Raw genomic sequence first — 112,423 nt, 5'->3', positions numbered from 1 at the left:
TGTTATATCCGACAGTGAAGGTTTCAACGTTAACGGATTCCACATCGTCTGGGCCTATAGAGCCTGCCTCCTGCCTTATCTTAAGAGCAGCTTCAACAGCGCTCATGGCGTGGTACTCTACAGGCCAGTACTTTATGCTCGTTTGAAGGAGCTTGTAGCTCTCGTTGCCCTCTCCCCCCATCTTTGGTATGTCGAAGGTGTCGCCACCCAGGGCCACCTTGAAGAGGCCAAACTCACCGCTGAATATTGGCGAGGGACCTGTCATGCCGCGCCAGGCCAGGAGAGCCGCAAAGAGGCCGTTACGCGCCGCGTTAGCAGCAGCGCACCCCTTCCACATGCTCAGCTCCCCAGCCCTCGTCTGCCTAAGGGCGGCGGCGTTAACCGTGGCCAAGTTTATTGCTTGGGTCATCTTGTCCTCGTCAAGGTCAAGCACCTTGCCCGCGCCTACGGCTGAGGCTATCGCTATGTAGAGCACGTGGTCCCAGCCCCTGTTCCTGACGCTATATGCATCCGCCAGCCTGGCCGTGACCTCATATGCTGCTACTATTCCCTCTATAACCTTACGTCCGTCAGCCTCCGCAATTTCGGCGGCTGCCATAACTGGGGCTATGTTGTCGCTCGGGTGAAGGGCCTCGCGAGAGAGGTAGGTGTCGTTGAAATCGAAGTATCTGGCAGCGCAGCCGTTGGCAAAGGTAACATGGTCCGCGGGCCCCATGAACTTTGTTCCCCATATTGTGGCAGGCAGCCTAGAGCTAGCTGATGACTGCGCGATCCACCTAGCTATGCTGGGCGGGGTCTCATTGAAGGCACCAAGGGCGACGCCTAAGGTATCCGCTATTCTCTTCTTAGCCTCCTCTATAACCTCAGTTGGAAGCCTGTTAAAGTTAAGGTCAACGGCCCACTTCGCTATGCGAGAGGCTAAGTCCTTCACGTTACCACCACAGGTGAGGGCTCTTTACCCTTATTAATGTCTGACGAAGACACCTGTTACGAAGAGCCGCCTTGCTCACGTACTCAAAGTACCCCTTCATAGTGGATGCCAAAAGGTACCTGTCAGAGGCCTACGGCTACCAGGTCTCACTCAAGGACCTGGCTGAGGATCAAAAGGTCTTTGAGCTAGCCAAGACAAGGCTCCTTGATGCAGTAAGGGAGGGCAAGGTAAGGGTTTTCCGTGGGGTCAATACTGAGGAAGAGGTGGCGTCCTTTTATCTAGCGGCCGCGGCGGCCGCAGCGGCCAACTCAAAGAGGCTTGAGGAGATGTTCTCAAGGTCCGAGGCTAGGAGGGCCATGGAGTTCCTCAAAGGGGAGGATGAGGAAACGCTTCTCATGCTAGCAAAAAGGCTTGGAGTCAACGTGACCCTTGCCCACGTAAAGATACCGTGGTCACAGCTAAGGAATGGCAAGATAAACTATAAACTTCTAAGATACGCAGTCCCTATATCAGATTACCTTAAGATTGTAGTCCCTGTACCCCACGAAAGGTGGTCCCTGGTAAACTCAATGGTGAAGGGCGGCCTCGTCTTTATAGATGAGGAGACCCTGAGGGAATTCTTATCGCTTGCATCTGAGAAGGCCATCTATAAAGTAATAGATGCCGTGCGCTCTGAGGACTACAAGCCGCTGCTGCTGACCCAGGAGGCGCTCATCGCATTAAATGCAAAGGACTCTAAGGTGTCTGTTAGCCAGGAGGGGCCTAACGTTGAGGCCTTTCCGCCGTGTATGTTAAAGCTTAAGGAGAAAGCAGAGACTGACGAGGAAATATACGCCTATATCTCATTCTTAGCGTCCCTTGGGGTTGATTATAAGACGATAGGGGATGAGCTGGCCAGGTTACTTAAGCTGAGCCCTGGAGCTGGAGAAGCTTTGGCCAGGAGCTTAATAGAGGCGGGCCTCGGGTCCACGTACAAGACCTACAGCTGTAAGTTTATGAAGAGCAAGGGCCTTTGTCCGACGGATTGCGGCGCTTCTCATCCTCTCCTTGCATATAGGAGGAACCTTGCGAAACTAAAGAAGCCTGTACCTTCATAGCCAGCTCAGATAGCCTGGCAAGCCTCCTCCAGCCCTCCTCCAGCGCGCTGTTGGCCATGTCAACTATAGAGCTCAGCGAGTCAGGCCTAACTATCCAGAGGCCCTGAGACCTAAGCGGCATGGAGAGCTGCACGGCGCTGAGCATCTCTACAACGAACTCCTTTCCATCAGCATCTATGTACATTATGCCGCTGTGCTTGAAGCCGGCCTCTCTGGCCGCCAGCATAAGCTGTCTCACGGTCTCAACGCCATAAACTCTGGCGTGTATTATGGGACCCGTTACCTTAAGCCAAAGGTTGTCAAAGGGCTTAGCAAGCGCGGAGGCCAACTGATACACGCTTATCTTTGAGTGAGTCTTAAACACGATCCTGGCTGAGTCCCTGAGCCAGTGCCACTCGCCCTCAACAATGGTTATCCGGCCTGTGCAACTACTGGTAGTCCTGATAAAAGGACCGTTTAACTTCATCAGATAGCTCTCAGCGCAGGGGTCTAGGTATCCTATCAGCCTCTCCTCAAGGAGCGTCCTACGAAGCTCATAGTTTTTTGACATAGACATCCAGCACCACCTGATAAAAGCGGGGTCCTACCATCCTTACTATGCGTGAGGCCTCAAAGCTCCAGCTGATTTTTTCGGCGTTTCTTATATGCTCAGCAAAGAGCTTCCTTGCGTTTTCTTCCGGGTCTTCACCTTTACTTGCATGCACATGAAGGTAAACGTGGACGTAGCCTTCATGATCTATAGCATCTACGGCATACTTGAAGTAAGGTATGGCCAGATCGGGCAGTGGCATAAGAACTCTGTTGGCGACGCCTCTGAGCCTCTCCTCTACAACATTTGCAGCGTCCCCAAGGTAGGGTAAAACTCTCCCCTCAACCTTGTTGAGCCTGACGTTCTCTACCATTTTTTCAAAGGCGTCTGGATTAATATCTATGCTGTGAACAAGCTTTGCGTCAGAGTGCCTGGCTATTATTATCGAAAATATCCCGACGCCAGCGAACATGTTCACTATGATCTCTCCGCTCCTTACAAGTTTGGCGACCCTCAGGTGTTCGTAGCTTAGCCTAGGAGTTATGAAGTCCTTAGCTATGTCTACCTTGAAGCTGCATCCATGCTCTCTGTAAATGGTCTCCGTCCTCCTCTCCCCAGCCAGATACACGAGGTTGCTCCTCACCTTGTAGGGCCCTTCGACCGGCCCTTCAGCAAGCCACGCAGACTTAATGCTTGGGCTCTTTAAGAGCTCCTCACCATATCTTCTGGCTAGCTCTAGGTCAGGCTTCGCTCCGTGAGGTGGCTTGATAATAGCTATGTCACCGATCACCTCGACTTTAAACCTGACGTTTTCATCAGGCATAGGGTTTCACCATCAGCGAAATGAAGAAGCCTGGATGGCCGTCCTCAGGCGAAAACCTCAGGCCTAACCCGTTGTAGCTAGCTTCTCTCGGCATTGGATAAGGCTTGGTTACCTCAAAGCCCAGCTCCATAGCAAAGAGGACATTGGCCTCGTTTTCAACGTCCGTGAGGGTGCAAGTTGAATATACAAGCCTCCCCCCAGGTTTGAGCGCCTTCCAAGCCTCGCTTATGAACTGCCTTTGATACCTCGAAAGGACTACCGCATCGGCGAGCCTCTTGGTATCATATAGCTTAGGGATTACGCCCAGGTTTGTACATGGAGGGTCTATGAGCACTAAGTCGGCCTTGCCTTCAATATTAAGCAGCGACGAGGCCCTCCTGGAGTCACCACCTACTACATTGACCCAGTCAGCGCCAAGCCTGATGAGGTTATCCCTGAGCTTCTCTGCCTTGCTTGCGCGATCTATTGCTATAATTCTTGACTTTCTGCCGGCAAGTTGTGCTGCCAGGCTAGTTTTGCCCCCAGGAGCGGCGTTAAAGTCAATAATCGTCTCCCCCGGCGATGGCGATGCTATGGCAACGGCCCACATGCTTGGCAGGCTCTGGCTGTAGATGAGGCCTTCGTTGAAGCCCGGGAGCTCCCTGACCTTAGGGGTGGCGTAGACGGACTTTGTAACTTTAACTGCGACGCCTTTCTTGTGCTCGGCCATTTCTTTGCCGTCCATTATGGCTACGCCCTCCGCCACAGGCCTGCCGTCGACAGTGACTATAGTGACCTCATCACCTGCCTTGACCCTCTCAGCCCTAAGTACGCCAGGTCCATATAGGTCGCTGCCTACGTAGACCGACTCGGCGGACTTCTTATCAGCGACCACTACCTTATCGTGAAGGTCCACCTTAAACGGACCCTTCACGTCTATCCAGATGGCGTAAGGGAGCTGCTCATCAACGTAGAACCTAGTGCCGCTGGCGGAAAGCAGATCTAACATCGTCGTGGTGTCAGCTTTGAGCGTGTTGACCCTCAGGTAAAACCTCCTGGGAGGTCTTAGAAGAGACTCGAGGAGACTTCTTACGCCTCTCCTTGAGATGGCACCTAACGATTCAAGTAAACCTTGATCATAGATTAAACTCTCAATGCTCATGGCCGCTCACTAGGATCACGATGACGTTATTAAGGTTAGACCCAGTGGGCCCTGTCTTTATAAGCGCGTCCACACTGGCCAGGGCGTGGTAACTGTCGTTCTCAATCAGCGCCTTTACAGGGTTTACGCCAGACCTATACATTAGGTCTATAGAGCCAGGAGTTATGGCTGCGCCAGCGGCGTCCGTAGGACCATCTATTCCGTCTGTTGCCAGCGCTATCATTAAGGCATCATCCCCGCGTATGCCAAGCCTCCTCAGCTCAAGAGCCCAAGAGAGCGCAAGCTCCTGGTTCCTTCCTCCAAGGCCGTGACCTTTAACGCTGACGCTCGTTTCGCCGCCGACTACTATGGCTGCCGGCGGCCTCAACGGCACACCTTTCCTAATGATATCAAATGTTATTGATGCCAGGAACTTACCTACTTCCCTTGACTCTCCCTGGGCCGTCGTCGTCAATATAATGGTATTGTAGCCCTCCTCAGAGAGAGCTTTAGCCACGCCATTTACTACATCAAAGGCGCTGGCAACTATTACGTTAGTTACCCTTCTAAGTCGCGGATCTCCAGGCTTTAAGGTCTCCTCAAGGGCTCCCTCCTCGCCTTTTCGAAGAACTTTGACAACGCCCTCTGGGGCCCGATCTAATAGCTCATATCTTTTCAGGACTTCTAGTGCGTCGTGAAACGTCGTAGGGTCAGGCGCCGTAGGCCCCGAGGCTATGTCCTCTAGGAAATCCCCTGGAACATCGCTGGCGTAGAGGCCATAGACTTCAACGTTGCCAGATGCCTTGACCAGGCCTCCCCCCTTGACCCTTGAGAGGTGCCTTCTTACTACATTTATCTCCGATATAGAGGCCCCAGAGTTTAGGAGGAGCCTGTTAATAGTTACCAAGTCTCCGAGGCTAACGCCTTCAATGGGGCTTTCGACCATTGCTGAGCCTCCGCCTGACACTAGGACCACTAAAGGCCTCCCGAGCTCCCCGGCCCTCCTGGCTATCGTTAGGGCCTTCTCCCCGGCCCTCAGGCTACCCTCATCAGGCAACGGGTGGCCCGCCTCAATGACATCTATTTTATCGAGGGCGACGTCATAGCCAAGGCCCCTAGGCTTTACTATAAGGCCTTCAATAGGCTCTAGGCCGCTGCCGTCAATGAAGCCCTTGAACATGGTCATGGACGCTTTGCCCATGGATATGACTAAGTAGCCTTCTTTTAGGAACTCTGCAAGTTCACGGGCCTTAGACTTGACCTTGCTGTAAAGTGAAGAGGAATTTAATGAAACGTTTATAATTTTCTCCTTGAGCTGCGCAGGCCTCATAGTATATCATCCAGGGAATAGATAGCCAAGCACCCTTGAGCGCTTTTGTTTTGCATTCACGTTGACCAACAGGTACTTGTCAAGTAATGGAAGGGGTTTGGATAGAGAGAGCTCTATAGAACCATTATCGTACCTATCTATGTTTGCCATCACGGCCGTCCCTCCGCCCACTACATGTAATGTCCCGGAACTCGGCACCTCAGTCCAAGGATACGCCTTTACTCTTAGGGTTAGTTTATTGACAGTTTTAGACAGGTCGGGCACCAGAGCATAGACTTCCTTAAGTTCGTCAACTTCGGCTCCTTTGACGGCAAAACCTATTCTGACGCCAGGCCCCACAGAGTCCATTTCCTCATCAAGCACCTCTATGCTTTTTATTTCAATCTGTTTGTTTATGGGCACTGCATAAAGCTTATCATGTACATAGACGTTCATTTTAGTGTAGCCAAGGATGACAGGCCCGACACCCTTGACTAGGAACGCCCGGTCTATGAATACATAGCCTTCATCATGAGACGACAGTTTCTCTCCATGTGTTAATAGGGATACAGCAAAGTCTGATGTGCTCAGCGTGCTAAGCCTCAGGCCGCTGCTATTTACCAACTTCTCTATACTCTCTTTAGAGTCAGCCGCCGCCAATCCAAGCTGCGAAGATGAGGCATCAACAAGCGTTAGAAGCTCTCCATCCCTCCAATCCATTTCATACCCTGTAACCACAACGCCTATATCGGCTAGGGACATGGATATAGCCGCATTGATGATCGTGGCTGGGTATTCTGTGGGCACTATTATGGATAAGAGTTTTTCCTCAGAGAGCCTCTTGTAGTACATGAGAAGATGCCCCTTATCATTAAGTTTTGCTATGGAACCGGCTAACTCTTGCGCCCTGTTCATGTCAGCTGACACAAGGGAGGCTATCACTCCGGTTAACAAGGCCCTAGCCCTAAGAGTGCTCACAGCGCCGGGACTTTAATACACTGTAACAGTTTTGGTGCCCTGATGGAGCTCGCTCGTGTTCCTGAATTTAACCTCCAATGATTTAAGATTAATGGGACTAGCCTTGGGTGCGCATGTCAGCGATGCCTATGGCAGGCCGCTTGACAACCTTAGAATAGCCGTGACGAGGGAGTGCAACTACAGGTGCTTCTTCTGCCACATAGAGGGTGACCCCTCTGGTGGTCCCGCCAGAATAGGAACCAGCCCGCCTCAGCTCAAGTCAGATGATTACTATGTAGTGGCCGCTGCGGCCGGCAGACTCGGTATAAGGGCATTCAAAATAACTGGCGGGGAACCGCTGGTGAGGAGCGACATAGCTTCCATAATATCTAACATAAGGGATGCGTCAGGTCCTGATGCGGACATATCGATGACGACTAACGGTTACCTCCTCTCCGCCTACGCTAAGGCCCTCTACGATTCAGGTCTGAGAAGGGTTAACGTATCTCTTCACTCGCTTGACAGGGAACATTATAAGATAATAACTGGGGTTGACGGCCTTGATCGCGTAATTGATGGCATAGAGAGAGCCTTGGATGTAGGACTTAAGGTAAAAGTGAACGTCACGGTAACCAAAGTTAACGTTAACGACGTGTGGGACATTATAGATTTCGCCTCTAGCAGGGGAGTAGCAGTTCAGCTGATAGAGCTTCAGCCTGTAAACGAAGGCCTTAGAGTCTTCAAAGATATGCACGTTGACTTATCCTATCTGGAGTCCAAGCTTAAGGAGTACAGCAGCAAGGTGGTGCTGAGGCCCCTTCATAATAGACCCATCTATATTCTTAAGAACGGCGTCACGGTGGAGGTTGTAAAGCCGTTCAATAATCCACTCTTCTGCGCCGGTTGCCGGAGAGTTAGGCTGCTCTCGGACGGCCGTCTGACTCCCTGCATAAATTACATGGGCCCAGGCGTCAACATACTTAGAGTGCTCAGGGAGGCGAGGACTAAAGAGGAGGCCATAGATGGCGTGGTAAAGGCCCTAATTAAGGTCAATCAGTTAAGGAAGCCCTTCTACATGTGGCCTCTTGGCGGCGATGGCCACACCCTAACTTCCTATAATGTCGCCGGTAGGCTTGCATTGCCTAAGAAGGTTATGTCAATGGCAACGACCCCAGCTGGGCCAACGGCGCTGCCGCGTGAGGTACCGCTAGGGGAGCAAACAGGAAAGCAACTATGAGAGTTGGATTGGCAAGTATGAATATAGATTTAGCGGCCTCTTTACTAGGCGAGCTGGAAAACCTGTAGATCTTGTAGGCGGCCATGCCAGTTAACGGCGTGAGCAGAATGTCGCCCAGCAGCCCCTTGGAGGTTACAGCCCAGTAGAGCCACATGCTGGCTAACATCACGGCTAAGAACCCTATTACAACTGCTGAAACCTTCCTGGGCGACGCGACGACAGGGTACATGGGTATCCTTGCCCTTCTGTAGTCGTCATAATAATAGTACACTATGAACCATATGTGCATTGGTATCCATGCTAAGACTGCCAGGGCAAGGAAAAGGGCGGCTAAGCTATAGCTGCCGGCGGCGGCGGCCCACCCCCCTAATACTTGCATGACGCCAGCGATGCCACCAAAGATTATGTTCAGGGGGCTCCTTCTCTTCAGTAGTATAGTGTAAACTGGTATATCGAAGAGGAACGCCAGCAGAACTGCTAGTAGCACGTAGAAGTTAAGGGCCAGGGCGGCGGCCGCCCCTATCGCTATCATGGCCAGTGACGCCGCAAGACCTTCGCGGTGGCTGAGCTTACCAGACGGTATGGGCCTCTTTCTGGTTCTATCCATTACAGAGTCTATATCAGCTTCCAGGACCATGTTAAGGGCTGTTATGCCGCCTATGGAGCCAAGTGATGTTATGGCAAGTAATAGCAGCTTGATGGCATCGAGGGAGCCCCCAGCCGCAAAGTAAGCGCTGTAGGCTGTAAATGTCAGTAGCCCTAGCTGAGGAGGCTTCATCATCTCAATTACATACCTTGTTTTTGATAAGATGCTCATGCTTGGCCCTTGAGAACTGATGTTACGGTACATATTAAATAATGTCTGTCAATACCTGTATTTGCGCCTAAGAGTTGCAGTAGGAGCTGGGGGTGCGTTAACACTAAAGACGTGGATCGTTAGCTTAAGTTTTAGTGACCTCCTAGGGCTATGTCTCTTAAAACGTTATGAAGTCCTTTAGCTTCACGTCAGCGGCCTTGCAGATAAATAAACCTTTTTAAATAATGCTAACAAAGCTACTCGGGGAATTTAAATGGGATCATCAACTGAAGGCAGTCAAAATAAAGGACTAGGCCTGGGTCTTGTAGGCGTGGGTCTGGCCTTGATGCTCACAGTGTTTTACTTCGCAGTGGCGGCCTACCTTTCTGTGCAAAACGTAGAAAAGTTCAAGTCTACATTTGGTGGCGCTTTGAGCTATCTTCAGACCAGCGCCTCGGCTAACTCTACCCTTGGGGCTCTGGGCGCATATGCAGACTTGATAATAGTCATTCTAATAATGGTCGTCTTCCTTAGCATAGCATTAGCTGCAGGCTCAATAATACTTGGTAAGGGCGTCGAACTCCTGAGGGGAAGCAAGTAAATGGTTAGCCTTAGGGCTATGTTTATAATAACAGGTCTTGTAATAGTCTTTGTGATGGCCTATCCCTTAGTAGATTTCGTATACTCTGCCACGTCACAAAAAGGCCTGTTGAACATAACGGCATCGCCTATGACAGGGGCGCCTCCCTGCAATAAGAGCTCAGAGAAGCTTACGGTTACATATAATGGAGCCGCGCCTCTTTATCCGGCATACTTTAGACTATCTCTTGCCCTGGCCAACGGCGACGAGATTAACATAACTGTGGCCAAGGCCGCTTTATCACAAGGAGAAAGCTTCTACGCGTGCATACCTTTGGGTTACCTGGAGAACGCCTCCTCCGTAACGTTTGTACTTAGCGGAAATATTTATGGTATATATCCCATCACTCTAAGCCTCAAGGCAAAGCTCAACGGAGGGTGACGTCAATGAACTTAAGGGAGGCGACGATAGAGGCGCTTAAAGGCGTCATTGATGGACTCCTTTACGTGATACTTTATATGTTCTTGGTTCCCTTTATCTTGGGTTTTATAATTCATCAAGCCGGCGTGGAAGGCTACCTAAGCTACCTAACTAGTGCGTATCCGGAGGGCATAGTAATAACATACGTAGCCATCTTTGAAGCCCTGGCGGTGGCCAGCAGAATATTTAAAGATGAAGTAATAAGTCCCTTCCTAAAGTCCTTGGACTCCCTCTTGGGGGTATTAGTAATAGTGTATCTTGTTAACTACATTATGCCTGGAGGCTACATAAGGATATCCCTTGAGCTAACCGCCTATGAAACGGTGTACGTATCTATAGGCATTTACCCCCTGATACTTGCGTTTCTCCTGGCTATTTCGCTTCCCCTTGCAATATTGCCGTTTGCGGAATACTTCCTTTACCACAGCAGTTAGGCCTACGCAACCTAATGCAATGCCGGTAAATGGACACAACTGACGAAAGAGCTCGAGGTCGAGCGTAGTAAGTTGAGACCTTCGAGAGCGCAGGGCTTCATCACGATATAGTTTGATTTTGGTGCGCTAACGTTTATAAGATGTCCTAATCAAGAGTAGCTGGGTGGACCGGCAAGTGGGCCGGTAGCTCAGCTGGAAGAGCGCCGCCCTCGCACGGCGGAGGTCCCGGGTTCAAATCCCGGCCGGTCCACCTACTCTTGCCGTTTAAACCTGTCGGTCTCGTTAATACTTTCATAGTTTAAGTCAAGAAGGTGCGACTTCCAATAGGAGAGCACCTCCTCAACTGCGCTCTTATCCAGAGGCGGCTTTTCCACGGCGTTTACAAACCTTTGAAGGTCATGCCTTGAAGTTATGTTAGGCAGAACAGAGCTCACGTTTTCATATGCAAGGACATACTTTAGGGCTAGCTCATAAAGCTTAAGCCCCGCTCTGTTAGCAATATCTTCTAGACCCTTCGATTCAGCCAAAGCGCGCTGAATCCATGAGTAGCTCTTAAGGCTTCTGTGAAGGCTTGGACTTTGCTTCAGGGGCCACCTCTCCTCGTCGAGCACGTCTGAGGCGTGTGGCACCCTGATGAACTGAGCAACGCCGTCAAATTTGAGCAGCTCAAGCCCTGGAAGCTGCTCAATTGCGTTGAATATGTGCTCAAGCGCCTCGTAACCCATGTAAACGGCGGCCTTGCCCTCCTCGCCCCAGCCTAGCGTGGGCCCCAGCGCGACACCTACCATCTTTGCCTCACCGCTCCTCTTGACTTCCCTCAAAAACTCGAAGACATCACGGCTCTTAATTACATTCATGACAGGGTTATGTAGCATAAGTATGTCAACGTATCCAACTCCGAGCCTTTCGAGGGACCTGGATAGCGCCACTCTAAGGTAATCTACGTTGAAGTTGGGTTTTACGCCGCCACATCCGTAAAAGTCAAGGCCTATCTTTGTTAAAATAACGACGTTACTTATCTTTGGACCTAGAGATCTGTGAAGGATCTCCTCCCCTCTGCCTCTGCCATAAACATCCGCCGTGTCAAAAAAGTTTATGCCTAGGTTTAGGGCCTCCTTAATGATATCCTCTGCTATGCTGGTATCGGCGCCCCACTCGTCAGTGACAAGTGACCAAACGCCGACGCCCAGCTCGGAAACCTCTAGGCCGTTCGGGAGCCTCCTATAGTTCATGGATCGTCATTAAGGGCCGTCTCAGGGCGCGGCATTAATTTCTTGTACTTACGCGACGGTGAGCTCTTAGATTGCTAACCCTTTGGTAGTGCCATAGATATATGAAGTAAGGAACACGCCGCCAAGAACTCTATTAAGCGTAGCCCTGTCTTGGACTAGGGCTTTATCAAGTTTAAGAAGGAGGCCAGGGTCCAGGGACCTGGAGGTTAAAGCAATGCCCGAGCCTTTGACGACTTCACTGGCGAGCTGCATATAAACCTTAACAATACCGGCTATGACGCCTTTTACTTCGTCAAAGAGCTTAACTAGTCCTATAAGCTGTTCAACGCCTTTAGCGTTTATCATAAATCCCCTGTCGAGCCCCTGAGCTATTTCGAAGAGATCGCCAAGGGTAGGGGCCCTAAGCTGCACGTTGCTCGGGGATATTCCATTATTCTCAAGGAACTGAAGCAGGTCAGAGTCGCCTACATCGCTCAGAGATTCTATGAACGCTTCAACGTCATACAGAGAGCTGCCATAGAGCAGCCTGGTGGTTACAACTTTAAGGTTATCAGGCATTTTCAGGTTGGCGGACTCCGAGTAGCCTTCCACGGCCCCAGCTACCACGGCGGCGCTCCAAAGGCCCACAAGGGGAAGCTCGCCGCTTGCGTCAAAGGCCGATCTTAGCGCTTTGCCAATTATTGCGCCTAGCCCTAGGTCCTTTGAGGAGAGCCTCCCTTCGGCAACAAGCTGGGACCTTTTGTAGGCCTCATCTATGTATGGAACCACCTCCACGACCTCGTATAGCCTCCTCTCAAAGTCGCTATCAGGCATAAGCCTGTGGACGGCCCCAGGCTTAATGGGAGCTGATAGCGTAAGCATTAAAGACCTTTTGACCGTGGAGAGCAGCCCTCTCACCCTTATGCTGTAGGCCCCAGGAAAATATTACATTCTGCCCTCTGACAGTGGCTCTGAGGCTGCAGGCCTTACCTGATGCCGCCTCGTAGTTACAGCTTGCCGAGAAAAAGATAAAGGCGAGCAAGCAACTGGAGACGCGAATCCTAGAAACTGTATAAGAGAATGTGTGTATTAATGGTGAGTTAAGAAAGTTTTTAACCCCCTACTTTCATTTTCTTAATATGCATGGTGTCGTCATGCATGAAAATAGACTTATTGATAGCCTCTGTTAGCGCAGTGGTGGGCTTCGTAAGCATAGTTATAGCTATTTGGCTTGCCAGGTGGGTGCTCTCCCAAGACCCAGGGCCTGAGAACATCAAGTTCATATCTGATGCTATTGCGAGCGGCGCCAAGGCCTACTTGTTCCGACAGTATAGGACTCTCTCCATAGTGCTGGTGGCGCTGGCAATAATAATAGGTATAGGCATCTCGGCAGTTAATCACAGCTACACGTTAGGAGGGTCGTCCGCTGCAGCGTTCATAGTTGGCGCTTTAGGCTCTATGGCCGCAGGCTACATAGGCATGTACGTGACTACTAGGTCTGCCTCAAGGGCCGCAATGGCCGCCAGGAACAGCGCCTTCGCCTCGCTCAGGGTGGCCTGGCGTGCCGGCGCTGTAATGGGGCTTTCACTTGCAGGTATTGCGCTGTTCCTTATAAGCGCCCTCTACATGGGCTTCACTTCAATAATACCAAGCTCATGGGCTCTGGCCCTAGTATCTATGGCCTTCGGCGCCAGCCTCGTCACCCTCTTCATGAGGGTAGGTGGGGGCATTTACACCAAGGCTGCGGACCTCGGCGCTGACCTTGTAGGCAAGGTGGAGAAGGGCATACCTGAGGACGACCCAAGGAACCCCGGAGTTATAGCCGACAACGTGGGCGATAACGTAGGCGATGTGGCTGGCATGGCCGCCGACGTCTTCGAGTCATACATAGTCATAGTGACAGGTGCCATATTCCTTTCATGGATAATGGGTTGGTCAGCCACATACCCACAGCTCGTCGTGCTGCCATTGCTTTACGGCGCCCTGGCCCTGATAGCGACCTTCGTCGGGATCTCGATACTGAGGCTGAAGGGATCCCAGCACCCCCTCACTGCGATATCGATCGACATATATGAGACCATAGCGATATCCATAGCGCTCTTCTTCATAGTCAGTGTGGCGCTGCTCGGTAACCTAGGCCTTAAGGTGGCCCTGGTAGCCCCGCTGGCGGCCTCCCTGGGGGCGGTGGTGGCCCCCCTGGTGCTTGCGCTTACCGGCTACTACACGCACTACACATACAAACCAGTCAAGGATATAGCCAATCAGGCCCTAATAAGCCCCGCTACCGTAATAGTTACAGGCTACGCTTATGGCCTAATAAGCGCCATACCTGTAATTCTACTAATAGCGTTCGTGCTGGGCCTGACCTACGCCCTCGGGTACTTCGCCTTCAGCTCGCTGGTGTCTAGCAGCGTCCTCAGCGGATACTCAGGCTTCCTCGCCGGCATATATGGGACGGCCCTTGCCTCCGTAGGCCTGCTGTCGGTGGCCGGCATAATAATAACTGCTGACTCCTTCGGACCGGTCAGCGACAACGCTGCTGGCGTGGCCGAGATGGCGAGCCTGCCGGAGGAGGTGAGGGACAGGCTTGACGTTCTTGATGCCGTGGGAAACACCACTAAGGCGACAACCAAGGGATACGCCATAAGCAGCGCCGCTATGGCAGCGCTGGTCCTGTTCATAGGCTTCATATTTGAAGTTATAAGCGTTGCAGGGAAGTATGTAGCGGACCCCGTTGACCTGTTAAATGGCATAAGCGTGATTAATCCTAACGTGCTCATCGGCGCACTGATAGGTGCCGTAGTAGTTTATGTGCTTGCCAGCAGAACCCTTGGAGCTGTAGGAAAGACCGCGATGGAGATAGTCGAGGAGATAAGGAGGCAGTTCAGAGAGAGGCCAGGCATAATGGAGTGGAAGGAGAAGCCCGACTACGCCAGGGTTGTAGACATAGCTACAAGAAGGGCCTTACAGGAGTTCATGATGCCAGTGCTGGTGGCCATAATAGCGCCTGTTGCCGCCGGCCTCCTGCTTGGATGGCAGGCCATAGCAGGGCTTATCATGGGCGCTATATTGGTTGGCGTTCCAAGGGCTTTGCTAATGGCTAACGCTGGGGGCGCCTGGGACAATGCTAAGAAATACATAGAGGCCGGGCTTGATCCAAAGCTTGGAGGCAAGGGCAGCGATGCGCATAAAGCCGCAGTGGTTGGTGACACCGTGGGAGATCCCTTCAAGGACACCACAGGTCCATCGATGAACCCATTAATAAAGGTTCTTAACACTCTCTCGGTGGTCTTCGCGCCCATGATAGTTGCCGCCAACGCAAGCCTAGGTGTATGGATGTTAGTGCATGGACTCCTTGCGTTGTAATAGATCTAAGCTATCTTGAAGTTAATTAATATAATCAAAACGAACATGTTCTCCTTCCTTTTAATGACTAGAGGCCTTCCTTTGAAGACCTCCCGCAAGTTAAGGGCCATGGGTTACTTTCGACTTATTAAAGGCTAGTTATTCTTTTAAACCCGTCTCAGCGGTGAATTCGTAGCGACGCTAGGAGGAGGATGAGGGTCTATGTCTAAGCCCAGCTACGTGCTGTTTGAGGTGCCGGACGATCTAGCGGAGGACGTGTATAAGCTTGTAACTAAGGCAAGGGAAACTGGCAAGGTAAAGAAGGGCACTAACGAGACCACCAAGGCGGTAGAGCGTGGTACGGCAAAGCTAGTGGTGATAGCTACTGATGTTGATCCACCTGAGATAGTCGAGCACCTGCCGCTTCTATGTGACAGCAAGAAGATACCCTTCGTCTACGTCCCCAGCAAGAAGAGGCTTGGTGAGGCAGTCAAGATAGACGTGGCGGCCGCCAGCGTGGCGATAGTAGATCCCGGTGAAGCGGGCGAGGATCTAAAGAAAGTAATAGACAGGGTAAAGGAGCTCAGGTCTAAGTCAGGTAAGTGAGGTAACTAGGGCATGTCCAAGAGGGAGTCAACGTCCTTTACACAGGTTGTAAGGATTGCAAACACGGACATACCAGGGGAAGACACTGTAATCTACGGACTCTCTAGAATAAAGGGCATAGGCTACGCTACCGCCCTTGCCATAGCTAGAAAGCTCGGAATAGACCCCACGGCCCGCATAGGCTACCTTCAGCCTGACGTCATAAAGAGGCTGGAGGACGCGGTTAACGACCTAACGCGCCTCAGCCTGCCTTCCTGGCTTTATAACAGAAGGAAGGATTATGAGAGCGGCCAGGACAAACACTTAGTAGGCGCTGAACTGATATTCGTTGCAAGGCGTGACATAGACAGGGAGATAAAGATAGGATCCTGGCGCGGGGTTAGGCACAAGTTAGGATATAAAGTCAGGGGCCAGAAGACCCACACCACTGGAAGGACCGGAATGACTGTAGGCGTTAAGAGGGCCGCGGCCGTCCCAGGAGCTGGTGGTGAAGGGGGTAAGGTGAGCAGCAGTGGGGGATCCCAAGAAAAGTAGACATAAGTGGTTGACCCCAGGTCACCCCTGGATAAAGGACAGGCTTCAGCACGAGCTAGAGCTGATAGGTAAGTATGGGCTTAGGAACAAGAGGGAGGTCTGGATAGCTGAGTCTATAGTGAGGAACTTCAGGCTGAGGGCAAGGTCCCTCCTGGCCCTGCCAGAGCAGGAGAGGTCTATAGCAGCTAAGAACTTACTGGACACGCTGTACAGGATGGGACTCGTGGGCAAGGACGCGGTGCTGGACGACGTGCTTGGGCTTACAGCGGAGAACGTGCTTGAGAGGAGGCTTCAGACGCTGGTTTACAGGAAGGGGCTAGCAAAGACTATTTATCAGGCAAGGCAGCTGGTAACTCATGGGCATATAGCTATCAACGGCAGGAGAGTCACGAGCCCAGGCTACATCGTCCCACGTGATGAGGAGGATAGAATAGAAATAGCCCCAGGAAGCCCGCTAAGGGCGAGCGCGCAGCAGTCCGGTGGTGAGCAGGATGTCGCTCAGGGAGCTTAAGTGGGGAGTAGCTCACATATACAGTAGCTTTAACAACACAATTATTCACATAACTGACATGAGCGGCGCTGAGACGGCAGCAAGGATATCGGGCGGTATGGTAGTTAAAGCTGACCGCGAGAAGCCATCCCCGTATGCAGCCATGCTTGGAGCCGCCAGGGCCGCGCAGACGGCCATGGACAGAGGAATAACAGCCATACACATCAAGGTCAGAGCCCCAGGGGGCCACGGTCCCAAGACCCCAGGACCTGGAGCCCAGGCCGCCATAAGGGCGCTCGCTAGGGCGGGCTTTGTTGTAGGAAGGATAGAGGACGTGACCCCTATACCTCACGACACCACAAGGAGGCCTGGAGGAAGAAGGGGAAGGAGGGTCTGAACCAATTACTCGCATTTTTACATGGCCTTACACCTTTGCACTTTTGCCTCTTTTATCAGGGCTGCGTTAGCCCCTCTGTCACGAGAGGCCGCACTAAAAGCCCAGGGAGTTTAGCCCTCGGGCTGCGCTACGGCGGTTTGGTCTCAATTGCATCGGAACTACCTACAACTTATAACTGAAACCTATCCTAGCCGTTGTGGGAACAGCTGATGCAGGACCAGAAGGTTAGCATAGTGGAGCTCGGCAACAGCAGGATAACCGTGTCTATGGAGGGCTTCCCTGTGGCCTATGGCAACGCTCTCAGGAGGCTTGCGCTCTCAGAAGTCCCTACCATGGCGGTCGATTTCGTGTACTTTTATGACAATGAGAGTAGCGTCTACGACGAAATAATAGCTCACAGGCTTGGACTCTTGGTCCTTAGGTCTGACGAAGCCCTCAGGAAGTATGGCTCACCTGAGGAGTGCTCTAACGCTAGCGAGAACGACTCTCACTGTTTTGCCCAGGTGTACCTGGAGTATGAGGTCCCTCAGGACGCCGCCAGCGGCGTCTATGTAAAGGCATCAGACCTAAAGTTCTCAGACCCTGACATAAGGCCTATCTATCCTGAGACGCCCATAGTGTACCTGGCGCCCGGGCAAAGAATTCATTTAGTCGGATACGCAAGGCTAGGCAGGGGCTACGAACACGGCAAGTGGAGCCCGGCCTCAGTAGCGGTCCTCAGGTACTCAGTGCACGTCGAGTATGACCCATCAAAAGTAACATCTGAATGCCTGGAGTGCATCTCGGCCTACCAGGACCTTGTTGGAGCCATTAAGGGCGGTAGCGCTGGCCGGCTGGAGCTGAACTATAAAGTCAACACCAGCGCCTTAAGGTACTGTGAGGAGGAGAGCTGTAAGGGCGCCATAAAGGTCGTCTACGATCCCTCAAAGCTTTACTTAACGGTGGAGTCCACTGGAGCCCTTGAACCCGCAAGGATTATATGGGAGGCCACAAACTGTCTCGCAAGGAAGGCAGATAAGCTGTTAAAGGAGCTTGAGGAGGCGCAGGTTGTGGAGGAGGTAGGACCCAAATGAGGAGGGTAGTGACTACAAATGAGACTATGATTGAAACTCTCAGGCTGCTTAGGTCCAAGGCTAGGGAGAAGCCCGTCTGGGGAAGAGTTGCCGAGCTCCTGAGCAGACCAGCCAGGAGGCGCCCTCAGGTAAACCTAAGCAAGATAAACAGGTACGCGTCAGATGGGGACTTTATAATAGTGCCCGGCAAGGTGTTAGGCACGGGGAAGTTAAATAAAAAGGTCACGGTCGCAGCTTTCACGTTCTCGGCTAAGGCCGCGCAGCAAATAACATCTGCGGGAGGAAGAATTTTAACCCTCAGGGACGCCGTGAATGAGGTGCAGGACTACACCAAGGTTAAGGTACTGGTGTGAGGTGTTCATGGTTGAGCCAGCAGGCGGCTCGGGAGGAGCTAATAATTGACGGAAGCGGCGCCATACTAGGCAGGCTTGCCACCTATGTGGCCAAGCAGCTCCTCAGCGGCAAAAGGGTAACTATAGTAAATGCAGACAAGGTCGCTGTGAGCGGTGACCCCGTCAGGCTCGTCTACTTCTATAGAAGGACAATACTTGGGGTCAAGGTGCACCTCTCCGAGAAGTGGAGGCCCAAGAGGGCCAGGAGCCCTCAGATGCTAGTTAGGAAGGCGGTAAGGGGCATGCTGCCGAAGAACGACAAAGGCAAGGAGGCGTACTCTAGGCTGAGGGTCTATGTGGGAGTGCCTAAGGAGCTTGCCGGTAAGAATACAACAAAGCTCCCAAGCAATATGACTGTGGAGAAGCTCACAAAGTCAAAGTATGCCACACTAGCAGATATAGCCAGGCAACTCGGCTGGAGCAGGTGAGTGAGCCCATGTCTGAGCAGGGTACCGCGCAGCCCAAGCAGGCTCAGGCCGAGAACAACGTTATAATATCCGTGGGCAAGAGAAAGACCGCCATAGCCAGGGCCTACATAAGGCCCGGCCAGGGACGCGTGAAGGTCAATGGAGTCCCTGTAGAGACGTGGCCTGTTGAGGTGGCAAGACTTAAGATGATGGAGCCCCTCATCATAGCCGGTGATGCAGTAGTTAGGCTAGTAGATATAGATGTCAGCGTACGCGGAGGAGGCTTTATGGGCCAGGCAGACGCCGTAAGGATGGCAATAGCTAGGGGGCTCGTTGACTTCTTCGACAAGTGCGTTGTCAGTAAGGACAACTGCGAGCAGAGCAAGGCGATAGCGCAGAAGCTCAGGAACCTCTTCACGGAGTACGACAGGACTATGCTGGCCGGCGACCAGAGGAGGACGGAGCCCGAGAAGTACATGAGGTACAGCGCGAGGAGGGGATGGCAGACATCGTACAGGTGACCCGAGCTTGCTTCCCCCTGTCAGGTGCATGACCTGCGGTGCGCCCTTAGGTCACCTTTGGGAGGAGTTCCGTAGGAGGGTTGAGGCTGGAGAGGACCCAAGCAAGGTGCTTGACGACCTGGGAGTCTATAGGTATTGCTGCAGAAGGACCCTCTACACCAGCGTTGTTTATATAGAGCAGGTGGCCAGCTACAGCGCTGTGAGGGTGAATAGACTAAGGGTTGAGGGAAGGGGTGACCTCCAGTGAGTGATGAACAGAAGCAGGAAGAGCCTAACCCTGAGGCTGAGAGGGAGGAGGCCGAGGAGAGGTCAGTTGAGGGGCAACAGATAAGTGAGGCTGAGGAGCAGGGCCTGCTGGTCTCCTCCGACCTCTACAAGAAGGCTGGCGTCGTTTATGGGACCCAAATATGCACAAAGTACATGAGGCAGTTCGTTTATAAGGTGCTGCCTGATGGCTTCTACCTGCTTGACGTGAAGAAGATAGATGAGAGGATAAGGATAGCGGGCCGCTTCCTGGCAAGCTTTGACCCGTCAAAGATAGCCGTGGTGGCCACTAGAATCTATGGCCAGAGGCCCGTCACTGCCATGTGTGAAAAGATAGGCTGCAAGCCTGTGGTTGGCAGGATAGTGCCAGGCATATTCACTAACCCGAAGCTGGACATATACGTGGAGCCTGAGGTCGTTGTAGTTACCGACACCAGGACTGACAGGCAGGCAGTGGTGGAGGCCTCGAAGATAGGAGTACCCGTGGTGGCGCTTGCAGACACGGACAGCAGGGTAGAAGATGTAGACTTAATCATACCTGCCAATAACAAGGGCAGGAGGAGCTTGGCCCTTGTCTATTGGCTCCTCACGAGGGAAATAATGAGGAACAGGGGCCTACTCCAGCCAGGCCAGGAGCCCTCCTTCACTTATGAAGACTTCATGGCAGGTAAAGTGGCTGAGGGCTCTGGCACGGCTTAGTCCCTGCGCATCTGCGCGTTTTTCTTATCGGCACTTATCCCTTAACACCGCCAGGAGTTCCCTTATACTCTCTGTCTCCTGAACTATAGCCAGGAGCTTGCCTGCGCTTTTCTCGTCCTTGGCCATTTCACTGGCGGTCTTCTCTATGAGTTCAAGCCTTATTAGCACAAGGTCTATGAGCTCATGAGGGGTCCTTGAATGTAGATCCTCCAAAGTGGGCACCTTTTGAACCAGTGAGAGGGGTGGGGGTAACGCTTAAAAGGATAGGGGGGTTAATATAGCGTATGGACCCTTAAATAGGGGGTGGGGGGTGTGCAGAACATAGAAGAGGAGCTGCTTGAGAATACGCCTAAGGTCATCGGCCGCCACGTTTATGGGAACCTAAAGGGATGCCGCAACGATGAAATTCTAAGGGATCCTCAGGCTATTGAGGAGCTGTTGCGCGAGGCAGGCAGGGTCGGCAGGATGACAATATTGGACGTTAAGTCGTGGAAGATAGGCGAGGGCGTGAGCGCTGTTGCAATAGTGCTCGAGAGCCATATAACCATACATACTTGGCCTGAATACAGGTTCGCCACAGTTGACGTCTACAGCTGTGGGCCTCACAGCGATCCTCTCAAGGCATTCAATTATATAGTTAAAGCGCTGGAGCCCGAGGATATAATTATGGGCTCCGCGGACAGAAGTCTGGAATAGGGGCTCTGGATTCGCAAGAGACCTTTTATTTGATCTCTGATTACGATAATAGTCCCTTGTCTCGTAAAATGGTGCCTAGGTCGTCAATATTATTAATCCTGACCCCGAGCACCACGGTCTTGCCTAGGGACCTCAGCGCCTGAACTAATGTGGGGCCCATATGCATCGCTATTACAACGTCAACATCCTTTAAGGTCTCCAAAACGGCCAGGTGCCACCTGGCATGCTCGGGGCCTGTCTCGTGCTCTTCATGGTGATTATCGCTCTCGTTATGAGGGTGCTCTGCATTAACCTTGCGGCATTCGACATCCTCTGTCTTACCATCCTTATTAATATAAACAACTAGGAAGAGGCCTGACCTGGGCCCATGGAACGACATGCTCTTGCAGTCGTCCGTCGGTACAGCTACCTTCAAGGGACTTCACCTATTTCGGATAAGCGATATGGGTTTAAAAGCGTTGTACTTAATATAAGGTCCTGCGAGTGCAGCAGCCCGTGTCTGTTCTGCGGAAAAATTCAGAGATCCTTGATAGACGCCTAGGCCTGTATTATTTCCTTAATCTTATTGAGACTTTCCTTAAGCTTGTTATTCTCTTCGGACAACTCTTGGACCTGTCTTCTGAGGTCCTCGAGCTCCTTTTCATAGGCTTGCTTGCACTCGTCCTCATTGACGAAGGCCGATATCTTTATGTCGTCAAATACCAGCCTCTTCTCATTCTCGTCATAATGAAGCGTTACGGTTATTCTTACTAGGTCGAGCTTCCCGAGCTTCCTCTTCTCTACGATCTCGTGGTAAAGGTCCTTGTTAAGCTGGGCTATGTCCCTTATGATGACGTCCTTTGGTATATATTTTCCGAGGGCCACAAGCGCTACCCTTCTAAGCTTGTCAGCATACCTAGCGGCTATTATGACGCCAGTGCTTATTTGATACCTGTTGGCGCCTAGCACAGAGCCCCCGGCCACGGTCACCTCATACTCTTCAGCTCTCTCGAGATCTCTGGAGACGCTCTCGTCCGAGGAAGGGTTCTGGGCGCTCACGGGGCTCACCACTATTTTATTAATACGCTAAGAACTCTTAAATTTTAGCAGAGTTTCTTGATAAAGCTGCACCAGGTTAGTCTGGCCCGCAAAGCTCATAGATCCTTATCTTTCTTCTTCCTCTCATCTTATAACGTGCGCATATACTTCCCTCAGCCTCAAGTGACTTGAGAGCTGAGTACACGCCCCTCAATGTGAACTGTGGCATCTCTTTCCATATTTCGTAGGCGCTTAAGTCCCCGCCGCGCGATAGCACGTCAAGTATTCTTCTCTTGAGCGAGGCCCCCTCGAGGGACTTCGGTCTCTTTAGCTGAGGTTTTCTAATCCCTCCACTTATCAGCGCCACGCCCCTTTCCTCGGTAGACGCGTAGGCATAAGCAGAGGCTGCCAGGAACTTGATGTAAAAACCTCTTCTAGCTAACCTTACCAGGCCATTTATAACCTCTTCAGGCTCTATCTCAACGATCTTAATGGTCCTCGAGAATCCCAGAAATGACGGCAGGGGGCTACCCTTCACCACAACAGCTGTAACCTCCATAGGCGGGGCCCCTTCGAGCTCATTTAAGCCCTCAGCTATGGAGAACGCTAAGAGGCCAGACGATGATGGCACATAAACTCTCTCAGCATTTGGCGAGCTCTCGACGAGCTCAAAAGCTATAGTCTTCAGACCTTCAACGCTTAGAGGGTTCTCGTACTGTAGCTCTGGCTTTCCCCTGAACTCCAGGGAGCCTCCAAGGGACGCTATTCCGATGATATCCTGTGGATCGAGCTCCTTGGGCTCAGCTATGACTGATACCTCGGAGCCCGCAAGTTTTGCATAAAACGCAAGCGAGTAGGCAAAGTCGCTTTCGTACTTCACTCTGTAGGTTTTGCGGCGCATACCACTTACTATAACGGACGAAGCTCTATCTGCATAGGTCCCAGTGGGGTTTCTGTTCTCCAGCTTGCACAGGACACCGTTAACTTTAACTATGGGGGTGAGGCCCTCGCCATAGCTTACTACCTGAGGAGGCCTTGTCGCCAGCATTTCTGAGTACCTCCACATGTTTGCATAGTTAGGCCTTATCTTGAACTTCACGTCGTGGCACCTATAAACCATGGCGAACCCACAGCGTGGGCAGGTCATCAGTGACATGTCATCACTGGCGAACCCACAGCGTGGGCAATAAGACTCGCATTTCAAGGCAGACCCCTATAGCTACTTCTGGCGAAATAAAAAGAGAGTTCTGATAGAGGTTAATGTAGTCTCAAATTATATACAGTGATGTGTGCTTATTTTTAAGCTAATCCCACAATTAAGGGAATAGGTAAGAACATGTCTGCGGAAGGCTTTGGAGGCAAGCCTATACTCATACCTCCCCAAGTCTCTTACCTTAAATCGCTCGCGGAGAAGGACCCGGTTAGCTTCTGGGACTCTGTTGCGAGGGAGGAGACAAACCTAATTTATTGGAAGAGGCTGTGGGACAAGACGTTTGAGTGGGAGCCGGGAAGGCCCTACAGGTGGTTCGTGGGCGGTGTGACTAATGCAGAGTACAGTCACATAGATTTTCCTGTGGAGAAGGGCTTTGGCAACAAAGCCATATACATATACGAAAACGCAGAACTAGGCATAACGAAGGCCTACACGTTTGCTCAGTACAGGTCTATGGTGCTAAAGTATGCCGCTGCCATGAGGGCCCTTGGCATTAGAAAAGGCGACAGGGTGCTCCTCTACATGCCTACAAGGGTTGAAGCCATAGCCGTGTTGCACGCTGCGGCTAGGATAGGCGCTATAGCGTCTTCAGTATATGCAGGCTTCTCTGCAGGCAGCCTGAGGGATCGTATAATGCTGACCGGCGCAAAGGTGGTCTTTACCCAGGACTTCAACATGAGGAGGGGTAAGCTGATAGAATTAAAGAGCGTTGTAGACGACGCCATAAAGTCTGTTGAAAAGTCGCCCGTGGAGAAGGTCGTAGTTTTCAGGTCAGAGTACACGGAGAAGGAGGCGCCTATGGCTAAGGGCCGCGACCTTTACTTTGACGAGTTCCTTGAGATGAGCAAGCAAGGCTCCTCTGACGTCGAGTGGCTTGAGTCCAACGAACCACTGCTAATAACCCCTACGTCGGGCACCACAGCTAAGCCCAAGCCAGTGGTCCACAAGCATGGGCCGTTCCAGGTGCATGTGGTTACCATGGGCAGGTGGATTTATGACCTCAGGTCCGAGGACACGTGGTTCATAACAAGTGACGTGGGTTGGCAGGCAGGGGTTAGCTACATGGTTTGGGGCGTGCCCATATTCGGCGCAACCAGCATAGTATATGATGGTACGCCCGATTATCCGAGGCCGGACATGTGGTGGGACGTCATAGAGCGCAATGGTGTCACCAAGCTCTGGATATCACCGACTGGAATTAGGCTGCTCAGCAAGTATGGTGCCGAGTACGCAAAGAAGCACGACCTGTCAAGCTTAAAGGTGGTCTTCAGCGCGGGCGAGCCGCTGAACCCCGAGCCGCTTCGCTGGCTCATGTATGACGTGCTTGAGGGCAGGGTCCCAGTTATAGACCATTACTGGCAGACCGAGACTGGAGGCCCAGTGGTTGGCAACCCATATGGGATCCAAATGATACCTATAAAGCCTGGCAGCGCTGGCATACCGCTGCCTGGAATTGTAGGATATGTGGCTAACGAGGAGACGGGGCAGCCTGCCAAGCCTGGCGAGAAGGGAGTCTTTGTAATGAAGTACCCATTCCCCGGTTACACGTCTGAGCTGTGGCAGGACTACCAGTGGTACCTTAAGTCCTACTGGGAGGCAAGACCCCAGCTTAAGGGCCTCATCTACTCAGGCGACGCTGCCATGGTCGATGAGGACGGCTACATATGGTTCCTCGGGAGAGCCGATGACGTGATCAAGATATCCGCGCACCGCATAGGGACCTTTGAGCTTGAGAGCGCGCTGGTCTCTCACCCGGCCGTGGCAGAGGCTGCCGTGATAGGGGTACCTGATCCCACTAGGGGCCAGGTGGCCGTGGGCTTCGTGGTGCTTAAGGAGGGCTACAAGCCAAGCGAGGAGCTGAAGAAGGAGCTAATGGATCACGTGAAGAAGGTTTATGGTCCTATAGCTGTCTTCAAGACCATAGAGATAGTGAAGGCTCTTCCTAAGACTAGGAGCGGAAAGATAATGAGGAGGGTTATAAGGGCCGTTTACCTTAATGAGCCCCTTGGAGACCTTTCAACCCTTGAGGACGAGAGCGAGGTTGAAGAGATAAGAAGGGCCATAGAGCAGTTCAGGGCGGCTATGAAGGAGAGCAGCTAACGACCTTTTAGCGCTTAGCCCTCATTTTATAAGGCTCAGCGGCAGGGGCTCCTTTGTCGGTTTAACTATTAACACTAGGAACACTATGGAAAGCCCAAGGAAGAAGAACGCCACGTGAGGGTTAACAGGCCATACGACAGCGGCCACTGACTCAAGAACATATGGTGTTAAGTTATATCTCCTTGCCGAGGGCCACCTCAATATAACTGGCAACATGAGAGGCGCGTGTATAAGGACGAACATAACCAGTACACCGAGTGCTAACAGGTGTATGAGTACGAGCGTGGGCACGTCGAGGCCTAGACCTCCCAGGAGAGTTACTAAGCCTGTGATGATCAGAAACACAGCAGAGAAAATATGACCGTCGACGAAGTACAGCTCTCCAGCCCGGGCCATAGGGTTCTTGGATGCCTTGGCAACAGCTACGAACTTTCGCAGCTTAGTTAGCCCCAACGCGGGCAGCGAGATGACATCCGTCGCACCTGATATTAAGAGGAAGGGCTTATAACCTACCGCGAGGAGGCTCAACGCCTCTGCTATTAACAGCAGCTCCAGCAGCAGTCCCCACGCGAGGCCCTGTCTCTCTTCAAAGGTAGCAGGCAGCGAGTGGTATGTTACGGCATAAATAGCGCCAAGGCCTAGGAGAGTGAGCAATGCGAGCGCCGCATGGAAAACTGACGACTTTAGCAGCATAAGCGTAAGCCCACTGATAAGAAACGCGGTTCCCAAAATAAGGTATGAGAGCTTCACGTCACTTTTTAGGCCTGTTAATGCCGCGCCCCAGATGGGAGATATGGAGAAGATTACCAGAGAGAGCCCAAGGTAAAGGTAAGACTTAAGCTGTAGGGTCATGATAGATGCAACCAAAATTAGCCACTCCGCTGCTATAGAGAATAACAGCCAGGCCTCTGCTTTGGCCGACGCTCTTAGGCCTGAGACTACATACGGACCGGCGACGGCCGTTATGAGAAGCGGCACGACTAAGCTAAACATTATAACTCCGTGCAATATCTTCAAACCCACCGTGACTATGTATAGCGACACCAAGAGGCCGGCTATCATAATATATATCAACGCCCTTGAACTAGCCTGTAGGGCCCTTACGAGCTTCTGATACTGCATCTCCGAGCCTTCCCAGATCTTTACTCTCATCTAATGCCTTAAAGGCTATTGCTAAACCTTTAGGCAAAAACCTTCGGGAAGTCTGGCCAACTTATAAGTGAACATCTAATGGTGAGGCTCCCCATGTATCTGCTCCACTGCGTGATTGACTATTGGCATAAGTATCTCAAGGGCTATGCCCATAGCCGAGGGGCTTCCAGGCACGACCACCACAAGGGAGCGCCCTAAAACGAAGGCGGACGCCCTGGTAAGTATGACTCCAGAGCCCACGCTCTCGAGGCTCTTGAACCTGAACAGCTCGCCAAAGCCTGGGAGCTCCTTGGACGCTAGTTCCTTAACCACGTCATAGGATATATCCCTGGGCGAGGGCCCTGTGCCGCCGCTAACTAGAACAACGTCCGCTCGCGATGCCGCGTCAAGGACTGCAGATTTGATGATGTCAGGGTTATTTGGCACCACTACGCTATAGATTAGCTGATGTCCCTCTTTCGCAAGCCTCTCCTTAACTAGCGGCGTCACCTCGTCAGCCTTCTCGCCCCTATATACATGATCGCTTGTTACCACAAGGCTAAAGTTCACCATGACGGCCTCCCAGCCTAGGGGTCCTTTGTTAAACTTAAAATGTTAATCCATGCACTTACAAGGGGGCTTTGAAATGATGGAAATAATCTCGCCTCCAGGGATAAGGGCGCAGGTCGGCGTCATAGGCGGCTCGGGCCTCTACGAGGCTGGGATACTAAGCAACCCTGTTGAGGTCAAGGTTAACACGCCATACGGCGAGCCAAGCGATTATATAACTGTAGGAGAGGTGGCCGGCGTCAAGGTGGCCTTCCTGCCGAGGCACGGAAAGGGACACAGGTATCCGCCTCACATGGTTAACTACAGGGCAAACATATGGGCCCTGAAGGCCCTTGGGGTCAAGTGGGTCATAAGCGTCTCGGCAGTGGGCAGCCTAAGGGAGGAGATGAAGCCTGGAGACATAGTGCTGCCAGAACAGTTCATAGATATGACCAAGGGCAGGAAATATACCTTCTTCGATGGGCCCGTGACGGTTCACGTCAGCATGGCAGACCCCTTCTGCAAGCACCTGGTTGATGAGCTTTACAACAGCGCGGTCAAGCTGGGCTACAGGGTGCACAGGGGGGCCACCTATGTGTGCATAGAGGGCCCGCGCTTCTCGACTAGGGCGGAGAGCAGGGTCTGGAGGGACGTGTTCAAGGCGGACATCATAGGCATGACCCTGGTGCCTGAGGTTAACTTGGCCTGCGAGGCGGAGCTATGCTACGCTACCCTTGCCACCGTAACAGATTATGATGTTTGGGCGGAGCACCCTGTGACGGCCGCGGAGGTGGCGAGGGTCATGGAGGAGAACACGGAGAAGGCCAGAAAGGTCCTGTATGACGTAATACCCCGCCTCGCGGGCTCACCTGACGAGTCGCGCTGCAGCTGCTGCAGGGCGCTTCAAAATGCGATACAGTGAACTTGAGCCCCAGGTGAGGAGCTCTATAGAGGCCGCTAAGAGGCTTTTGAAGCCCAAGATTGTAGATGGGACTCTTCTGATATCCTCACATAGTGCGATCTCTGCAGCAAAGTCCCTATATATTTCCATGCTATCATCAGGCTTTGACGTAACTTTAGCGGGCCCAACAGAGGCCTCGACGCTCATAATGCCGTACAGGGACGTAAACGAGGTCTTAGTGTTTTCCTTGGGGCCTAAGGACAGCAGGGCCGTGAGGGCCGCCGAGGAAGCAGCCCTCATGGGCATAACTACCTACTTTATAGCCCCTCAGTTAGATGACGTGTTGGAGGCCATGTTGTCTAGGCATGAGGAGATCAGCAGGATACTGCTGCCCTCTCAGGCGCCGTTGTTGACTATGATAGTCGCCTCAGCTCTCTGGTCCTCAGAGATGAAGGGACCAAGGGGTGACAGGTTAAAGGCCGAGGTTGCTGATGTTGACTCCTCCTTCTCATGGATAAGTGAAAAATACGGGCAGCAGGCTGAGGAGGCCTCGAAGTTCCAGAAGTTCGCGACTGTTTATGGACCCATCATGGAGCCTAGCGCCAGGTACCTCTGTAGTGTAGCGGCTGAAAGATGCGAGGCAATGCTGCTGTTAGACGAGGCTACCTCGTTTAGCAGAATTACCGGCCCTGTAGTTGAGATTGTAAGCAGCGTGGAAGAGCATGATTATAAGGATGTGGAGCTTTCCATGAAGCTAGCTAACCTAAAGATAGTCAAGCTCTTATTTAATGTGGACCCGGTCACGGCCAACCTTTACGCCTCAATTGCGGCGGCACTGATAGGAGGTAAGGTCATTTGACTCAGGACATGAAACAGGCCATAGTGCTTAGAAGAGACCTCCAGATGGGAAAGGGCAAGGCGGCGGCCCAGGCGGCTCACGCCGCCTGCGAGGCGGTGCTCTCAATAATAAGGAGCAACAATTCTGAGTGGTCGCGTTGGCTAGACTCCTGGCTGTCGCAGGGGCAGAAGAAGGTGGTGCTTAGGGTTGAAAGTGAAGGCGAGCTGAACAGAGTCTATGAGGAGGCTAGGGCGGCCGGCCTACCGGCGTCCATGATAGAGGACGCTGGCCTTACTCAACTGCCCCCTGGAACTAAAACCGCCGTGGCCGTAGGTCCCGCGCCGGCTGAGCTGGTTGACAAAATAACGGGGAAGCTTAAGCTGTACTGACGCTAATGCCACATAGGCATAAACGGCTTGAAGGCTTTCGTAAAAATACGGGGGTAAAGTGGAATCTGTCCCCTGGCTTAGGATAACTTTGCTTGTAGACCAACAGGCAAGGCCGCCCTTTGTCGCCGAGTATGGGCTCTCCCTGCTTCTTGAGACTGAGGAGTGGAGAGGGGTCTTCGACGCCGGGCAGAGCCCTCAGACGCTTCGCAGGAACTCCGAGCTCGTAGGCATAGGGAATAAGTCTTTAGACTTCGCGGTCATATCTCATGAACACATGGATCATGTGGGAGGGCTTTCGGCACTTAAACAGCTGCTTAAAGACGACGCCCCAGTATACATGCCGGCCGGCGTCAACTGGAGACTACTTAAGAGCGCTGAGGACCTAGGACTCAATGTAAAGAGGCTGATGACTGGAACCCGAGCGGCCAAGGCTGCCTTTATAACGTCGCAGCAATATGGTCCTCCTTATGAGCAGTCCCTCATAATAAATCTTGACGGTAACAGGGCAGTGAGCCTCTTGGGGTGCTCTCATCCTGGGCCATCACGTATGGTAAGCAAGGTCCTGTACGACCTCTCTTTGACCCCCTACGCCGTGGTAGGGGGCCTTCACCTGGCCTGGGCAACTCCAGATAAGGTAAGGCTGGAGGCCGAGGCATTGAAGATGCTGGGGGTTAAAGTTATCGTCCCACTTCATTGCAGCGGCGATCCAGTGAAGTTGGAATCCTCAAGGCTGGGCATGAAGGTGCTACAGGCATCTGTTGGCGACAAGGTAGTCTTGCCTCTAGACCTATAACTTGTGAGCAGCTAAGGCTGACCGTATAGACAAAAATTCCTTCAGCCTTTGACTTCAAATCTACCGCAGAATCGATTAGGGCGTGATAGCGATGCTCTTGCTCTCCCTTTTACGTACGATGGTCACGGGACTCGAGGCTGGGAACTGAGTCCTGTCAGCATAGTTATAGGTATAGTACTCAGGCTTTAGCCTTTCAACTATAACTTCAAATGCCTTCTCAGGCTTTGTGTGCTCGCCGCATGTGTAGGCATCAACAGTTGCATAACGGTACTCTGTCCAGGTGTGCACCACAATGTGGCTTTCGTTCACCAGCGCTATTACAGAGACTCCTCCCTTGTGGCCGCCTATCTTCCAGCTCATTATCTCTATTAGGGTGGCGTTGGCGGCCTTGACTGCGTCAAGCACTGCCTGACGTACTAGATTTTCGTCCTCTGCTATCTCTGGTGGTATACCGTATAGGCTTCCAAAAACATGTTTACCTACTATATAATCCCTTGAGACCTCCGTACTGGGACTACTTGACACTTTTCAGTTCATGCCCTCCTTAGGGCCTGGTACTTTTAATCAAGTGTGCTTAATAAGCTATTCTGCGGGAGGAGAAGGATAACAAACGTGGATTTAGGCTATTAAAAATACCATTCTTGTTTTTACATATAATTTTTTGTCATTTTAGAAATTAAAAAACCTTTCATATAATATATTAAGTAACCCTTTTTAATTCCAGCTTAACCTTATAAGCTTTTTGGGCTTGAAGCATGTCAGCAGAAAATGATGATGAGGAGCTCAGGAGAATTCTCCAGAAAAAGAAAGAGGAGCTCCTCGCTAAGCTTTCCTCTCAGAGCACCGAGGGAGATTCTAGCAGCGGCAACGGCAGCCAGGAACCCCCTGTAGCGGAACTTAATGACTCATCATTTGACGAGTTCATAGCTTCCCACAGGGCAGTGGTGGTTGACTTCTGGGCTCCGTGGTGTGCGCCATGCTTTCTCGTGGCGCCTATAATAGATGACCTAGCTCTTCAGCATAAGAGGATAGCTTTTGCCAGGGTTAACGCCGATGCAAGCCCTGAGACTGCCTCTAAGTACTACGTGATGAGTCTGCCAACAATAATGTTCTTCCTAGATGGCCAGGAGGTTGATAGAGTTGTTGGCGCAGTCCCAGAGGAGGTGTTGGAGGAGAGGGTACAATGGCTAGAGTCAAAGCTCTGATGCTAGGGATTGACTCGCTCACATATAAGTACTTCATGAAGTGCAACGCCAGGAACCTCCTGACGCTGCTGGACACGACCTTTAGGGGCGTCACGGAGAACACTACCGTTCAGAACCCTCCATCAGCGTGGCTGACGGTCCTCACTGGTAAAGAGACTCGCGTGCAGGGCTTCCTTACCTCTGTGCCAGAGGTGCCCCTGCTTACCGAGACCAGCGCGACGGTAATCAACATACCTTTAACAAACCCTACCTACGGTAAGCCTAGCTTTCCAATGGACGTTACAGTGAGCGCTGAGGAGGAGATAAATGCCGTGCGCGACGCAATACTGGAGGCCTTGGAGTCAGGCCCAGTAATAGCTGCTGTAACAGCCTTGGAGAGGATCTCCGAGTCAGACGTGTGCTCACTATATGCCGCCATAGACGCGGCAGTAAGGAAGGTCGTGCTTGAGGCTGACGAGTTCATACTGTTCTCTCCCTATGGCCCTAAGTCCCAGGAGGGGTATGATCCATACGGCGTTTACCTTGCCAGCAGGCCAAGGCCTAACGAGCATGAGACGGTAAAGCTGTGGGAAATAGGTCAGGTATTCAGGTCTATGGTTAAGGGCTCGGCCTCGTATTTTTAGCAGCCAATAAAAAGAAAAGATAAAAAAGATAAAGGGACTTTTAGTCAAAAGTCCTAGTTCATACTGACTTCCTTCCTATCAATATACCTGCCAGCAGCGCTGCCACAACAACGCTTGCTATTACATAGTATTCTGCCGGCGCAGAGGAGGCTGTAGCCTTTGTTGTGGTTGTCTGGGCCACCTTGAGTGCATTGATGAGGTTAAGCATGTTGATCTCAGCGGCCTCCTGCACGTTTGCCGAGCCAGATAGTAGAGCAGTTGTCGAGGACTTCGCCCCTTTGACGCTCTCCGTATTACTCGCCATTGTTGACAGTGCCGAGATTTCTTCAGTCGAGTGCGACTCCACGTAGGCTAACAGGCCTTCACCGTCTATAGGTGCGGCAAACGGCGCAACAGTTATGTTATAGCTGATGGGATACAGGTTCACCGCATTGGCGTCCTCGCCGCTGATCACCAGGGTCCATGGACCTGCCAGGCTGTAAAGTCCTTCGCCTACGTAGGGTGACAAGAGGTATGAGGTGTAGACCGACGGAACATACACCTTCCCGACCCACATTCCCAAGGAGCTGTTGTACTGCAGCGGTATGCCGACTTCAAACCCTAGTAGCATTACGTTATAGAGGTCCTGGGTGGGCACAAGGGTGGCAAGGAAGGTCCCCTGGGTCACTGGTGTTCCGTTGGGGTAGTCTATGGAGGCGTAGATGTTCAGCCACACGCCCTCTATAGAATATGCCGCCGTAATTATATCTCCGCTAAGCTGCGTGGGGGCCACGTAGAAGGACTGGTTGAAGTAGCCAAAGAGCGGCCCGGTGCTCGTGTTCTCCTCGCTGACAAAGACGGCGTTATACCATCCTGGGGGCATGTTGCTCGGTACAACGAAGTACCCTATCTGGTAGTAGAGCAGTGGCGAAGGCGCCGGCTGCAGGGGTACCTGGGCGACGAGGGTTCCATTGAGGTTATAGATGTCTACAAACACACTGCTGGTGAAGTAACCAAACCCGAACGGGTCAGAGACCATGGCTAGGAATAATAGTGTCTGGCCCGGCGAGACGCTTGGGGTGCCGTCGTTGAGAGGAGTAATGACATACGCATTTATGATCTGCTCTCCGAAGTAAACATACTCATATGCGTCGCCGTCCACGGCTCCATTAGCGGCCGTGGTGTAAATATACATTATGTAAGCGCCCTGCGGCTCCGGGTAGGGCAGTAAGGCCGTGCCCTCATAGAGTCCTGGGTACTCAGTCACATTAACCGGCAGCAGGGTAGCGTTGAAGTAATTGATACCGTTGTGGTAGAAGACAGCTGTAATTGAGGGTGAAGTGACTGGAGTCCCGTTGGGATAAGTTGCGTAGACCTCAACCTGGAACGGCTCATTAACCGGTATAGCAGGCGCGTATGGGTAGGGGACGGGCTCTATGATTGTTATGCCGGTGCCTACGTAGACGTCGGTGGCGCCACTGCCGCTAATGCCCGCAGAGGTGCCATTAACGAGCACAGTCCACACGTTGGGCGGCAGCCCGGGCTTGACATAAACTTCCCCTACCCAGTAGGTGCCGTTAAACTGAAGCGGAACCTCCTCACCAAGTCCCTCAGTAGTGAAGACATACACGTTGAACTTGCCGCTTGTCGCAGGCGTCCCGTTAGGGTAGTATATTGCTGCCACCACCTCGAACGTGGAGTTATAGAAGTACCATGAGTACTCAGCCCCAGGCTCGTAGGTTGTCACTGCCACCTTGAGCGACGGGAAGTGCGTCAGCTCATATTTAATGGCGTAAGCCAGGAGGCCAGCGTTTGGAGAGCCAAGCCCTGTGACCAGGTTGTAGCCGGCGTGCGCCAGGTATTTGCCGTTGTAGCCGAAGGTTATCTGGTGGAAAGCCATATTATACAGCGTCTTATTCTTGTAAATGGTGTAAAGCAGCGGGTTAATGAGGCCCAGCTTCATTCCTAGGTAGCCGTCTATATCAGCAGTTATGCCGGCCCAGAGGGGTGAGGCAAGGCTAGTGCCTCCGATAACTATCATCTGTCCAGTTGCTATCTCCACGAAGCCCGTGTATGGGTTAGCGTCAGTGGCCACGTCAGGCGTCGTCCTGAACGTGCCGTTAACGACGCCGTACTGATACCAGGGCTTGGGGAACAGGCTTGAGAACCCTCCGGTTGAGGCCACCTCGCTGGAGCCGTAGAGCGGGCTCACAGACCATGCTGTCTCGTAGCCGTAGGTGCCAGTAGAGTTAAGGAACTCTATGGAGCCCGATGTGACGTTAACGTAGAGTGTGGTGCCCCCCACCGCAGTTACAAACGGTGATGAGGATGGGAACAGCACGGCCCCATAGGTTGTCGGGGTGGTGTCGAAGGCGCCCTCGTCGCCTGAGGAGGCGAAGAAGCTTATGCCCTCGGCAGCGCCAAGGGCGAAGTAGTAGTCGGCGAACGGGTAGTTCAATATGAAGGCTGGGTAGGTGGTATAAACTCCTGACTCTGCGAAGAGGCTCTCAGGCGCCCCCCAGCTCATGGAGACCGCGTCAGCTAGGTCGGTGCTTACGACATAATCTATGGCCTCAAAGAGCGCGTTTCCATTGTTAGATGCGATGACCAGATATATGTGGGCGAAGGGAGCCATGCTCTGCGCTGCCTCAACATCTAAAGCGGTCTCTATGTACCAGCCTGTTGACAGGCCAAGCGACGGGTGGTAGGGGCCTATGGGTATAACCGTCAGGTTGGCCGGTGGCAGGTTAAACTTTTGGTCGAACTCTGCCACGTCCTGGTAAATCAGGGGGTCGCCGTAGGCGTCTATTATGGCGATTGACGCGTTCTGGCTATAGGGGATTAAATTCGTCACGTTGTACGCGCCCTCGAAGTCGGCTGGCGTATAGTAGGTGTGTGACGACGCTACCTGCAGAGGCGCTGGCAGGCTTGAGTTGGCAGGTATAAATGTGTAGTGACTTATCCTGCCGGCGACAACGTATTGCGGCTTGAAGGCGGTCCTGTTAGTGAGGCCCAGTATCAGGGTTCCCTGAAGTGCCTCTGGTATCCTGGGCATGCCCGCAGGCGCATAGTAAACCTCCCCGTTAGGCCCCTGGTAAAGGTCAAGTTGAACTCCGAACACCTTTTCAACTACGGAGGCAGGCGCCTGGACCATCAGAGAGAGCCTGTCAGGACTTACGTAGGTCACTACGAAACCGCTCTCTTCAAGGAAGTTTTCGATGCTGTTAAACTCCTGCTGCGAGGGCGCAAAGAGCTGGAGCACCTCGCTCCTCGACAGCGGCTTGGCCTGATGCTCAGCAACCTCCTGGGCTATTAACATCAGCTCGTTGAGGTTTCTCGGCGGTATGAGCACTGATAGGCTCACTAAATAATTGGGGCTGAGCGGCCCTATCACGCTGCCGTTAAGCTGGGGTCCATAGTAGTTTGCGCTAGGCTCTAGGGCCCTAGCTGGAGGGGTCCAGGACAATGCTGATGTAAACGAGATTAGCATTAGTAGGAGTATAGTTAAGCCAACTAGCTTCCCTCCTTTCATAAGGCCACACCCTTTACGTGTCTGGTATCAGAGATGCATACCGTAGTATTTAAGATTATGTTAAAATAGTGTTTCTTGGAAATAAATAGACTGCTGTAGCTCATTGTTAACGCGCTGAAAGCTCTGTCGGAGGCGCCTAGGGAGCTGTCAAGGCATCATGCAGGGCCACCTTTTACGTTTCCGCAGTTAGAATTTATTGGCAGGGGCTGGGCACGCTACAGCGGCGGGAGAGAGTATAAGTTGGCCAGGAGCTTAAGCATGCTTACTGTAAAAAAGAAGTACTTAAAGCTCATACTTAGTGGAAGGAAGACCAGTACCATAAGGCTTGGTAACCTTCAGGTGAGGGGCAGGTACCTTAAGGTCGTCAGCTCGGGCAGGCCTGTTGCAGTGGTCCGAGTGGAGGAGGTCATACATAAGAAGGTAAAGGACCTGACCGATGAAGACGCAGAGCTCGACGGGTTTAGTGGTCTGGCGGAGCTCTTTAGGGAGCTTAGGTCGATATATGGAGACTTCATGCTAGAGGATGACATAACTATCATAAGGTTCTCCCTTGTAAGGGCCATCGAGGGGTCTGAAGCTGGTGGGAACCACGGAGCTCCCAGGGGCAGGATATCTACACGTGGCGTTGATGTAAACAGGACGAGCTTGCAAAGTCAGATTAAAAGGGCCGAAAGGCGATAAAGATGTAATAGGTGGTGTTGGATGGTAACGCCAAGGGTCAGGACGTACATACCAGGCCTTGATGAGATACTTTATGGGGGCATACCCGAGAGGAACGTCGTCATGGTGTCTGGAGGTCCCGGCACTGGCAAGTCCATAATGGCCCAGCAGTTCATATACAACGGCCTTATCAGGGGGGAGCCTGGAGTTTATGTGGCCCTTGAGGAGCACCCGAGCTCTGTCAGGAGGAGCTTCAGGCACTTCAACTGGAACATCGATGAATATGAGAGGAAGGGGACCTTTGCCATAGTAGATGCCTTCACCACGGGCATAGGGTCGGCCGCCCAGAGGGAGAAGTACATAGTAAAGGACCTTGACAACGTCTCAGAGCTTGTGGACGTTGTCAGACAGGCCATTAAGGACATCAAGGCCAAGAGGGTCGTGATAGACTCTGTAAGCACCCTGTACCTCTCTAAGCCCGCAGTTGCCAGGAACATAGTAATGATACTGAAGAGGGTCGTCTCCGGCCTAGGCTGCACGGCATTCTTCGTGAGCCAGGTCTCTGTAGGTGAGAGGGGCTTCGGAGGCCCTGGCGTTGAACACGCGGTTGACGGTATAATAAGGCTGGACTTGGATGAGATAGAGGGCAAGCTTTACCGTTCAATAATAGTTTGGAAGATGAGGGACTCTAAGATATCCATGGTGAGGCACCCTATGGAGATAACGGATGAGGGCATAGTAGTCGTGTGGGACAAGTACCTCAAGGTCGCGCCTAACTCAATATCTATAGTCGAGCTCCCAAAGGAGGAGGTCGAGGAGATGAGGAGGTCCCTCTCCGAGAGCTCTGAGAGCGCAAGCAATAAGGAAGAGTATGAGGAGTAAACAAAAGCGGTTCTCAGCAAGGGTGAACGGTCTTCACAGCCCGAGGCTCAGCTTACCGTCGTGTCATCACGGTTTCCGCGTTCTACCTTAATGGAAGCGTTTAATAAGCTTAAAACTTAGCTATTGGTCTTTAAGGCGCTTAAGGTCACGTTCTCGCCGTTTTCGTCAAAGAGCTTTATCTTCTGAGTCCTTATGAGCAGGTTCTTCTCGGATCCAGGTTCTACGTAGCCGCCCATATTGACCATGAGTTCTACGGAATCGTCGTCTATAGGCGAGACCACGGTCCTGAAGACGCCGGCCACGTAACTTGACACTTTGACCTTAACCTTCCCAGCAAACGTCATCCCAGGCGCGTCAGTGCTGTCGCTAAGCATCACATCCTCAGGCCTTACGCCGAGCCTATACTTACCTTCAAGCTTGGGGTTGGGCGAGGGTACCTTGACCGAGCTGGATAAGTAGATGAAGCCGCCGGAGACCGTGACGTTCACTATGTTTATGTCGCCTCCAAGCTTAGCAACCACTTCGTTGGCAGGGTTGTCATAGATGTCAGTAGGGGACGAGACCTGCGCGAACTTGCCGTTAATTATGACGCCAGCGACCTCGGCTATAGAGAAAATGTCTGCCGGGTCGTGAGATACTATTATAGTGGTCAACTTCCTCTCCCTCTGTATCTTCCTGACAAGGGCCCTGGCGCTGTCCCTCACTGCCGCGTCCAGGTTGCTGAAGGGCTCATCCATTAGGAGCAGCCTAGGGTTCTTCACCAGCGCCCTGGCTATGGCTGTCCTCTGCATCTGCCCTCCCGAGAGCTCCCTTGGATAATGGTTAAGGACCTTGGTGAGGCCCAGCTCCTCTGCTATTTCCTTGACCTTCTTATCTATCTCGCTCTTTGGCACCTTGGCGTTACGGAGCGGAAACGCTATGTTATCGTAGACCGTCATGTTGGGGTAGAGCGCCCAGAGCTGGAATACCATTGCTATGCCCCTGTGCTCCGGCTCCACTACAATTCTTCCAGGGGCCGAGACCAGCTCGTCATCAAAGTAAATGGTGCCGTCAGTGGGCACCTCGAGCCCGGCTATTAGCCTTAGGAACGTGGTCTTGCCATGGCCGCTGGGCCCCAGAACGCCAAAGGCCTGGCCGTCAGGTATTGTTATGGTTATTCCGTCAACGGCACGAACCTCTATTTTGCCTCTCCTGAAGATCTTCTTTAAGTTTTCGACCCTGACCGAGGCCATGGCTCAGACCCCCTTTGCTCCCCCTCCCAGCGCTGCTAGGCCGCGTATGAAATACCTTCCTAGAGCTATGAACACGGCCAGCGGAACTATTGAAGCAAGCACCGCGGCGGCGTAGGTCTCATTGTAGATAGTTCCATAGCCTCCAGTGAAGAACCTCTCCTCCACAGGAACCATCCTCATAGATGGCGTAGTAGTAAGCACCAGCGGCAGGAAGAAGTTATTCCACGACATTATGAACACGAATATCACGGTTGAGAGGAAGCCTGGCAGCGCCAGCGGGAACACGACCTTCCAGAATATGGTCCACTGGCTGGCGTCGTCGATTCTTGCAGCCTCTATTAGGTACCTGGGCACGGAGGGCAGGAATATCGACATGAGCAGCGCGGCGGTCGGTATGTAGAACAGCAGGTTCGCAAATATTACTCCCCAATAGGTGTTCAGCATGCCGCTGTGGGCCTCGAGCAGGAGGAGTGGAAGCAGCGTCGACTCCACTGGTATAAACGTGGCAAGCGAAATTATTGAGAACCCCGTGTTGCTAACTATTGGATGCCTTTCACCAAGTGAATAGAAGAAGTATGCCCCCATCTCACCAAGTATGCCCGAGAGCACAGTAACAGGGATAACAACTATGACGCTATTGATGAGGGGTTTCTTCATGCTGTCCCAGACAGTCATGTAGGCTGAAAGCGTGAAGTGCGTTGGCGGCTGGAACACTGAGGTAACCGTAGCTTCGAAGTTCGTCTTAAAGCCGTCTATAAGCATTGCGTAGAGGGGCATGAGCCAAAATATTACTACAAGGCCTCCCGCCAGCTGAAGCAGGGCATACTTGAGCAGCCTAGTCCTATAGGATGCCATGTTTTCACCCCCTCATAATCCACTTCTTTATACCAAAAAGTGCATACGGTATTACCACCGCAGCGGCTATCAGCGTTATAAGCGTTGAGGCCGCAGCTGACTGGCTGAAGAATTCAGTGTAGAACTCGTAGTAGACGTATTCTACAAGAGTCATGAGGTCCAGGTTAGTTGGGCCACCCCCTATCACGAAGGGCAGGCTAAACATCCTGAAGGAGAACAGGAACAGCAGCGCAGTGGCGACTATAAAGCCATTCATTGAGTTTGGAAGAAGGACCCTGAAGAGTATCTTAAAGCCTCCCGCGCCGTCTATCTTTGCAGCCTCCACTATAGACTTATCTATGCTCATAAATGACGCTAAATAGAATAGCACCGCGAGCCCCGTGTAGGCCCAGAACTCTACCAGAAACATAGATAGGGTTGTCGAGGTGGCTGTTGCTAGCGGGTTAACCGGCGGTAAACCCAGGTGGGAGGTTATCCACCCAAAACCAAGCTCAGGGTTGAAAAGCCAGTCCCATATAAGGCCATTGGTGGCCATCGATATGGCCAGTGGGTACAGGAATATGGAGAGGTATAGGCTGCGCTGCGTGTTGGGCAAGAAGTAGAGGAGGCCAGCGAGGAGCAGGCCGGCTAGGTCACCTATAGCTACAAGTCCAAGGGAGAATATAGTTGAATGATAAATGGCTATCCTGAAGAAAAGGCTCTTGAATATGGCTTCATAGGTGGCGAAGCCAACGAAGGTGTGTCTGCTGTTTAGCAGTGACCAGTTTTGCAGGGATAGAACAACGTTCCAGACTACTATATATATGAGCAGGGCGCCGAAGAACAGCGTAGGAAGCGCCATCAAGGCTAACTGTACGGAACTGGATCTCAGCCTTAGTCGCCTGGCCCTCTTAATAGTGTTCACGTTAGTTTCCTTGTTGCCCATATATTCATTCACCTCTTTTCGTATACAGTTCTAACTACAGCGACTTAAATACGTTAAAAGAAAAGGTGTGGAATCAAAAACCAAAACTAGTTCGTTACCAGTGGGTTATGGCAGGGTATATGTTGGACACGCGTAGCTGGAGTTGAAGTAGTACCCTGGCACTATTACCCACGGCGGCACGTAGCCGGCGAACGGCTGGCCAGCTATGCCAAGGTATCCAAGGCCTATCTTAGCAGCGGCCAGCCAGTCCTCGCACTCGCTGTGAACAAGCGACGCCAGCTGCGCGTTGTATGCCGGTATGTATGCCGAGCCGCTCTCCTGGAGCGCTAGCACCTGCGAGATCCAGCTCCCGAAGACATCGTCGAAGAGCCCGCCGTCAGACAGCTGGTAGACGAACTGGTCCGCTGGGGTGCTGACCAGCTGTTCGTGGCTCCACCACTGCTCCGGCGTGTTGAAGTAGTCAGTGGCGTTCTTCCAGTAGGTGGTGGCCTTCCACTTCGTCCAGGCCTCCTGGCCCACATATGAGGCCCAGAAGGTTGCTAGCTTCACTCCTGCAGAGGTGGTCGGATATGGCTTAGGCACGCCCACGGAGTCTATGACCAACGCGTAGGTGCCGTTCGTGCCTGGGAACGGCTCAACCACGACAGTCACGTTAGGCCAGCTTATGTATGGCTCGATAGCAGGGTAGGTGGTAACGTTGTAGTAGTCATAGGCGTAGTTGGTTAGCCAGTCTCCGTTAGCCTGGAACACGGCCTTGCCCTCTATCAGGTCGCTGAGGCCCTCGGTCCACGTCAGGCTCTGCCAGCCGGGGTAGTCGTAGGAGGTGAAGTTCACGAAGAGCGAGTCCGTCTCGTTAACGAGCTGCTGCACTGAGGCGTTGGAGAGGTCTATGGTTCCGTAGACGAACTCGTTGTAGAGCCTGGCGCCGCCAGCAAGGCCATACTTCTGTATGGCGAGTGACAGGAATATGTCCTCCCAGAGGTTGAGCTGGTCCCAGCCGCCGTCCGCGCCTGGCACCATCCACGGGGTGACGCCGTGCTCGGCCAGCTGAACGGTGTCGTAGATCAGGGTGCTCATGTTTGTTGGCAGCGGCAGGTTGTACTGCCTGAGCACCTTCATGTTGATGTAGAGCAGCGCTCCCCTGTGCACGTTGACCGGCATTGAGAGCATGCTTCCGTTAAAAGTTCCTGAGAGCAGGGCCTCAGTTACGGCGCCTGTCCACAGGCCCATCTTCTGGGCTATTGAAGTGAAGTTAACGAAGTCATTGGGAGACGTTATGAGCGCATAGGAGGCCATCTCAGGCCCGAAGTGCACCTGGAAGGCTGCAGGAGGCTTGCCAGCCTCCATCATGCCAGCTATCGTGAACTTAGCGTTGGTGCCTCCAGCTCCAGGTATCACTTCAAGCGAGACCGTGTAGGGCGGGTTGTCGCTCTGGAACACCGGTATGAAGTGCTTTAGCGCTATGTAGCCCTCAGTTGCCCACCAGGTGTAGAAGGTTATCGATGTGACAGAAGTTGTCGTCGTAGTAATAGGTGTCGTCGTAGTAGTTGTAGTGGTCGTTGTCGTCGTAGGTGTAGTTGTAGTGGTCACATGATGTTTCGTGGCAAGATATGCAGCGTATCCACCTACTGCAGCGATTATTACAATCACTATGACTATTATCGCAATAGTTGTACCACTTATAGAACGCCTGTTGGTGTGCAATATGCTACACCTCAGCTGAGACCTGGAGAATTGGGCAGTTTTTATCCTATGATGAAGAGTCTACATGGATTTCAACAGGTTATTTTTAGCATAAATATTAAGGAGAATAATAGAATAGCAATAGTTAAACCGAACAGCTCAAAAGTGTTTATGTAATACAGCTTTTTAATAACAGTCATTTTAATTATAATAAAGCTAAGCTAGTTTTCTGTTAACCTTCAGGCGTTGAGGAGCAAGGGCCTCACGCGTTAACGGGCTGAAGGCTCATATCATCTTCGTAGCTTATAGCGCAGATAAACACCGACTCCTCATCTGATGGATTTTCTATGCTGTGAGGCTCGTAGGGGCCCGTGTAGAAGAAGTCGCCAGCCTTCAACACCTTAGTGACGCCATTTATAGTAACTTTGAGGGTTCCCTTAATTATATACACCGCCTCCACATACTTGTGCCTGTGATACGGCATGACTCCGTGCGGCTTCACCACAAACCTCCTTAGCGCTATCTTATCAGAGCCGTCAGCTTTACTGACGAGCCACTGCACTGTAACGCCGCTGGTGCCCGGCAATAGGGCTGAAACGTCCTGCGGGGGCACATCTGCATAGTTGCCGAACTTCATGCTATCCCTGGCATGTAGGGCTGCGGCCCGCGCAAATAAGCTTAAGCTCACGCCTTGCAGGAATCCTTGTGACTGGAACTGTGGTCAACGCTGGCCGCAGGGAGCTTTTGCCTAACATGATAGCTATCAGGCCCGTGCACCGGTCGCTCTACGGGCCGGTCAACCGGTCTTCACAGCTGTGCACCCTTGCAGGGCGTCCGCGGCCCTGCCCCTCCCCTGCAACCCCAAGGTCGGCCATAGGCCGCGCGCCCTCAAGCGGGGGCGGCCGGCCTCATAGGTTAACCGCTCCGTCAAGTGGGCGCAGTTAACTCCAGTTAAACCAAGTGCAGCAAATGAGGGGGGCGGAGTTAAGTGCGCGTTAACTCTAAATTAAAATTGCTAGCAAAAAGTTAACCTGGCTGATGGAGCCTCCTTTGTCCCAAGGAGGCCGAGGCCCCTCCGGCGCCCCCATGTAGCGTTGGCTCCCGGAAGGTAACACCGGCGCCTTGATTGAGAAGGCTTCCCCAGCGGCGCTATACAGCTCAAAGGACGGAGCTTCATGAAGGGCCCGCTAGGCCGGTGTTACCTGCCGGCTTTCGGGGTTCCAGGGGAGTCCACAGGTAACACCTACCTTAGGCGTCGCCTGCCCTCTGAGGCTGTAACAGCTAGATGGAAGCCCCGCAACTGTGCACTAACTTTCTAAATATTTTTTAGAGTAAAATGGCGGTCCACAGGCCTTTGCAGATATGCTGTACCGACCTCTAAGCCTCCTGGTAAGTTCATCGATAGGTGGACCAGTTGCGCTCAGCAGCGGCTATGAATATTGCAAGTCGTCGTACCGCGGCAGGCCTTTAAGGCCTGGAAGGCTGCGGCCCAAGCTGAGTAACCCTTATAAGTGGGTAGCCTCACAGGCGAGAGAAGGCATTTTGGCGCGGAAACTGGGAGGCCCAGGCTTCGGGCCATCGGACTCTTCCAAGTCAGGCTCGTCCGGCCTCACTCCGCTGTCCATAACTCGTTACGACCCCACCAAGGGCCAGGTGGAGCTCACGGCTGGCTTTCCCGAAGAGAAGTTCCTTTGGAACCCTGACATACATCCAGTGCCTATATCCAGGAGAACGTGGGGGGCGCTGACTTACTTCCTGATATGGGTGTCGATGGCCTTCATAGTGCCATCATGGACTTTAGCCAGCATAGGACTGCTCCTGGGCCTAACGCCACTTCAGGCCATATTTACGGTGTTCCTAGGGAACCTAATAGTGGTCATTCCTATGATAATACAGTCCCACGGAGGGGCAAGGTATGGCATAGCTGAGCCGCAGCTCACCAGGACCAGGTGGGGAACCTACGGCGCTATGTTCCCAAGCTGGGTGAGGGCAGTGATAGGGGCAGGGTGGTGGGGGATAGAGAGCTACATAATAGCTGAGGCCGCCACAGCGCTTTACGCCATATACACGGGCAGGACCTCGACGATAGCCTACACCGTGGCTCACTTCCAGAACTACCCATTCGTGCTGGCAAAGGACTTCCCAAGCATATTCTGGGCCACGTTTGTGATTGTTATAGCGGCGCAGATGTTGGTATTCTACCTATCGCCTATAGTGAAGTCGCAGCCCGCCCTCAGGTGGCTTGCGAGGGTAGGAGGGCCCATAGTTATGATCGCCTTCGTGAGCCTATGGGTTTACTTCATGAGCGCGGCTGGGTGGTCCGTTAACCTGTCAGCCATATCGGGTCAGGGCCACTTCACCTGGCTGGGCTTCCTGGCATTCCTTAACGCTAACATAGCCTTCTGGGCAACTATGGCGCTTACAATGCCGGACTACACTAGGTTTGCAAGGTCGCAGAGCTCCCAGACCTATGGACAGCTAACCATGCCGTTCCTAATGCTTGCCGTGGCGGCCTTCTCCGTGATGACCACCGCGGCGGCCTACGAGCTCTATGGCAAGGTAATATGGGACCCCATAGTCCTAACGGCCCTCTACATGACGAGGCCCCTTGGCTACTTCGTCCTAATATCCATAATGTTGGCCACGTTCTTGGTTAATGCCTTTGCCAACGCCGTCGGTCCCGCATATGATATAGCCAACACGTTCCCAAAGCACATGAGCTGGTTTAAGGGGTCCCTAGCGCTTATCGCGATAGCCGTTGGCATAGGCGCGTGGAGCTATTATGGCAACGCTTACAGTTACATAACTAACTGGCTGCTGACATACGGCGGTCTCCTTGGAGGCATAGAGGGCGTGATAATATTTGACTACGCTGTAGTAAGGAGGTTCAAGCTTGATCTGGCTGACGTGTTTAAGAGCGACGGAATCTATAGGTACTGGCACGGCATAAACCCAGCGGCTGTCATTACCTTCCTGATAGTGACCGTGCTCATATACGCTCCTCTGCCCTACCACCAGGTCCTCTTCAACAGCTCATGGTTGCTCTCCTTCACGGTCTCAGGGCTGATATACCTGCCGCTCATGAAGTACTGGGTTATTCCAAAGTATCAGCCGCAGCTTAGCGGCGGCCTGCTAAGGGGCTACCTGAGCCCGTACACTAGGAGGATATTCATGGTGGAGAGTAACTAACCTTTTGTTAAGGATAGCAAAGTAATGTTATAGCTTGATTCTACCAGTTTTATTGAAAAGCGTGTTAAGGGCTCAGGCCCGCGCTAGCGCGAGCGTGGCCAGAGTGTCAGAGGGAGAGCCGGCTACAGAGGAGTGGTACTCGCTCAGCATCAACATGCACAGGTTCTACGGCGGCAAGATAGAGGTCCTGCCGAAGGTGCCCGTGAGGGGCCTCAAGGACCTCGCGGTCTGGTACACCCCAGGCGTCGCTGCCGTGAGCAGGCTCATAAGTTCAGACCCCGACCTCTCCTTCGAGCTCACCTCCAGGTGGAACACGATAGCCGTCGTGAGCGACGGCACCAGGGTTCTGGGCCTCGGCAAGGTCGGCCCCGAGGCCGCCTACCCGGTGATGGAGGGCAAGGCGCTGCTCTTCAAGTACCTTGGGGGCGTCGACGCCGTGCCCATAGTGCACAGGTTCTCAAAGGCTGAGGACTTCGTGAGGTTCCTAGAGGCCATAGAGCCCTCCTTCGGCGGCATAAACCTTGAGGACATAGAGAAGCCCAAGTGCTTCACCATACTGGACGAGGCCAGGTCGAAGCTCCAGATACCGGTGTGGCACGACGACCAGCAGGGGACGGCAACAGCAATCCTGGCAGGCCTCATCAACGCGCTTAAGGTTGTTGGCAAGAAGCTCCAGGACGTCAGGATAGTGATTTTTGGGGTCGGCGCGGCTAATACAGCGTTCTACAGGCTATTGAAGTACATGGGCGTTAAGCCCAACCATATAGTTGCGGTCGATAAAAATGGTGTCCTCCACCCTGAGATGAAGGACATAGACAAGCTCATGCTCACAGATCCATACCAGTACCAGATAGCCATAGAGACGAGGGGCGGGGGCCTGCCTCCAGACTCGCCCATCGAGAAGGCCTTCGAGGGGGCTGACGTAGTTGTCGCGGCGTCGGCCCCTGGCCCAGGGGTCATAAGGCCCGAGTGGGTCTCAAGGATGAACAGGGACGCCGTTGTGTTCGCCCTGGCGAACCCGGTGCCCGAGATATGGCCCTCCGAGGCCAGGAGGGCCGGGGCCAGGGTGGTGGCCACGGGCAGGAGCGACTTCCCTAACCAGGTCAACAACAGCCTCGTCTTCCCGGCGGTCTTCAGGGGGGTGCTGGACGTGAGGGCGAGGACAATAACCGACACCATGGCCATAGCAGCGGCCGTTGAGCTCGCCAAGTTCGCCGAGGAGAGGGGGGGCATAGGCGAGGACAGGATACTGCCCACCATGGAGGAGTGGGAGGTCTACCCGAGGGTCGCCGCAGCGGTCGCGGTTAAGGCGGTTGAGGAGGGGGTCGCCAGGAGGACTACCACTTACAGGGAGGAGCTCGAGAGGGCGACCGAGATAATAGGGACCGTGAGGCAGAAGATAAACGCGCTGCTTGATAAGGGCCTAATAACGATGCCTATGTGAGCTTTGTTAACGCTGTTGAGATAGCACCTCTCTGAGTAATGACACAAACTTATCCAGGAGGGCCTTAGTTACGTGGGGCATTACAACAACCCTTATGCCGGGCACCAGGCCGCATTTGTAGACGTAGACCCCTTCCTTGGCGAGCGATCTCATTAAGTAGTCATCGCCGGCATGCTCTATACACACAACCGGTACTTCAGGGTCCACGGGCGTCTCGAGCCCTAAACCTTTAACTTCATTCAGTAAGTACCTGGTTCTCTCCATGAGTTCATGGGCCTGCGCGGCATAGCCGTCACGGCCCATGTACTTTACGATGGCCCAGGTGGCCGCCACAGGCCCCCCGCTCCTGGTCCCAAAGAGGCCCACCTGGTGTCCCGCAGGATAATATTCTGCCTTGAAGTCGAGGGGCTTAAACCAATGCTCGTCCCTAACTATCAGGCCGCCGGCGGGCAGTGGGGCAAGCCCAAGTTTGTGGGGATCAAGTGTGGCGCTCATGACTGGCCCGTTTTGGAACCCGAGCTTTCTGTTGGGGTAAACGAAGGGAGCCACAAGGCCGCCCAGGGCAGCATCGACGTGAACTATGGAGTCGCACTCAGCTGCAACGTCAGAGACCTCCTCCACGGGGTCTATTGTGCCCACGGACGTGGTGCCTACAGTAACTACTACAACGCCTGGGCCGTTCGCCTTGCAGAGGGACCTGAGGGAGGCCGGGTCCATCCGGTACTCCTTCATTTTAACTTCAACAGGCCTCATTCTGAGCAGGTAGGCGGCCTTAGTTATAGAGTGGTGCGCGGCGGCCGTGTAGTAGACGTTGTTAAAGCCGTGTTCCCTCGCAAGGTAAAGGGCCGCCAGGTTGGATTCGCTGCCGCCGCTGGTTATGTAGCCCGTGCACCTGCTGCCGCCAAGGTAGCTTCCGAGCTCCTTTATGGCCTCCTCCTCCAGCTCCCTGAGGGGCCTGTAGAGCTCCTCGTCATTTACATTGAGTCCCTGGAACATGTCAAAGGCTGCCTTAGCTAGCGGGTGAGGAGGAGTAGTCATGGAGCCCAGTATCCCGTCCCTGTAGTGGATGGGCACCGACCTGGCCACTTCGGCAAGCCTCGACATTATGTCCTCCAGCTTCACGGTTTTCCCTTGAAGAGGGTAGGCCCTTCGTTTTTTATCGCTAAGCTACCAGGCCACAGCCAGTTGCAGGGATGGCCCAGTTGTAGGGCCTGTCTCGCGTCTGGGCTTCGACGCAGTGCGCCTCAAAGTATTATGCGCCTCCCATAACTTTAACTCCTAGGTACTGGAGCCCGCACGGTATAAACCTGAGCGCCCTAAGGTTTGAGTAGCCTCTGCCCCACACGCTTACATACTTAGAGCTCGCCTTGTCAAGGAGCGAGAGCTCATCATCAGCTAGCCTTAACTCAGCTGAGCCTGCAAGCTCGGCGACCCTCTCAGGCTTAGTGGTGCCAGGTATAGGGACGGCGCCCTTGCCGACTATCCATGAGAGGGCTACCTGCGCCTTTGTAACTCCATGGGACGCAGCTACCTTGGTCAGAGCCTCCTGAAGCTCTAGGTCCCGGGAGGCTGCCCTGAACCTTGGGTCCATCCTTTGAATGCGCCTGGTTGCGGCGGCGCCCGCGAGAGCTCCCTTGGCCAGCGGCGAGTAGGCTATGATACCAATGCCCAGCTTTTCCGCAGTCCTGAAGACGTCAAGCTCGGGAGTCCTGAAGGCAAGGCTATACTCCACCTGGTCGCTTACTATCTCAGCTGACCTGAGGCAGCTCGCCGCCTCCTCAAGCATGTGCCCGGGGAAGTTGGAGACCCCTATGAACTCCGTCAGCCCCCTCTTAGCTGCGTCCTCAAGCCCCCTCAGCGGCTCGCAGAGGGGCACCCACGCTGGGGGCGGCCAGTGAAGCTGAAGCAGGGACGGCCTTAGGCCAAGCCTTCTGGCGGACGCCTCTGCAGCCTTGGCCACAAGCCACCTTAACGGCCTGAAGCCTGCGACCTTCGTGGCTACCACTATATCATCAGGCCTGAGCCCAAGGGTCTTTACTGCGTTGCCCAGGGACCGCTCGCTCCTCCCCATTCCATAGACCTCGGCGGTGTCGAAGAAGCTGATGCCATTGTTAACGGCGGCTCTAACTATATTAACGGAGACCTCCTCGCTGCCCCTCCACGAGGTTGAACCTATCTCCCAGAAGCCAAGGCCTATAGCGCTAACCTTAGGGCCTCCTTTGCCGAGCTTCACGTATATCATGACGTTTCAGCTCTCGCAGGTCTTGAGGGCTTACCGAAAGGCTAAGAGTCTGAGCTTTTGTCGCAAATCAAATTTTACCCTGAAGCAGCATATATTTGGGGGACTTAATGATCGAGATCAGGAAGTTGAGTGATCCTTTGGAGCTGTCTCAAGTAGTCGAGGTTCAGCTCTCCGCCTGGGGAATGGATAGGTCGCAGTGCGAGGCTGTGCCGCTCCACATGCTTAAAGCCATGGTTGATAACGGTGGCCTAGTCCTGGGGGCCTTCGATGGGGACAGGCTTGTGGGCTTTTCATTGGGCTGGTTTGTAGAGACTCCCGAGGGGCCTTATTTCTACAGTCACATGACGGGCGTGGTAAGCGAGAGGAAGTACAGCGGCTTAGGCACCAGCCTCAAGCTTGCCCAGAGGAGGGAAGTTCTAGCCGCGGGGGTCAGGCTCATAAAGTGGACCTTTGACCCGCTGCAGAGCCTTAACGCGCACTTCAACCTTGGCAAGCTTGGAGCCATTTTCACAAAGTACAAGGTCAGGTACTATGGTTATCTTCACGACTCAATAAACGCTGGCCTCGAGACGGACAGGGCCGTGGCTGAGTGGTACCTCGACAGCAAGAATGTTATCAACAAGATATCCAGTGTCGCGAGGACCCCCTCCCTTGAGGAGCTGGTCGAGTTGGGGGCTCACGTGGCTGTTGTCCCAGTTGGTCCAAGGGGGAGTGAGGAGCCCAAGGGACCGGACCTTAGCAGAAGCCCAGCGGCGGTTGCCATAGGGCTTCCTTACTCAGTATCTGCCCTGAACTCCGTGAACAGGGAGCTCGCCTCCAGGTGGAGGGAGGTCACGAGACAGGCCTACCTTAAATATTTGGGCGAGGGCTACGTAGCCTCGGACTTCACATGGGACAAGTATGGGCACGGCTACGTGATAATGGTGAGGGAGAGCCTGGGCGAGGTCCTTGATGGGGTGAGACCGTGGAGCTAAGGAAAGTTGAACTCATAGAGATCTGGGTTAAGTTAAAGTCCCCCTTTGAGACAAGCTTTGGGAGGACGGAGGAGAGGCCCGCTATTCTGGTCCGTGTTGAAGAGAAGGGAGGCGAGGTTGGCTGGGGCGAGGTGGTAGCGGACTCAGGCCCGTGGTATAGCTATGAGACCAACGAGACCGCGTGGCATGTAATAAGGGACTTCATTCTGCCGCAGCTGAAGGGCGACATAACCCCAAGGAACTTCACCGCTTTAGCAAGCAGGATAAGGGGCCACAACATGGCCAAGGCTGGCGTCGAGATGGCTCTGTGGGACCTCGCCGCCAAGCTTGAGGGGCTACCGCTATGGAAGTACATAGGAGGGGTCAGGGACAAAATAGTGAGCGGCGTCAGCGTCGGTATACAGCCCTCGCTGCAGGAACTGGTAAAGGTCGTTGACAGCTATCTTCAGCAGGGCTATGCGAGGATAAAGATAAAGATAAAGCCGGGCTATGATGTGGCCCCAGTCAAGAAGCTAAGGGAGACCTTTGGGGCTAACTTACCCCTTCAGGTCGACGCAAACGCCTCCTTCAGCCTAAGCGACGTAGAGGTCTTCAGGAGGCTGGACGAGTACAACCTGCTCATGATAGAGCAGCCCCTGGGCTGGAGGGATCTCGTGGATCACGCTGAGCTGGCCAGGAGAATAAGGACGCCCATATGCCTTGACGAGAGCATCACAGACCTAGACGACGCTAGGAAGGCCTACCAGCTTGGCTCGGCCATGATAATAAATGTGAAGCCTGCCAGGGTAGGAGGCCTCGGCGAGACCATGAGGATCCATGACTTCTGGTATAGGCAGCTGGGAAGGCCCATATGGATAGGCGGCATGCTTGAGACCGGCGTGGGCAGGGGGCACCTGGTGGCGGCGGCAACGCTAGAGGGTGTCAAATACCCTAATGACGTAAGTGCGAGCTCCAGGTATTATGAAAACGACATAGTAGAACCTCCCTGGGAGCTTAACAGGGACGGCACCATATCAGCACCTACGAGAAGTGGCATAGGAGTTGAAGTGCTTGAGGACCAGGTGCGCAGGACAGCCAAAAGGCTCTACCAAACGTCATTTTAGTTATACTTGCATATAATTTTAACTTAAACCTGGCCTTTTTCTAATGTGTGAAGTTGCCGTGAGGCATGTGCTTGTAGGCGGCGTGGGCTTTGTGGGCATAAACTTAGCCGCTGAGCTCAAAGGAAGTCATGAAGTTGTAGTGGTGGCTAGGAGGTCCTCCGTGAAGCGAAGGCCAGGCCTCTCAAATGACTTAAGCAAGATGGGCGTAGACATGGTTGTACTCGACTCCATAACACCTGAGGCCTTAAGTAAACTGGGAGGGGACGTGTACTACCATATAGCTGGCAAGATCAGTGGGAGCTACAGGGAGTTCGAGGAAGCTCACGTAGGCCTCCTCAGGCAAGTGGTCCAGGCCGCGTCTCAGGCCAGTGCAAGGGTTGTTTACGTAAGCTCCACGGCGGTGGCGGCCGAGCTGAGGGGGGTGCCGAGGGGGTCCCTCGTTGAGGAGGAGGATGAGCACCTGAACCCTAAGGTGTTCATTCACAGGACCCCTTATGAGGTTACGAAAGCTGAGGGCGAGAGGCTCCTCGTCTCGGAGGGCACGAGGCTGGGCGGCAAGTGGTCCATAGTTAGGCCATCCCTGGTCTTCGGTCCCTGGGGCTACGAGGTCCAGTGGAAGGTAACGCTGTGGGCTGCAAAGCGCGGACTTACGCTGAGATTTGGTTCGAGGAACATGGTGTACTCAGGGGACCTGGCCAGGATACTTGCTATGGCTGGCTCAGGCGCCTTTGATGGAAAGTGGGTCTACGCCAACTGGCCCTTCGACGTCGATATAAGTGACGTGGGTCAAACGATCTGCAGGATGCTCAGGAAGGACTGCCACGCGGTGAGCGCCAGGTGGGCGATCAGGCTCGCCGCGGCTGTGCCCTCATCGCCGTTTAAGATGATGTACCGCATGCTTTCAAGCAACTACAAGTACTCCAGCAGGTACTTGAGCGACTTTAAGTTTACGCCGCTGGAAGAGGCCGTCTCTAAGTTCATGGAGTGGGCCTCAGGGTCCGCTCACGCTTAAAACTCCCGTTGCCTGTTGATAGGAGGGTTTAGTTGAAGGCAAGCCCCATAATCGTTGCCATAGATGGCCCCGTGCTTGGCAGCTGTCAAGGTCTAGTAAAGATTATGACTGACCTAGGGGATGAGGTAGTTGGTTTCAAGGTTGGCATCCCCTTCATTATACAATGCGGCCTTGAGTCACTCGCAGCAGCCAGGTCAAGAATTAGAAACGGCCTGCTAATAGCAGACCTTAAGCTTGCTGACATAGGTGATATAATGGTCAGGGTGGTCTCGCTGGTGAAGGATTATGTCGACGCTGTCATCGCCCACTCCTTTGTAGGCTACAAAGGCGCCCTTGACAAGGTCTCCGAGAAACTTAAGGAGTGGAACATAAAGCTAATACTTGTGGCCTCAATGAGCCACGAAGGGTCGCGTGAGCTCTATGACAGGAACCTGGACTCTATTATGGATGTGGTGAAGAAAGCGAACCCATGGGGAGTCGTGGCCCCAGCAACAAGGCCTGACATAATATCGCTTGTAAGGAATGCCCTCGGTGCTGACGTGAAGATACTTGCTCCTGGCGTCGGCACTCAGGGAGCAAGGCCCGGGGATGCGATCTGCGCCGGAGCCGACTACGAAATCATAGGGAGGAGCATAACGGAGAGCCCGGATCCTAAGAAGGCCGTGGAGCTCATAGCCCTCGAACAGGAGGAGGCCCTAATGAGGTGCCGCAGATGAGCGGCACCATAGAGAGGCTTCTGCTCAACACTGGTGCCGTGCTCTTTGGCGAGTTTAGGCTCACCTCCGGCAGGGTAAGTCATGTCTATATAGACCTTAGGAAGGTCATAGGGTATCCTGAGGCCTTTAGGATAATATCATTAGAGCTGGCCCACATGGTCATAGAGGACGTGGGGGAATGCGGGAACTGCGCTGTGGTGGGGGTCGCAACCGGAGGAGTGCCGTGGGCTACCGCCGTTGCCCTCAGCTTAGGACTTCCCTTGGCTTACATCCGTCAGCCCAAGGGGCATGGAACCGAGAGGGACCTTGAAGGAGCCGAAGTCAAAGGCGTGACAGCGTTGCTGATAGACGACGTGGCTACCACAGGCAGCAGCCTCTCCTTTGGCGTCAGCGTTCTCAGGTCTCACGGGGCTAGGGAGGTAATTGGGGCTGTAATCGTTGACCGCGAACAGGGGGCCAGAAGGTCCCTGGAAAGCATGGGAGTCAAGTTGCTCTCAGTGACCACGCTAAGGAGCATACTTGAAGAGGCCAGAAGGCTTGGCATGATAAGCGATGAACAGCTAAACTCTTTAGCCGGCGAACTTTGGGGGACTACGTAAAGGGCTTCAGAGCGATATTCACAGTCATTTAGACTGAATTCAAAATTAAGTAAGGCAGATTAAGATCAAGATAGCTTTGTATAGCTAATCAATGTAGCGTTGTCTAACTAGGATGTGTCGTAGTTTCCTCAGGCTATTAGATAAGGCTATAAACACTTTAAAGTTCAGGCTACCTCGCTTTTTGTGGGCATTTTGCCCTGGCGCGGTCGTGACGTAATAGACCCAAGGGACTTCACAAGGGAGGACCTGGAGATTCTTTTTGAGGAGGCTGACAAGATGCGTCGTCAGCTCTCCTCTGGCAGAGTGACTAGAACCCTCGAAGGGAAAATAATAGCCACGGCGTTCTTTGAGCCATCTACTAGAACGAGGCTCAGCTTCGAAGCGGCAGCCAAGAGGCTTGGAGCTGACGTTATAGGCTTCTCCGCCGAGGAGGCTACCAGCGTAGCCAAAGGAGAAAGCTTTGTTGACACCATTAGGATGTTGGATGGCTACGCAGACCTAATAGTGATTAGGCACAAATATGAAGGCGCGGCTGCTCTAGCCGCCGAGGTTGCAAGGGTTCCAGTAATTAACGGAGGTGATGGAAGCCAGCACCACCCAACTCAGGCCATGTTAGATCTTTATACCGTGAGGGAGCTCTTCGGGAGCGTTGATGGCCTTAACTACCTCATAGTAGGAGACCTCAAGTATGCAAGGACTGTCGCAAGCCTCCTGAGGGCACTTTCCCTGTTTAAGCCAGCCTCAGTTATGTTGTCAGCGCCGCCACAGCTTCAGCTAAGGGATGAGGTAAGGAGGGACGTTGAGTCCAGGGGGCTGAGGCTTGAGTACGTTAAGCTTGAGGAGGGACTTTCCAGGGCGGACGTGATATATGTTACGAGAATACAGAGGGAGAGGTTCCCAGATCCTCAGGAGTATGAGAAGGTCCGCGGCAGCTATAGAATTACAAGGAGGCTACTGGAGGCCTACGCTAAGGGCAGCGCCAAGGTGTTGCACCCCCTGCCTAGGGTTGACGAGCTGGCAGCTGATGTGGATAGCACTAGCTACCAGGCCTACTTCCTGCAGGCAAGCCTTGGAGTGCCCCTTAGGATGGCTCTCCTTAACCTGATCTTAGGGGGTGAAGCAAGTTGAGCGGGGAAGGCCAGAGGAAAGTGCTGCTGGTGAGCAAGATAAGGGAGGGCACAGTCATAGATCACATACCAGCCGGCAGGGCCCTCGTAGTGCTCAAGATACTTGGAATAACTGGAAACGAAGGCTTCAGGGTGGCAGTAGTTATGAACGTTGATAGCGCTAGAATGAAGAAAAAGGACATAGTGAAACTAGAAGGTTACTATCCAAGGATAGAGGACCTCATGAAGATTTCCCTGGTGGCGCCAGAGGCCACAATAAACATAATTAAGGACTACAATGTAGTTGAAAAGAGGAAGGTCGAGGTACCTAAAGTAATAGAGGGCGTGCTAAGGTGTCCTAACCCTACTTGTATATCAAGGAAGCCCGGGGAGCCCATAAGCAGCAGGTTCCTGTTGGTCAGCGGGTCACCCCTCAGGCTCAAGTGCCATTACTGCGGCACAGAAATAGGAGAAAACGATGTTATAGAGCAGCTTGTCGGTGGTGGGCGAAGCTGAAGGATTACGAGAACGTCGTATCAGTTTGCGGCAAACTAATCGACTCACGAGGCTTCCTGGGCAGTGGCTGCGTTAACATAGGCAGCAACGGTTTCATAAACTCCATATCTAAGACGCCAAGGGGGGATAAAGTATACTCCTACGAGGGCGAGGGCGAATACATAGCGCCGGGCCTGGTGGACATACACGTTCACTTAAGGGGCCTCGAGCTATCATATAAGGAAGACGAGGCGACTGGCACCAGGGCGGCGCTTTCCTCAGGCATAACTCTTGTGGCAGACATGCCTAACACTAAGCCAAGACTTTCAACCCCTGAGGCCATAGGGCTCAAGCTTAACGAGCTTGCCGAAAAATCCTTTGTAGACTACGCTGTTTATGCTGGCGTCCCTGACTCGCCCGAACTCATAACGAAGATATTGAACCTTGCGGTTGCTGGCTTCAAGATTTTCCCAGAAGATATTATGAAGAGGTGGAGCAGCGTTAGGAAGATACTTGGGCTGAGTAACGTGCTTGCTGTAGTCCACCCCGAGCTTCCCGAGGCAGACAGAGTATGGGACGAGGACAACTATGAGAGGGGGGAGTTGAGGGGCTGCTGGATGGAGGGGGCGAGCCTTTATTACCTCTCTGAAGCCGCGGCCAAAGTTCACATAACTCACGTGTCATGCCCGGGCACCTTAAGGTTGGCCAAGAGCATGGGCTTCAGCGTCGACACAACTCCGCACTACTTACTCTATGACTACACGTTAGGAGGCTGCTACTTCAGAGTTAATCCTCCGCTCAGGGACCCGATCACAAGGACTTTAATGATGAAGGCCCTTACTGAGGGGCTCTTCGACGCCCTTGCAAGTGACCACGCGCCGCACTCGCTGGGCGAGAAGTCTGCGTGGCCTCACTGCCCGGCGGGGATACCCTGGCTTGGCCTGTGGCCTTGGTTGCTTTACAGGCTCGTCAGGGCCCACGCGCTAAGTAGGTCTGAGTTCCTGAGGTTGTTAACTTCTGGCCCCGCCAAGATATTAGGCCTTGGAGCCCGTTACGGCCTTATCGAGGTAGGTTACAGGGGCAACTTAGTCGTGGTCAGCGAGAGCCCCTCAAGGTTTCTGTCGACCTACAGTAAAGCGCCTTATGGCCACGCCTTTATGGAGGAGCTCGCGGCAGCCCCTAGGGCGGTCTTTATCGGAGGTCAGCTCGCCGCCGAAGAGATGGAGGTCACTCTTAAGCCCACAGCGCTTAACCCTTTCAGCAGGAGGGGAGAGGTTGAACCTTGAGGTAAGGGTGGCAGGCCTAGAGCTGCAGCACCCGGTTCTGAACGCCAGCGGCATCATGGGCGAGAGCCTTGACGGCCTCCTCGCTATAGGGAGATCAGGCGTCAGCGCGCTAGTTACGAAGTCTTACACTCCCTCCCCAAGGCAGCCTTACCCTATGCCAAGGGTGATTCACTTAGACATGGGCTCGTTGAATGCCGTAGGTTTGGCGAACCCGGGCATAGAGGGCTTACGGGATCACATGAGGGCGCTCGCAGGGCTTGGAATCCCCATAATAGTCAGCGTCGCTGGCTCTCTTCCAGAGGACTTCGCTAAGGTCGCCGCTGTCGCTGAGGAGGCCGGAGCTGCCGCGGTAGAGCTTAACCTGAGTTGCCCTCACGTTGAGAAGATGGGCCTAGACATAGGTATGGATCCCGTGATGAGCAGGAAGGTCGTAAGCGCCGTGGCTTCGACAGTCAAGATACCGGTAATAGCTAAGCTTGGCATCTCTGATAAGATGGTCGAGACGGCAGAGGCTTCGCTTGAGGCCGGCGCTAAAGGGCTCACGCTGATAAATACCGTAAGAGCTATGAGGATAGACGTTTACAGCCTAAGGCCTGCTCTTGGTCATGGAATTGGGGGCCTCTCCGGCCCAGCAATTCACCCAATAGCCGTAAGAGCCGTTTACGAGGTCTACAGGGAGCTTAGGCCTGACATATTTGGCGCTGGCGGCGTGGAGCGCTGGGAGGACGCTGTAGAGCTTATCCTGGCTGGGGCGAAGGCTGTTCAGGTGGGCTCAGGGCTCGTAAGGAGGGGCCTTCAAGTAATAGGTGAGATAAAGAGAGGCATAGCTGATTACATGAACTACATGGGCTTCAAGTCGCTGACGGATATGGTGGGGGCAGCCGCCCGCCAGTGACTCAGGGAGTCAGCCAAGGCTCAGAACGGCATTTAATAGCGTTTGAGAGTTTACAGGACCTTGAGTGAAGGTTGATGGGCTCAGGCGAACGTCATGCTAACCTCAGGGCTTTCCTTATAGCTTCAGCAGCCCTTGTGGTAGTCCTAGTTCTGGAGCTTCTGAGAGGAGTTGATGGCATAGACATCATAAACCAGGTCGTGCTCAGGAACATAGGGCCTGACAGGCAAGTGATAGTGGAGGGGATCTCCTACACTGCGAGCTTAGAGGTGTTCGCCGTGCTCACAGCTATAGCCTACTTTTTTGACGTGGGGGTCCATAAGAGCGCATCAAAGAGATTAACGTCATTCGCGGTCGCCGTCATCTTCTCAATGATAGTGACGGCTATACTTAAGGCGTACATAATGGAGCCGCGTCCCCACGAGCCATTCATTTACTTTGGACTTCTGGGCAACCTGTTGAACGCGGACTACTATGGGTTCCCCTCAGGGCATACCGTGAGGGTTACGGTTCTCGCATATTACTTTACGGCAACGCCATCAATGAGAAGGAGGGGGCTCAGCTATGTCGTGATACTTTATGCCGCAGTGATAATGTTCACTAGGCTCCTTCTGCAGGTTCACTGGCTGTGGGACATAGTGGGCGGCATTGTGGTGGGCGTGTGGTCAAGCCTCTTAGTTGACGGCATTGGCGAGAGGCTATGGGTGCCCCTTTACAACGCCACGCTTGGCCGTCTTAGCTTTTTGAGGCTAAGGCAGTGAAGCCTTAAGGAGCTATACCATGAACTTCGCTTCCCGCCTTAGATGAGATATAAGGCTTCACCGGCGCACACCCAGAGAGGCCACGGGCAATGCAGCAAAGCAACAAGTTCATAGTTGACGCGATGCTGGGCACCCTAGCCAAGTGGCTGCGAATGATGGGATACGACACGCTTTACTCCAAGTCATATAATGATGCTCAGATACTAAGCATAGCTGCAAGGACTGGTAGGATAATAATCACTAGCGACAAGGGCCTCCACAGAAGGGCTGAAAAGCTGAAGCTAAAGGCCGTTCTTCTTCCCGAAGTAGACGTAGCTAGAAACCTTGCCAGGCTTGCCAGTGAGGGACTCATAGAGCTCAGGGCTGACCCCTCGATAAGCAGGTGCCCAATATGCAATGGGCCCCTGAGGGAGGTCACTGACAAGAATATTATAAGGGGCCGCGTTCCTCCAGGAGCCTTAGCTAGGTATGGCAAGTTTTACGTGTGTGTTAAGTGCGGTCATGTATACTGGGAGGGCGGCCACTGGAATAACATAAGGAAAATAGTCAACGATGCCCGGATGCTGGTTCAGAGCAGCAAGGTCATAAGTGAAAACGACGAGAAAAGTCCTTAAGTAGCTAAATATAGAAAGCTGTTAGTGCTTGGTATTTAGCTTACCATTACATTTTAACTGGCAGGGAGCCAAAGGGATCTGGTGGACGCTATGGCCACAGAGCCCTTGGTCAGGGACATAATGCACACCCCGCCAGTTAAGGTTACCCCTATAACGCCTGTTAACGAGGCAGCTCAGATAATGATGGACAAAGGCGTAGGCTCCCTCATTATAGTTGATGACAGTGACAACCTCATAGGTATAGTTACTAAGACCGACATAGTGAGGGAGGTGGTTGCTAAGGGGCTATCCCGTAACGTGCCCGTGGGCAACATAATGACGAAGAACCCCTACTTCGTGCTTGAGGACTATACGGTCAAGGAGGCCGCTGAGCTCATGGGGACTCACAACATAGGGCATCTTCCGGTCCTCTCCAGGAACAACATGAAGCCGGTTGGCATGATCTCTAAGAGGGACATAATAAGGTTAGCGCCGCACTACATAACCTTAGTGTACGTGCTGCAGTCCCAGGTAGAGAAACGCTGAAGGGAGCTTTCGTGACTTACCAAGGCCACTCCCTGCCATCATGAATTATCCTTCTGAGAGACGTTGGGAGAATTATGTTCTTGGCTGCTGTTATGTGGCGGGTTGCCTTGGGCGGCAGGAGCTCCCCAGACATGGCGGCCCTAACCACAAGGTCCTTGGTAGGCGGGGGAGGTATCACTATGAGGCCCGCGAGCGACCTTGTAGACGTCGAGACGCCTCTTAGGGTAAAGCCCAGGGACTCGAACTTCTTAATGTCGTAGTACGAGTCCAGCCCCTCAAGCCATATCATAACGGAGCCATCGTGACGATTCCTACGCTTCGATATAGCAGCTAGCCTGCGAAGCTCGTTAAGCGCCTCGCTACTATATGAATAGCTCCTCACCCATCCGAGCAATTTTACTTCATCAGAGTTATAATCTATAATAACGGCGGGCGCGTAACGGGCACCAAGCCTCTTCAGCGCCTCTAACCTGTGGGCGCCATCAACTAAAATCCATGAATCTGCGGCAACTACTAAGGGCTTGGCCATGACCATGCTCCTTGTTACGCTCTTCAGGACCTCATCAACGCGCTCAGGAATGAACATTTCATGGGGCCTTATAAGATCTACTCCAACCGAGGCTATGCTTACCTTAAGCGCCCTCCCAGCAGCAAAGGCTCATCAGCTCCGCACCTGGGGCACCAGTGAAAAATAGGAAAATAAGCATTTGTCAGGCTAGCTCAGGGGCTTTCAAAGGAGCAGGTATGCTTATAAACCCCGCTAGGCCAGCCGTTCTTGGCCCTTTCCTGGAAACAGGAGAGGGCGCGTAACTAGCGAGAGTGTGTGAAGTGTCGGGAGAGGGTGGAGAGTCCCCTCGCAAGGTTTCTAGCCTTCGCGAGGGTGAGGATAATATAGACATAAAGGTTCGTGTTTTGAGTGTTGAGCCTCCAAAGACCATACACACGCAGAGAGGAGACAGAACGATAAGCGAGGCCGTAGTAGGCGACGAGACGGGCAGAATAAAGCTCACCGCGTGGGGGCAACAGGCGGGCAAGCTTAACGAGGGCGACGCCGTAGAGCTGAAAGGCGCGTGGACCACAAGCTTCAAGGGACAGGTACAGCTCAACATAGGCAGCAGGGGGTCCATAGAAAAGATAGATGACGGCGAGGTGCCAAAGGCTGAGGAAATCCCAGAGAACACGCCAAAGGCTCAGTCTACGGGGTATAGGCCACCGAGAGGAGGTTCAAGGAGGTTCGGAGGTCGCCGCAGTTTTGGAGGTAGAAGGCCTCCAAGGAACGAAGAGAGTAACGAGGAAGGCGGGGAGGAGGAGTTCTAAGGACTAAAGCACTCTAAGGCCTTTCTTTAACTGTTTTAGTTGCTTCGCACAGTTTTTCGTGCACATGTCTTTAACGATGTTGGCCAAAGGCTACAAATGATTGTTTTTAACGCGTGTGCTGTAGGGAAAAGGAGGAGAGAAGGCCTTGACTCTTAGCACTATCAAGGGCTCCACGTTCTTAGAGAAGGGGAGCCCCGCGACGTTATTCTATACTGATAGGGAGACGGGAACGGTCTACATAGTTGATCCCGGCCAAGGGGAGGACAGGCCAAGGGCGCTTAGGAGGGACCTGGAGAAGCTCGGGGCAGGGAGGAAGTCGGTCCTTGTCACCCACTATCACAGCGACCACTTATCCGCCTTAGGAGAGCTGCAGGTTGACGAAGTAGCCATGAGCAGTCTCGACGCTCCCATAGCAAAAAATCCAGAGCTCAGGGTAGTAATGACGTTCGGCTACCCAGTTAATCCAGCTGACAAGCTCCTTACGTTCCATGGCCCCCCGATCAGGGTTGATGTGGAGATCCCCCCTGAGCGCGACAGCTACGGCCCCCTTAAGCTCGTGAGGCTGCCGGGCCACACGGACGGCCAGGTGGGCGCTATAACCCCAGACGGAGTCTTCTACGTGGCAGATGCGCTCTTCGGTGACAGGGTACTTGAGAAGTACGGCGTCCCATATCACAGGATGCCCTGCGCCGCGGAGGGAAGCCTAAGCACTATAGAGAAGCTTGAGGGCAGGGTCGACTTTATAGTGCCTTCACATGGCCCTTTAATTAAGGCGTCCGACGCAGGCCCCTTCATAGAGGCTAATATCAGAAGGATAGAGGAAGCTAAGGAAGTAATCCTAAACGTCATGTCAAAATCGGCTACCATAGAGGACATACTTGTTGCGCTGTTAAAGAAGTTCAAGTACTCTGAGTTAACGCCTGACGTTCTGATGCTGCTGGAGGCCACGGTCAAGGGCTATATAAGGTGCCTCAGGGATGAGAACGCAGTAGAAGTTGAAGTCGGTGAAAGGGGGCTGAGCTTTAGGGCCTCTGCGAAGCCCTCAACTGCTTGACCCTAAACGCGGCTACCCTGACGCTCCCCTCAGGCCCCTCGGGCTCCTTGAGCTTCTCTATCTCAACATTAAGGCCCTTCTCAAGCATTACGTACCTCAGGTCGTCGATCCAGTCGTAAAGGCCGCAGGTCTCGCAGTAGCTTCCGTCAAACTTGACGTAGTAGGTGTCGCCCTTCCTGGTAACGAGCCTGGCAATTGCCTCAGGGGACCTGTACCTGTTATACTCCTTGATGGACTCTTTGACAATTAATTTCACGTCGTCCATGCTACTGGCACCTTGGCCTTAATCCATCAAGGGCGGCCTTAGCTGCGGCCGCTGGGTCTGAGGACTTAGTTATTGCGGAGCCTATAATTATTATGTCAGCGCCGGCCGAGGCCAGGGCGCTAACATCTGAAGGCTTTATGCCGCCTGCGACTGCCACCGGCCCTCCGAAGACATCCTTGGCTCTCCTCACTATATCGGTGGCCTGCGCTGCGGTTATGCCTAGGGCCCTCTGAACGTCAATGCCTATGTGTATCACAGCAACGTGGGCGCCTGCGCCTTTGGCCTTCTTAAGCCATGAGTCTAGTTCCGTGAAGCCTATCAAGTCAACGTAGACGTCCTTCCCAACGGACTCAGCCTCTCTGACGGCCTCCTTAATGGTCTCCTCGCTGCTGGCCGCCAGGACGCTCATAGCGTCAGCGCCGTGCTCAAAGGCCAGCTTGGCCTCAAGGCCGCCCACGTCTGCAGTCTTTGTGTCTGCCATCACGAGATGTCTCCCAGGGAGCGACCTAAGTATGTCAACGCTTTTCATGCCCTCGGACTTTATGAGGGGCGTCCCAGCCTCAAGTATCACCGCAGGTCCTAGTGACGTGAGCGAACCTATCCTCACGGCATCCCTAAGGTCTGTGAAGTCAAGGGCTACCTGGAGCAGGTGGCCGCACTCCCTTAGCCTCTCAACTAGGCTTCCCAAGCCCCGCACCTGCCTTTCACGGAGGAACACGGGATTATAGCCTGATTGAAGCGGCAACGCAGGCTTTTTCGCTGAGCTTATATAGCGTGTGAGGCCTAAGGGCGAAAAGCTTAGAGATTTAGGGTATTACAGCTAAGTGAAGCCTGGGGTCAGGTCGGGGTCTTAGCAGTTGCTGCTGGCACACATGTCAGATATACATCTTGGCGCTAAGAAATACGGCGAGCGGATAATATACGAGGACATATTCAGGGCCTTCGAAGAGTCTTTAGAGGCCGTGAGAAGGGATCACGCGGAGGTTCTCGTTATATCCGGCGACCTCTTTGATGCGCCGCATCCCGACAACACTACGCTTGTGAGGGCGCTTAGGCTGATAAAGAATTTCGTATCTCACGGCATAAAGGTTGTAGCAGCTCATGGGGAACATGATACGCCGGGGAGGAGAGAGCACAGCCTCCTGTCGTTGATGTCTGAAGCAATAGAGGGCTTCTACGCCCCCGCTCTCTTGGGAGCAGGCAATCTAACTGAACCTCAGTTAGTGGACCTCACTACAGTTAAGTTAAATGGAGTGGCATTTATGGTGTACCCGTTCTCTAAGGTGAGCATAGATGAAAAGAGGAAAATCTACAGCAGGCTGAGCCCCTTCTATGACTCCCGCGCTAGGGAGCTGAGGAGGGACGGCATTAAGTCCGTCTTTGTAGCTCACATGCCTGTTGACCCTGTGTTCCCCTTCGCTGACGAGACCGTCACCTCAGTAAGGTCCTTCCCTAGGGTCAACTACGTAGCCCTAGGCCATATACACAAGAGGGAAATAAACTATGAGAAGTTCGCCGACGGAAACCTGTGGTATGCCTACCCTGGGTCCCTGTACCCGCTTGACATAAAGGAGGCCAGGGAGACGCATAAGAGGGGCCCGCTCCTGGTGGACCTCTCCTCTGATGAGGCGACAGTCAGCGAGGTTCCTGTGACTGTGAGGGAGCACTATGTAATACCTGTCACAATAAAGGAGCCAGGCTCCGTATACTACGACTTGAAGGGCGCTATATCGAAGGTTATGAAGAGCCCCAACTCCCAGCCCTTGGTTCACCTTGACATAACGGCGCTTCCAGGAATTCCAACGAGGCTGATAGAGGCGGAGGCCAACAGGATAGCCAAGGAACTCAACTTAATAGTCATACCTCACGTTACGAGGGCCGTCGATGAAAGTGCAAGCTTGCCCAGGGGCGAGGCGAAGACAAGCATTGACATAGTTAAGATGCTACAGGAAATAGTGGGGAACGACGAGTTCACGGCTAAGGTGGTGCTGGAGCTAGCGGCGGCAGCAGCTGAAGGCGAGGAGGACGCCGTAGACTCGGCCCTCGAGAAGCTGGCGTCGTGGCCCAAGTCGCTTGAGATCCTTAGGAGGCTGAGCGCCTCATGACTTACATAATAAGTAAGCTGACCCTGAAGGACTTCCTCAGCCATAAGGACACCAAGATCGAGCTGCCCAGGGGCAGCATAGCCATAGTCGGCCAGAACGGCGCCGGCAAGACAAGCATGTTCGAGGCCATTTACTACGCCCTCACAACAAATGGGTGGAGGGGAAAGCTATCCAACCTCGTCAGGACAGGTATTTCCAAAGCCGCTGTCGAGCTAGTGCTCAAGGATATAGATTCAGGGAGCGAGGTCAAAGCCATCGCGAGTATAGAGAAGCGCAGGCAGGACTCAGCCACATCAGGCTATAGGCTCACTGTAGATGGCAAGCTTGTCGCGAGCACGGCGTCAGACTACAGGGAAGAGATGGCCAAGGTCCTCGGCCTTCACGGAGTTAACGACTACAAGGGCTTCATAGACTCCGCCGTGATCATAAAGCAGGGCGGCCTTGAAGAGATAGCGTCGATACTTGCCCGCGAGGAGAGCAAAAGGCTTAGGGAGCTCGTGGAGACGGCTATAGGGATACCTCAGCTCAGGTCCGCGGCAGAGAACATAAGGTCGCACGCTATAAGGGCCTCCAGAAGCGACGGCACAACGATAGTCTCTGTTGAGGTAGGTCCAAGGAGAAGGTCCGAGGTCGCCATGATGCTTCAGAGCGTCAGGAAGGTCAGGCAGGAGAGGCTCTCTGAGCTCAGGGCCCTTGAGGAGGAGCTCGGTAAGCTTAAGGGGGAAGTAGAGAGGCTGGAGGCGGAAGTTAAGGAGCGCGAGGCTAAGGTAAATGAGCTCTGCAGTCCACTCGGCGCTATACCAGAACTTGAGCGGCAGCTGAAAGAGTTTGAGCAGCAGCTGGCCGGTAAGTCGAGGGAGGCCGAGGAGCTGGAGCTCAAGTCGAGAGAGCTTGAGCGCAGGGTTCAAGAGGCAGAGAAGGCTAAGGGGCTGGCCTCGCTGGAGCCCCAGGTCAAAGAGGTGGACTCGCTTAACGCTGAGATAGCAGGCATTTACAGGGACTTAACCGCGTTAAGGTCTGCGGTCGACGCGTTAAGCGACGTTGAGCGGTACGAGAACGGCTATAGACGGTACACGGAGCTCAGGACAAAGCTTGAGGACGTGCTGCGCAGGAGAGAGATGGAGCTCGCGAAGTCCTTGAGCAGCGCGGAGGCCGCCGTGTCCCAGGTTAACCTACTCAGGTCACAGGTGGATGACATCATTAAGCGGCTAGGTTCCCTGGTTGGAGCCTCTATATCAGCCTCGCCAGAGGGCTTAGAGTCGCTACGGCAGAGCGTTGCGAAGCTCGCAAACGACCTCGAGTCGCTTCGTAGGAAACAGCAAGAGCTTGAGGCCAGGCTTGGATCAGTGAGGCAAAGGGCCCTGCAGCTTAATGATATAGTTAAAGTCCTGGGCACCAGCGGTGAGGCCAGGTGCCCCGTCTGCGGCTCACCCCTCTCGCCGGAGAGGAAGGAGGAGCTGCTGAAGCACTTTGACAATGAGAGGAAGGGGCTCGCCACCGAGGAGAGAGCCGTCTCAGAGGAGCTTGAAAAGGTCAGCAGCTCCATCTCAGAGCTTGAGGACAGGGTTCGCACCGTTCAGGTGCTGGAGGCCCAGCTTGAACGCTTGATGAATTCACTCGCTAGGGTCAAGATCGTAGACGTGGAGTCCATAAAGAGAGAGCTTGAAGAGGTGACTAGGGAGGAAAAGGAGGTAAAGGACGAGCTCAAGAGCTTAGAGGGGGAGTACTCGGCTTATGTTTCTGCAAAGAACAGGCTCCTGTCGCTCGGAGTCAAGGACGCTGAAGCCGCGAAGGAGCTGAGGGGCAGGTATGAAAGCCTGGCCAGCGAGCTTAAAGCCAAGACGGACGCCAGGGACATTGCAATTAAGAAGCTGCTTGAGGCCACAGGGGCCCCCAGCTATGAGAGGGCGAAGAATGTCATAGAAGACGCTGCCAGGAGGGTTGCAGAGCTTCCATCGCTGCTAGAGCAGCTTAACATAGTGAAGTCCCGCCTGGGCGACCTAGCCTCGGAGAAGGCGCTGCTTGAGTCAAGGATAGGCGAGGTCAGGGCAAAGCTGGAGTCCCTCAAATCACAGGCTACGGCCTGCGAGGCTGAGAGGTCAAAGCTGAATGAGCTGAGGAACGCCTACACCAAGTTAAGCGCGCAGCTGGCCTCCGTAAGCTCGCGCATTGAGCAGGCCAAGAAGGAGGCAGACAAGGCTTACGAGGAGGAGCAGTCGCTGTCTAAGGCGTTAGATAAGCTCGACGCAGCCCTTGGGGCCGTCGAGGCGCTTGAGAGGCTTGAGAGGACCCTCTACAGGAGGGCTTTGGTGAGCCTTGAGAATGAGATGAACGAGATATTCAGGGTCTTCGGGCTGGACTACGCAAGGGTCGAGGTTAAGGAGACCGAGGACGCGTTTTACTTCGTAGTCGTTGACAGGCAGGGCCGTGAAAGGCCAATAGCAAGCCTTAGCGGAGGCGAACAGATAGTAATAGCGTTGGCTTACGTGCTCGCCCTCAACAGGATGATGCACTCCAACATAGGGTTCCTGCTGCTGGACGAGCCCACAGACATGCTTGACGACGAGAGAAGAAGGGCGCTGGTCGACGTGCTTGGCAAGCTCACTGAGGAGGGAGGGCTGCAGCAGCTCATAGTGATAACTCACCACATGGACCTAGTTGATAACGTAGACAAGGTGTGCTCCGTGGAGAAGGGCCCCGACGGCGTTTCTACGGTCAAGTGCGAGGGTGATTAATATGAGCAGCGTGGTGGCCGACGCCCTTGAGCTCAGGGATATTATAAGGAGCTTGGTAAGCGGCGCCCCTGAGGCCTGCGACTTCGAGTGGCGTAGCCTGCCAGAGCCCTCCAAGGGGCCCGTCGCATACTCGGTCGAGGACGGAGGCCAGGGCGACAGGAAGCTAAGGACCTACACTCTCTTTGCCGTGAAGGCGTGGGGGGCTAGCTTCAGCGATAATGGTCAATTTAATAGCGTCCAGGAGGGGTTTGTTGGCCTAGTGGTGCCGCAGGGCCTGGAGCCTGGGCAGAGGCTAAGGCTTTACAGGCAAGTCCTGGAGCTGGACGTCTCAGCCAAGAGCGCCGCGAGGGGAGGCATAGCTTTGTTTGACGGGACCCCGCCGATGCGGTGGGGAAGGGTGGGCACCGAAGTTACTTGGGGCGAGAGCCTCGAGCTGGCGGCAAGGGTGCTCGTCAACCGTTCCGAGGCCCTGAAAGGCCTTACTCAGGGCACGTGCACGGAGCCTGACGTGGAGTGCGTGCTTGACATCATAAGTAACGCCTCAAGGAGGCCCCTCACGGCAAGGGCCCTCCTGAGGCTCGCGGCCCAGGGCGGCCTAGACCTTAACTCGGGCAACGGGAGGAAGATCATTTACTCAGTTTTAGCCATGGAAAACCTTGAGAGGCTGTATCTCTTTAAGAGCGTAGTTGAGAAGGCGTGGTCCCAGAACTCCATACCAGTTTTCGTGGTTAAGACCAGCAGGTCGACGAGCTTCTGCAACAGGAGCCTTCCCGACATTCACGTAATAGAGGGCGCCCTAAGGGCTAAGGGGAACCTGGAGCCAGGCTACACCGTTGCAAACGTTTACAACAGCATCTATGATTACTTTGGCCTGAAGGAGAGCGGGCGGAGCATGTACCCTGACGTCGGCGACCTCAGGGAGTTTTACGAGAACAGGCTCTCCGTGGTGACGGCCTTTGTAAGGCTGAGGCGCGGAGGCTACATCTTTAAGGTTGAAGTGGTCTACGACCGCAGGGCTCAGAGCTACGAACAGGTGCTTAGGGAAGCCCTCTCCAAGCTTTCAGCGCTCCCGCTTACGGCCGAAGGGTATCCGCTGCCGCTTCTCATGGCAGACTCAAAGGCGAGGGTCACCTCGGCTGAAATGGACGCCGCGCTCAGGGCTGTCAGCCTCGACCTGGTCCCCGAGAGTAGGAGCGTCCTCAGGGTTTAGGAGGTGAGTCGGCGTGAGCTATCCGTGTTCAGACGGCAAGAGGCTGGGCTGGATAGTCGGTGAGAGCACCCCGCGCTCGAGCCAGGTGCTCTTTGCAGAGGACAGGGTGCCCCACACGGGCACCTACGTTTTGGCTGAGTCGCCGGACGGGTGCCTCTTTGGCATCGTTGAGTCGGTGTCTTCAGGCAACAGGCTGCTTCCCGAGGACGTCACGAGCCCGGAGTCCGTTGATGGGTTAGTTCAGATACTGAAGCAAAGCCCAGCGGTCTCGCCAACTTACATAAAGGGGACGGTGCGGTGGCTAAGCTATGAGGAGGACCTGCTGAGGGGCAGCATTTCATTACCCAAGGTGCCCCCAAGGCCTGGCACTGAGGTCTACGAGACTCCCCGGGAGGTCCTGGAAAAGGTATTCCAGGGCAATGGGGGTAACTGGCTGAGGATAGGGTCGCTCATAAATGACGGCATAAGCTACGGCATAGACGTTAACAAGCTCACGAGGCACCTGGCGATACTTGCAGTCACCGGCGGAGGCAAGAGCAACACTGTCTGCGTCTTAACTAGGAGACTAGTCGATGAGCTCTCAGCGACCGTAGTAATATTTGACATGCATGGGGAGTACGGGGACCTTAAGCTTGGCCCAAGGGCCAACTACATAGCCAGGCCCGCGATAAATCCAGCCAGGCTGTCCTTCAACGAGCTGGTGGAGCTGACCAGGATACCGGATAACGCCACCAATCAGCTCAGGGTCCTCAGGGAGGCCTGGAGCACGGTAATAGATAACTATTACGCGGGTAAGACCAGCTCGGACGATCTAATCGAGGAGCTCACGAAGGAGGTCTCTAGGGCCCGCGATAGAGGTAACTCAGACCCAGCCGTTGGTGTGCTGAACAGGCTCAGCGACCTTCAGGACTACTACGGCGATATCCTAAGTAAGTCCGTCCCCCTTGAGCTTAAGGAAATCATAAAGCCCGGCATGCTCAACGTCTTTGACTTGAGCGAGCTCGACGAGCTGGGAGCTGACGCGATAGTTAGTCATTACCTCAGGAGACTCCTGGCCGAGAGGAAGGCGTGGAAGCACAGCGGCGGGAAGAGGGGTTACCCAAGCCCGGTAGTCACTGTCATAGAGGAGGCGCACGTCCTCATACCGGCGAGGGACTCAACACTAACTAAGTACTGGGCCGCCAGGATAGCGAGGGAGGGAAGGAAGTTCGGCATAGGGCTTGTAATAGTGAGCCAGAGGCCTAGGAACGTGGACCCCGACGTATTGAGCCAGACTAACAACAAGATAATACTTAGGATGGTTGAGCCTCAGGACATAAAGTATGTGCAGGAGGCCAGCGAGGAGCTAAGCGAGGACCTGGCCAACATGCTGCCCAGCCTTAACCCAGGCGAGGCCATAGTTATAGGCAGTATGGTTAGGTTGCCAGCGGTAGTTAAGATAGATCCGTGCGTCTGCGAGGGGGAGCCCTGTAAGAAAGGGGGAGGAGACCTGGACCTTGTGAAGGAATGGAAGAGCTCTAGCAGCAGTAACAATGATGATATAAACGATATCATCGGTGAGCTAACTTAATGCCATCGCTGGAGGTTTTTGAGTTCAGGCCCTGCAACTGCCTCCTGTTAGCGCCGTGGGAAAGCCTTGCAATAGCTGAGGGCAGGGCATCGAGGGTCAAGGTAAATGTTGGCCTCGGCGAGGCTCTAGCTTCATATGACGGCGATTTTATAGCTATTGATTTTAATGGCGTTACATATGAAGTCGCTAGAAGTCTGTTAAGGGCTCATTCAAGAAGGAGGTCTATACTCGCAGTGCTGCCTGACGGTAACTTCTACGAGGTGGAGCTCAGGACGCCCACGTCATACTACAAGCTGGTGCCCTTGGAGGGCGGCGCTCCAACCCTGGAAATCAACGGCATACACATGCACAGGATCTCCGGCACCACGCCCCTAAGGGATGCCGAACTTAAGGTAAAGGCCGCTGGCGTGAGAAGAGGGGACAAGGTCCTCGAGATAGGCACGGGCTTAGGCTACACCGCCGCTGAGGCCCTCAAGGCGGGAGCTAAGGTCATCAGTGTGGAGCTCAGGGAAGAGGTGCTCTGGATTGCTGAGAGAAACCCGTGGAGCTTTCGGCTTAGGGACTTCAAGGATATAACGATTATACGCGGCGACGCCTGTGAAGTAGTCAACTATATCGAGGGACCCTTTGATGTTATAATTCATGATCCGCCCAGGCTGACCGGTGAAACAGGATGTCTTTACTCCAGTCGCCTCTACGCCAGGTTCTTTGAGTTGCTCAGGCCAGACGGAAGGATATTTCACTACACGGGGGAGCCGGGAAGAGCCAGGGGGCGAAGCCTTTATGCAGGAGTTATGAGGAACCTCAAGTCCGTAGGCTTTGAGAAGCTGAGGTACCTGGGTGACGTTATGGGGGTTGTCGGCGAGAGGCCCTGGTGACGTTTAGACTGCCTTGAACTTCTCACTCCAGGCCTCATAGGCCTTAAGCATTTTCTCGTCAACGCTGGGCCTCCTGTTCTTCATGGACTCCTCGAAGTCCGCCATGTTCACCGGCCTGAGGTCCTTTAGCTTATTTTCAAAGTACTCCCTTACAGTCCTCATGTAGGCGTCCTGCACCAGGTCCTTTATGTCACTTCCTGAGTAGCCTTCAAGCTTTCTTGCCAGCTCGTCAATATCTACATCAGTTCCGGCTGGAAGCTTGGAAAGCAACATCTCAAGAAGCCTCTTCCTGGCGTTGAAGTCAGGGAGTCCAACGTATATCCTCTTCTGGAACCTCCTGATGAATGGCTCATCGAGGTCCCAGGGCTTGTTGGTGGCCGCAATGACATATACGTGCAGCTTCTCACCCTTGTCCTGAAGGCCGTCCATTTCCTTGAGGAACTGGTTCCTTACCCTAACCTCTCCTCCTACCTCGTTGGCATGGACTCCAAAAAGGGCGTCAACCTCATCAATGAATATTATGACGGGTACGCCTCCTTTGGCCCTGGACCTAGCGTAGTCAAAGAGCTTCTTGACGTTCTTCTCACCCTCCCCAAGCCACTTGCTCATAATGCTGGCAGCGTCAACGTAGAGGAACTCCCCCGCAACCTCGCTGGCCACCGCCGCGGCCAGCATAGTCTTGCCGGTGCCAGGCGGGCCATACAGGAGTATGCCCCTGGGCCATCCAAGCGGGAATAGCTCGGGCTTCGTTATGGGGTAAATTATGGCCTCCCTTATGGCTCTCTTGGCATCGTCAAGGCCTGCTATGTCATTGAAGGAGACCTTAGGTCTCTCCCTGAGCACGAACTCGGGCGGTTCATTATCATCACTGTTGGCCTCGCCCTTAAGGTCAACCTTAACTATGTCATCCCCCTCGCTCAGGGGCTGCGCTCCCTTAGACTCGATGTACTTGAGCCTTGAGCTCACGTCGTAATACATCCTCCTGTAGACGCCTATGAGGGGGTGATCAGGGTAGTTTCTGAGTATCTCCTCGAGCGCCTCTAGGGCCTTTTTATACTTGTCGGCAGCCGTGGCGTAGTCCTTCTCCTTCTCGGCAGTCAGAGCCTCTTCTATCTTCTTCTTAGCCATGTTCTCTAGCATCTGCACTGGGCTCCACGACATGGTGGTCGCCTCCGCTTCCCTAAGCTATTATTATTAGATCATATTAAGGGTGTGAGGCTTCACGTCGTTTGGGCCACGCTTTCAACTTTGAGCACGCCCTTAGCCTGAAGCCTTGCCAGCAGGTCCTTCACTACCTCAGGGGATACTCCCAGGTACTCGGCCGCCTTTGATATCCTGATAACTCCTCCGGAGGCCCTTATGTACTCAACGAGCTTCCCCTCGAGCACCTCAGGGTTGACAGACTTGGGCACCTCCGGCGTCAGCTTCTCAGTCTCCTCCTGGGCCTCCTTCATGGCCTCGGCTATCACCCTCTTAGTCTCGTCGTCAAGCATGGCTATGCTTCTGCCCTCTGGCAGCATGCTGCTTATCATGTTGACCTTCCTTATCACGCTCTCTGTCGACTCAAACACGGACGCCAGGGACGCAGAGGCGTCTGGCGCCAGACCTGAGAGGTAGTTGCTTATGGCGCTCATAGCGTACTGGAGCGGCGCCACGGCCTTAACTATGGACTCCACGGTCCTGGCGTCGTTTATTCTCTCTATGGCCACACCTATCAGGTGCCCATACGTGGCTATCAGTTTATAGACCCTCTTCTTTATGACTAGCTCCGACGCGCTGAGCTCTATGCCCTCATTGTCGTGGGCCTTTATCGCGCTTACCAGTTTAGCGTGGTAGGTGTTTATGTCATTAAGTATCTTCAGCTTAAACCTGTCTACTTCGGATTTGACTATGTTAAGCTGCGCAAGTATCTCGTCATAGTTAATTCCCTCCCCCTGGTTGAAGAGGTCCCCAGGGCTATCGTTATCCCTGCTAAGCCCCCAGCCGAACGCTTTTCTTATTACATCCGCAATTCCTGGCAACTCGCTCAGCCTCCCAGGAACCCTTAGAGGAGGGTAGGTGTTAGCTCAGGAGGGCAAGTATTACTGATTGGGCTGAAGTTATTACGCGCCTCTTTTAAATTCCCCTTATACTGACCCTCAACTGGTGGAGACCCGTGTCAGCTTACGAGATCGAACAAGGGACGGCTGTTGGCGTTAAGGCCAAGGACGGAGTTGTGCTGGCCACCGACAAGAGGATGGCCTACGGCTCCTTTGTTATGAGCAGGAACGCGAAGAAGGTGTTCCTGATAAACAACAGGGCTGCAATAGCAATGAGCGGCCTTTACGCCGACGTAGGCGCCATACTTAGATACCTTACGGCTGAGAGCAAGTACTATGAGCTCACAGAGGAGAGGACCATGAGCCTCTACGCCATATCGAAGCTGCTGTCAGGCATACTTTACTCATATAAGATGCTCCCATTCATAATAGAGGCCCTCGTAGGCGGCATAGACAGGGATGGGCAGCCCAAGATCTACACCCTCGACTCCTTAGGCTCCGTCTCTGAGGACAAGTATATGGCCGTCGGAAGCGGCGCCACCACAGCGCTCGGCTTCCTGGAGGATCAGTACAATGATGCTTTGTCCCTCGATCAGGCAGAGCAGGTAGCTGTAGGCGCACTAAGGATATCGATGGAGAGGGACGCCTCAACAGGCGATGGCATAGACGTTATCTCCATATCTACGAGCGGCGCCGTGAAGGAGAAGAGCCTAAGGCTGAGGGTTGTTGAGGAGTCCTGAGTGGGAGAAGGCCTGCCTTGGAGTTAGGTCGAGCTTCAGTTACAGCATCGCTAGGGACGACCAGCTGAAGCTTAAGGGCCTTCTGAGGCTCGGTAAAGATATAGCGCCTCCCAGGACCCTGGCCGCTGTCGATGCGGCCTACTGGGGCCAGGGCAGCACCTTTGGGGTCGCGGCAGCCCTGGTAGTTGACGTCACATCAAGATCCGTTGAATGCTACTATGCCTACGGGCCCGTTTGCATTCCGTACGTCCCCGGGCTCTTGGCCTTCAGGGAGCTGGAGCTAATGACGCCAGCCCTCATAAAGGCCACCAGCGGAAGAGGCGTGGATCTCCTGCTGGTTGACGGTCATGGTATAGCCCATCCAAGAGGCTTTGGCATAGCCTCCCATCTGGGCGTGGCGTTGAGGCTCCCCTCCGTAGGCGTGGCAAAGGGGCTCCTCTACGGTCGGGAGGTCCCGTGCGACTATGGGACTTGTATCTACATAGGCGATGCCGCTGTAGGCGCTGTACTAAGGGCCCCTACAGGATCCCGCATCTATGTAAGTCCAGGGAACCTGGTGGGCCTTAAGTATAGCGTAGATGTAGTTAGGTCCCTTCTCGTAGATGGCCTCAGGCTCCCCTACCCGCTCCAGGCGGCGGACGCCATAAGTAAGGACCTGAGGTCGATGTTGAGGGGTAAAGAGCCTCCAGAGGTTAAAGTGAAGGCATGCGATCTTAAGGAGATTACCGCCTTCAAAAACTTCGCCGAAGTGGCAAGAAGAGCTTCGCTTAATCCGCGCGGGACACCTCCCTTATGATGGCAGTTTTCTTCAGTCCGTTGTGCTTCACCGTTATCTTAGCCCCCTCTGCGGTCTGCCTGACAAGCAGCTCCTCGTCGATTATGGTCTTGCCACACACTGGGCACTTGTAATACCTGACTATGTTGATCTCGGTTCCATCAGTCCTGGAGGTCCTTTCAGTCCTTGAGTAAAAATTCATGGGGACCTTGCACCTTGGGCACAACACTTCAATTTCTGAGCTCTGCATATCGCTTTCACCGCGACTTAGCTTAGCTCCGAGTGCCACTGGCTTGCCGAGATTTTATTCTTAAGTCCCTGAGCTTAAGGGCGCGAAACGCGTTTAGGCTCACGCTTTGCTATTTAAGCTTTGCTGGCCGTTAGCCCCAGGAGGCGAAGTAACGTGAGCCAGCAGCCCGTGGATCCTGACGAGGTTAGCGACGCTTTAGGAGAGGAGCTCGTTAGGATAGCAAGGAAAAGCGTTGAATACTACTTTGAGAACAGGGCTCTCATGCCAACCCCTCAGGGACTGGACCCCCTGCTCCTGAGGCCTGGGGCGGCCTTCGTTACCATAGAGACATACGAGGGTGAGGCAAGGAGTTTAAGGGGGTGCATAGGCTTTATAGAGCCCATTAAGCCCTTGGTGAGGTCCGTCATAGAGGTCGCGGTGGAGGCCGCCTTTAACGACCCCAGGTTCATGCCCATGGAGAGGAGCGAGCTCGATAGCGTGACTTTCGAGGTCTCCATCCTATCAAAGCTCGAGGAGGCCCCGCGCACGCCCGAGGGACGCAAGGCCTTCGTGACCATAGGCAGGGATGGGCTCGTAGTTGAGAGGGGGTTCTACCGCGGCCTCCTGCTGCCAGAGGTCCCCGTCGAGAACATGTGGGACGTCGAGACGTTCCTCTCCGAGACGTGCATAAAGGCCGGCCTCTGGCCTGACTGCTGGTACGATGAAAAGGTCAAGGTCTACAGGTTCAGGACTGCCGCATGGCTTGAGGAGAAGCCGAAGGGCAGGGTTGTGCGGAGGAACCTGGTCGAGGAGTACAGGAAAGCCCTTGAGGCTAGGGGACTGCTGACGCAGAGCACTTAAACTTTGGCCTCACCTAGTATCGAAGGCGGGCGCCGTGAGCTTAAAGGAAAAGCTTCAGAACCACGTGGCCTCGTGGAAGAGGATACTGTTGCTCTCGAGAAAGCCTGACGATGAGGAGTTCGGGCTGTTGACAAGGCTAACACTTCTTGGCATGCTACTGGTGGGCGCCATAGCATACATTATACACCTGATATATGTCATACTTCTGAGCTGAGGTGTTACTATGTCATCCCAGGCAGGCTCGGGTGCGCCGCAGCAAGGGGGAGGCGCTGCCCAGGGCAGCAGGTTTTATGCGATCTACGTGACAGGGGGCTACGAAGAACGAGTTGTGGCAGTCCTTGGCGAGAGAGCCAGAACCCTTCAGCTTGACGTGAGGAGCATCGTTTACTCGCCCGACTTAAAGGGAGTGGTCTTCGTCGAGGTAGGTGATGTTAAGGACCTCTACTACCTCATAAGAGGCGTAAGAAACATAAAGAGGAGGAGACCAACTATGGTGTCGGTTGACGATATACTTAAACTGGTGAAGCCGCCAGCAGCTGCGGAGCCTATAGCAAAGGGCGACGTAATTCAGGTCATAGGCGGGCCGTTTAAAGGCATGAGGGGCAGGATAATAGAGGTCAGGAAGGGCGAGGTCGACGTTAACCTGTTGGAGGGCGACTCTAAGATAATAGTCACCATACCAATAGACCAGGTGAAGCCGGTGGGCAAGGAACGTGAAGGCCAGGAGGAGCAGGGCGGGTGAGCTAAATCGCTGCAGCTAACGAGGACCTTAGCAGCAGGGTAGAAAAGTACCTGGCTGGAATCAGGGAGGCTGTCCGCGCGGCTGAGGAGAAGCTGAGCCGCCTAGGTCCTAGCACCTTACCTGGGGCAAGCGCCATATTAGAGAACGTGTCCGCCTATGTAAATGATGCCGAGTACTACCTTGCTAAGGGCGACCCTGCGACAGCGTTGGTTTCCGTATCATATGCGGAAGGCCTATTGGATTCACTTAGGTTCCTAGGCATACTTGACTTCAGCTGGCCCTCACCCCCTGTTGACTCCAAAAAGGTTGTCGTGGCTGGAACCTTTGACATCCTGCACCCCGGCCACCTACAGCTGCTTAGCTTTGCCTCAAGGCTGGGCAAACTCTATGTTATAGTTGCAAGGGACTTCAACGCGCAGAGAGACAAGGGAAGGCCAACTGTACTTGACGAGCAGTCAAGGCTGCAGATACTGAGCTCCATAAAGTTCGTCTATAAGGCTGTGCTGGGCGACGAGAAGGACTACCTGAAGCCTATAGAGGACATAAAGCCTGACTACATAGTGCTTGGCCCAGACCAGGCTATGGATGAGGAGTGGCTTGCGGCCGAGGTGGAGAGGAGAACGGGCAAAAGGCCAACCGTAATAAGGTTTGAGTCTAAGAGGGAGTTCTCAGGAGGTCTAAGGGGGTCAACGGATATAATAAAGAGGGCCTGTAAAGTGCTGATACAGCAGGGAGAAAATGGCAAATAACCCTTCAGGTGTGCCTGACGGCTATTACGTCGATCTCTATTTGGGCCCCCGCTGGAAGGTCGTTAACGAAGACTGTAGTCCTGGCTGGGAAGGACCCCTTGAAGTACTCTGAGTAGATCTGGTTAAAGTCCTGGAACCTAGAGGGGTCCTTGAGGTATACGGTCACCTTCACGACGTCGTCGAGGGAGGAACCGCCGGCCTCCAGAATGGCCTTAACGTTCTCCAGGGCCCTCCTTACTTGCTCCTTGAAATCATCGCTCACTATACGGCCTGTGGAAGGGTCTATCGGTATCTGGCCTGACACGAAGATAAGGTCTCCAGCTATTATTGCCTGACTGTAAGGCCCTATGGGCCTTGGAGCCCTCTCGGTAAACACCGCCTCCTTCATGCCAAAGCCCCAGCCTAAACGATGCCAACTAATATAAAAGGTTCAGGAATGCGGGCGGCTTAGTGGCAAAGGCTTACTTCAGGGAAAGGAGCCTGTAGAGCTCCTCAACCTCAGAGATGTCACTCTTGCCCAGGCCCCTCTGCTTAGCCGCCGCCAGCACCTCGCTTACCTCGGCCAGGACCGGGGTGAACGTGGAGCCCAGCTCCTTAAGGGCCTTAAGCGCCTCCTCAGCCACATAGCTGCCTAGCTCTATCGAGAAGAGCTCCTTATAGGAGCCCTTTAACATGAGCGGTAGCCTTGACCTGAGCTGCGCGGAGTCGGCGCCTCCCATGGAGAGCGCCTTAACAATGTCGTCTGGCGGTGCGCCCAGGTTCTTCAGCGCTGAGGCCGCCTCAGCGAGGACCACCGTGTTAGCCATAAGTATTAGCGTGCTTATGAGCTTGAGGGCTACGGCCGACTCGTCGCTTCCCACATATATATGCTGTCCCATGTCGCTCAGCACCTGTTTCGAAGCCTCGTAGAGGCCCCTATTACCACCAACGTAAAGTACCAGAGTTCCTGCCTCGGCATTCGTTGGACCTCCCTCCATCATGGCAGTGATATACTTAAGCCCAAGATCTTCAGCCAATGACTTGGCCTTCCTGGACTCCTCAAGGCCTATGGTGGTCAGATTTATGGCAACGCCTTCAAGGCCTTTAAGCTGGGGCAGAATTGCTAGGAGCTCGGAGCCTCCTGGAAGGGAAAGAAGCACGAAGTCGCTTTCCGAGGCGTCGGCAGGGCTGCTCAATGACTTGAAGTTCTGCAGGTCCTTAAGGTATGAGTATGCCGAGGTCATAACGTCATATCCGAATACCTCATACCCCCTAGACGAGAGCCTCCTGGCTATCCCCCTACCCATTCTTCCAAGGCCTATAACTGAGACCCTGGTCAAGGCTCCACCGTCTCTGAACCTGCGTCCTCGAGAATAAACGCCTAGTCGGTAAGCCTGTAGGCAACCCAGGCCAGAGGAGCGCAACGGGCAAAGGGTTATAGCGGGGGGTGGATTTGAACCACCGACCTCGGGGTTATGAGCCCCGCGGGCTACCAGGCTGCCCTACCCCGCTGCCCTACCCCGCCTCCCTTTGCCCTTTTAGCAACAGGCCATCTATGCAGCTTATAAGCTTATGCGATATCTACTGCTTTGACTACTTAAATTATCTAGGGGCGCGCGGTGGTAAGAGCGAGGGCTGCTATATTAAGGGAATTTGGCAGACAGTTTGATATAGATTATGTTGACATCAATGCTGAAGGGAACGACGTTATAGTGAAGGTCAAGTCGGTGGGCGTGTGCGGTAGAGATATAGTGGTGTGGCGCGGCGGCTTCAGGAACTTGAAGCCTCCTCTGGTGCTAGGCCATGAGGTGTTCGGTGTTACCGAGGATGGAGAGCCAGTGGGAGTTTATCCTGCGGACCCTGGCTCAGAGGAGTTCCTCCCCCTGGGCGAGAGAAGGCCGGGCGGATACGCGGAGCTGATGGCAGCGCCTAGGTCAAACATAGTTAGGCTCCCTGACGAGGAGTTCGACAAATACGCTGCCGCCACCTGCGGCGTGGCCACCCTGATTCACGCATCCAGGGTGGTAGGCGTTAGACCAGGCGACAGGGTCCTCGTCACAGGCGCCAGCGGCGGCGTTGGCATACATGGGGTCCAGTACCTCTCTAATGTTCTTCATGCCAACGTAATAGCGTACGTGAGGTCCAAGGAGAAGGCGCACGTCCTGGAGGGCTTGGGCGTATCTGTCGTAACGGACCTCTCCTTCTACAGAAGCCTGGGAAGAGTGGACTATGTCTTTGAAATAGTCGGCGCGCCGCTGATAAACGAGAGCATGAGAAGCCTAAGGCGCGGAGGCGAACTGGTTCTAGTGGGGAACGTCACTGGAGAGCCCATCTCGATAGAGAGGCCGGCGCTGCTAGTCATGAGGGAGCTTAAGATAAGCGGCACATCGGCTTACACAAAGTCTGAGTACGAGGAGGCAGTGAAACTCATAGGCGAAGGCCTGGTAAAGCCCTTTTATAAAGCTTACAGACTTGATGATGTGAACCTGGCGTACAGCGACATTCTGAATGGAAAAGCCCTGGGCAGGGCGGTGCTTAAGCCCTAGGCAGCGTATATGGACTCCTCTATGACGTATTTTCTCCTTGAAATCTCAAGCAGGTGCCTGGTGAACAAAAGGGCGAAGGCCACTACAACTATGCCGAATATCAGGGAAGCGTAGGCCGCGAGCGCTATGTTACCTTCATTGGTGGCCACGTCAAGTATCTTCAGTATTCCATGTGACACCTCGAGCGTTTTATCGCCTATGATGTCAGGCCAGTACTCCCCAATCATAAGTCCTCCCCAGGCGCTGTCTATTGTCGACGTCAGCCCAGTGACTATGTATGGTAGGGTTCCAGGAATCAGTATCTTGCGCAGCCTCTTGAAGAAGCCCATGTTTAGGTTGTCCATGAGCTCTACAACTTCATGTGGGACCGCCTTAATGCCCATCCAGTACGCGTAGAATATGTAGTAGAACGTGCTTACAAAGCCAAGGAACAGGACGTAGAGCTCGTTGGTAAAGCCTCCAAACGCCCTGTAGAGTATGGCGCTGGTTGCAAGGAAGAGCAAGGGGAAGTAGGCTGGAGCTGGCAGCGCTGAGAGGGACTGAATCAGCGGTATGAAGACCGCCTCCGCCCTCCTGTGGAAGGCCAGGTAGTAACCTACGAAGACGGCAATTGCAAACGATATCAACGTGATTACGGCCACTCTCGCGTAGTCATAGGCTAGGCCGACAATTATAGGCCATGTATTGGAGAGAAGGTAGTTCCAAGTACTTGGCTTTACCGACAGCGCTGCCTTCGCAGCGCCATAAATTATAAGCAATAGCAGCACCGCGCCGACGATCCTGAGGGCCCAGTCAAGCTGCCTTTCAGATAGCTGTATCCTTTCAACTCTCCGTAAAGGTACCGCCCTAACAGGCCTGGAGGTGACGGTTGTTATCACGCGCAGCGGCCTGGCGGCCGCGTAGAATCTGCTCAGGGACCTCCACCTGGTCCTGACCCCTGGATGAGCGGACCTAGGCGGCGTGTCCAGCCCGTACTTTGCTACTGCCCAGTTGGCAAAGTTCCTTAAGGCAAAGATTACGCCAGCAATAAGCATGGCGAGGCCTAGGAGGGAGTAGTAGACGTAATTAAGCATGCCCTCATTCATGAATTTGGCTATCAGGGACCCTATGCCAAACACGTGGTAGCTAGTTGCCCCTATAGAGAACACCTCGCTCACAGTTATGTAAAAGTACGCGTCAGCGAAGCTAGGAATTAGGTTGGCTGCTATGCGGGGCATAGAAAAAGGTATGTAAAGCCTCCTCATCTTGGCTATAAAGCCATACCTTAGGTTCTCAGCTACCTCTAGCATTGGGAGTGGCAACGTTTTGAACGCCTGGTAGATGCCCATCCATATGTTCCACACCACAGCCGTGAATACAAGGAAATCGACGGCCAGCTCGACGCCTATGTAACCCCCGATCCTGTCAACGAAGAAGATCAACACCACTGGGAAGAATGATATCACAGGAACGGACTCCAGGACTTCGCTAAGGCCGACATAGACGCTCTCAAAGGCCCTGCTCTTAATGGCTAAGTATCCAAGGAGCCAGCCAGTTACTATGGAGAGCCCTATTGTCAGGAAGACCCTGCCGGTGGTAGCGAGTATTGCGAGGGCAATAGTAACGTAGATGTTAGCATAGCTCATAATCACGCCCCTCTGTACTCGGCTATATAATCGTAAAGTACGTCGGTGTAGTTCATGAACTCTGGATCCCTCGGGTTTCTGGGTCTCGGCAGGTTTATCTTAACCTTGCCAGTTATCGTCGCAGGCCTCCCGTTCAAAATGTAGACTACGTCTGCCAGCTCTACGGCCTCTGCAAGGTTATGAGTTACCATAACTACACCCTTGAGCGGCGTGTTCACGTTAAATAACATATTATAGACCTCCCTCCTTAGCGACTCCGCAGTGAGCTCGTCCAGGTGGGAGAAGGGCTCATCCATGAGGAGCACTATGGGATCGGCCGCCAGCGCCCTCGCTATGGCGACCCTCTGTCTCATGCCCCCGCTCAGTTCCTTGGGGTAAAAGTGCTCAAAGCCCTTCAGACCGACGACTTCTATCATCTGGAGGGCTACCTGCCTCGCTACGTCTTTGGGCAGGTGCCTGACCTCGGTGCCCATGAGGACGTTGTCAAGCACCGTCATCCATGGGAAAGTAACTATGGATTGGTGGACCATCATTATCTTAGGAGTGGGCCTCGTTACCTCCTCATTCATGAGGAGGACCCTGCCGCTCGAGGGTTTTATGAAACCCCCCAGTATCCTCAGCAGCGTCGACTTGCCGGCACCTGAGGGTCCCACTATTACTACGAAGTTATTTTCATCAACTTCTAGGTTTACATGGTCAAGGACCTTATAGTTATTATATGAGAACGATATGTCCTCGGCTTCTAGCACGGGGCCGGCAGCAGCGCTTGGGGCGACGGCCTCTAGGGAACTCGTTCTTCCAACGTATCCACCCCACCTAATCATTGATCGATCTGACACCTGGCTTCAGGGTTATTAATTCTTCAACAGTGTTGGGTATCCCTAAATGGTAGGATGGAAACGCCGTAGAGACGTCCTTTCCAAGGTCCTTAAGGATCTGCATTAAATACCCCTAGAGCCTAGGTAAGAGCTTACCGCCGCAGAGAACGCCTCATAGAGGCCCTCATCTATTGCCACGAGAACTATCTTAAAGGGCGGCGGGCCGTTTACATCAATAAACTTCTTTATTTCGTCAACCATGGCGTTTGCAGCCACCGTGAACGGGACTCCTCCCACCCCGGTGCCCATCCCGGGGAAGGCTATGCTGTTGACGTTAAGCTGCCTCGCAACCTTAAGTGCTGCCCTGGTGGCAAGCCTCACGTTGGTCTCATTGGTGGGCGAAGCTGGCTCCTTCATTGTAGGCGCGTGTATTACATACTTAGCCTTGAGTTTGCCCGCGGTGGTAGCCACGGCATCCCCTATGTCGACAGGAGCCTTGGATATAGCTTCATCCTCTATCACCTTGCCGCCCTTTCGCCTTATAGCGCCTGCAACGCCGCCACCCATTATTAGGTAGGAGTTGGCCGGGTTAACTATTGCGTCAGCTTCTTCATCAGTTATATCGCCAAGCTTGACTATAACTGCGACCTGGCCATACCTGACAGCGAGCAAGGCCCTCCCTAAAGTCTATAGGAAGGGCCATCTAAAAAGCTATCAACGCTTAGAGAAACCCGAGCTGACGCTGGATTCAGCTTTCCTGCTGAGCGCTCTCGCCCTGCTCCAGGCCCTCAAGCTGGTCCTTTGCCCCTTGCTTTACCTCCTCCAGGTGCTCAAGCACGTCGTAGAGGTTTCCCAGTTGGGTTGGCATGAACTTTACCTGGCCCTTCAACGCCTTGTACTCGCTCTGGCTCAGGGTGTCATCCCTGACTATGACTGCCTTTGCTCCCAGCTCTATCAGGCCTTCAATTGCTGCCTGGCTTCCCATCTCCGGGGCAGGGTTCTCGTATTGCTCCACCACCTTCTGCTCCTCATCTATTATGCCCAGAACTTCAGCCCTACTTAGGGGCTGCAGGGCAAAGTCCTGTCCTCCATAGAATATCGCTATCCTCAAGTCCTTACATCTCAAGGTAGCTGTGGAAAGCAGAGCTTTAAATTCTTAGATGGCCACTAAGGCGTCGGACACAGATTTTGTAAGAGCAGTTAATGAGGGTACTCGACATTAAGAATGTCACAGAGGCTCTCTACTTTTTTAGCGCCAAACCTGGCGACTAGTTCATCTTCATAATGCATAGGCACATCGCCTTTCACTAGGTATATGTCCCTTATGCCGCTCCTCCAATAGGCTTCGACGTCATTAATGGTGTCGCCCACGGCAAATACTTCAGAGGGGGCTAGGCTGGCCTGTGAGAGCGCCTTAAGTACGGGCTCTGGGTCGGGCTTGCCCCTTTCAACTTCATCGCCCGTTATCAGAACGTCGGGCTTAATGCCGATGGCGCCTAGTATTAGCCTTGCCGACGCGCTGAGCGAGGAAGTGACTACGATAACCTTTCCACCGAACTTCCTAACAGCAGAAGTCAGCTCAATAGCGCAAGGCATGGGCTTTACGCTCACTTTAACGACCTGCTCAAAGAACTTAGTCTTTAGAGCTATTAGCTCCTCAGCAGTCACCCTCAAGTTGGTAGGCTTGAGAGAGCTCAGTATTATGGACGCTATTTCCGTAGCCCTCCTTCCTAAGAGCTGCCTCTCATCTATGGTCACGTTGTTAACGCCTAATGCCTGAAGGGCCCTTATCCATGACGCTAGGTGCGCGCTCGCTGTACTTGCCAGTGTGCCGTCAAGGTCGAAGACGCCTGACTTCATGCCCAAGCCCGCGACTCCCCAGAGGGCCTTAGACGCCTAGCATCTAAAATGCTCGGCCCCGCGGCTGCTGGGCAAGGGCCTCTAAGAAAGCTTTGCTGGAGGCTCAACCTTTAAAATGCCAGCCCCCAGCCTATACGAGGCTGATGTAGCGAGGTGCTAAGGAGTGGGGCATCGTAAAAAGTCAGCGCCAAGACGTGGCAGCCTAGGATTTATGCCGAGGAAGCGCTCATCGGAGTTCGTGCCAAGCGTCAGCAGTTGGCCTGAGGTTAGCGCGCAGAAGCCGACGCTGCTGGGCTTCATTGGGTACAAGGCCGGCATGACTCACGCATTCATAGTGGATAACAGGCAGGGCTCGCCAACCTTTGGCAAGGAGGTATTCAGACCCATAACTGTGCTTGAGGCCCCGCCCATCTTCGTGCTTGCAGTGAGAGGCTATGGCTACGATGAGAACAGGGGACTTTACACCGTAGGTGAGGCCTGGGCAAGGCCCCCGCTTGATCTTGAGCTCGAGAGGAGGATAAGCGCCATCGGGGCCTTTGACACGCAGTCTATGCTTAAGAAGCTTGAGGCCTCGCTAAGCGATATCAAAGAGGTTAGAGTCCTGGTGGCAACGCAGCCCAAGCTAACTGGTGGGCTCAGTAAGAAGTCGCCTGACCTGCTGGAGGTTAAAGTCGCCTCTCCAGGCAGCGACGTTAAAGCAGCCTTTGACTACGCCACCTCAATACTTGGCAAGACGCTCTCTGTGGGCGAAGTCTTTCAGCCAGGCCTCATGGTGGACGTCATCGCCGTAACCAAGGGCAAGGGGTTCCAGGGAGACGTTAAGAGGTTCGGCGTCAAGGTGCTGCCAAGGTGGCACAAGCACAGGAAGAAGGCCAGGGGCATAGGGGCCAGGAGCCACGGTAAGGGCACCTGGTGGGAGATACCAAACCCAGGACAGCTGGGCTTCCACAGGAGGACGGAGTACAACAAGAGGATACTTGACATAACAGATGATTGGGCTGCATACACTCCAGCCGGCGGCTTCCTGCACTACGGTATACCCAGGAGCACGTTGGTGGTCCTGGAGGGCACCATACCAGGCGCGGTCAAGAGGCCTATAGTTATGAGGTACCCCGTGAGGCCGCCTAGGTGGTACCTAAAGCTTGGCGTCGTCAAGCCAACTATAACGTTTGTGAGCCTACAGAGCAAGCAGGGGGTGTAATGTCATGAGTAGGGTAAGCCTTGGGTTCCTGCTCTACATGAACCCACCCATATCTGTGCCTAAGTATGACGCCGAGGGCAAGGAGGCCGGGGAGGTCCAGCTGCCGGACGTCTTCAGGGTACCCGTCAGGAGGGACCTCATACACAGGGTCTTCATGAGCGAGTTCACCGCCGCCCTGCAGCCCAAGGGAAGGGATCCCATGGCTGGCAAGAGGACGACCGCAGTAAGCCTTGGAATTCACCACGGTCTTGCCAGGGTTCCGAGGATTAGGGGCTCCACTAGGGCAAGGCTTGCCCCGTTCGTGAGAGGGGGCAGGAGGGCCTTCCCGCCCACCGTGGAGAAGAAGATAAAGGAGGACGTCAACAGGACAGAGAGGATACTTGGCACCATGAGCGCCCTGGCCGCGACCGCTATCCCAGAGCTTGTTAGGGACAGGGGGCACGTGTTCTCCGCAACCGCGACGCCAATAATATTAGACTCTTCAGTGTCGGAGGCCGTAAAGAGGACGTCGGATGCAAGGGAGTTGCTGAGCAAGATAGGGGTCTACTCGGACATAGAGAGGGCCTATGAGGGAACTAGGATAAGGGCTGGAAAGGGCAAGATGCGCGGCAGGAGGTACGTAACGCCGGTCAGCATACTCTTCATAGTGGACGATATAGACTCCCCCTTCGCCAGGTCAGTGAGAGGGTTCCCAGGAGTTGACGTAGTGGAGCCTCAGCTCGTGAGCGTGCTTGAGCTGGCCCCAGGAGGCGAGCCTGGCAGGCTCACAGTTATAACATCAAACGCGCTTAACGCGCTTGCTGAGAGATTTAAGGTAGGAGGTGAATTATCGTGAGCTCAAACTCAAGGGAGATAATACTTAGGGCTGTAATGAGCGAGAAGGCTATGAGCCTCATGGAGAAGGCCAACACGCTGGTGCTGATAGTGGCCCGCGATGCAAACAAGCCAGAGATAAAGAGGGCTGTAGAGTCGCTCTTCGGCGTTAAGGTGCAGTCGGTGAACACGCTGATAACTCCTACTGGTGAGAAAAAGGCCTACGTGAGGCTTTCAAGTGAATATAAAGCTTCCGACGTGGCCGCCAAGCTAGGCCTCATATGATCCCTTCCTTTATGTATGATACATAAGGGATAGGGGCGAGAGTTACACGCTTTAAGAACTCTGTGCTTGAGTCCTGTTGCCCTTCTCGACTACATCTATGAACTTCTTAGCTATGTCTAGGAATGACTTTGCGGCTTCCGAGTCAGGGTACTCAAGGAAGAACGGCTCCCCGTTGTCATTAGCTTCCCGTATATGCGGGTCCAGAGGTATCTGCCCTAAGAACGGTATGTTGTACTCCTTAGCTATCTCCTCGGCTGCTCCCTTGCCAAATATGTACTGTATGCTGCCGTCTGGGCACTTGAAGTAGCTCATGTTCTCCACGATGCCGAGCAGCGGCACGTTCAGCTTCTCAGCGAACGCCGCAGCCTTCTTAACAACTATCTTAGAGACCTCGCTGGGTATCGTGACGAGCAGGAAGCCTGTGAGTCCAGGTATAGTTTGGGCTATGGTGAGCTGCTCGTCGCCCGTGCCGGGCGGCAGGTCTATGAGAAGGTACTGAGCTCCCTCCCAATCGGTGTAGGCCAAAAGCTGCCTTATTGCTGTTGTCTTTATGCTCCCCCTCCAGATCACTGGGGCATCGTCGCTCGGAAGCATGAGACCCACGGAGACGAGCCTAACGCCATATACGTTAACCGCAGGAACTATGCTACCATCCTCCCTGGCCAGGAGGCCTCTGACGTTCCTCAGGCCCAACATCATTGGCATGCTGGGACCGTGGAAGTCCGCATCTAGGACACCAACAACTTTACCCATGGTTGCCAATGCCATGGCTAGATTGGCGGTTACGAATGACTTTCCAACGCCTCCCTTGCTGCTCAGTATGGCTACCTTGTAAGGGATCTCCTTCATTCGTTTAACTACAAGCCTCTGCTCCTCCTGGACCTGCTTCATGCGCTCCGCGATCTCCCTGTAGCTCTGGCCTCCTCCAGGCGCCGCTGAGGGCGACGACTTCTGGGGAAGTGACATCCTGAGACCCTTCTTCTCGCCCTCGTCAGGGCTCTCAGCCAAAGTAATCTCCCTTCTGCTTCTCTGAGGTCACGGGAATTAAACGTTAGTTAGATAAGGAAAAATAACTTGAAATAAATATAAAACTAAAATAAAGTTAAAATAGTTATCTTCACAGCTTCCCTATGCTGTCCGGTATCCTTATGTGGAGTACCTGGGAGCCCTCTCCCTTGTTGGCGCTCACTATGTCGAACTCCGTTGGTGTTGGCGGGTGCTCGTAGAGGTACTTCAAGTTAATGAAGGCGTTGTAGATATGCGGCACGTCCTTTCCAAGCCTATCGTTAAACACTGATATGTACTGAACTATTCCGTCAGGGTCTATTATGACCGTTCCTCTCCTTGTCATGCCGGTGGCCGTGTTAAGGAAGCCGTAGGCAGTGGATATCTGCTTGTTTATATCCTCGACCAGCGGGAACTTGACACCCTTAACTCTTGGGCTTGTCTCGACCCAGACCTTGTGCGAGTAGACGCTGTCGGTGCTGACCGCTAGGACCTCGGCGTTGTTAGCCTTGAACTTATCGTAGTACGCCTGGAAGGCCTCAAGGTCCGTGGCGCAGACAAAAGTGAAGTCGCCTGGATGGAACGTTAAAACGACCCACTTGCCCTTGAAGTCATGTAGGCTCAGCTTGCCAACCCTGTTCTCTGCAGGGAAGTAGGCGTTTGCCGTGAAGTCAGGCGCAGGTGAACCAACCTCTATCATGTTCTCACGCAGGTGTCAGAGGCGTTTGCTAGTTTAAAAATGTTTCTATTAAGAAAGTCTATCGAAAAACTTTAGAGTAAGGTGCTAAGATGTTATACCACATCGGAAACGTCGTAGAAACTGCTGTGGAGGTCTCAAATGACGATAGCCGAGTTTGACGATATACTGCACTTTGGAAGGGTTTAAGCCAAAAACGGCCCTTTCACTCGCTCACGTTGAAAAATGATAGCACGGCATCCCTGAGGACCTTATAGGCCTTCTCTAAATCTTCGATCTTTACGTATTCATTATAGGCGTGCGCTAAGAACGGCTCGCCAGGGCCGTAGATCGCCACAGGCACGCCGACATACCTCAAATAGCGGCCGTCGGTGGCGCCTGTCTCTATGCGGTACTTAGGCTTAACGCCAAGGACCCTTTCAATAGAATTAGAGATTACCTTAACTATGCCGCTGTTAGGATCCGTGTAGTTAGGCTCGCTGCTGTTAAGAATTCCGAGCTCAAAGCTGTCAGGCGGCAGGTTTTCCAGGAGTATGCTTCTTATGTCCTCGAGCAGGAGCTCACAGGCCGTGCGCTCGCCGCCGCCCTTGACCCCAAGCGGCAGCCTTGTATCTATTTCAACGTCACACCTGTCGGGCACTACATTGATCTTTGTGCCGCAGTGCATGACGCCTGGGTTGAAGGTTATCTTCTTAAGCACGTACTCCGCCTCGCTCCTTGATATCTTAACTTGTGACTTGCTGGCCTCCTCAACCAGGACGTCTATAGAGCTCTCAAGCATTTCCTCAAGATCCTTAGGCGGCTCTATCTTAGAATTGTAGGAGTCTATGGCCTGTGAAAGCAGCTCTATGACGTCAAGCGACTTTGTTATGGCGTTATCGCCAAGGATGGGCATGCTACCATGGGCGGACCTGCCCTTAACTGTCAGCGATATTTGACAGAGCCCCTTCTCTCCTATGGAGATCGTCTCGACGCCTGACGGCTCAGCTATTATCGCTGCGTCCCCCGTGACAACTTTTCTGGAGACGAGGGCCCCCAGTCCATTGGCGCCTCCAACCTCTTCGTCAGCGCTGGCCACTAACGTAAGGGAGCCCGCTCCCCTGTCCTCTATAAGTTTTGCCACATCAGAGAATAGTGCTACTATTACAGCCAGTCCGCCCTTCATGTCAGTGGCGCCCCTCCCGTAAACCTTGTCGTCCTTGATCTCCCCGGAGAAGGGGTCGGCCTTGGTCCACTTCCCCTTGTCGCCAGCAGGCACCACGTCCATGTGGCCGTTGAGTATCAGCGTCGGCGACCCCGAGCCAACCTTAACTATTAGGTTTGGCTTGCCTTCAGCTATCTCAACAGTATCAGGGCTGAAGCCCTGAAGCTGCAGGTAGTCTACAAGGAAGTTCACGAACTCCCTCGTGTGGCCAGGAGGGTTGGAGGTGTCAATTCTTATCATGTCAGAGGTTAGCTTCGCTAACCTCATGCTAAGGCTTTCTACGTTCATATATAGCCCCAGGCTTCAACTGCATATGAGGTTAATTAGCTTTGGCTAGGCTCGCCCTCGCGCAGCCCACCGCTTTTCTGGAGCCTTGAGTACCTCAGCGACCTGGCAACGCCCTCTACCTCCCTCAGCAGCGCTATTACTTTATCTATGTGTTGCTCATGTTCTATGAGGAAGTCTATTCCCTTCTCCGTTATCCTGTACTCCTTCTTCCTCTCGCCTATGGGGCTGCTCTCCACGAGGCCTTTTTTCTCCAGCATGCTGAGCATCACGTATACGTAGCCAGGAGGAAGCTTGCCTCCCACCTTCTGCGATATATCCTTGCCTATTTCGTAGCCACACTTCGGCCTCTCGGCGAGCTCAGCTAATATCATAAATGTGGCGAGCCCCCTCAGCAGACCCCCTTTCATGTCCAGCACCGGGCTCTTTTCAGGTAGCTGTTAGAGGAGAAAGTAAAATACAGTACACCATACAGGCCTGGTTCCTTAACATGTAGATGCTCAAAAGGCGTTTGTCAGCCCTTGGTGACGCCCAGGGGCCGAAGCCTGGCCACGAGCCTTCCAATGCCGACGTCGTGGGCCACCTGCGCGACCCTGTCAACATCCTTGTAGGCTTCAGGCATCTCCTCTATTACCGTGGCCACGTTGCTTGCCTTGAGGTATATGCCCTTGCTCTCCATCTCTTGAACTACCTCCCTGTAGGTCTTCTCCCTCTTAGCCCCAGATCTGCTCATCCACCTCCCAGCCCCGTGGGGTGCAGTGAACCAGGTCTTCACTCCAGTCTCAACGCCGGCTAGCACGTAGCTCGCGGTGCCCATGCTGCCAGGTATCAGCACGGGCTGCCCATAATCCCTGTATATGCTCGGTATCTCAGGGCTCCCCGGCGGGAACGCCCTCGTGGCGCCCTTCCTGTGCACCACTACCTTCCTCCTCTTTCCGTTTATGTCGTACTCCTCTATCTTAGCTATGTTGTGGGCCACGTCGTAGACCAGGTGCATCCCGAGCTTCTCCGGGTCGACCTTAAACACCTGCTGGAAGCTCTCCCTGACCCAGTGAGTTATTATCTGCCTGTTGGTCCAGGCATAGTTAGCCCCAGCCGCCATAGCCTTGACGTAGTCCTGGGCCTCGGGCGTATTGTATGGTATGCTGGCCAGCTCCCTGTCCGGCGGCATCGTGCCGTACTTCCTCATGGCCCTCTCCATGATCTGCAGGTAGTCGCTCGCTATCTGGTGGCCGAGCCCCCTGCTGCCGGTGTGTATCATTACTGTCACCTGTCCTTCGAGAGGCCGAAGGCCTTGGCCAGCCTCTCATCATACACCTTGTCAACCACCTGGACCTCGAGGAAGTGATTCCCACTTCCCAGGGTGCCAAGCTCGCTGGCGCCCCTTCTCCTGGCAGTGTCACTCACCTTGCTTGAGTCGGCAAGCTTCCAGCTGCCGCGCTCCTCAATTCTCTCTATGTCCTCATCCCAGCCATAGCCCTTCTCGACGGCCCACCTAACCCCCTCGTCGAGGACCCTGTTAAGCTCCTGGAAGCTGAGCTTCAGCTTGCCAGTGCTGCCCAGCCCGCTCGGCACGTTCTCATAGATGGCATTTATGAGGTCCTTTATCTTGGGCTTAACGTCGTTAACTGTGAGGTCAGTCCTTATGAGGCGGACCCCGCAGTTTATGTCATAGCCTACTCCCCCAGGGCTTATGACACCATTCTCCTCAATGTCCATAGCGGCGACGCCGCCTATGGGGAAGCCGTAGCCCTGGTGGCCGTCAGGCATTACTATGCTGTACTGCTGTATCCCCTGGAGGCAGGCCACGTTAGCTGCCTGAACCAGCGTGAGGTCCTGCTGCATCTTCTGGACGAGCAGGTCATCAGCGTATATTATCGCTGGGACCCTCATGCAGCCCTTGAAGCCCTTGTCGATGATCCATGTGTTCTTGTCAACCCTCTTCAAGGGCACCTCTGGCAACTAGTCTTCACCCAGGACCAGAGGTGACGAGGGCCCTTTTAGCCTAGCTGTTTGGAATTCAGGACATAGTAAGTTCATGCTGTATAGCCTTCGCGCTGCACCTAGTGGGGGATAGCTCGTCATAGGAGGAAAAGGGTAAATAGAGTCAACAGTCACAGGTAGGCGTGGAGGGGCCCGGCCTGAGGCAGCGTGCCGATGAGCTGAGGGCGTGGGCCCTGTGGCCCGGGTAGCTCAGCTGGCTAGAGCGCCGGGCTGTGGACCCGGAGGTCCCGGGTTCAAATCCCGGCCCGGGCCCCTTCGCCCTTAGCATAGTGCTTTTAATTTATTATCATAATAATGGTAGAGTGCAATACTGCCATGTAGGTTGATTTCACCTTATGGGCGGCGTCAGGTCGGGGGTTCGTAATCCTCATCACCTCAGGACATGCCAGGGTCCTCATGCGCCGCCCATAATGATCTAAGGCTCAAGAAATAAAAAAGACTAACTCAATCGCCGCCTTGGCCGCTAGAGCTCGAACCCAGGCCACAGCCTTGCGGCGACTTCCTCGTCGAGTTCTACACCGAGGCCCGGCTCGTCAGTCAAAACTATGGCGCTCCTACTGGCATCTATTATCCTCTTCTTGCTCTTGACTAGGTCGTTCCAGAACGGCAAGTCATGTCCATGAAACTCAAGAGCCCCAAAGGTGTTACTAACGGACGCTGCGTGGGCCGCGGCCATAGTTGCTATGGGGGAGCCTATGTTATGAGGTGAGACCTCTATATCATAGAGCGACGCCAGCTCCTCTATCCTCCGCAGCTCCGTTATACCTCCGGCTTTAGCTGGGTCAGGGGCCCACACGCTGACCCCTGTGCCGAGAAGGTCCTTGAACTGGTAGTACGTGTAGAGGTTCTCCCCAACCTCTATGGGGACGTTGCAGCGGGAGGTGATCATCCTTAGCTCGTCAAGGTTAGTTAACGTGGTGACCGCCGGCGTCGGGTCCTCGACCCACCTGGGCTTAACGCTTTCAAGAGCCCTGCACAGGGCGATGCCCGTGTTGAGGTCGTAACGCCAGTGAAGGTCAAACATGATATCTACGTCGTAACCCACGGCGTCCCTGACGGCCTCGGCCAGCGCCGCAAGGTACTGTACCTCGGCTTGGCTGAGCCTTCCGCTCCTTAGTCTGACAGGGTCTGAGTGGGGCGTCGGCACGTCCAGGTCAAACTTTATGGCCTTCCAGCCCTCCGCCTTCAGCTCTCTTGCTCTTGACGCGTAAGCCTCAGGAGTGTAGTCTGAAGTCCACGCCTCAGCGGTGAGCCTGCCGTGAACCGGGCTTGGCTCCTTTATCCTGCCCTTCTCCACATTGGCCTGCGAAATCCATGGGGGCTCAACAGGCATGAGCGCTGAGTTCATGGCCTCAAGGCCCTTGCCTCCGTGAGCATCCACGTACACTGGTATCTCTGTCCTATCGCCGCCAAGCAGGGCATAGACCGGCAGGTTGAGGTACTTGCCAATTAGGTCGTAGATGGCCATATCTATGGCTGATATTATGTGATATGCTGACGTGCCGGCGTAGAGCGTGGCCCACCTAAGTTTCTGGAGGATCCTGTTTACTTTAAATGTGTCCTCGCCAACTATTACGCTGCCGAGCGTATTAGCTATCGCCGAGGCGCCAGGCGTAGGGCCCGCCTCCCCGGTGCCGTAAAGGTCCCCGGAGTAGACCCTTACAAAGGTCCACTCAAAGTTTGCCTGCACAGTAAACGAGGTTACCTTTGTTATCCTGAGCTCTTTCAAATTAGGATGCCCCGCGGTATTAGTCTAGAAAAGGGCAGTATATACGCATAGCAGATACTAGATAGCCAAGGGCTACAGGGATTTAAGAGCCACAGCTTTCTTACTTTGGTGGGATTTAAGTGGAAAAGATATGGATAAGGCTCTTTGAGGGAGGCCTTCCCGAGCTGGAGCCTGTAGAGGAGCCTATACACTCGCTCCTTGACAATGTGTGGAGAGGCCACGAGGGCGAGTGCGCCGCCCTGCAGCTTGAGACGGGCTCCTGCTACACGTGGGGGGCCCTCAGGAGAGCCTCAGCTAAGGTCGCAGGCTTTCTGAGGTCGCTTGGCGTTAATGAAGGGGATCAGGTGCTCTTCGCGGCGAATAATAGGATAGAGGCTTTAGCGGGCCTGCTCGGGATATGGAGGTCTAGCGCCATTTCTGTGCTAGTCGACCCCTTGACTATATCTGAAGACCTTTATGAGCAGCTGAGGGGCAGGGGAATTAAGGTTGGTGTGGTCTCGCAACAATTCTATGAAAGGGAGCAGAAGACTATGGCCAGGGCAGGCGTCGAAGAGGTGCTTGTAGTTGATGGGCAGCCTAAGGAGGGCGAGGTCAAAGTGCACACCATGAGCGACGTTATAAGGAGTGACGAGATCTACGGCGATGACGTGAAGTCCAGCTCAAGATCTTTAGTGATGTATTACGCAGGCATCGCAGGACGTACAATGCAGGTCTATCACACTCACCGCGCCCTCTCAACAGCGGTCAAGGCCCTGGCCGACTCGATGAAGCTGGACTTCAGGCCAGTGTCCATCGTAGTGGCGCCTATGACCCACGTGCTGGGCCTTCAGGTCAGCACGCTGACGCCCCTTTACCTCAGGGGCTCCGTTGTCCTTATGCAGAGGTGGAGCGACGTTGCAGCGCTAGAGGCCATAAGGATTTACGGCATAAACTTCATATCGGGAGCCCCCACAATGCATGACTCCTTGGTAGAGGCTGCGAAGAGTCGCGGCGCTCCCCCTGGCGTGAGGCTCGGGCTCTCGGGCGGCGCTCCCCTAAGGCCTGAGACTCAGGAGGGTTTCCGCAGCGCCTTCGGCGCTCCGCTCGTGCAGTTCTACGGAATGACGGAGTCCTGGGTCCTCACCTATCAGCCTACCACTGTCGGGGAGGTCAAAGGTACCGTGGGCGCCCCCATAGCAGGCGTTGACATAATGATAGTGAACCCCGACAACCCGACCGAGGAGAAGGGCCCAGGAGAGACAGGGGAGCTGCTGGCCAAGGCGCCATGGCTGATGGAGGCCTACGAGGACCCTGAGGAGACGAGCAAAGCGTTCTACAACGGGTGGCTAAGGACAGGGGACCTTATGAGCATTGACGAGAGGGGGCTGCTTTACTTCAGGGGCGTGAGGAAAAGGATGATAAAGTATAAGGCTTACCCTATATTTCCAAGAGATCTTGAGGCGGTTCTCATGAGGCACCCAGACGTCCAGCAGGCATATGTCTATGGAGAGAGGGACCCAGCGGTTGGCGAGAAGCCTGTGGCCAAGGTCGTTCTCAGGCCCGGCGCAAGCGTCACGGAGAAGGACCTTCTGGACTTTGTTAACAGTCAAGTGGCGTTCTACAAGAAGTTGCATAAGATATACTTTGTAGATAAGCTATAAGGGCTCACTTACGGGTCCTTCCCCTCTTGCCTTTATCGTCCGAGGGTCTGGGGGAACTTGAACCCAACCCAAACATGTCAAGCGTCAGCTGGCCTTTACTGCCTCTCTCGGCCTGCCTTGGCTGGCCCTGGGGCCCCTTCCCCTCGGCTGCCTTTACCTCAGAGCCCTTCCTGAGAGCTTCGCGGACCGCATCGGCTGACTTCAGCACGTCCCTGCTCCTGGGGCCAGCCAGGTACTGCACTTCGGACTCTGTTAGGCCGTAGCCCACCACGAGGCCTCCGGCCATGTTCAGGTCCCCCTGCCTAAATATTATGAAGAGGTAAGGTAGGACGTCCTCCTTAAACGTAGACGTTGATATGTGGAGCCTTGAGGCTAACCTCTCTGCTATGGAGTCCCTAACGCTCCTGATGTCCTTAAGCTTAGCCATAAGCGTTATCCTCGATGGGTACTGATACCTGTTCCTCAGGGGCGACTGCTCCACCTGTCTCGCCATCGCGACGCCCGGCCCCATCAGGTCAAAGACATACGAGAGGAAGTCCCAGTTGCCGGCCTTAGCCCTGGAGAGGAAGAGGCTTGCCCTCGAGAGGGCGTCCCAGGCCCTGAATGCATCCTCCGGGTCCCCGTACTTATTTTGAATGTTGTCGTTAAGCCAGGCCATAATGGTCTCATAGTCCTCCTCAGAGTTGGTCACGGCCTTCTTGGCCATCCACCCGGCCTTGGCATAAAAGACGTCATTAAGGGTCCTCCAGAGGTCGATGCTCTTGTCCCTCCCCCTGACGAGGGCCCTGGCAAGCTCCATAGTGACCTTCCCATAGCCCTCTGCGACAGCCTCAAGGTCGTTGACGCAGGCCCTCACGTCCCCCGCGTTCTTGTCGGCTATGTACCTCAGCGCCTCGCGGTCACACTCTATGTGCTCCCTGTCGCATATGTTCTGGAGAAGCGATACTACGTTGCCAGTGGAGAGGTTCTTGAACTCTATCATGAGCGTCACTTCCCTTAGGGGCCTGAGCTGGTCCTTCCACGGGTCGTTCGCGGTAAGCACTATGGGGTTCTGCGCATTTGGTATTATCCTTAGAAGCTCGTCAAGGCCTCCGGCGTCCCCCTTGGCGCTTATGCCATCAACCTCGTCCATGAGTATTATCATTAGTCTCCCGGTCAGGGGCCTCCTGAAGGCGGCAACGCCAACAGTTCTCCTTATGTCCTCGGCCCTCCTGTAGTCGCTGGCGTTCAGCTCCAGCACCTCAAGCTTATAGTCATGCGCCGCCGCCTCAACAAGGCTAGTCTTTCCGACGCCCGGGGGGCCATAAAGCAGGGCCGCCCTCTTCTCTGGGGGCCTCCCCTTGAGCCACGCCTCGAGCCAGGTGAGGAACTGGCTCTTAGCCTCCTCCTGGTCTACTACATCGTTGACGCTCTTGGGCCTGTACTTTATTATCCATGGAATTCGCTGCTGAAGGCTCATGTCGTTGCGGCCCCCACCCGCTTGCTCATCATTGCCAGCCAAGCCAGGAACGCGCTGAGCTGTATGTCGTCATCGCTCCCCTCTACTATCCTGTAGTGAATTTCCCCGAGGTAGTCAGCTATCATAACCCTGAGCTCCTCGGGTATCTTGAGGTCGTTGCTGAAAAGCTCACGGTGTATCTGCCTAACGACGTCCTCGCCGCTGAGGCCGTACTCTATCATCACCTTCCTGAGGAGCTCCCTGGCGCCCGTGAAGTCGCCCTTAAGCGCCTCCTCGACCATCTCCCTTATGTCCTTAGGCCTCGCCATACCAACTACTTTATATACGGAGTCAACGTCGACCTTGCCTAAGGAGGCCGCCGTCTGAAGTATGTTTATTGCCTTCCTCATGTCACCCTCAGATATGTCGTAGATGGCCTCCAGCGCGTCTTCGTCGTATTTGACGTTCTCCTTTTCCGCTATATACCTGAGCCTTCCCACCACATCATCCTTGCCGAGCGGGGTGAACCTGAAGAATGCGCACCTGCTCTGTATGGGATCTATTATCTTTGACGGGAAGTTGGCGGCGAGTATGAACCTTGTGTTGGCGCTGTAGAGTTCCATGAGCCTCCTGAGGGCCTGCTGCGCGTCAGCTGTCATGTTGTCAGCCTCGTCAAGGAGCACTATCTTGAACGGTATGTCTGGCGGGGTCTTGCTCCTGGCGAACTCCTTTACCTTCTCCCTTATAGTGTCTATTCCCCTCTCGTCGCTGGCGTTCAGCTCCAGCATGTACTGAGTGTAGTTGTCGCCGTAGAGGTCATGCGCTAGCGCATGGGCCGCGGTGGTCTTCCCGGTGCCCGGCGGGCCGGCGAAGAGCAGGTGGGGCATGTTCTTCTCCGCGACGAACTTGGAGAGCCTTTCAACTATCTCCTTCTGGTTCACTATCTCCTTCAGGCTCCTAGGCCTGTACTTCTCAGTCCACAGAAGCTCCTCTATGGCTGTGCTCAAGCTATTGAGCCCCGCGTTAACTATTGTTGTGGCCTGGGCTAATAAGGTGGCTTGCAGTCAAGCCCTGAGCGGGGGCCCTCTGGCCTTATTGGTTCTCGCCGGCAGAGTTAGGTTAGGGCGACACTGTGAAGCTTGAGGAGAGGCTGCAGCTGCTGAGCCTTGATGGCATGCTGAGGCCGATAAAGGTCATGATATTGAACGACTGCACCATACCCCTGCCTGACGGCCCCCTTCAGGCGAAGAAGGGGGACGAGGTCGAGGTGCCCAGGTGGATAGCTGAGGTGCTCTCGAAGGAGGGCTACGCCAAACCTAAGGAGGAGGTAGACGTTAACTACATAAACAACTACCACTACAAGGAGAGGAGGTCCGCCAGCGGCTCTCACCTTGCCCAGCTGCCATCCGACTTCTACGTTGCGGTTGGCGAGTTCATAAGGTCCCTTGATGAGGCTATAAAGAGGTCGCCTTCGCACATGCTGATAAATGACAAGGACGTCAGCGAAAAGAACGTGATAGAGCTCTCCCAGCTGAGGCTCTCCAAGATAGTGAGGCTCGCCCAAACTGATATGGGAGACGAGGAGGTCCCCAACATGACTCCTGAGGAGGTGCTCATCTACACGCAGCTCAAGAACGCCTTCAACTCGTGGAAGAACTACATTCAGTCCCTCATGGGGGTGAGCAGCGGTTGAGCGCCGCTGAGCAGGAGCAGCTGAGCATAGGGGAGAAGTTTAAGGACTTTATCAGGAACTTCAGAAGCGTCGAGGGCCTGAAGTACATGGACAGGCTGCACAGGATGATAAACCTTGACCTGGGCAGCCTGCTCGTTGACTTTCAGGACCTTTACAGGTACAACACGGACCTTGCCAACATGCTCATAGATGAGCCGCAGAAGGTGCTGAAGGAGTTCGACGAGGCCCTCCTGGAGCTTGTGACCGGCGAGGACGCGGAGTTTGCCAAGCGTAAAGGGAAGCTCCACGTGAGGGTGCAGGGGCTTTACGAGACCACCAAGATCAGGGACATCAAGACCCAGTATATGAACAAGCTGATTCAGGTGGAGGGCATAATAACCAGGATGAGGCCCGTCAGGAGCAAGATGATCAAGGCAGTCTACCGGCACGAAAAGGAGGGCTGCAACGCTGAGTTCCAGTGGCCCTATGAGGAGGACGAGTACCTCGAGGATAAGATAGATAGGCCTCTTCAGTGCCCGGTCTGCGGGGAGGCCGGCGGCAGGTTCGTGCTCCTGCGTGACAAGTCTGTCTATGTAGACTGGCAGGAGATAACGCTCCAGGAGAGGCCCGAGGACGTCCCAGGAGGTCAGATGCCAAGGAGCGTGACGGTGGAGCTTACGGAGGACCTAGTTGACATGGCTAGGCCAGGGGACCTGGTCACCGTGGTAGGCATAGTGAGGCCCAGCCCTGCAGCGGGAAACGACAAGGCGCCTTACTTTGAGCTGAAGATAGAGGCCAACAGCCTCAGGGTCTCCGAGAAGGTGCTCGAAGAGGTAGCTATAACTAGGGACGACGAGGAGAAGATACTTGAGCTCTCCAAGGACCCCTGGATAAGGGAGAAGATCATAGCGAGCGTAGCGCCCACAATATATGGCCACTGGGACCTCAAGGAGGCCATAGCGCTCCAGCTCTTCGGAGGGGTGCCCAAGGTAGCTCCTGACGGCACCAGGATAAGGGGCGACATACATGTACTGTTTGTCGGAGACCCAGGAGTCGCCAAGAGCCAGCTCCTGCAGTCGGCGGCCAGGATAGCCCCCAGGTCCGTCTACACCAGCGGCAAGGGCTCGACGGCCGCTGGGCTGACCGCCGCAGTCCTGAAGGATCCGAAGACCAGTGAGTACTTCCTGGAGGCGGGCGCCATGGTGTTAGCCGACGGGGGCCTTGCCGTGATAGACGAGTTTGATAAGATGAGGCCTGAGGACAGGGCCTCGATACATGAGGCCATGGAGCAGCAGTCGGTGAGCATATCAAAGGCAGGCATAGTGGCCAGGCTAAACGCCAGGGCCGCCGTCCTTGCAGCTGGCAACCCCAAGTATGGGCTTTACGATCCCCAGAGGAGCTTCATAGACAACGTCAACCTGCCGCCCACCGTGCTCTCAAGGTTCGACCTGATATTTGTAGTAAAGGACGTTATGGCCATGGAGCATGACAGGAGGCTGGCGAGGTACATACTGGACGTTCACAGCGACTATTCCAAGTATGTGCCTGAGATAGACCCGCAGCTACTTAAGAAGTACATAATATACGCCAAGAGGTACTCAAGGCCTAAGCTGACCGAGGAGGCAAAGTCTATAATAGAGTCGTTCTTCGTCACGATGAGGTCCTCCGCCTCAAAGTACGGCAACGAGGGCCAGACGCCCGTGCCGGTCACTGCAAGGCAGCTTGAGGCCCTCGTGAGGCTCTCGGAGGCCCATGCCAGGATGGCGCTCAAGGACAGGGTAGACGCCGAGGATGCCGAGGAGGCCGTGAGGCTTATGCTGTCGTTCCTAGGCAGCGTGGGCCTTGACGTGGAGTCCGGCTTCATAGATTACTCAATGATAGCGACTGGCGCCAGCTTCCACACCAGGAAGCTCATGACCGTCATAGTTGACACCATAAAGAGGCTCAGGGAGGACGGCAGGCCCTGCGTTAAGCTCGACGATATAATAAAGGAGGTCACGTCGCAGACGAAGGCCGCGCCAGACAAGGTCGAGGAGACCATAAGGGCCATGAACAGGCAGGGCCAGATAGCAGAAATTAGGTCCAACTGCTACAAGGAGGTTTAACGTGAGGGACTTTGTCAGCAAAGGTCGCCGAGAGGCTGATGCAAATACTGGGCTACAAGGAGCTCTACCCACCACAGAGGGCTGCCATTGAGGCAGGCGTTGAGGACGGCCGGAGCCTCCTGGTCTCATCACCCACGGCCTCGGGGAAGACCTTCATAGCTATGGTGGCCCTGGCCTCCGCGGCCCTAAAGGGCGCGAAGTCCTTCTACACCGCGCCCCTGAGGAGCATAGCTACTGAGAAGTACAGGGAGTTCAGGGAGGCCCTCACGAAGCTGAACCTTAAGGTGGGCATAAGCATAGGGGACTTAAACGTGAACGACGAGATTATTGTAAACAGGAACGACGTTATAATAACCACCTACGAGAAGCTGGACTCCATCATAAGGAACAGCCCCTCCATTATTGATAAGATGGGCTCGCTAGTTGTTGATGAGATACACTATGTGGATGATGAAAAGAGGGGGCCGATAATCGAGACCCTCCTCTCCAAGGTCCTCTATAGGTCAAGGGGTGTCCAGGTCGTGGCGCTGAGCGCCACGGTATCAAATGTCGACGAGATAGCCAACTGGATAGGGGCTAAGCTGGTGAAGTGTAACTGGAGGCCGGTGCCCCTGAGCGAGGGAGTCTACAAGGACGGCGTCATACACTTTTCAGATGGCAGTAAGAGGAAGGTGGAGGAGGTGAGCGCCAACCCCAGCATAAACCTTGTGGTTGACGAGAGCAGGCAGGGCGGCCAGACGCTCGTCTTCGTCCAGTCAAGGAGAAGGGCCGTCCAGCTGGCCAAGATGGCCGCCAGGCTTCCAAGGAACCTCCTCAAGTTCAACCAGGGAAAGGCCAGGGAGTATGCCGCTAAGATACTGGCGACGGAGGGTCCCAGGCTCCTCAGGGAGGAGATAGCGGAGCTCATAATGTCGGGGGTCTCATATCATCATGCCGGGCTTTCAAATGAGCAGAGGACTTTAATAGAGGACGCGTTCAGGGACGGGGCCTTAGCTGCCATATTTGCCACGCCGACGCTGGCGGCCGGGGTTAACCTCCCCGCCAGGAGGGTGGTCATTGCTGAGGTGGAGAGGTATGACGAAAGTTACGGCGTTCCACGCGACATAAAGGTCTTTGAGTATAAGCAGTTCGCCGGCAGGGCGGGCAGGCCAGGCCTTGACCCCTACGGCGAGGCAATCATAGTGGCCTCAAGGCCAAGGAGCGTCAGGGAGCTCATGGAGGAGTACATAAAGGCTAAGCCGGAGAGGCTCGAGAGCAGGCTTTACGGTGTCAGGGGGGTCAGGCACTCAGCCCTTGGTGCCGTGGCCTCAGGCATAGCCAACGACTTCGGGTCGCTGCTGGAGCTGCACAGGAAGACCCTTTACTACGTGCAGAGGGGTGAGGAGAAGCTGAGCCAGATCCTCAGGATATCGCTTGACGACCTAGTAGCCTGGGGCCTCGTAGAGGAAACTAACGGGAAGCTTAAGGCTACTCACCTGGGCTACGTGGTCTCAAGGACTTACCTCGACCCAGCGAGCGTGCCCAAGCTAGTTAAGCTTGCAAAGAGGTTCAACGGCAAGTTCACAACCGAGGGCCTCATCTATATAATCTCCTCCATGCCTGACATGAACCTGCTGCCCGTCAGGAGCTCCGAGAGCGAGAAGATAATGGACATGGCGGTGGACAGGGTGCCAACCTTAATAGACATAGTTGACTGGGACGACCCGGACAGCGTGGCAGCTCTCAAGACCACTCTGGCCCTCCTCGACTGGATAGAGGAGGTTCCAGACGACAAAATTGCTGAGACCTATGATGTTGGTCCAGGCGACGTCGCCTCGATAATCGACACGGCGAAGTGGATAGCCAGCTCTCTGGCCGAGGTGGCCCCCGCGGCAGGGCTCCCTGAGGAGGTCTCAGAGAAGCTGAGGCTTCTGTCAAAGCGCATAGAGGAGGGCGTCAAGCCCGAGCTGCTGCAGCTCGTGGAGATACCCGGCGTCGGGAGGGTCAGGGCTAGGAGGCTCTATAACGCCGGCTTCAAGACCCTCGAGTCCCTGGCAACCGCAAGCCCTCAGGAGCTGTTGAGGATTCCAGGCATAGGCCCCGCGACCGTGGCCTCTATACTTGAGTTCTTCGGGAGGAAGGAGGAGGCCGCCTCAATCAAGGGAAGAGGCCACGAGGGCGTAGGCCTTGACAGGTTCGCGGCCTAGTTTAAGCGGGCTACGGGCCCGCCGGGACTTGAACCCGGGACCTCCAGCTCCGCAGGCTGGCGCCCTGATCCTGGCTGGGCTACGGGCCCTTCAGTTCCCTGTATCTAGGGCGGGTTAAAATAAGGGTTGTTGGAAAGCCCTCCTTATAATGGAGGTCGACCGCCCTTATATCACATAACCTCACGCACGCTTTTAACTCCTTGGGGCCCAGCCACTGCAGGTGAAAGTACATGGCAAATCAGGCAGAGAGGACGAACACTTTCAAGGTAATGAATGAGTACCTGAACGCCAGCGTCTACGTCAAGCTCAAGGGAGGCGAGGGCGTCAAGGGAGTGCTGAAGAGCTTTGACCAGCACCTGAACCTGGTGCTTGAGAACGCGGAGGAGCTTACAGAGAGGGGCTCGAGAAGCCTCGGCACGGTGCTAGTCAGGGGCGACAGCATAGTAGCCATAAGCCCGGTTAAGTGAAAAGGTGATTGGCAGTGGTCAAGGGAACGGCCTCGTTTGGCAAGATGGGAAGGGGGTACACGCACATAGTGTGCAGGAGGTGCGGGAGGAGGGCGTTTAACGTAGCTAAGGGCTACTGCGCCGCCTGCGGCTTCGGCAGGAGCAAGAGGATGAGGAGGTACTCGTGGCAGAACAAGAAGGTGAACAGGGTAAGGATAGTGTGAGCGATAGGGCCAGCGTTTATTTTGGCGGCCCGGCCGCAAGTCCTCGGTGCGTGGTTTGGAGGCTAGGTGGGATCTGAACAGGAGGAAGCTTCGCGACCTCCTCGACAGGGAGTCCGTGGACGCCCTGCTGCTCCTAGGGGCCCCAAACATAACGTACGCCACGGGCATAAGGGAGCCCACCGGAGCCATGTTGATAACTAGGGACTGCGGCGACGTGATACTCACCTCGGTCCTTGACTATAACAGGGTCTCATCGATGTCGCCTAAGGACGTGGCAGTCAAGGCATTCTACAGAAGGTCGGGCGAGGCCTCAGTAGGCATGGCAATGGTGCCCCAGAGCGACCTAATAAGCGGAGGGCTCACAGACGCTGTCAAACAGGTCCTAGGAAACTGCAATGTTAAGTCAATAGGGGCTGACCTTCAGTGGGCTGACTACGCCTCTCTCAACGTAGCCCAGCAGCTTCAGGCAAGGGACTTGAGCAGCTCAATAGCTAAGGTGAGAGCCATAAAGGACGATTGGGAGGTGCAGGCGATACTTGACTCAATAGCCGCGGCAGAGCAGGCCTTCAGGGAGGCCATAGAGCTGCTGGACTCCAGCCCGTCAGAGAGCGAGGTCGAGGCCGCCTTCTACTCGTCATTGATGAGGCAGGGCGCCTGGGGCGAGTCATTTCCGACAATTGTGGCATTCTATGACCATACAGCGCTGCCGCACCACACGCCGACGCCCGTCAGGCTCCAGAAGCCTGGCCCCGTGCTGATAGACTTCGGCGCAGACATGTATGGCTACGCCAGTGACACGACTAGAAGCATGTGGCACGGGGAGGGAGGGGCTGAGTATAAGAGGCTCATTGAGCTTGTCGCGGAGGCCCAGGCAGCTGCTGTAGATCAGATAGCCCCAGGGGTCGAGGCCAGGAGCCCTGATCTGGCTTCACGCAGGGTGCTCGCCAAGGAGGGCCTGGACAAGTTCTACAACCACGGGCTTGGCCACGGCGTTGGGGTGGAGGTTCACGAGGTGCCCTACTTGGCCCCGGCGTCAACAGACGTGCTTGAGAAGAACATGGTGGTGACCGTGGAGCCAGGATTCTATATCCCAGGGGTCTACGGGGTCAGAGTGGAGGACATGGTCTTAGTCACAGCCAAGGGCGCGAGGCTCCTGACGCGGCTTTCAAGAATTATCAGCTAGTCCTTAAGCTGCTCATCATGCCCTCTATGCGGCTTCTCACCTCAGGCCCCAGCGGGGCGCCTGTCAGGCTCATAGTTAGCCTGCAGAAGCCGCAGACGTCACCGTTTGACGGCATGCCGCAGAGGCGGCACCTGTTGGGCGGACTGGCAGGCCTCGGGTATGATGGCAGGTTCCTCGCGAGCGCCCTGGCCGCGGATATCGTAAGGCTGGGGCTCTCGCTCTCAGCCCTGCTGAGCATATCCTTTATTATCACCTCAAGCGTCAAGGTCGACTTAAAGGGGCACTCTATGTCAACATAGTTCAGGCCGTAGACCTTGACGAAGGCCCTGGTCTCGTCCTCGTAGATGTCATAAAGGGGCCTCACCCTCTTGACGGCCGAGCCCTCGGACTCGCTGACCGGCCCTAGCTTGGTTATGTTGTCAAGCTTCTGCTCCATGAAGTTCTTGATGGCATAGGTCATGAGGTCGTTCATGTGATGTCCAGTGGCTATTGACGAGGCGCCTAAGGACACGGCCATAGCGTTAAGTATGTACCTTTTAACTAGGCCGCAGACGCTGCAGGCCGGCCTCCTGCTGCGCCTTATTATCTCGGGCATGTACATTCCCAGGAGCTCCTTGAGGTCCACTGTGACGCACTTAACGTTCTTAGCCTTTGAGCAGGAGTCCCTGAAGGCTTCAAGGGACTTCTCGGAGAACTCGCCCATGCCTAGAACTATGTGAACTGCAACTATGTTAACTCCCAGCTCTGGGGCTATCTCGTCAAGCACGTTCATGAGAGTTACGCTGTCCTTGCCGCCGGAGACGGCCACCAGGAGCGTCTCGCCCCTCTTCACCATGTTGTACTTTATGATGTTGTTCTTTACCCTCTCCTTGACGTACTCCTTGAAGTGCTTATCGCAGAACCAGGCGTTGGCGTAGCTTAGCCTAATCCTGGCCGGAGCTCCGCACTTAACGCACTTAGCTTTTGGCGACTCGTAGACCTTGACTGCCGGGGCCTCGAGCACAACCATTACGGGTCCTTATAGGCTCTGCCATAAGTTATACTTAAAAGGCTCAGTATTGATGACTACATGCCGCCCTGCATGCTACCTGAATCGCTTGGCGAGGCGGCAACGGCCGCAAGCCTTGCGTACTTCCTTAGATTATACCAAACGTATATCAGAATGCCACCACCAATGATACAGAGGAGCAGGCTGTAGGCTAGGCCCTCCAGGCCGACCAGTATGTAAAGTATCCCTAGCATAAGGGCGCTTAGGGAGGCCCTTGAGTACTGCCCGGCGGTGTCAGGCCTGTAGACGAAGAGCCATGTGAGAACCCCAAGCACTATCATAAACGCGCTTACGCCCATTATCGCCTCAGAGGCCTGCCTCATAAGGGACTGAATTTGCGCGACTGTGTAATTATATCCTCTGGCCAGGGACTCGTTGTAGAGCGTCTTAGTGAGGTTAGAGTTAGGGTTGTAGGACGCTGAAAACATCGACATGGCGTACGCTAGGCTTACGGCGCCGCCCACAATTATCAGGAACATTGCAACAACTATAAGCATGAGCGAGGGTCGTTTGTTCTGATGACTGCCTTCCTGGCTCAAGCTCTTCCCCATCACCGCACGCTCTTCGGCCCTTAAATACCTCTATGACGTGTTCACGCTTGAAAACCTTAAGGTCAAAACCATAATACAATTGCGTTGATCACGCCATAGTGCAAACACACCTATCACTGCCTTTTAGCCCTGCCGGACGCACCATATATGAGCGTCCGATGACAGGCGCTCACTGGCTGATCTTAAAGATGAAGAGCAACGGGTCTGTGAGGACGCAACTTCTTTGGTATTTAACAGCCGGGCGAGATCCATAATGTCGTGTAATAAGACGAACATATTTTAAGGCTATGTCATGTAAGAGCTGGGGGTTAAGATGCCAGGGAAGTTCTCAACCAGGTATAAGCTCTCAAAGAAAGCCGTTAAGCAGCTCGCTGATGAAGCTAAGGCCAGGCTCGGCAATGTACCCGTTACTTGGGATGATTTAGAGGAAGCTAGATCCTCAGACTACACGGTGTACTTTGATGCTGGGCTCGCGTGCCTTGCTAGGGTTAGGGGAGTTCTGATACCTACGCTCATGTGCCTCCTGAGGAGGGGCTTCTCGTGGCTGCCGTATGTAGTAGTCGACAGGGGGGCCTCCCAGGCCATAGGTCGCGGCGCGGACTTGATGGCCCCCGGCATAAGGAAGGTCGTTGGCACCTTCAAGGAAGGCGACGTAGTTGCAATAGTAGATGAGCAGAGCAACGTGCCTGTTGGCGTCGGGAGGGCCCTTAAGGATAGCGAGACCATATCGCAGATGGCTAAAGAGAAGTCAAAGGGCAAGGTGATAGAGAACCTACATTACCCCGGCGACCAGCTCTGGAAGTTAATAAGTTAGCCCTTGACTCTCCTCATGCAGAGGTAGTACTTAGTATCGGCCTTAAGTCCTAGGGGAGGCGCAAACTTGAAGAGTATGCCCCACAGCGACAGAAGCGTGAATCCTTTACTTTCGTCCGCGGCCAGGTACCCGTGGCCGCAGAACTCGAAAGAGTCAAGGTCGTTGGGCTTGCTCTCATCTATGACAATCTCTATCTTATCCCCAGAGTTCACCGTGTAGATGCTCTCAATTACGTCAAAAGTCACCGTCTCGCTCTGCCCCTCAGCCCTGGCTATCTTAACGCCCTCGAGCTTTGAGGGCTGAACGTCCTTGACCTCCAGGCTCAGGCTTACCATTTCAGCTCCGCTTACGCTCTGTGGGGCCCGCTTAAAAGCTGACCTCTCACGCCGGCCTGAAGGTGCGGTAGCCCGTGAGGCGGAGGCGCGGCGCACAAGTGCTGTTAGATATCGATCTCAAGAAGGCCCTCAGGGCTCACCCTCACTCTGTAGGTCTTAAGCGGCGGCTGCAGCTCCTTGTTGAACTCGCACTTTCTCTCAGGCATAACTATAGGCTGTGAAACCATGTCGCCAGTGAGCACGTCAAACTTAGCCTTGTGGAGGGGGCAGACAGCTATATGCCCGTCCTCGACGTCACTGAGCACGCCGCAGCCCATGTGGGGGCACCTGGCGTCCATGGCGTAGAACTCACCGTTATGCTTGACTATGAGTACTGGAGTATTGTCTATAATAACGACCGCGTGGTCCCTTGCATCAAAGATTTTAGCCATGACAGATATCTTACGAAATACCATACATAGGTCGCCTAGTTATTGCTGATCTAACGTTCAATTTAAAAAATCTTTGCACGGGGGCACCTAAGCCAAGGTCTAAGGTCGCGACGTATTGGAATAAAGCCTCGTCAGCGGCTGAGCCGCAACATAGGTCGCCTAGCTAGGATTTGAGGCACCGGCTTGGCGCCTCAAATGGGTTAGTCTCTTGCCGCGCTCAGGCCTTATCTGTGGCGATATTCTTATCACTTACAGGCTTAACCTTAACGTAGAGGCCCTGCCTCTCAACTACTATAACCCTGCTTCCCTCCTTGATCTCAAGGTCGCTTATGGCTGACCACAGCTCATTATCAACCCTGACCACGCCTGGCTTCGAAGGCCTTATACTTATGACAACAACGCCGCTCCTTCCAACGAGGCTCTCAGAGGGAGGCTTCATAGGGGTTATCCTCTCGAGGCCCTTGGCCACGATAATTATTATGTCCACTATAGCTAGAATGCCTCCGGAGAAAAGCCTCAGGGCATCATTGTGCTCTAGGCCGGTGGCTATCAGGTAAGCCGCAACTGCAGTGAGCCCTATCACCAGCGCCGTGCTGCCAACCCCCCACCTCAGCCTTGAGAAGAAGCCTACGCTGGCCTGCCCGCCCATGCCTATCGCCTTAGCGTTACTTTATAGCTTTTGCCCGCTCCACATAAAAAGGGCTGAAGTTGAAGATAAAGCTCTTGCTCTGGCTGCTAGGAGTAACCCTCGTGCTGGCAGCCATAGGCGCAGCCCAGCTGTGGCATGCGGAGGCCGCGTCAGCCCCAACTAGCAACGCCACGGTTGTGGTTGTTAACTTTGACGTCCCTGTGGACCTAGGGTCGTCAACCATGATGCAGAGGGCTGTGACTACTGCAGAGCTGCTGAAAGCTAAGGCTATAGTCATCGTTATGAACACCCCTGGCGGCTACCTGAGCGACATGCTTAAGATAGTGAGCTACATAGAGCAGGCTCAGGCCGCCGGCATACCAGTTTACACATACGTGCCCCCTGACGGTATGGCGGCCTCAGCTGGCAGCTACATAGCCATGGCCACTAACAGCATCATAATGGACAACGGCACCTTCATAGGTCCCTCGACCCCCATAGTAGTTGGGGGCACGCCCCTTGAGCAGAACCACACCGAGGACGCGATGATAGCGTTTATGGAGTCGTTGGCAAGCAAGTGGGGCAGGAACGCGACGGCAGCCAAGATAATGGTAGTTGATGATAGGGCTTTCACTGCTGAGGAGGCCCTAAGGTATCACCTGATAAATAACGTCTCGAACAGCCTCTCCCAGGCCATGAGTGAGTGGGGCCTCACTAACGTGACCCAGGTGCAGATCTCCGAAAACGCTTATGAGCAGTTCCTGAGCGTTCTGAGCAACAGCACCGTTGACGGCATACTAATAACGCTGGGCTTCATGGCTATACTGATAGACCTCTTCCACCCCACGTTTATAGTGTCGGCCGTGGGCGTGACCGCCATAGTGATGGGCCTCGTGGGCGCCGAGATAATAGGCGCCTCGGCCATAGGCCTGACGCTGCTGCTCCTGGGCGCCATAATAATGTTCCTGGAGCTTAAGATGGGTCACGGCTTTGCAATGATAGCAGGGGCCATAACTTCAGCTGTGGGCATATACCTCTTGGCCATGGGGATACCCTACGTGGCCACCAGCGTCCCAACTGCATCTAAGTACGTGCTCACGGACTCCGTTGTGGCCATAGTTGGCGTTGTGCTGGGACTTTACATAAGGTGGATAGCCTCACCCATGAAGCGTAAGAGGGTGATGGCTGGGCCTGAGTCCCTGATAGGTGATGTCGGCGTCGTAGTGAGCGACCTAGCTCCCGTGGGCGAGGTCAGGGTGCAGGGCATCGTGTGGAGGGCCGTGTCGGCCTCTGGCGAGACCATAAAGGTCGGGGAAAAGGTAAAGGTAGTTAAAGTCGAGGGGGTAACCCTCTTTGTCGAGAGGGCCACGGGTGAGGACAAGGGTTCATGAATATGGATTCTGGCATCTTAGATAGGTTTAAGTAGTTCGCTAACTACATAGAAGTGGTGATTTGAGTGGGCTTAGCGCTTGACATAATAATAGCGTTTATCGTGCTCATAGTGGCCATAATTCTGCTGAGCGGAATAAAGGTCGTCAATGAGTGGGAGAGGCTGCCCGTCCTGATACTTGGCAGGTTTGCGGGCCTCAAGGGTCCAGGGATAGTGTACGTGCCGCCAATAATAGGTAGGGTTCCCATGAGAATATCGACGAGGCTTCAGGCCATAGCCTTTAGGACCGAGCAGAGCCTCACGAAGGACAACATACCAGTCATAGTTGATGCCGTGATGTACTACCAGCCCGTTGACCTTGAGAAGGTTGTGCTTAAAGTGGAGGACTACAACGTTGCCACCAGGCTCGCGGCTGAGACGACCCTAAGGGAAGTCATAGGCCAGACGATGCTCGATGAGATACTTACCGAGAGGGAGAAGGTGGCGGCGCTCGCCAGGAACATAATTGACAGCAAGACTGAGACCTGGGGCGTCAAGGTCACTGCCGTAGAGATAAGGAACGTCGAGATACCCCCTGACCTGGTCCAGGCCATGTCAAGGCAGGCGCAGGCCGAGAGGGAGAGGAGGGCCAGGGTGACGCTTGCTCAGGCCGAGTACGAGGCCGCCCAGAAGATGGTTGAAGCTGCAAACCTCTATGTTAACAACGACAGGGCGTTCATGCTGAGGTGGATGAACATGATATATGAGCTGGGCATGGAGGGCAAGAACATGCTCGTCTTCATACCTGCCAACCTGCCTATCGCAGGCCCGCCCGCAGGAGGGCCCATGTCCCCAGTGGGCCTCATGGGCGTTAGGGACCTAGTTGTCAGTGAGGAGAAGAAGCAGGGCGGAGGCCCGCAGGCGGGGCAACAGCAGAAGTGAGCTCAAGGGCCCTTATAATATCATAATGGCCCAAAGGCCTTTTATAACATCCGTATGGCCCTGCTGTAGGCTATGAGGCCTAGTATTGTCGTGAGCATAAGTGAAAGTGTTAGCGCGCTATAGCAGCGCTGGTCTATGAAGCCTAGCTGAAGCGCGGCTGACGCAATGGCAAGGCCAACCTCTCCCCTCGGCTCCATGCCAGTCCCGGCGAGCACCGACTCCTTCCCATTCCTAGTCATTGCGTAGGCGAAGGGCAGGACGCCGGCCAGCTTGCCAATTAAGGCGGCTGCGATCATGATCAGCGAGGCTAACAGGCCGGTCAGGCCCATTGTGGCTAAGTCGAACTCCGCGCCAACCACGACGAAGAATATGGACCCAAAGACCAGCAGGAAGGACCTCGAGAACTCCTGGAGCCTCTGGGAGCCTGAGAACTCGCTCAGCGAGACGCCAGCTATGAAGGCGGCTATTATCGGCGAGAACCCAAGGGCCTGCATTATGACTATTATGCCAAAGAGGACTACTAGGGACATCTCAAGAATGTACTGGCCTCCGACCCTTGACGTGAGGAACGGCACCACCTTTATTGACGTGACAAATATTATGATCCATGCCACTGAGTAGAAGGCCACAACCTTTATCACGCCGACGAGCGTAGTGCCGTGGGACTCGGAGACCCCGAAGGCTATTGAGAGGAGGATTAATGAGACCACGTCGTCTATCGCTGAGGCCGAGAGCAGGAAGTCGGCCCACTTGCCATTAGCCCTCGCCGACTGAAGAGAGCCCGAGACCACCGCTAGGCTGGTTGGCGCCAGGGCGGAGCCAACTATCATGGATACATCAAGGTTCAATGAGAGGTAGTCCCTGATAGCGACAATGAGCGCAAAGGGCACAAGGGCGCCCATGATAGCCCCAAGGGCGCCCCATGCCCCTGCCCTCCTCAGGGGGGCAGAGCCGTGCTCCAGGCCTGACGCAAATACCAGGAAAATGACGGAGAGCTGCGATAGGAACAGCACTTCAGAGCCAAGGTAAAACAGTTTAACGTTTAGGAGGCCATTTATAATGCCTCCCAGGGCGAAGGGACCCATTATCATTCCTCCTAGCAGCTCACCAGTTATTCTCCCATATCCATACTTCTCGGTGACGTCGCCCAGAACCTTGCCAACTAATATCATAAGCGAGAGGCCCAGCAGTTCAAGCCCTAACTCCTGCGAGGTTGGCCCCCGCTCTTCTAACATACCACGGATAAATTATAATGACAGCGCTCCCCTGCTCTGCCTGCCCTCAAGGAGGTAAGATATGACCTGATCCAGCCGGTGGTAGAAGTAGTTAAGTCCGATCACGTTATGTCTGCCCGTTTGAAGCATCCTGAGCCTGAGGGCCAACGCCATCTCGCTCAGGAGCTTTACCTCCGTGCTGATCCCAGCGTAGGGCCTTCTGACGACCTGAGGCTCCTTTGAAGACAGCTCTAGGGAGCTGAGCATCTCAGCCAGCTCTCTCAGGGCCTCTTCAAGGGAGCCGTCAGCTATGCTCTCAGGCACCTTGCCCTCAAGCTCCACAACTTTATATAAGGCCCTGGAGAGCCTCTCGTCCTCCAAGGCTCCTCAGCCTATAGTTTGGCAAGCAGAGGTTATAGGGCTAAGCCGCATTTATTTTTAGTGCTGCACTAGGCAGCGCGCCTCGGGCGGTGAGGACAAGAGGGTCTACCGAGTGGTGAGGAGTATCGGAACTCCCTAGCCCGGGGCCCATCAGGGCCAGCGCGGGCCGCCAAGATCAACTTTAAATATGGTGGAGATGCAGCTTCTCTGTGGCGGTGCTAAGCTTTGGCTAGAGTTGCAGTGATAGGCGCTGGGGGCGTGGGCTCCGTAGCGGCCTCGGTAATAAGGGGGGAGGGCCATGAAGTGATCCTTGTAGATAAGGCCAAAGACTCTCTGTCGAGGACCGCCGAGAGGCTCAGAATGCCTTACGCCGTGGCTGACGCGCTGTCGCCTGACGATGTTAAGAAGGCCGTAGGCACCGTGGACCTCATAGTTACCGCCCTGCCAGGGAGCATAGCCTACAAGGCCCTTAAGGGCCTGATAAACCTGGGCGCCAACATAGTAGACGTCTCATTCTTCCCTGAGGACCCGGAGGAGCTGGGCCAGCTGGCCTCTAAGGCTGGAATACTGCTGCTCATGGATGCTGGCGTCGCCCCCGGGCTCTCAAATATGCTCATTGGAATAGGCGACAGGAAGCTGGGAGGCCTTAAGGGAGCTAAAATTTATGTAGGTGGCATAAGCGAGAGGCCCGACCCACCTCTTGGCCTCGTGCCGAGCTGGAGCATATCTGACCTGGTAGATGAGTACAGGAGGCCTGCCAGGACGATAGTTGATGGCAAGGTTGTGGCAGTGGATCCGCTCTCAGGCCCCATGGGAACAATATACGTCCCAGGCGTTGGTGAGCTGGAGTACTTCCCGACGGACGGCCTCAGGACGCTGCTCAAGAGCTACTCAAACGCGTCCTTCCTGGCCGAGTACACGTTGAGGTGGCCTGGCCACGTGGCCTTCATTAAGGGCCTCAAGAAGTTGGGCCTCCTTGAACACAAGCCAATACACGTCGGCAACTACGAGGTTATGGCTGATGAGGTGCTGGCCTCCCTTATATGGTCTATGAGGGTTAACTTCAGGGATATAGTAGTGCTAGTGGTTGACGTGTACGGCAAGTCTGGCGGCGGGATCAGGTTTACCCAGGTCACCAGGGCCGAGGACGGGACGACGGCCATGGCCAAGGTAACCGGAAGCTTCCTCGGGTTTGCCGCGCTCGCCGTGCTGGAGGGCAAGGTGAGGGGCACGGGCCTGGTTTACCCCGAGTCACTGGGCCTCAGCGAGGACGCCTCAGGGGACATAATGACAAGGCTGGCCATAAATGGCATGCCAGTGGAGGAGGAAGAGCTCGCAGGGGAACTTGAAATTCGCTGAGAAGGCCTTTAACCTCGCCTTGCAACGTCTCCCTAAGGTAAAGGGAGCCCTTGGTTAAGCTCAGCTACAGGAGGGGGCTGCTGGTAAGCGACTCTTACGCGCCGGGCCTAAGGTACGATGAGAGGATCGGAGGCTACGTCGGGCTGCCATATAAGTACTATGAAGTACTGAACTACATTCGAGAGTCAGGCTTAACTGTTGATGACAGGGTCCTTGACCCCATCCCGCTCCAGGCCCTCCGCGCCCCGAGGATTAGGCTCAGGGACTACCAGGAGAGGGCCCTTGAGGCGTGGAAGAGGGCCGGCATGAGGGGGGTGGTGGTGCTCCCCACAGGAGCTGGCAAGACCCTCGTCGCGCTGGCCGCCATCCAGGAGGTAGGAGCCGCCACAATAATCGTGGTGCCAACGATAGACCTGCTTCACCAGTGGAAAAGCGCAATAATGAGGCACCTGAGCGTGACGCCCGGCATATTGGGCGGCGGCGAAAGCGACGTGGCGGGCATTACGGTATCTACATATGACAGCGCGTACAGCAGGGCTGAGGAGCTGGGCAACAGGTTCGTGCTGGCCATTTTTGACGAGGTGCACCACCTCCCGTCACCCGGCTACATGGAGGTCGCCCAGGTGCTGGCCTCTCCCTACAGGCTTGGCCTCACTGCGACGCCTGAGAGGGAGGACGGAAGGCACGTCCTGTTACCTGACCTGGTGGGCCCCATAGTGATAAGGGTCTCGCCAGCGGAGCTGA

The 112,423-nt window shown here is 54.2% G+C and carries 120 protein-coding genes, 4 tRNA genes and 1 pseudogene (2 of these 125 cut by a window edge); 71 read left to right on the top strand and 54 right to left on the bottom strand.

All coding sequences use genetic code 11. The features are described 5' to 3' along the window. On the bottom strand, nt 1-931 hold the 5' portion of the coding sequence (locus tag ASAC_RS05175; protein WP_013266942.1) for an MmgE/PrpD family protein. The gene continues 458 nt to the left of window position 1, outside the view; 931 of the gene's 1,389 nt are visible here — the first part of the coding sequence; the start codon lies at nt 929-931; the stop codon falls past the left edge of the window. A gap of 71 nt (nt 932-1,002) precedes the next feature. Between ASAC_RS05175 and ASAC_RS07800 the strand changes: the two genes are divergently transcribed. Continuing rightward, nucleotides 1,003-2,028 carry a DNA primase large subunit gene (locus tag ASAC_RS07800; protein WP_013266941.1) on the top strand — a complete coding sequence of 342 codons (1,026 nt, stop codon included), beginning with the start codon at nt 1,003-1,005 and terminating at the stop codon, nt 2,026-2,028. On the opposite strand, the gene ASAC_RS07720 is transcribed toward ASAC_RS07800, so the two are convergent. The 5 genes from ASAC_RS07720 to ASAC_RS05150 are packed head-to-tail and all read right to left on the bottom strand — an operon-like array spanning nt 1,925 to nt 6,661. Continuing rightward, nucleotides 1,925-2,584 (bottom strand): tRNA(Phe) 7-((3-amino-3-carboxypropyl)-4-demethylwyosine(37)-N(4))-methyltransferase, encoded by a 660-nt coding sequence (locus ASAC_RS07720; protein WP_083774060.1) that lies wholly within the window; start codon nt 2,582-2,584, stop codon nt 1,925-1,927. The genes ASAC_RS07800 and ASAC_RS07720 overlap by 104 nt on opposite strands. After that, on the bottom strand, nt 2,562-3,380 hold the full coding sequence (locus tag ASAC_RS05165; RefSeq protein WP_013266940.1) for a class I SAM-dependent methyltransferase: 819 nt from the start codon (nt 3,378-3,380) through the stop codon (nt 2,562-2,564). The genes ASAC_RS07720 and ASAC_RS05165 overlap by 23 nt, the downstream gene beginning before the upstream one ends. Continuing rightward, nucleotides 3,373-4,521 carry an RsmB/NOP family class I SAM-dependent RNA methyltransferase gene (locus tag ASAC_RS05160; protein ID WP_013266939.1) on the bottom strand — a complete coding sequence of 383 codons (1,149 nt, stop codon included), beginning with the start codon at nt 4,519-4,521 and terminating at the stop codon, nt 3,373-3,375. The genes ASAC_RS05165 and ASAC_RS05160 overlap by 8 nt, the downstream gene beginning before the upstream one ends. Continuing rightward, a complete protein-coding gene (locus tag ASAC_RS05155) occupies nt 4,511-5,830 on the bottom strand; it encodes a glycerate kinase type-2 family protein (RefSeq protein WP_013266938.1) in 1,320 nt (439 codons plus the stop codon). The genes ASAC_RS05160 and ASAC_RS05155 overlap by 11 nt, the downstream gene beginning before the upstream one ends. A 6-nt stretch (nt 5,831-5,836) precedes the next feature. Next, nucleotides 5,837-6,661: a hypothetical protein gene (locus tag ASAC_RS05150; protein WP_158303792.1), complete on the bottom strand. Its 825-nt coding sequence runs from the start codon at nt 6,659-6,661 to the stop codon at nt 5,837-5,839. A 229-nt stretch (nt 6,662-6,890) separates the two neighbouring features. Here ASAC_RS05150 and moaA point away from each other — a divergent pair, with 229 nt between their 5' ends. Next, on the top strand, nt 6,891-8,003 hold the full coding sequence (gene moaA, locus ASAC_RS05145) for a GTP 3',8-cyclase MoaA (RefSeq protein WP_013266936.1): 1,113 nt from the start codon (nt 6,891-6,893) through the stop codon (nt 8,001-8,003). On the opposite strand, the gene ASAC_RS05140 is transcribed toward moaA, so the two are convergent. Continuing rightward, nucleotides 7,918-8,820, bottom strand: coding sequence for a protoheme IX farnesyltransferase (locus tag ASAC_RS05140; RefSeq protein WP_048812833.1), 903 nt, complete (start codon nt 8,818-8,820; stop codon nt 7,918-7,920). The genes moaA and ASAC_RS05140 overlap by 86 nt on opposite strands. 253 nt (nt 8,821-9,073) lie before the next feature. On the opposite strand from ASAC_RS05140, the gene ASAC_RS05135 reads away from it, so the two are divergent. The 4 genes from ASAC_RS05135 (at nt 9,074) to ASAC_RS05120 (ending at nt 10,543) form a co-directional block, all read left to right on the top strand. Then, nucleotides 9,074-9,400, top strand: coding sequence for a hypothetical protein (locus ASAC_RS05135; RefSeq protein WP_148217165.1), 327 nt, complete (start codon nt 9,074-9,076; stop codon nt 9,398-9,400). Beyond that, nucleotides 9,401-9,820 (top strand): hypothetical protein, encoded by a 420-nt coding sequence (locus tag ASAC_RS05130; protein ID WP_013266934.1) that lies wholly within the window; start codon nt 9,401-9,403, stop codon nt 9,818-9,820. 5 nt (nt 9,821-9,825) lie between these two features. Then, complete coding sequence (locus tag ASAC_RS05125) at nt 9,826-10,293, top strand: hypothetical protein (RefSeq protein WP_013266933.1); 468 nt, start codon at nt 9,826-9,828, stop codon at nt 10,291-10,293. A 177-nt stretch (nt 10,294-10,470) separates the two neighbouring features. Next, nucleotides 10,471-10,543 (top strand) — tRNA-Ala (locus tag ASAC_RS05120). A gap of 1 nt (nt 10,544) precedes the next feature. Here the strand turns inward: ASAC_RS05120 and ASAC_RS05115 are convergent. Together ASAC_RS05115 and ASAC_RS05110 are read right to left on the bottom strand one after the other, a co-directional pair. Further along, nucleotides 10,545-11,525: an aldo/keto reductase gene (locus ASAC_RS05115; RefSeq protein WP_013266932.1), complete on the bottom strand. Its 981-nt coding sequence runs from the start codon at nt 11,523-11,525 to the stop codon at nt 10,545-10,547. Between the two features lie 66 nt (nt 11,526-11,591). Continuing rightward, entirely contained in the window at nt 11,592-12,338 is a 747-nt protein-coding gene (locus ASAC_RS05110) for a hypothetical protein (RefSeq protein ID WP_148217164.1), read from the bottom strand. Nucleotides 12,339-12,662: 324 nt separating this feature from the next. Between ASAC_RS05110 and ASAC_RS05105 the strand changes: the two genes are divergently transcribed. From ASAC_RS05105 to rpsB, 11 genes are all read left to right on the top strand, one after another. Beyond that, a complete protein-coding gene (locus ASAC_RS05105; protein WP_013266930.1) occupies nt 12,663-14,870 on the top strand; it encodes a sodium-translocating pyrophosphatase in 2,208 nt (735 codons plus the stop codon). Nucleotides 14,871-15,071: 201 nt separating this feature from the next. Further along, nucleotides 15,072-15,455 carry a 50S ribosomal protein L7Ae gene (gene rpl7ae, locus ASAC_RS05100; RefSeq protein ID WP_013266929.1) on the top strand — a complete coding sequence of 128 codons (384 nt, stop codon included), beginning with the start codon at nt 15,072-15,074 and terminating at the stop codon, nt 15,453-15,455. Between the two features lie 12 nt (nt 15,456-15,467). Beyond that, nucleotides 15,468-15,989: a 30S ribosomal protein S13 gene (locus ASAC_RS05095; protein WP_013266928.1), complete on the top strand. Its 522-nt coding sequence runs from the start codon at nt 15,468-15,470 to the stop codon at nt 15,987-15,989. Then, a complete protein-coding gene (locus ASAC_RS05090) occupies nt 15,967-16,500 on the top strand; it encodes a 30S ribosomal protein S4 (RefSeq protein WP_013266927.1) in 534 nt (177 codons plus the stop codon). The genes ASAC_RS05095 and ASAC_RS05090 overlap by 23 nt, the downstream gene beginning before the upstream one ends. Continuing rightward, on the top strand, nt 16,481-16,876 hold the full coding sequence (locus tag ASAC_RS05085) for a 30S ribosomal protein S11 (protein ID WP_013266926.1): 396 nt from the start codon (nt 16,481-16,483) through the stop codon (nt 16,874-16,876). Before ASAC_RS05090 ends, ASAC_RS05085 begins: the two co-directional genes overlap by 20 nt. A 209-nt stretch (nt 16,877-17,085) precedes the next feature. Continuing rightward, complete coding sequence (locus ASAC_RS05080; RefSeq protein ID WP_013266925.1) at nt 17,086-17,949, top strand: DNA-directed RNA polymerase subunit D; 864 nt, start codon at nt 17,086-17,088, stop codon at nt 17,947-17,949. Continuing rightward, nucleotides 17,946-18,302 carry a 50S ribosomal protein L18e gene (locus ASAC_RS05075; protein WP_013266924.1) on the top strand — a complete coding sequence of 119 codons (357 nt, stop codon included), beginning with the start codon at nt 17,946-17,948 and terminating at the stop codon, nt 18,300-18,302. Before ASAC_RS05080 ends, ASAC_RS05075 begins: the two co-directional genes overlap by 4 nt. An 11-nt stretch (nt 18,303-18,313) precedes the next feature. After that, entirely contained in the window at nt 18,314-18,769 is a 456-nt protein-coding gene (gene rplM, locus ASAC_RS05070) for a 50S ribosomal protein L13 (RefSeq protein WP_148217163.1), read from the top strand. Nucleotides 18,770-18,777: 8 nt separating this feature from the next. Continuing rightward, the gene (locus ASAC_RS05065; protein WP_048813007.1) at nt 18,778-19,269 is read left to right on the top strand and encodes a 30S ribosomal protein S9; all 492 of its coding nucleotides are present in this window, start codon (nt 18,778-18,780) and stop codon (nt 19,267-19,269) included. A 7-nt stretch (nt 19,270-19,276) separates the two neighbouring features. Then, nucleotides 19,277-19,516 carry a DNA-directed RNA polymerase subunit N gene (locus ASAC_RS05060; RefSeq protein ID WP_048812829.1) on the top strand — a complete coding sequence of 80 codons (240 nt, stop codon included), beginning with the start codon at nt 19,277-19,279 and terminating at the stop codon, nt 19,514-19,516. Continuing rightward, complete coding sequence (rpsB, locus tag ASAC_RS05055; protein ID WP_013266920.1) at nt 19,513-20,232, top strand: 30S ribosomal protein S2; 720 nt, start codon at nt 19,513-19,515, stop codon at nt 20,230-20,232. The genes ASAC_RS05060 and rpsB overlap by 4 nt, the downstream gene beginning before the upstream one ends. A gap of 24 nt (nt 20,233-20,256) precedes the next feature. Here the strand turns inward: rpsB and ASAC_RS05050 are convergent, their stop codons facing one another. Beyond that, nucleotides 20,257-20,454 carry a hypothetical protein gene (locus ASAC_RS05050; RefSeq protein WP_420805098.1) on the bottom strand — a complete coding sequence of 66 codons (198 nt, stop codon included), beginning with the start codon at nt 20,452-20,454 and terminating at the stop codon, nt 20,257-20,259. Between the two features lie 90 nt (nt 20,455-20,544). Between ASAC_RS05050 and speD (ASAC_RS05045) the strand changes: the two genes are divergently transcribed. Beyond that, nucleotides 20,545-20,928, top strand: a complete 384-nt coding sequence (gene speD / locus ASAC_RS05045; protein ID WP_013266918.1) for an adenosylmethionine decarboxylase — start codon at nt 20,545-20,547, stop codon at nt 20,926-20,928. 40 nt (nt 20,929-20,968) lie between these two features. Here the strand turns inward: speD (ASAC_RS05045) and ASAC_RS05040 are convergent, their stop codons facing one another. The 3 genes from ASAC_RS05040 to ASAC_RS05030 all read right to left on the bottom strand — a co-directional run bounded on the left by ASAC_RS05040 (nt 20,969) and on the right by ASAC_RS05030 (nt 23,044). Continuing rightward, on the bottom strand, nt 20,969-21,343 hold the full coding sequence (locus ASAC_RS05040) for a NifB/NifX family molybdenum-iron cluster-binding protein (protein WP_048812828.1): 375 nt from the start codon (nt 21,341-21,343) through the stop codon (nt 20,969-20,971). A 122-nt stretch (nt 21,344-21,465) separates the two neighbouring features. Next, complete coding sequence (locus ASAC_RS05035; protein WP_048813004.1) at nt 21,466-21,966, bottom strand: DUF2258 domain-containing protein; 501 nt, start codon at nt 21,964-21,966, stop codon at nt 21,466-21,468. A gap of 76 nt (nt 21,967-22,042) precedes the next feature. Next, nucleotides 22,043-23,044, bottom strand: coding sequence for a pyridoxal-phosphate dependent enzyme (locus ASAC_RS05030; RefSeq protein ID WP_048812827.1), 1,002 nt, complete (start codon nt 23,042-23,044; stop codon nt 22,043-22,045). Nucleotides 23,045-23,281: 237 nt separating this feature from the next. Here ASAC_RS05030 and ASAC_RS05025 point away from each other — a divergent pair, with 237 nt between their 5' ends. Continuing rightward, nucleotides 23,282-25,258 carry an AMP-binding protein gene (locus ASAC_RS05025; RefSeq protein WP_013266914.1) on the top strand — a complete coding sequence of 659 codons (1,977 nt, stop codon included), beginning with the start codon at nt 23,282-23,284 and terminating at the stop codon, nt 25,256-25,258. A 21-nt stretch (nt 25,259-25,279) separates the two neighbouring features. On the opposite strand, the gene ASAC_RS05020 is transcribed toward ASAC_RS05025, so the two are convergent. Together ASAC_RS05020 and ASAC_RS05015 are read right to left on the bottom strand one after the other, a co-directional pair. Beyond that, nucleotides 25,280-26,380 (bottom strand): hypothetical protein, encoded by a 1,101-nt coding sequence (locus ASAC_RS05020; protein ID WP_013266913.1) that lies wholly within the window; start codon nt 26,378-26,380, stop codon nt 25,280-25,282. Between the two features lie 105 nt (nt 26,381-26,485). Further along, nucleotides 26,486-26,962 (bottom strand): MogA/MoaB family molybdenum cofactor biosynthesis protein, encoded by a 477-nt coding sequence (locus ASAC_RS05015; RefSeq protein ID WP_013266912.1) that lies wholly within the window; start codon nt 26,960-26,962, stop codon nt 26,486-26,488. Between the two features lie 73 nt (nt 26,963-27,035). Here ASAC_RS05015 and ASAC_RS05010 point away from each other — a divergent pair, with 73 nt between their 5' ends. The 4 genes from ASAC_RS05010 to ASAC_RS04995 are packed head-to-tail and all read left to right on the top strand — an operon-like array spanning nt 27,036 to nt 29,859. Continuing rightward, a complete protein-coding gene (locus tag ASAC_RS05010; RefSeq protein ID WP_048812825.1) occupies nt 27,036-27,860 on the top strand; it encodes an S-methyl-5'-thioadenosine phosphorylase in 825 nt (274 codons plus the stop codon). Further along, on the top strand, nt 27,847-28,698 hold the full coding sequence (locus tag ASAC_RS05005; RefSeq protein ID WP_013266910.1) for a hypothetical protein: 852 nt from the start codon (nt 27,847-27,849) through the stop codon (nt 28,696-28,698). The genes ASAC_RS05010 and ASAC_RS05005 overlap by 14 nt, the downstream gene beginning before the upstream one ends. Nucleotides 28,699-28,706: 8 nt before the next feature. Next, nucleotides 28,707-29,066: a peptidyl-tRNA hydrolase Pth2 gene (gene pth2 / locus ASAC_RS05000; RefSeq protein WP_013266909.1), complete on the top strand. Its 360-nt coding sequence runs from the start codon at nt 28,707-28,709 to the stop codon at nt 29,064-29,066. 58 nt (nt 29,067-29,124) lie between these two features. After that, nucleotides 29,125-29,859, top strand: a complete 735-nt coding sequence (locus ASAC_RS04995; RefSeq protein ID WP_083774056.1) for an MBL fold metallo-hydrolase — start codon at nt 29,125-29,127, stop codon at nt 29,857-29,859. A gap of 75 nt (nt 29,860-29,934) precedes the next feature. Here ASAC_RS04995 and speD (ASAC_RS04990) read toward each other — a convergent pair whose 3' ends face one another. After that, entirely contained in the window at nt 29,935-30,384 is a 450-nt protein-coding gene (gene speD / locus ASAC_RS04990; RefSeq protein WP_013266907.1) for an adenosylmethionine decarboxylase, read from the bottom strand. A gap of 230 nt (nt 30,385-30,614) precedes the next feature. On the opposite strand from speD (ASAC_RS04990), the gene trxA reads away from it, so the two are divergent. After that, nucleotides 30,615-31,064 carry a thioredoxin gene (trxA, locus tag ASAC_RS04985; RefSeq protein WP_013266906.1) on the top strand — a complete coding sequence of 150 codons (450 nt, stop codon included), beginning with the start codon at nt 30,615-30,617 and terminating at the stop codon, nt 31,062-31,064. Then, entirely contained in the window at nt 31,043-31,687 is a 645-nt protein-coding gene (locus ASAC_RS04980) for a hypothetical protein (RefSeq protein WP_048812823.1), read from the top strand. The genes trxA and ASAC_RS04980 overlap by 22 nt, the downstream gene beginning before the upstream one ends. A gap of 58 nt (nt 31,688-31,745) precedes the next feature. Here the strand turns inward: ASAC_RS04980 and ASAC_RS04975 are convergent, their stop codons facing one another. Next, complete coding sequence (locus ASAC_RS04975; RefSeq protein ID WP_013266904.1) at nt 31,746-35,198, bottom strand: S53 family peptidase; 3,453 nt, start codon at nt 35,196-35,198, stop codon at nt 31,746-31,748. 258 nt (nt 35,199-35,456) lie between these two features. On the opposite strand from ASAC_RS04975, the gene ASAC_RS04970 reads away from it, so the two are divergent. Beyond that, a complete protein-coding gene (locus tag ASAC_RS04970; protein ID WP_148217161.1) occupies nt 35,457-35,879 on the top strand; it encodes an ASCH domain-containing protein in 423 nt (140 codons plus the stop codon). A 21-nt stretch (nt 35,880-35,900) separates the two neighbouring features. Next, complete coding sequence (locus tag ASAC_RS04965; protein ID WP_013266902.1) at nt 35,901-36,740, top strand: KaiC domain-containing protein; 840 nt, start codon at nt 35,901-35,903, stop codon at nt 36,738-36,740. A 116-nt stretch (nt 36,741-36,856) separates the two neighbouring features. On the opposite strand, the gene glcV is transcribed toward ASAC_RS04965, so the two are convergent. From glcV to ASAC_RS04940, 5 genes are all read right to left on the bottom strand, one after another. Next, entirely contained in the window at nt 36,857-37,972 is a 1,116-nt protein-coding gene (gene glcV / locus ASAC_RS04960) for a glucose ABC transporter ATP-binding protein GlcV (RefSeq protein WP_013266901.1), read from the bottom strand. Between the two features lie 3 nt (nt 37,973-37,975). Next, entirely contained in the window at nt 37,976-38,827 is an 852-nt protein-coding gene (gene glcU, locus ASAC_RS04955; protein ID WP_013266900.1) for a glucose ABC transporter permease GlcU, read from the bottom strand. Between the two features lie 4 nt (nt 38,828-38,831). Beyond that, nucleotides 38,832-39,752, bottom strand: a complete 921-nt coding sequence (gene glcT, locus ASAC_RS04950) for a glucose ABC transporter permease GlcT (RefSeq protein WP_013266899.1) — start codon at nt 39,750-39,752, stop codon at nt 38,832-38,834. 105 nt (nt 39,753-39,857) lie between these two features. Then, nucleotides 39,858-41,456 (bottom strand): glucose ABC transporter substrate-binding protein GlcS, encoded by a 1,599-nt coding sequence (gene glcS / locus ASAC_RS04945; protein ID WP_013266898.1) that lies wholly within the window; start codon nt 41,454-41,456, stop codon nt 39,858-39,860. 241 nt (nt 41,457-41,697) lie between these two features. Beyond that, nucleotides 41,698-42,072 carry a cupin domain-containing protein gene (locus ASAC_RS04940; RefSeq protein WP_013266897.1) on the bottom strand — a complete coding sequence of 125 codons (375 nt, stop codon included), beginning with the start codon at nt 42,070-42,072 and terminating at the stop codon, nt 41,698-41,700. Nucleotides 42,073-43,088: 1,016 nt separating this feature from the next. Here ASAC_RS04940 and ASAC_RS04935 point away from each other — a divergent pair. Together ASAC_RS04935 and ASAC_RS04930 are read left to right on the top strand one after the other, a co-directional pair. After that, entirely contained in the window at nt 43,089-44,624 is a 1,536-nt protein-coding gene (locus ASAC_RS04935) for a cytosine permease (RefSeq protein WP_202965440.1), read from the top strand. A gap of 103 nt (nt 44,625-44,727) precedes the next feature. Continuing rightward, complete coding sequence (locus ASAC_RS04930) at nt 44,728-46,068, top strand: NAD(P)-dependent malic enzyme (protein ID WP_013266895.1); 1,341 nt, start codon at nt 44,728-44,730, stop codon at nt 46,066-46,068. Between the two features lie 6 nt (nt 46,069-46,074). Here the strand turns inward: ASAC_RS04930 and mfnA are convergent, their stop codons facing one another. Both mfnA and ASAC_RS04920 read right to left on the bottom strand, forming a co-directional pair. Further along, nucleotides 46,075-47,190, bottom strand: a complete 1,116-nt coding sequence (gene mfnA, locus ASAC_RS04925) for a tyrosine decarboxylase MfnA (RefSeq protein WP_013266894.1) — start codon at nt 47,188-47,190, stop codon at nt 46,075-46,077. A 130-nt stretch (nt 47,191-47,320) separates the two neighbouring features. After that, complete coding sequence (locus ASAC_RS04920; RefSeq protein WP_013266893.1) at nt 47,321-48,310, bottom strand: aldo/keto reductase; 990 nt, start codon at nt 48,308-48,310, stop codon at nt 47,321-47,323. Nucleotides 48,311-48,417: 107 nt separating this feature from the next. On the opposite strand from ASAC_RS04920, the gene ASAC_RS04915 reads away from it, so the two are divergent. The 12 genes from ASAC_RS04915 to ASAC_RS04860 all read left to right on the top strand — a co-directional run bounded on the left by ASAC_RS04915 (nt 48,418) and on the right by ASAC_RS04860 (nt 58,393). Further along, entirely contained in the window at nt 48,418-49,284 is an 867-nt protein-coding gene (locus ASAC_RS04915) for a hypothetical protein (protein ID WP_148217159.1), read from the top strand. Beyond that, nucleotides 49,275-50,387: an o-succinylbenzoate synthase gene (gene menC, locus ASAC_RS04910; protein ID WP_013266891.1), complete on the top strand. Its 1,113-nt coding sequence runs from the start codon at nt 49,275-49,277 to the stop codon at nt 50,385-50,387. Before ASAC_RS04915 ends, menC begins: the two co-directional genes overlap by 10 nt. 43 nt (nt 50,388-50,430) lie before the next feature. Beyond that, on the top strand, nt 50,431-51,399 hold the full coding sequence (locus ASAC_RS04905) for an NAD-dependent epimerase/dehydratase family protein (protein ID WP_013266890.1): 969 nt from the start codon (nt 50,431-50,433) through the stop codon (nt 51,397-51,399). Nucleotides 51,400-51,431: 32 nt separating this feature from the next. Continuing rightward, on the top strand, nt 51,432-52,115 hold the full coding sequence (gene pyrF / locus ASAC_RS04900) for an orotidine-5'-phosphate decarboxylase (RefSeq protein WP_013266889.1): 684 nt from the start codon (nt 51,432-51,434) through the stop codon (nt 52,113-52,115). Further along, entirely contained in the window at nt 52,112-52,714 is a 603-nt protein-coding gene (locus ASAC_RS04895; RefSeq protein WP_013266888.1) for an orotate phosphoribosyltransferase, read from the top strand. The genes pyrF and ASAC_RS04895 overlap by 4 nt, the downstream gene beginning before the upstream one ends. Nucleotides 52,715-52,906: 192 nt before the next feature. Continuing rightward, nucleotides 52,907-53,842 (top strand): aspartate carbamoyltransferase, encoded by a 936-nt coding sequence (gene pyrB / locus ASAC_RS04890; RefSeq protein ID WP_048812820.1) that lies wholly within the window; start codon nt 52,907-52,909, stop codon nt 53,840-53,842. Beyond that, complete coding sequence (pyrI, locus tag ASAC_RS04885) at nt 53,839-54,336, top strand: aspartate carbamoyltransferase regulatory subunit (protein WP_048812819.1); 498 nt, start codon at nt 53,839-53,841, stop codon at nt 54,334-54,336. The genes pyrB and pyrI overlap by 4 nt, the downstream gene beginning before the upstream one ends. Continuing rightward, on the top strand, nt 54,264-55,601 hold the full coding sequence (gene pyrC, locus ASAC_RS04880) for a dihydroorotase (RefSeq protein ID WP_013266885.1): 1,338 nt from the start codon (nt 54,264-54,266) through the stop codon (nt 55,599-55,601). The genes pyrI and pyrC overlap by 73 nt, the downstream gene beginning before the upstream one ends. After that, nucleotides 55,591-56,496 carry a dihydroorotate dehydrogenase PyrD gene (gene pyrD / locus ASAC_RS04875; RefSeq protein WP_013266884.1) on the top strand — a complete coding sequence of 302 codons (906 nt, stop codon included), beginning with the start codon at nt 55,591-55,593 and terminating at the stop codon, nt 56,494-56,496. Before pyrC ends, pyrD begins: the two co-directional genes overlap by 11 nt. Before the next feature lie 74 nt (nt 56,497-56,570). Next, nucleotides 56,571-57,254 carry a phosphatase PAP2 family protein gene (locus tag ASAC_RS04870; RefSeq protein ID WP_013266883.1) on the top strand — a complete coding sequence of 228 codons (684 nt, stop codon included), beginning with the start codon at nt 56,571-56,573 and terminating at the stop codon, nt 57,252-57,254. 89 nt (nt 57,255-57,343) lie between these two features. Beyond that, on the top strand, nt 57,344-57,868 hold the full coding sequence (locus ASAC_RS04865; protein WP_013266882.1) for a Mut7-C RNAse domain-containing protein: 525 nt from the start codon (nt 57,344-57,346) through the stop codon (nt 57,866-57,868). Between the two features lie 90 nt (nt 57,869-57,958). After that, nucleotides 57,959-58,393: a CBS domain-containing protein gene (locus tag ASAC_RS04860; protein ID WP_148217158.1), complete on the top strand. Its 435-nt coding sequence runs from the start codon at nt 57,959-57,961 to the stop codon at nt 58,391-58,393. A 16-nt stretch (nt 58,394-58,409) separates the two neighbouring features. On the opposite strand, the gene ASAC_RS04855 is transcribed toward ASAC_RS04860, so the two are convergent. Beyond that, on the bottom strand, nt 58,410-59,018 hold the full coding sequence (locus ASAC_RS04855) for a ParB N-terminal domain-containing protein (RefSeq protein ID WP_476692189.1): 609 nt from the start codon (nt 59,016-59,018) through the stop codon (nt 58,410-58,412). A gap of 203 nt (nt 59,019-59,221) precedes the next feature. Here ASAC_RS04855 and ASAC_RS04850 point away from each other — a divergent pair, with 203 nt between their 5' ends. Beyond that, nucleotides 59,222-59,710, top strand: coding sequence for an OB-fold nucleic acid binding domain-containing protein (locus tag ASAC_RS04850; RefSeq protein ID WP_013266879.1), 489 nt, complete (start codon nt 59,222-59,224; stop codon nt 59,708-59,710). 145 nt (nt 59,711-59,855) lie between these two features. After that, on the top strand, nt 59,856-60,764 hold the full coding sequence (locus tag ASAC_RS04845) for an MBL fold metallo-hydrolase (RefSeq protein ID WP_013266878.1): 909 nt from the start codon (nt 59,856-59,858) through the stop codon (nt 60,762-60,764). Here the strand turns inward: ASAC_RS04845 and ASAC_RS04840 are convergent. After that, complete coding sequence (locus ASAC_RS04840; RefSeq protein WP_013266877.1) at nt 60,733-61,029, bottom strand: hypothetical protein; 297 nt, start codon at nt 61,027-61,029, stop codon at nt 60,733-60,735. The genes ASAC_RS04845 and ASAC_RS04840 overlap by 32 nt on opposite strands. Before the next feature lies 1 nt (nt 61,030). Next, nucleotides 61,031-61,726 (bottom strand): orotidine 5'-phosphate decarboxylase / HUMPS family protein, encoded by a 696-nt coding sequence (locus tag ASAC_RS04835; RefSeq protein ID WP_148217157.1) that lies wholly within the window; start codon nt 61,724-61,726, stop codon nt 61,031-61,033. A gap of 175 nt (nt 61,727-61,901) precedes the next feature. On the opposite strand from ASAC_RS04835, the gene ASAC_RS04830 reads away from it, so the two are divergent. The 5 genes from ASAC_RS04830 to ASAC_RS04810 are packed head-to-tail and all read left to right on the top strand — an operon-like array spanning nt 61,902 to nt 69,527. Further along, on the top strand, nt 61,902-63,134 hold the full coding sequence (locus ASAC_RS04830; RefSeq protein ID WP_013266875.1) for a metallophosphoesterase family protein: 1,233 nt from the start codon (nt 61,902-61,904) through the stop codon (nt 63,132-63,134). Next, nucleotides 63,131-65,869 (top strand): AAA family ATPase, encoded by a 2,739-nt coding sequence (locus ASAC_RS04825; protein WP_013266874.1) that lies wholly within the window; start codon nt 63,131-63,133, stop codon nt 65,867-65,869. Before ASAC_RS04830 ends, ASAC_RS04825 begins: the two co-directional genes overlap by 4 nt. A gap of 1 nt (nt 65,870) precedes the next feature. After that, nucleotides 65,871-67,079: a DNA double-strand break repair nuclease NurA gene (locus tag ASAC_RS04820; RefSeq protein ID WP_013266873.1), complete on the top strand. Its 1,209-nt coding sequence runs from the start codon at nt 65,871-65,873 to the stop codon at nt 67,077-67,079. Between the two features lie 13 nt (nt 67,080-67,092). Beyond that, nucleotides 67,093-68,649 carry an ATP-binding protein gene (locus ASAC_RS04815; protein ID WP_013266872.1) on the top strand — a complete coding sequence of 519 codons (1,557 nt, stop codon included), beginning with the start codon at nt 67,093-67,095 and terminating at the stop codon, nt 68,647-68,649. Continuing rightward, nucleotides 68,649-69,527, top strand: a complete 879-nt coding sequence (locus ASAC_RS04810; RefSeq protein ID WP_013266871.1) for a class I SAM-dependent methyltransferase — start codon at nt 68,649-68,651, stop codon at nt 69,525-69,527. The genes ASAC_RS04815 and ASAC_RS04810 overlap by 1 nt, the downstream gene beginning before the upstream one ends. A gap of 3 nt (nt 69,528-69,530) precedes the next feature. Here the strand turns inward: ASAC_RS04810 and ASAC_RS04805 are convergent, their stop codons facing one another. Both ASAC_RS04805 and ASAC_RS04800 read right to left on the bottom strand, forming a co-directional pair. After that, nucleotides 69,531-70,688 (bottom strand): ATP-binding protein, encoded by a 1,158-nt coding sequence (locus ASAC_RS04805; protein WP_013266870.1) that lies wholly within the window; start codon nt 70,686-70,688, stop codon nt 69,531-69,533. A gap of 59 nt (nt 70,689-70,747) precedes the next feature. Further along, nucleotides 70,748-71,548, bottom strand: a complete 801-nt coding sequence (locus ASAC_RS04800) for a hypothetical protein (RefSeq protein ID WP_013266869.1) — start codon at nt 71,546-71,548, stop codon at nt 70,748-70,750. A gap of 134 nt (nt 71,549-71,682) precedes the next feature. Between ASAC_RS04800 and ASAC_RS04795 the strand changes: the two genes are divergently transcribed. After that, nucleotides 71,683-72,306 carry an Ntn hydrolase family protein gene (locus ASAC_RS04795; RefSeq protein ID WP_013266868.1) on the top strand — a complete coding sequence of 208 codons (624 nt, stop codon included), beginning with the start codon at nt 71,683-71,685 and terminating at the stop codon, nt 72,304-72,306. Beyond that, nucleotides 72,293-73,102, top strand: coding sequence for an endonuclease V (locus ASAC_RS04790; protein WP_013266867.1), 810 nt, complete (start codon nt 72,293-72,295; stop codon nt 73,100-73,102). Before ASAC_RS04795 ends, ASAC_RS04790 begins: the two co-directional genes overlap by 14 nt. Here ASAC_RS04790 and ASAC_RS04785 read toward each other — a convergent pair. After that, on the bottom strand, nt 73,074-73,331 hold the full coding sequence (locus ASAC_RS04785) for a hypothetical protein (protein WP_148217156.1): 258 nt from the start codon (nt 73,329-73,331) through the stop codon (nt 73,074-73,076). The genes ASAC_RS04790 and ASAC_RS04785 overlap by 29 nt on opposite strands. Before the next feature lie 153 nt (nt 73,332-73,484). Here ASAC_RS04785 and amrA point away from each other — a divergent pair, with 153 nt between their 5' ends. Genes amrA through ASAC_RS04765 form a run of 4 tightly spaced genes read left to right on the top strand, consistent with a single transcriptional unit; the run spans nt 73,485 to nt 75,662 of the window. After that, nucleotides 73,485-74,171 (top strand): AmmeMemoRadiSam system protein A, encoded by a 687-nt coding sequence (gene amrA, locus ASAC_RS04780; protein WP_148217155.1) that lies wholly within the window; start codon nt 73,485-73,487, stop codon nt 74,169-74,171. A gap of 34 nt (nt 74,172-74,205) precedes the next feature. Further along, a complete protein-coding gene (locus ASAC_RS04775) occupies nt 74,206-74,385 on the top strand; it encodes a protein translocase SEC61 complex subunit gamma (protein WP_013266864.1) in 180 nt (59 codons plus the stop codon). Nucleotides 74,386-74,394: 9 nt separating this feature from the next. Beyond that, complete coding sequence (locus tag ASAC_RS04770; protein ID WP_013266863.1) at nt 74,395-74,913, top strand: transcription elongation factor Spt5; 519 nt, start codon at nt 74,395-74,397, stop codon at nt 74,911-74,913. A 5-nt stretch (nt 74,914-74,918) separates the two neighbouring features. Beyond that, nucleotides 74,919-75,662, top strand: a complete 744-nt coding sequence (locus ASAC_RS04765) for a DUF357 domain-containing protein (protein ID WP_083774052.1) — start codon at nt 74,919-74,921, stop codon at nt 75,660-75,662. Between the two features lie 4 nt (nt 75,663-75,666). On the opposite strand, the gene ASAC_RS04760 is transcribed toward ASAC_RS04765, so the two are convergent. From ASAC_RS04760 to ASAC_RS04750, 3 genes are all read right to left on the bottom strand, one after another. Continuing rightward, a complete protein-coding gene (locus ASAC_RS04760; protein ID WP_013266861.1) occupies nt 75,667-76,050 on the bottom strand; it encodes a RidA family protein in 384 nt (127 codons plus the stop codon). Between the two features lie 73 nt (nt 76,051-76,123). Further along, entirely contained in the window at nt 76,124-76,981 is an 858-nt protein-coding gene (locus ASAC_RS04755; RefSeq protein WP_013266860.1) for an NAD(P)-dependent oxidoreductase, read from the bottom strand. A gap of 98 nt (nt 76,982-77,079) precedes the next feature. Beyond that, nucleotides 77,080-77,153, bottom strand: a tRNA-Met gene (locus tag ASAC_RS04750). A 107-nt stretch (nt 77,154-77,260) separates the two neighbouring features. Here ASAC_RS04750 and ASAC_RS04745 point away from each other — a divergent pair. Next, on the top strand, nt 77,261-78,187 hold the full coding sequence (locus tag ASAC_RS04745; protein WP_013266859.1) for a zinc-binding dehydrogenase: 927 nt from the start codon (nt 77,261-77,263) through the stop codon (nt 78,185-78,187). Here the strand turns inward: ASAC_RS04745 and ASAC_RS04740 are convergent. The 5 genes from ASAC_RS04740 to ASAC_RS04720 form a co-directional block, all read right to left on the bottom strand. Further along, a complete protein-coding gene (locus ASAC_RS04740) occupies nt 78,184-79,812 on the bottom strand; it encodes an ABC transporter permease subunit (protein WP_013266858.1) in 1,629 nt (542 codons plus the stop codon). The genes ASAC_RS04745 and ASAC_RS04740 overlap by 4 nt on opposite strands. A gap of 2 nt (nt 79,813-79,814) precedes the next feature. Next, nucleotides 79,815-80,636 (bottom strand): ABC transporter ATP-binding protein, encoded by an 822-nt coding sequence (locus tag ASAC_RS04735; RefSeq protein WP_013266857.1) that lies wholly within the window; start codon nt 80,634-80,636, stop codon nt 79,815-79,817. A gap of 117 nt (nt 80,637-80,753) precedes the next feature. Next, a complete protein-coding gene (locus ASAC_RS04730; RefSeq protein WP_013266856.1) occupies nt 80,754-81,302 on the bottom strand; it encodes a macro domain-containing protein in 549 nt (182 codons plus the stop codon). Nucleotides 81,303-81,378: 76 nt separating this feature from the next. Next, the gene (locus tag ASAC_RS04725) at nt 81,379-81,741 is read right to left on the bottom strand and encodes a hypothetical protein (RefSeq protein ID WP_013266855.1); all 363 of its coding nucleotides are present in this window, start codon (nt 81,739-81,741) and stop codon (nt 81,379-81,381) included. Nucleotides 81,742-81,830: 89 nt separating this feature from the next. Continuing rightward, entirely contained in the window at nt 81,831-82,490 is a 660-nt protein-coding gene (locus ASAC_RS04720) for an HAD family hydrolase (RefSeq protein WP_013266854.1), read from the bottom strand. A gap of 163 nt (nt 82,491-82,653) precedes the next feature. Between ASAC_RS04720 and ASAC_RS04715 the strand changes: the two genes are divergently transcribed. The 3 genes from ASAC_RS04715 to ASAC_RS04705 are packed head-to-tail and all read left to right on the top strand — an operon-like array spanning nt 82,654 to nt 84,789. Continuing rightward, a complete protein-coding gene (locus tag ASAC_RS04715) occupies nt 82,654-83,691 on the top strand; it encodes a 50S ribosomal protein L3 (protein WP_048812813.1) in 1,038 nt (345 codons plus the stop codon). A gap of 4 nt (nt 83,692-83,695) precedes the next feature. Continuing rightward, nucleotides 83,696-84,526 (top strand): 50S ribosomal protein L4, encoded by an 831-nt coding sequence (gene rpl4p, locus ASAC_RS04710; protein WP_013266852.1) that lies wholly within the window; start codon nt 83,696-83,698, stop codon nt 84,524-84,526. Next, nucleotides 84,523-84,789, top strand: a complete 267-nt coding sequence (locus tag ASAC_RS04705; protein ID WP_013266851.1) for a 50S ribosomal protein L23 — start codon at nt 84,523-84,525, stop codon at nt 84,787-84,789. The genes rpl4p and ASAC_RS04705 overlap by 4 nt, the downstream gene beginning before the upstream one ends. 51 nt (nt 84,790-84,840) lie before the next feature. Here ASAC_RS04705 and ASAC_RS04700 read toward each other — a convergent pair whose 3' ends face one another. The 5 genes and pseudogenes from ASAC_RS04700 to ASAC_RS04680 all read right to left on the bottom strand — a co-directional run bounded on the left by ASAC_RS04700 (nt 84,841) and on the right by ASAC_RS04680 (nt 89,873). After that, nucleotides 84,841-85,755, bottom strand: a complete 915-nt coding sequence (locus ASAC_RS04700; protein WP_048812997.1) for an Mrp/NBP35 family ATP-binding protein — start codon at nt 85,753-85,755, stop codon at nt 84,841-84,843. Nucleotides 85,756-85,906: 151 nt separating this feature from the next. Continuing rightward, nucleotides 85,907-86,494 (bottom strand): peroxiredoxin, encoded by a 588-nt coding sequence (locus tag ASAC_RS04695; RefSeq protein WP_013266849.1) that lies wholly within the window; start codon nt 86,492-86,494, stop codon nt 85,907-85,909. A gap of 202 nt (nt 86,495-86,696) precedes the next feature. Next, nucleotides 86,697-87,983: a M20 family metallopeptidase gene (locus tag ASAC_RS04690; RefSeq protein WP_013266848.1), complete on the bottom strand. Its 1,287-nt coding sequence runs from the start codon at nt 87,981-87,983 to the stop codon at nt 86,697-86,699. Between the two features lie 35 nt (nt 87,984-88,018). Next, a complete protein-coding gene (locus tag ASAC_RS04685; RefSeq protein ID WP_148217154.1) occupies nt 88,019-88,390 on the bottom strand; it encodes a PadR family transcriptional regulator in 372 nt (123 codons plus the stop codon). Between the two features lie 104 nt (nt 88,391-88,494). After that, nucleotides 88,495-89,873: pseudogene (locus tag ASAC_RS04680) on the bottom strand (RtcB family protein). Nucleotides 89,874-90,162: 289 nt separating this feature from the next. Here ASAC_RS04680 and ASAC_RS04675 point away from each other — a divergent pair. Further along, a tRNA-His gene (locus ASAC_RS04675) sits at nt 90,163-90,236 on the top strand. Between the two features lie 211 nt (nt 90,237-90,447). Here ASAC_RS04675 and ASAC_RS04670 read toward each other — a convergent pair. Further along, complete coding sequence (locus tag ASAC_RS04670) at nt 90,448-91,713, bottom strand: mandelate racemase/muconate lactonizing enzyme family protein (protein WP_013266845.1); 1,266 nt, start codon at nt 91,711-91,713, stop codon at nt 90,448-90,450. A gap of 119 nt (nt 91,714-91,832) precedes the next feature. On the opposite strand from ASAC_RS04670, the gene ASAC_RS04665 reads away from it, so the two are divergent. Further along, nucleotides 91,833-93,353: a class I adenylate-forming enzyme family protein gene (locus ASAC_RS04665; protein WP_013266844.1), complete on the top strand. Its 1,521-nt coding sequence runs from the start codon at nt 91,833-91,835 to the stop codon at nt 93,351-93,353. 4 nt (nt 93,354-93,357) lie between these two features. Here the strand turns inward: ASAC_RS04665 and ASAC_RS04660 are convergent, their stop codons facing one another. Then, nucleotides 93,358-94,812, bottom strand: a complete 1,455-nt coding sequence (locus tag ASAC_RS04660; protein ID WP_013266843.1) for a replication factor C large subunit — start codon at nt 94,810-94,812, stop codon at nt 93,358-93,360. After that, complete coding sequence (locus ASAC_RS04655; protein ID WP_013266842.1) at nt 94,809-95,798, bottom strand: replication factor C small subunit; 990 nt, start codon at nt 95,796-95,798, stop codon at nt 94,809-94,811. The genes ASAC_RS04660 and ASAC_RS04655 overlap by 4 nt, the downstream gene beginning before the upstream one ends. A 125-nt stretch (nt 95,799-95,923) precedes the next feature. Here ASAC_RS04655 and gins23 point away from each other — a divergent pair, with 125 nt between their 5' ends. Genes gins23 through ASAC_RS04640 form a run of 3 tightly spaced genes read left to right on the top strand, consistent with a single transcriptional unit; the run spans nt 95,924 to nt 100,754 of the window. Continuing rightward, nucleotides 95,924-96,484 carry a DNA replication protein Gins23 gene (gene gins23 / locus ASAC_RS04650; protein WP_013266841.1) on the top strand — a complete coding sequence of 187 codons (561 nt, stop codon included), beginning with the start codon at nt 95,924-95,926 and terminating at the stop codon, nt 96,482-96,484. Then, nucleotides 96,481-98,568 carry a minichromosome maintenance protein MCM gene (mcm, locus tag ASAC_RS04645; RefSeq protein ID WP_013266840.1) on the top strand — a complete coding sequence of 696 codons (2,088 nt, stop codon included), beginning with the start codon at nt 96,481-96,483 and terminating at the stop codon, nt 98,566-98,568. Before gins23 ends, mcm begins: the two co-directional genes overlap by 4 nt. A gap of 11 nt (nt 98,569-98,579) precedes the next feature. Continuing rightward, nucleotides 98,580-100,754, top strand: a complete 2,175-nt coding sequence (locus ASAC_RS04640) for a DEAD/DEAH box helicase (RefSeq protein ID WP_013266839.1) — start codon at nt 98,580-98,582, stop codon at nt 100,752-100,754. A gap of 13 nt (nt 100,755-100,767) precedes the next feature. On the opposite strand, the gene ASAC_RS04635 is transcribed toward ASAC_RS04640, so the two are convergent. Beyond that, nucleotides 100,768-100,843 (bottom strand) — tRNA-Arg (locus ASAC_RS04635). 141 nt (nt 100,844-100,984) lie between these two features. Between ASAC_RS04635 and ASAC_RS04630 the strand changes: the two genes are divergently transcribed. From ASAC_RS04630 to ASAC_RS04620, 3 genes are read left to right on the top strand one after another with little or no spacing between them, the layout of a single operon-like run. Beyond that, nucleotides 100,985-101,221 carry an LSm family protein gene (locus ASAC_RS04630; protein ID WP_013266838.1) on the top strand — a complete coding sequence of 79 codons (237 nt, stop codon included), beginning with the start codon at nt 100,985-100,987 and terminating at the stop codon, nt 101,219-101,221. A 14-nt stretch (nt 101,222-101,235) separates the two neighbouring features. After that, entirely contained in the window at nt 101,236-101,424 is a 189-nt protein-coding gene (locus ASAC_RS04625) for a 50S ribosomal protein L37e (RefSeq protein WP_013266837.1), read from the top strand. A 55-nt stretch (nt 101,425-101,479) separates the two neighbouring features. Beyond that, entirely contained in the window at nt 101,480-102,607 is a 1,128-nt protein-coding gene (locus ASAC_RS04620) for a M24 family metallopeptidase (protein ID WP_013266836.1), read from the top strand. Here the strand turns inward: ASAC_RS04620 and ASAC_RS04615 are convergent. Both ASAC_RS04615 and ASAC_RS04610 read right to left on the bottom strand, forming a co-directional pair. After that, nucleotides 102,600-103,616: a PP-loop family protein gene (locus tag ASAC_RS04615; protein ID WP_013266835.1), complete on the bottom strand. Its 1,017-nt coding sequence runs from the start codon at nt 103,614-103,616 to the stop codon at nt 102,600-102,602. The genes ASAC_RS04620 and ASAC_RS04615 overlap by 8 nt on opposite strands. Nucleotides 103,617-103,672: 56 nt before the next feature. Beyond that, nucleotides 103,673-104,194 carry a hypothetical protein gene (locus ASAC_RS04610; RefSeq protein WP_148217152.1) on the bottom strand — a complete coding sequence of 174 codons (522 nt, stop codon included), beginning with the start codon at nt 104,192-104,194 and terminating at the stop codon, nt 103,673-103,675. A gap of 325 nt (nt 104,195-104,519) precedes the next feature. Between ASAC_RS04610 and ASAC_RS07650 the strand changes: the two genes are divergently transcribed. Beyond that, the gene (locus ASAC_RS07650) at nt 104,520-105,020 is read left to right on the top strand and encodes a DUF1947 domain-containing protein (protein ID WP_013266833.1); all 501 of its coding nucleotides are present in this window, start codon (nt 104,520-104,522) and stop codon (nt 105,018-105,020) included. Here the strand turns inward: ASAC_RS07650 and ASAC_RS04600 are convergent. The 3 genes from ASAC_RS04600 to ASAC_RS04590 form a co-directional block, all read right to left on the bottom strand. Then, nucleotides 105,017-105,355 (bottom strand): DNA-directed RNA polymerase subunit G, encoded by a 339-nt coding sequence (locus ASAC_RS04600; RefSeq protein WP_013266832.1) that lies wholly within the window; start codon nt 105,353-105,355, stop codon nt 105,017-105,019. The genes ASAC_RS07650 and ASAC_RS04600 overlap by 4 nt on opposite strands. A 104-nt stretch (nt 105,356-105,459) precedes the next feature. Then, complete coding sequence (locus ASAC_RS04595; RefSeq protein ID WP_013266831.1) at nt 105,460-105,810, bottom strand: Rieske (2Fe-2S) protein; 351 nt, start codon at nt 105,808-105,810, stop codon at nt 105,460-105,462. Between the two features lie 193 nt (nt 105,811-106,003). Beyond that, a complete protein-coding gene (locus ASAC_RS04590) occupies nt 106,004-106,435 on the bottom strand; it encodes an NfeD family protein (RefSeq protein WP_013266830.1) in 432 nt (143 codons plus the stop codon). 59 nt (nt 106,436-106,494) lie between these two features. Between ASAC_RS04590 and ASAC_RS04585 the strand changes: the two genes are divergently transcribed. Then, nucleotides 106,495-107,805, top strand: coding sequence for an NfeD family protein (locus ASAC_RS04585; RefSeq protein ID WP_013266829.1), 1,311 nt, complete (start codon nt 106,495-106,497; stop codon nt 107,803-107,805). Between the two features lie 65 nt (nt 107,806-107,870). Beyond that, the gene (locus tag ASAC_RS04580) at nt 107,871-108,725 is read left to right on the top strand and encodes an SPFH domain-containing protein (protein WP_013266828.1); all 855 of its coding nucleotides are present in this window, start codon (nt 107,871-107,873) and stop codon (nt 108,723-108,725) included. A 41-nt stretch (nt 108,726-108,766) separates the two neighbouring features. Here ASAC_RS04580 and ASAC_RS04575 read toward each other — a convergent pair whose 3' ends face one another. Beyond that, complete coding sequence (locus tag ASAC_RS04575) at nt 108,767-109,897, bottom strand: cation:proton antiporter (RefSeq protein WP_158303791.1); 1,131 nt, start codon at nt 109,895-109,897, stop codon at nt 108,767-108,769. A 75-nt stretch (nt 109,898-109,972) separates the two neighbouring features. Further along, nucleotides 109,973-110,320 (bottom strand): hypothetical protein, encoded by a 348-nt coding sequence (locus tag ASAC_RS04570; RefSeq protein ID WP_013266826.1) that lies wholly within the window; start codon nt 110,318-110,320, stop codon nt 109,973-109,975. 225 nt (nt 110,321-110,545) lie between these two features. Here ASAC_RS04570 and ASAC_RS04565 point away from each other — a divergent pair, with 225 nt between their 5' ends. Then, nucleotides 110,546-111,679, top strand: a complete 1,134-nt coding sequence (locus ASAC_RS04565; protein WP_148217151.1) for a saccharopine dehydrogenase family protein — start codon at nt 110,546-110,548, stop codon at nt 111,677-111,679. Between the two features lie 50 nt (nt 111,680-111,729). After that, nucleotides 111,730-112,423, top strand: partial view of a DEAD/DEAH box helicase family protein gene (locus ASAC_RS04560; protein ID WP_013266824.1) — the 5' portion only. It continues 647 nt past the right edge of the window; the window shows 694 of its 1,341 coding nt (coding positions 1-694); the start codon lies at nt 111,730-111,732; its stop codon lies beyond the right edge, outside the window.

It is taken from the genome of Acidilobus saccharovorans 345-15 (assembly GCF_000144915.1).
In the GTDB taxonomy this organism is placed as follows: Archaea; Thermoproteota; Thermoprotei_A; order Sulfolobales; family Acidilobaceae; genus Acidilobus; species Acidilobus saccharovorans.
Note: the sequence above shows the minus strand (reverse complement) of the source record. Positions and strands in the feature narration are given on the sequence as shown.

What these genes read in the sequence shown, in the direction of transcription:
- ASAC_RS07720 (WP_083774060.1), bottom strand. Translation starts at nt 2,584, where the DNA reads ATGTCTATGTCAAAAAACTATGAGCTTCGTAGGACGCTCCTTGAGGAG.
- ASAC_RS05165 (WP_013266940.1), bottom strand. Translation starts at nt 3,380, where the DNA reads ATGCCTGATGAAAACGTCAGGTTTAAAGTCGAGGTGATCGGTGACATA.
- ASAC_RS05160 (WP_013266939.1), bottom strand. Translation starts at nt 4,521, where the DNA reads ATGAGCATTGAGAGTTTAATCTATGATCAAGGTTTACTTGAATCGTTA.
- ASAC_RS05155 (WP_013266938.1), bottom strand. Translation starts at nt 5,830, where the DNA reads ATGAGGCCTGCGCAGCTCAAGGAGAAAATTATAAACGTTTCATTAAAT.
- ASAC_RS05150 (WP_158303792.1), bottom strand. Translation starts at nt 6,661, where the DNA reads ATGTACTACAAGAGGCTCTCTGAGGAAAAACTCTTATCCATAATAGTG.
- ASAC_RS05140 (WP_048812833.1), bottom strand. Translation starts at nt 8,820, where the DNA reads ATGAGCATCTTATCAAAAACAAGGTATGTAATTGAGATGATGAAGCCT.
- ASAC_RS05135 (WP_148217165.1), top strand. Translation starts at nt 9,074, where the DNA reads ATGGGATCATCAACTGAAGGCAGTCAAAATAAAGGACTAGGCCTGGGT.
- ASAC_RS05130 (WP_013266934.1), top strand. Translation starts at nt 9,401, where the DNA reads ATGGTTAGCCTTAGGGCTATGTTTATAATAACAGGTCTTGTAATAGTC.
- ASAC_RS05125 (WP_013266933.1), top strand. Translation starts at nt 9,826, where the DNA reads ATGAACTTAAGGGAGGCGACGATAGAGGCGCTTAAAGGCGTCATTGAT.
- ASAC_RS05115 (WP_013266932.1), bottom strand. Translation starts at nt 11,525, where the DNA reads ATGAACTATAGGAGGCTCCCGAACGGCCTAGAGGTTTCCGAGCTGGGC.
- ASAC_RS05110 (WP_148217164.1), bottom strand. Translation starts at nt 12,338, where the DNA reads ATGCCTGATAGCGACTTTGAGAGGAGGCTATACGAGGTCGTGGAGGTG.
- ASAC_RS05105 (WP_013266930.1), top strand. Translation starts at nt 12,663, where the DNA reads ATGAAAATAGACTTATTGATAGCCTCTGTTAGCGCAGTGGTGGGCTTC.
- rpl7ae (WP_013266929.1), top strand. Translation starts at nt 15,072, where the DNA reads ATGTCTAAGCCCAGCTACGTGCTGTTTGAGGTGCCGGACGATCTAGCG.
- ASAC_RS05095 (WP_013266928.1), top strand. Translation starts at nt 15,468, where the DNA reads ATGTCCAAGAGGGAGTCAACGTCCTTTACACAGGTTGTAAGGATTGCA.
- ASAC_RS05085 (WP_013266926.1), top strand. Translation starts at nt 16,481, where the DNA reads ATGTCGCTCAGGGAGCTTAAGTGGGGAGTAGCTCACATATACAGTAGC.
- ASAC_RS05080 (WP_013266925.1), top strand. Translation starts at nt 17,086, where the DNA reads ATGCAGGACCAGAAGGTTAGCATAGTGGAGCTCGGCAACAGCAGGATA.
- ASAC_RS05075 (WP_013266924.1), top strand. Translation starts at nt 17,946, where the DNA reads ATGAGGAGGGTAGTGACTACAAATGAGACTATGATTGAAACTCTCAGG.
- ASAC_RS05065 (WP_048813007.1), top strand. Translation starts at nt 18,778, where the DNA reads ATGTCTGAGCAGGGTACCGCGCAGCCCAAGCAGGCTCAGGCCGAGAAC.
- ASAC_RS05025 (WP_013266914.1), top strand. Translation starts at nt 23,282, where the DNA reads ATGTCTGCGGAAGGCTTTGGAGGCAAGCCTATACTCATACCTCCCCAA.
- ASAC_RS05020 (WP_013266913.1), bottom strand. Translation starts at nt 26,380, where the DNA reads ATGCAGTATCAGAAGCTCGTAAGGGCCCTACAGGCTAGTTCAAGGGCG.
- ASAC_RS05015 (WP_013266912.1), bottom strand. Translation starts at nt 26,962, where the DNA reads ATGGTGAACTTTAGCCTTGTGGTAACAAGCGATCATGTATATAGGGGC.
- ASAC_RS05010 (WP_048812825.1), top strand. Translation starts at nt 27,036, where the DNA reads ATGATGGAAATAATCTCGCCTCCAGGGATAAGGGCGCAGGTCGGCGTC.
- ASAC_RS05005 (WP_013266910.1), top strand. Translation starts at nt 27,847, where the DNA reads ATGCGATACAGTGAACTTGAGCCCCAGGTGAGGAGCTCTATAGAGGCC.
- pth2 (WP_013266909.1), top strand. Translation starts at nt 28,707, where the DNA reads ATGAAACAGGCCATAGTGCTTAGAAGAGACCTCCAGATGGGAAAGGGC.
- trxA (WP_013266906.1), top strand. Translation starts at nt 30,615, where the DNA reads ATGTCAGCAGAAAATGATGATGAGGAGCTCAGGAGAATTCTCCAGAAA.
- ASAC_RS04980 (WP_048812823.1), top strand. Translation starts at nt 31,043, where the DNA reads ATGGCTAGAGTCAAAGCTCTGATGCTAGGGATTGACTCGCTCACATAT.
- ASAC_RS04975 (WP_013266904.1), bottom strand. Translation starts at nt 35,198, where the DNA reads ATGAAAGGAGGGAAGCTAGTTGGCTTAACTATACTCCTACTAATGCTA.
- ASAC_RS04970 (WP_148217161.1), top strand. Translation starts at nt 35,457, where the DNA reads ATGCTTACTGTAAAAAAGAAGTACTTAAAGCTCATACTTAGTGGAAGG.
- ASAC_RS04965 (WP_013266902.1), top strand. Translation starts at nt 35,901, where the DNA reads ATGGTAACGCCAAGGGTCAGGACGTACATACCAGGCCTTGATGAGATA.
- glcV (WP_013266901.1), bottom strand. Translation starts at nt 37,972, where the DNA reads ATGGCCTCGGTCAGGGTCGAAAACTTAAAGAAGATCTTCAGGAGAGGC.
- glcU (WP_013266900.1), bottom strand. Translation starts at nt 38,827, where the DNA reads ATGGCATCCTATAGGACTAGGCTGCTCAAGTATGCCCTGCTTCAGCTG.
- glcT (WP_013266899.1), bottom strand. Translation starts at nt 39,752, where the DNA reads ATGGGCAACAAGGAAACTAACGTGAACACTATTAAGAGGGCCAGGCGA.
- ASAC_RS04940 (WP_013266897.1), bottom strand. Translation starts at nt 42,072, where the DNA reads ATGAAGTTCGGCAACTATGCAGATGTGCCCCCGCAGGACGTTTCAGCC.
- ASAC_RS04920 (WP_013266893.1), bottom strand. Translation starts at nt 48,310, where the DNA reads ATGATATACGTGAAGCTCGGCAAAGGAGGCCCTAAGGTTAGCGCTATA.
- ASAC_RS04915 (WP_148217159.1), top strand. Translation starts at nt 48,418, where the DNA reads ATGATCGAGATCAGGAAGTTGAGTGATCCTTTGGAGCTGTCTCAAGTA.
- ASAC_RS04905 (WP_013266890.1), top strand. Translation starts at nt 50,431, where the DNA reads ATGTGTGAAGTTGCCGTGAGGCATGTGCTTGTAGGCGGCGTGGGCTTT.
- ASAC_RS04895 (WP_013266888.1), top strand. Translation starts at nt 52,112, where the DNA reads ATGAGCGGCACCATAGAGAGGCTTCTGCTCAACACTGGTGCCGTGCTC.
- ASAC_RS04870 (WP_013266883.1), top strand. Translation starts at nt 56,571, where the DNA reads ATGGGCTCAGGCGAACGTCATGCTAACCTCAGGGCTTTCCTTATAGCT.
- ASAC_RS04865 (WP_013266882.1), top strand. Translation starts at nt 57,344, where the DNA reads ATGCAGCAAAGCAACAAGTTCATAGTTGACGCGATGCTGGGCACCCTA.
- ASAC_RS04860 (WP_148217158.1), top strand. Translation starts at nt 57,959, where the DNA reads ATGGCCACAGAGCCCTTGGTCAGGGACATAATGCACACCCCGCCAGTT.
- ASAC_RS04840 (WP_013266877.1), bottom strand. Translation starts at nt 61,029, where the DNA reads ATGGACGACGTGAAATTAATTGTCAAAGAGTCCATCAAGGAGTATAAC.
- ASAC_RS04830 (WP_013266875.1), top strand. Translation starts at nt 61,902, where the DNA reads ATGTCAGATATACATCTTGGCGCTAAGAAATACGGCGAGCGGATAATA.
- ASAC_RS04825 (WP_013266874.1), top strand. Translation starts at nt 63,131, where the DNA reads ATGACTTACATAATAAGTAAGCTGACCCTGAAGGACTTCCTCAGCCAT.
- ASAC_RS04820 (WP_013266873.1), top strand. Translation starts at nt 65,871, where the DNA reads ATGAGCAGCGTGGTGGCCGACGCCCTTGAGCTCAGGGATATTATAAGG.
- ASAC_RS04810 (WP_013266871.1), top strand. Translation starts at nt 68,649, where the DNA reads ATGCCATCGCTGGAGGTTTTTGAGTTCAGGCCCTGCAACTGCCTCCTG.
- ASAC_RS04805 (WP_013266870.1), bottom strand. Translation starts at nt 70,688, where the DNA reads ATGTCGTGGAGCCCAGTGCAGATGCTAGAGAACATGGCTAAGAAGAAG.
- ASAC_RS04785 (WP_148217156.1), bottom strand. Translation starts at nt 73,331, where the DNA reads ATGCAGAGCTCAGAAATTGAAGTGTTGTGCCCAAGGTGCAAGGTCCCC.
- ASAC_RS04770 (WP_013266863.1), top strand. Translation starts at nt 74,395, where the DNA reads ATGTCATCCCAGGCAGGCTCGGGTGCGCCGCAGCAAGGGGGAGGCGCT.
- ASAC_RS04760 (WP_013266861.1), bottom strand. Translation starts at nt 76,050, where the DNA reads ATGAAGGAGGCGGTGTTTACCGAGAGGGCTCCAAGGCCCATAGGGCCT.
- ASAC_RS04740 (WP_013266858.1), bottom strand. Translation starts at nt 79,812, where the DNA reads ATGAGCTATGCTAACATCTACGTTACTATTGCCCTCGCAATACTCGCT.
- ASAC_RS04735 (WP_013266857.1), bottom strand. Translation starts at nt 80,636, where the DNA reads ATGATTAGGTGGGGTGGATACGTTGGAAGAACGAGTTCCCTAGAGGCC.
- ASAC_RS04720 (WP_013266854.1), bottom strand. Translation starts at nt 82,490, where the DNA reads ATGAAGTCAGGCGTCTTCGACCTTGACGGCACACTGGCAAGTACAGCG.
- rpl4p (WP_013266852.1), top strand. Translation starts at nt 83,696, where the DNA reads ATGAGTAGGGTAAGCCTTGGGTTCCTGCTCTACATGAACCCACCCATA.
- ASAC_RS04700 (WP_048812997.1), bottom strand. Translation starts at nt 85,755, where the DNA reads ATGTCACTTCCCCAGAAGTCGTCGCCCTCAGCGGCGCCTGGAGGAGGC.
- ASAC_RS04695 (WP_013266849.1), bottom strand. Translation starts at nt 86,494, where the DNA reads ATGATAGAGGTTGGTTCACCTGCGCCTGACTTCACGGCAAACGCCTAC.
- ASAC_RS04690 (WP_013266848.1), bottom strand. Translation starts at nt 87,983, where the DNA reads ATGAACGTAGAAAGCCTTAGCATGAGGTTAGCGAAGCTAACCTCTGAC.
- ASAC_RS04685 (WP_148217154.1), bottom strand. Translation starts at nt 88,390, where the DNA reads ATGAAAGGGGGTCTGCTGAGGGGGCTCGCCACATTTATGATATTAGCT.
- ASAC_RS04660 (WP_013266843.1), bottom strand. Translation starts at nt 94,812, where the DNA reads ATGAGCCTTCAGCAGCGAATTCCATGGATAATAAAGTACAGGCCCAAG.
- ASAC_RS04630 (WP_013266838.1), top strand. Translation starts at nt 100,985, where the DNA reads ATGGCAAATCAGGCAGAGAGGACGAACACTTTCAAGGTAATGAATGAG.
- ASAC_RS04615 (WP_013266835.1), bottom strand. Translation starts at nt 103,616, where the DNA reads ATGGTTGTGCTCGAGGCCCCGGCAGTCAAGGTCTACGAGTCGCCAAAA.
- ASAC_RS07650 (WP_013266833.1), top strand. Translation starts at nt 104,520, where the DNA reads ATGCCAGGGAAGTTCTCAACCAGGTATAAGCTCTCAAAGAAAGCCGTT.
- ASAC_RS04600 (WP_013266832.1), bottom strand. Translation starts at nt 105,355, where the DNA reads ATGGTAAGCCTGAGCCTGGAGGTCAAGGACGTTCAGCCCTCAAAGCTC.
- ASAC_RS04595 (WP_013266831.1), bottom strand. Translation starts at nt 105,810, where the DNA reads ATGGTATTTCGTAAGATATCTGTCATGGCTAAAATCTTTGATGCAAGG.
- ASAC_RS04590 (WP_013266830.1), bottom strand. Translation starts at nt 106,435, where the DNA reads ATGGGCGGGCAGGCCAGCGTAGGCTTCTTCTCAAGGCTGAGGTGGGGG.
- ASAC_RS04575 (WP_158303791.1), bottom strand. Translation starts at nt 109,897, where the DNA reads ATGATATTAGTTGGCAAGGTTCTGGGCGACGTCACCGAGAAGTATGGA.